This window comes from Marinobacter sp. BW6 (assembly GCF_008107725.1).
Taxonomy (GTDB): Bacteria; Pseudomonadota; Gammaproteobacteria; order Pseudomonadales; family Oleiphilaceae; genus Marinobacter.
On the sequence record NZ_VIRN01000037.1, the window covers coordinates 453728 to 569070 of the forward strand.

96 protein-coding genes and 4 tRNA genes (2 of these 100 running past the window's edge) are annotated in these 115343 nt (G+C 56.7%); 23 read left to right on the forward strand and 77 right to left on the reverse strand.

What is annotated here, in order from left to right; translation table 11 throughout:
- Together FMN52_RS03635 and FMN52_RS03640 are read left to right on the forward strand one after the other, a co-directional pair.
- Positions 1-163: the end of a DNA-J related domain-containing protein gene (locus tag FMN52_RS03635; RefSeq protein WP_148607343.1), read on the forward strand. Its footprint begins 512 nt before the window's first position; only the last 163 of its 675 coding nucleotides appear in the window; its start codon lies beyond the left edge, outside the window; its stop codon occupies positions 161-163.
- A 45-nt stretch (positions 164-208) separates the two neighbouring features.
- Positions 209-1240 carry a polysaccharide deacetylase family protein gene (locus FMN52_RS03640; protein ID WP_148607344.1) on the forward strand — a complete coding sequence of 344 codons (1032 nt, stop codon included), beginning with the start codon at positions 209-211 and terminating at the stop codon, positions 1238-1240.
- Between the two features lie 4 nt (positions 1241-1244).
- On the opposite strand, the gene FMN52_RS03645 is transcribed toward FMN52_RS03640, so the two are convergent.
- The 11 genes from FMN52_RS03645 to FMN52_RS03695 form a co-directional block, all read right to left on the reverse strand.
- Positions 1245-2273 carry a MalM family protein gene (locus tag FMN52_RS03645; RefSeq protein WP_148607345.1) on the reverse strand — a complete coding sequence of 343 codons (1029 nt, stop codon included), beginning with the start codon at positions 2271-2273 and terminating at the stop codon, positions 1245-1247.
- 62 nt (positions 2274-2335) lie between these two features.
- Positions 2336-3967: an outer membrane protein transport protein gene (locus tag FMN52_RS03650; RefSeq protein WP_148607346.1), complete on the reverse strand. Its 1632-nt coding sequence runs from the start codon at positions 3965-3967 to the stop codon at positions 2336-2338.
- 38 nt (positions 3968-4005) lie between these two features.
- On the reverse strand, positions 4006-5016 hold the full coding sequence (locus FMN52_RS03655; protein ID WP_148607347.1) for a transporter: 1011 nt from the start codon (positions 5014-5016) through the stop codon (positions 4006-4008).
- Between the two features lie 54 nt (positions 5017-5070).
- The gene (locus FMN52_RS03660) at positions 5071-5871 is read right to left on the reverse strand and encodes a C39 family peptidase (RefSeq protein ID WP_148607348.1); all 801 of its coding nucleotides are present in this window, start codon (positions 5869-5871) and stop codon (positions 5071-5073) included.
- Between the two features lie 203 nt (positions 5872-6074).
- A complete protein-coding gene (locus FMN52_RS03665) occupies positions 6075-7541 on the reverse strand; it encodes a DASS family sodium-coupled anion symporter (RefSeq protein ID WP_148607462.1) in 1467 nt (488 codons plus the stop codon).
- 50 nt (positions 7542-7591) lie between these two features.
- The gene (locus tag FMN52_RS03670) at positions 7592-8197 is read right to left on the reverse strand and encodes a DUF2238 domain-containing protein (RefSeq protein ID WP_148607349.1); all 606 of its coding nucleotides are present in this window, start codon (positions 8195-8197) and stop codon (positions 7592-7594) included.
- Positions 8198-8217: 20 nt separating this feature from the next.
- Entirely contained in the window at positions 8218-9966 is a 1749-nt protein-coding gene (locus FMN52_RS03675) for an N-acyl-D-glutamate amidohydrolase (protein ID WP_148607350.1), read from the reverse strand.
- 89 nt (positions 9967-10055) lie between these two features.
- Positions 10056-11261 carry an HlyD family efflux transporter periplasmic adaptor subunit gene (locus tag FMN52_RS03680; protein WP_148607351.1) on the reverse strand — a complete coding sequence of 402 codons (1206 nt, stop codon included), beginning with the start codon at positions 11259-11261 and terminating at the stop codon, positions 10056-10058.
- A 32-nt stretch (positions 11262-11293) separates the two neighbouring features.
- A complete protein-coding gene (locus tag FMN52_RS03685; RefSeq protein ID WP_148607352.1) occupies positions 11294-13675 on the reverse strand; it encodes an ABC transporter permease in 2382 nt (793 codons plus the stop codon).
- 21 nt (positions 13676-13696) lie between these two features.
- On the reverse strand, positions 13697-14428 hold the full coding sequence (locus FMN52_RS03690; protein WP_148607353.1) for an ABC transporter ATP-binding protein: 732 nt from the start codon (positions 14426-14428) through the stop codon (positions 13697-13699).
- Between the two features lie 8 nt (positions 14429-14436).
- Complete coding sequence (locus FMN52_RS03695) at positions 14437-14757, reverse strand: TraR/DksA family transcriptional regulator (protein WP_148607354.1); 321 nt, start codon at positions 14755-14757, stop codon at positions 14437-14439.
- 143 nt (positions 14758-14900) lie between these two features.
- Here FMN52_RS03695 and FMN52_RS03700 point away from each other — a divergent pair, with 143 nt between their 5' ends.
- From FMN52_RS03700 to FMN52_RS03715, 4 genes are all read left to right on the forward strand, one after another.
- Positions 14901-15233: a phasin family protein gene (locus FMN52_RS03700; RefSeq protein ID WP_148607355.1), complete on the forward strand. Its 333-nt coding sequence runs from the start codon at positions 14901-14903 to the stop codon at positions 15231-15233.
- A 9-nt stretch (positions 15234-15242) separates the two neighbouring features.
- Positions 15243-17045 carry a class I poly(R)-hydroxyalkanoic acid synthase gene (gene phaC / locus FMN52_RS03705; protein ID WP_148607356.1) on the forward strand — a complete coding sequence of 601 codons (1803 nt, stop codon included), beginning with the start codon at positions 15243-15245 and terminating at the stop codon, positions 17043-17045.
- A gap of 69 nt (positions 17046-17114) precedes the next feature.
- Positions 17115-18839, forward strand: coding sequence for a diguanylate cyclase (locus FMN52_RS03710; protein ID WP_148607357.1), 1725 nt, complete (start codon positions 17115-17117; stop codon positions 18837-18839).
- Between the two features lie 63 nt (positions 18840-18902).
- Positions 18903-20267, forward strand: a complete 1365-nt coding sequence (locus FMN52_RS03715) for a sodium:solute symporter (RefSeq protein ID WP_148607358.1) — start codon at positions 18903-18905, stop codon at positions 20265-20267.
- A gap of 24 nt (positions 20268-20291) precedes the next feature.
- Here FMN52_RS03715 and FMN52_RS03720 read toward each other — a convergent pair whose 3' ends face one another.
- The 15 genes from FMN52_RS03720 to FMN52_RS03790 form a co-directional block, all read right to left on the reverse strand.
- Positions 20292-21296 (reverse strand): AgmX/PglI C-terminal domain-containing protein, encoded by a 1005-nt coding sequence (locus FMN52_RS03720; protein ID WP_148607359.1) that lies wholly within the window; start codon positions 21294-21296, stop codon positions 20292-20294.
- A 5-nt stretch (positions 21297-21301) separates the two neighbouring features.
- On the reverse strand, positions 21302-21802 hold the full coding sequence (locus FMN52_RS03725) for a biopolymer transporter ExbD (RefSeq protein WP_148607360.1): 501 nt from the start codon (positions 21800-21802) through the stop codon (positions 21302-21304).
- Positions 21799-22311, reverse strand: a complete 513-nt coding sequence (locus tag FMN52_RS03730) for a biopolymer transporter ExbD (protein ID WP_148607361.1) — start codon at positions 22309-22311, stop codon at positions 21799-21801. Before FMN52_RS03730 ends, FMN52_RS03725 begins: the two co-directional genes overlap by 4 nt.
- A 25-nt stretch (positions 22312-22336) precedes the next feature.
- Positions 22337-23044, reverse strand: coding sequence for a MotA/TolQ/ExbB proton channel family protein (locus tag FMN52_RS03735; protein ID WP_148607362.1), 708 nt, complete (start codon positions 23042-23044; stop codon positions 22337-22339).
- Positions 23045-23183: 139 nt separating this feature from the next.
- Positions 23184-23489: a hypothetical protein gene (locus tag FMN52_RS03740; RefSeq protein WP_148607363.1), complete on the reverse strand. Its 306-nt coding sequence runs from the start codon at positions 23487-23489 to the stop codon at positions 23184-23186.
- Positions 23490-23504: 15 nt separating this feature from the next.
- Complete coding sequence (locus tag FMN52_RS03745; RefSeq protein WP_148607364.1) at positions 23505-24074, reverse strand: tetratricopeptide repeat protein; 570 nt, start codon at positions 24072-24074, stop codon at positions 23505-23507.
- Complete coding sequence (locus tag FMN52_RS03750) at positions 24061-26946, reverse strand: tetratricopeptide repeat protein (RefSeq protein WP_148607365.1); 2886 nt, start codon at positions 26944-26946, stop codon at positions 24061-24063. The genes FMN52_RS03745 and FMN52_RS03750 overlap by 14 nt, the downstream gene beginning before the upstream one ends.
- Positions 26939-28891 carry a hypothetical protein gene (locus FMN52_RS03755; RefSeq protein ID WP_240339382.1) on the reverse strand — a complete coding sequence of 651 codons (1953 nt, stop codon included), beginning with the start codon at positions 28889-28891 and terminating at the stop codon, positions 26939-26941. Before FMN52_RS03755 ends, FMN52_RS03750 begins: the two co-directional genes overlap by 8 nt.
- A gap of 8 nt (positions 28892-28899) precedes the next feature.
- Positions 28900-29451 carry an AraC family transcriptional regulator gene (locus FMN52_RS03760; protein ID WP_148607366.1) on the reverse strand — a complete coding sequence of 184 codons (552 nt, stop codon included), beginning with the start codon at positions 29449-29451 and terminating at the stop codon, positions 28900-28902.
- Between the two features lie 19 nt (positions 29452-29470).
- Complete coding sequence (locus FMN52_RS03765; protein ID WP_162851850.1) at positions 29471-30631, reverse strand: DUF3570 domain-containing protein; 1161 nt, start codon at positions 30629-30631, stop codon at positions 29471-29473.
- Positions 30618-30854: a DUF4266 domain-containing protein gene (locus FMN52_RS03770; protein WP_148607368.1), complete on the reverse strand. Its 237-nt coding sequence runs from the start codon at positions 30852-30854 to the stop codon at positions 30618-30620. The genes FMN52_RS03765 and FMN52_RS03770 overlap by 14 nt, the downstream gene beginning before the upstream one ends.
- 18 nt (positions 30855-30872) lie before the next feature.
- Positions 30873-31370, reverse strand: a complete 498-nt coding sequence (locus FMN52_RS03775; protein ID WP_148607369.1) for a TlpA disulfide reductase family protein — start codon at positions 31368-31370, stop codon at positions 30873-30875.
- A 17-nt stretch (positions 31371-31387) separates the two neighbouring features.
- Complete coding sequence (locus tag FMN52_RS03780) at positions 31388-32032, reverse strand: outer membrane beta-barrel domain-containing protein (RefSeq protein ID WP_148607370.1); 645 nt, start codon at positions 32030-32032, stop codon at positions 31388-31390.
- Positions 32002-32754, reverse strand: coding sequence for an SH3 domain-containing protein (locus tag FMN52_RS03785; protein WP_148607371.1), 753 nt, complete (start codon positions 32752-32754; stop codon positions 32002-32004). The genes FMN52_RS03780 and FMN52_RS03785 overlap by 31 nt, the downstream gene beginning before the upstream one ends.
- Positions 32755-32776: 22 nt before the next feature.
- Entirely contained in the window at positions 32777-35479 is a 2703-nt protein-coding gene (locus FMN52_RS03790) for a PD40 domain-containing protein (protein WP_148607372.1), read from the reverse strand.
- A gap of 170 nt (positions 35480-35649) precedes the next feature.
- Between FMN52_RS03790 and FMN52_RS03795 the strand changes: the two genes are divergently transcribed.
- Genes FMN52_RS03795 through FMN52_RS03805 form a run of 3 tightly spaced genes read left to right on the forward strand, consistent with a single transcriptional unit; the run spans position 35650 to position 40957 of the window.
- On the forward strand, positions 35650-36885 hold the full coding sequence (locus FMN52_RS03795) for a hypothetical protein (protein WP_148607373.1): 1236 nt from the start codon (positions 35650-35652) through the stop codon (positions 36883-36885).
- Positions 36886-36916: 31 nt separating this feature from the next.
- The gene (locus FMN52_RS03800) at positions 36917-39385 is read left to right on the forward strand and encodes a LamG domain-containing protein (protein WP_240339383.1); all 2469 of its coding nucleotides are present in this window, start codon (positions 36917-36919) and stop codon (positions 39383-39385) included.
- Positions 39386-39397: 12 nt separating this feature from the next.
- On the forward strand, positions 39398-40957 hold the full coding sequence (locus tag FMN52_RS03805) for a general secretion pathway protein GspF (protein WP_148607375.1): 1560 nt from the start codon (positions 39398-39400) through the stop codon (positions 40955-40957).
- Between the two features lie 17 nt (positions 40958-40974).
- On the opposite strand, the gene FMN52_RS03810 is transcribed toward FMN52_RS03805, so the two are convergent.
- Entirely contained in the window at positions 40975-41970 is a 996-nt protein-coding gene (locus FMN52_RS03810) for an FAD:protein FMN transferase (protein ID WP_240339384.1), read from the reverse strand.
- 117 nt (positions 41971-42087) lie between these two features.
- Positions 42088-44235, reverse strand: a complete 2148-nt coding sequence (locus FMN52_RS03815) for a methyl-accepting chemotaxis protein (protein ID WP_148607376.1) — start codon at positions 44233-44235, stop codon at positions 42088-42090.
- Between the two features lie 444 nt (positions 44236-44679).
- On the opposite strand from FMN52_RS03815, the gene FMN52_RS03820 reads away from it, so the two are divergent.
- Positions 44680-45930 (forward strand): substrate-binding protein, encoded by a 1251-nt coding sequence (locus tag FMN52_RS03820; protein WP_148607377.1) that lies wholly within the window; start codon positions 44680-44682, stop codon positions 45928-45930.
- Between the two features lie 109 nt (positions 45931-46039).
- Here the strand turns inward: FMN52_RS03820 and FMN52_RS03825 are convergent, their stop codons facing one another.
- The 6 genes from FMN52_RS03825 to FMN52_RS03850 all read right to left on the reverse strand — a co-directional run bounded on the left by FMN52_RS03825 (position 46040) and on the right by FMN52_RS03850 (position 52167).
- Positions 46040-47782 (reverse strand): ABC transporter substrate-binding protein, encoded by a 1743-nt coding sequence (locus FMN52_RS03825; protein WP_148607378.1) that lies wholly within the window; start codon positions 47780-47782, stop codon positions 46040-46042.
- 220 nt (positions 47783-48002) lie between these two features.
- The gene (locus FMN52_RS03830; protein ID WP_148607379.1) at positions 48003-48278 is read right to left on the reverse strand and encodes a DUF2160 domain-containing protein; all 276 of its coding nucleotides are present in this window, start codon (positions 48276-48278) and stop codon (positions 48003-48005) included.
- Between the two features lie 11 nt (positions 48279-48289).
- A complete protein-coding gene (locus tag FMN52_RS03835; protein ID WP_148607380.1) occupies positions 48290-49096 on the reverse strand; it encodes a carbohydrate ABC transporter permease in 807 nt (268 codons plus the stop codon).
- 10 nt (positions 49097-49106) lie between these two features.
- Positions 49107-49973 carry a sugar ABC transporter permease gene (locus FMN52_RS03840; RefSeq protein WP_148607381.1) on the reverse strand — a complete coding sequence of 289 codons (867 nt, stop codon included), beginning with the start codon at positions 49971-49973 and terminating at the stop codon, positions 49107-49109.
- Positions 49973-51073, reverse strand: coding sequence for an ABC transporter ATP-binding protein (locus FMN52_RS03845; protein ID WP_148607382.1), 1101 nt, complete (start codon positions 51071-51073; stop codon positions 49973-49975). The genes FMN52_RS03840 and FMN52_RS03845 overlap by 1 nt, the downstream gene beginning before the upstream one ends.
- Complete coding sequence (locus tag FMN52_RS03850; RefSeq protein WP_148607383.1) at positions 51073-52167, reverse strand: ABC transporter ATP-binding protein; 1095 nt, start codon at positions 52165-52167, stop codon at positions 51073-51075. The genes FMN52_RS03845 and FMN52_RS03850 overlap by 1 nt, the downstream gene beginning before the upstream one ends.
- 334 nt (positions 52168-52501) lie before the next feature.
- Between FMN52_RS03850 and FMN52_RS03855 the strand changes: the two genes are divergently transcribed.
- A complete protein-coding gene (locus FMN52_RS03855; protein ID WP_148607384.1) occupies positions 52502-54373 on the forward strand; it encodes a sigma-54-dependent Fis family transcriptional regulator in 1872 nt (623 codons plus the stop codon).
- Positions 54374-54400: 27 nt separating this feature from the next.
- On the opposite strand, the gene glpK is transcribed toward FMN52_RS03855, so the two are convergent.
- Positions 54401-55873, reverse strand: a complete 1473-nt coding sequence (glpK, locus tag FMN52_RS03860) for a glycerol kinase GlpK (protein ID WP_148607385.1) — start codon at positions 55871-55873, stop codon at positions 54401-54403.
- Positions 55874-56077: 204 nt separating this feature from the next.
- Between glpK and FMN52_RS03865 the strand changes: the two genes are divergently transcribed.
- Together FMN52_RS03865 and glpD are read left to right on the forward strand one after the other, a co-directional pair.
- Positions 56078-56836, forward strand: a complete 759-nt coding sequence (locus FMN52_RS03865; RefSeq protein WP_148607386.1) for a DeoR/GlpR family transcriptional regulator — start codon at positions 56078-56080, stop codon at positions 56834-56836.
- A gap of 182 nt (positions 56837-57018) precedes the next feature.
- Positions 57019-58548: a glycerol-3-phosphate dehydrogenase gene (glpD, locus tag FMN52_RS03870; RefSeq protein ID WP_148607387.1), complete on the forward strand. Its 1530-nt coding sequence runs from the start codon at positions 57019-57021 to the stop codon at positions 58546-58548.
- Between the two features lie 10 nt (positions 58549-58558).
- On the opposite strand, the gene FMN52_RS03875 is transcribed toward glpD, so the two are convergent.
- Positions 58559-59167 (reverse strand): uracil-DNA glycosylase family protein, encoded by a 609-nt coding sequence (locus FMN52_RS03875; protein ID WP_148607388.1) that lies wholly within the window; start codon positions 59165-59167, stop codon positions 58559-58561.
- A gap of 92 nt (positions 59168-59259) precedes the next feature.
- Between FMN52_RS03875 and FMN52_RS03880 the strand changes: the two genes are divergently transcribed.
- Positions 59260-60000: a nitroreductase family protein gene (locus tag FMN52_RS03880; protein WP_148607389.1), complete on the forward strand. Its 741-nt coding sequence runs from the start codon at positions 59260-59262 to the stop codon at positions 59998-60000.
- 21 nt (positions 60001-60021) lie between these two features.
- Here FMN52_RS03880 and FMN52_RS03885 read toward each other — a convergent pair whose 3' ends face one another.
- Together FMN52_RS03885 and edd are read right to left on the reverse strand one after the other, a co-directional pair.
- Entirely contained in the window at positions 60022-60987 is a 966-nt protein-coding gene (locus tag FMN52_RS03885) for a glucokinase (RefSeq protein ID WP_148607390.1), read from the reverse strand.
- Entirely contained in the window at positions 60984-62804 is a 1821-nt protein-coding gene (gene edd, locus FMN52_RS03890; RefSeq protein WP_148607391.1) for a phosphogluconate dehydratase, read from the reverse strand. The genes FMN52_RS03885 and edd overlap by 4 nt, the downstream gene beginning before the upstream one ends.
- Before the next feature lie 167 nt (positions 62805-62971).
- Here edd and gap point away from each other — a divergent pair, with 167 nt between their 5' ends.
- Together gap and pyk are read left to right on the forward strand one after the other, a co-directional pair.
- A complete protein-coding gene (gene gap, locus FMN52_RS03895) occupies positions 62972-63976 on the forward strand; it encodes a type I glyceraldehyde-3-phosphate dehydrogenase (protein WP_148607392.1) in 1005 nt (334 codons plus the stop codon).
- Positions 63977-64044: 68 nt separating this feature from the next.
- On the forward strand, positions 64045-65493 hold the full coding sequence (gene pyk / locus FMN52_RS03900; RefSeq protein WP_148607393.1) for a pyruvate kinase: 1449 nt from the start codon (positions 64045-64047) through the stop codon (positions 65491-65493).
- A gap of 205 nt (positions 65494-65698) precedes the next feature.
- Here pyk and FMN52_RS03905 read toward each other — a convergent pair whose 3' ends face one another.
- The 3 genes from FMN52_RS03905 to zwf are packed head-to-tail and all read right to left on the reverse strand — an operon-like array spanning position 65699 to position 68557.
- Entirely contained in the window at positions 65699-66346 is a 648-nt protein-coding gene (locus FMN52_RS03905; RefSeq protein ID WP_148607394.1) for a bifunctional 4-hydroxy-2-oxoglutarate aldolase/2-dehydro-3-deoxy-phosphogluconate aldolase, read from the reverse strand.
- Positions 66347-66375: 29 nt separating this feature from the next.
- The gene (pgl, locus tag FMN52_RS03910; RefSeq protein ID WP_148607465.1) at positions 66376-67089 is read right to left on the reverse strand and encodes a 6-phosphogluconolactonase; all 714 of its coding nucleotides are present in this window, start codon (positions 67087-67089) and stop codon (positions 66376-66378) included.
- Positions 67082-68557: a glucose-6-phosphate dehydrogenase gene (gene zwf / locus FMN52_RS03915; RefSeq protein WP_148607395.1), complete on the reverse strand. Its 1476-nt coding sequence runs from the start codon at positions 68555-68557 to the stop codon at positions 67082-67084. The genes pgl and zwf overlap by 8 nt, the downstream gene beginning before the upstream one ends.
- Positions 68558-68768: 211 nt before the next feature.
- On the opposite strand from zwf, the gene FMN52_RS03920 reads away from it, so the two are divergent.
- Positions 68769-69641 carry a MurR/RpiR family transcriptional regulator gene (locus FMN52_RS03920; RefSeq protein WP_088827870.1) on the forward strand — a complete coding sequence of 291 codons (873 nt, stop codon included), beginning with the start codon at positions 68769-68771 and terminating at the stop codon, positions 69639-69641.
- A gap of 111 nt (positions 69642-69752) precedes the next feature.
- Here FMN52_RS03920 and FMN52_RS03925 read toward each other — a convergent pair whose 3' ends face one another.
- From FMN52_RS03925 to FMN52_RS03970, 10 genes are all read right to left on the reverse strand, one after another.
- On the reverse strand, positions 69753-71597 hold the full coding sequence (locus tag FMN52_RS03925) for a SurA N-terminal domain-containing protein (protein ID WP_148607396.1): 1845 nt from the start codon (positions 71595-71597) through the stop codon (positions 69753-69755).
- 156 nt (positions 71598-71753) lie between these two features.
- Positions 71754-72026 (reverse strand): HU family DNA-binding protein, encoded by a 273-nt coding sequence (locus FMN52_RS03930; protein WP_008174603.1) that lies wholly within the window; start codon positions 72024-72026, stop codon positions 71754-71756.
- Positions 72027-72264: 238 nt separating this feature from the next.
- Complete coding sequence (lon, locus tag FMN52_RS03935) at positions 72265-74682, reverse strand: endopeptidase La (protein WP_148607397.1); 2418 nt, start codon at positions 74680-74682, stop codon at positions 72265-72267.
- 161 nt (positions 74683-74843) lie between these two features.
- Positions 74844-76127, reverse strand: coding sequence for an ATP-dependent Clp protease ATP-binding subunit ClpX (gene clpX / locus FMN52_RS03940; protein ID WP_104322847.1), 1284 nt, complete (start codon positions 76125-76127; stop codon positions 74844-74846).
- A 76-nt stretch (positions 76128-76203) separates the two neighbouring features.
- Entirely contained in the window at positions 76204-76839 is a 636-nt protein-coding gene (gene clpP, locus FMN52_RS03945; RefSeq protein WP_039882061.1) for an ATP-dependent Clp endopeptidase proteolytic subunit ClpP, read from the reverse strand.
- A 172-nt stretch (positions 76840-77011) separates the two neighbouring features.
- Positions 77012-78316, reverse strand: coding sequence for a trigger factor (gene tig / locus FMN52_RS03950; protein WP_148607398.1), 1305 nt, complete (start codon positions 78314-78316; stop codon positions 77012-77014).
- Between the two features lie 311 nt (positions 78317-78627).
- Positions 78628-78712: transfer RNA gene (locus tag FMN52_RS03955), tRNA-Leu, on the reverse strand.
- A 138-nt stretch (positions 78713-78850) separates the two neighbouring features.
- Positions 78851-78926, reverse strand: a tRNA-His gene (locus FMN52_RS03960).
- Between the two features lie 86 nt (positions 78927-79012).
- Positions 79013-79089 (reverse strand) — tRNA-Arg (locus FMN52_RS03965).
- 32 nt (positions 79090-79121) lie between these two features.
- Positions 79122-79198, reverse strand: a tRNA-Pro gene (locus tag FMN52_RS03970).
- Positions 79199-79431: 233 nt separating this feature from the next.
- Between FMN52_RS03970 and folD the strand changes: the two genes are divergently transcribed.
- Positions 79432-80289 (forward strand): bifunctional methylenetetrahydrofolate dehydrogenase/methenyltetrahydrofolate cyclohydrolase FolD, encoded by an 858-nt coding sequence (folD, locus tag FMN52_RS03975; protein WP_148607399.1) that lies wholly within the window; start codon positions 79432-79434, stop codon positions 80287-80289.
- Positions 80290-80374: 85 nt separating this feature from the next.
- Here folD and FMN52_RS03980 read toward each other — a convergent pair whose 3' ends face one another.
- The 3 genes from FMN52_RS03980 to FMN52_RS03990 form a co-directional block, all read right to left on the reverse strand.
- Complete coding sequence (locus FMN52_RS03980; protein ID WP_148607400.1) at positions 80375-82555, reverse strand: malate synthase G; 2181 nt, start codon at positions 82553-82555, stop codon at positions 80375-80377.
- A gap of 150 nt (positions 82556-82705) precedes the next feature.
- Positions 82706-84094 (reverse strand): cysteine--tRNA ligase, encoded by a 1389-nt coding sequence (cysS, locus tag FMN52_RS03985; protein ID WP_148607401.1) that lies wholly within the window; start codon positions 84092-84094, stop codon positions 82706-82708.
- Positions 84091-85770, reverse strand: coding sequence for a glutamine--tRNA ligase/YqeY domain fusion protein (locus FMN52_RS03990; RefSeq protein ID WP_148607402.1), 1680 nt, complete (start codon positions 85768-85770; stop codon positions 84091-84093). Before FMN52_RS03990 ends, cysS begins: the two co-directional genes overlap by 4 nt.
- 138 nt (positions 85771-85908) lie before the next feature.
- Here FMN52_RS03990 and FMN52_RS03995 point away from each other — a divergent pair, with 138 nt between their 5' ends.
- Together FMN52_RS03995 and FMN52_RS04000 are read left to right on the forward strand one after the other, a co-directional pair.
- Positions 85909-86409, forward strand: coding sequence for a peptidylprolyl isomerase (locus FMN52_RS03995; RefSeq protein WP_148607403.1), 501 nt, complete (start codon positions 85909-85911; stop codon positions 86407-86409).
- Positions 86406-87131, forward strand: a complete 726-nt coding sequence (locus FMN52_RS04000; RefSeq protein ID WP_148607404.1) for a UDP-2,3-diacylglucosamine diphosphatase — start codon at positions 86406-86408, stop codon at positions 87129-87131. The genes FMN52_RS03995 and FMN52_RS04000 overlap by 4 nt, the downstream gene beginning before the upstream one ends.
- 38 nt (positions 87132-87169) lie before the next feature.
- On the opposite strand, the gene FMN52_RS04005 is transcribed toward FMN52_RS04000, so the two are convergent.
- The 5 genes from FMN52_RS04005 to FMN52_RS04025 form a co-directional block, all read right to left on the reverse strand.
- Complete coding sequence (locus FMN52_RS04005) at positions 87170-87880, reverse strand: amino acid ABC transporter ATP-binding protein (protein ID WP_148607466.1); 711 nt, start codon at positions 87878-87880, stop codon at positions 87170-87172.
- A 98-nt stretch (positions 87881-87978) separates the two neighbouring features.
- Positions 87979-89064: an amino acid ABC transporter permease gene (locus FMN52_RS04010; protein ID WP_148607405.1), complete on the reverse strand. Its 1086-nt coding sequence runs from the start codon at positions 89062-89064 to the stop codon at positions 87979-87981.
- Positions 89064-90251, reverse strand: coding sequence for an amino acid ABC transporter permease (locus FMN52_RS04015; RefSeq protein ID WP_148607406.1), 1188 nt, complete (start codon positions 90249-90251; stop codon positions 89064-89066). The genes FMN52_RS04010 and FMN52_RS04015 overlap by 1 nt, the downstream gene beginning before the upstream one ends.
- Positions 90252-90342: 91 nt before the next feature.
- Positions 90343-91368 carry an amino acid ABC transporter substrate-binding protein gene (locus FMN52_RS04020; RefSeq protein WP_148607407.1) on the reverse strand — a complete coding sequence of 342 codons (1026 nt, stop codon included), beginning with the start codon at positions 91366-91368 and terminating at the stop codon, positions 90343-90345.
- Positions 91369-91629: 261 nt separating this feature from the next.
- Positions 91630-92517, reverse strand: coding sequence for a hypothetical protein (locus FMN52_RS04025; protein WP_148607408.1), 888 nt, complete (start codon positions 92515-92517; stop codon positions 91630-91632).
- Positions 92518-92716: 199 nt separating this feature from the next.
- Between FMN52_RS04025 and FMN52_RS04030 the strand changes: the two genes are divergently transcribed.
- Positions 92717-95698 carry a hypothetical protein gene (locus tag FMN52_RS04030; RefSeq protein WP_162525021.1) on the forward strand — a complete coding sequence of 994 codons (2982 nt, stop codon included), beginning with the start codon at positions 92717-92719 and terminating at the stop codon, positions 95696-95698.
- A 70-nt stretch (positions 95699-95768) separates the two neighbouring features.
- On the opposite strand, the gene FMN52_RS04035 is transcribed toward FMN52_RS04030, so the two are convergent.
- From FMN52_RS04035 to FMN52_RS04050, 4 genes are all read right to left on the reverse strand, one after another.
- Positions 95769-96425, reverse strand: a complete 657-nt coding sequence (locus tag FMN52_RS04035; protein ID WP_148607410.1) for an OmpW family outer membrane protein — start codon at positions 96423-96425, stop codon at positions 95769-95771.
- 155 nt (positions 96426-96580) lie between these two features.
- Positions 96581-96973 carry a thioesterase family protein gene (locus FMN52_RS04040; protein WP_148607411.1) on the reverse strand — a complete coding sequence of 131 codons (393 nt, stop codon included), beginning with the start codon at positions 96971-96973 and terminating at the stop codon, positions 96581-96583.
- Positions 96974-97041: 68 nt separating this feature from the next.
- Positions 97042-98601 carry a PQQ-dependent sugar dehydrogenase gene (locus FMN52_RS04045; protein WP_240339385.1) on the reverse strand — a complete coding sequence of 520 codons (1560 nt, stop codon included), beginning with the start codon at positions 98599-98601 and terminating at the stop codon, positions 97042-97044.
- A gap of 136 nt (positions 98602-98737) precedes the next feature.
- Positions 98738-99508 (reverse strand): ferredoxin--NADP reductase, encoded by a 771-nt coding sequence (locus tag FMN52_RS04050; protein WP_148607413.1) that lies wholly within the window; start codon positions 99506-99508, stop codon positions 98738-98740.
- A 145-nt stretch (positions 99509-99653) separates the two neighbouring features.
- Here FMN52_RS04050 and FMN52_RS04055 point away from each other — a divergent pair, with 145 nt between their 5' ends.
- The gene (locus tag FMN52_RS04055; RefSeq protein WP_148607414.1) at positions 99654-100538 is read left to right on the forward strand and encodes a LysR substrate-binding domain-containing protein; all 885 of its coding nucleotides are present in this window, start codon (positions 99654-99656) and stop codon (positions 100536-100538) included.
- Here the strand turns inward: FMN52_RS04055 and miaE are convergent.
- Positions 100530-101138 carry a tRNA isopentenyl-2-thiomethyl-A-37 hydroxylase MiaE gene (miaE, locus tag FMN52_RS04060; protein WP_148607415.1) on the reverse strand — a complete coding sequence of 203 codons (609 nt, stop codon included), beginning with the start codon at positions 101136-101138 and terminating at the stop codon, positions 100530-100532. The genes FMN52_RS04055 and miaE overlap by 9 nt on opposite strands.
- A 253-nt stretch (positions 101139-101391) precedes the next feature.
- Here miaE and acnB point away from each other — a divergent pair, with 253 nt between their 5' ends.
- On the forward strand, positions 101392-103986 hold the full coding sequence (acnB, locus tag FMN52_RS04065) for a bifunctional aconitate hydratase 2/2-methylisocitrate dehydratase (RefSeq protein ID WP_148607467.1): 2595 nt from the start codon (positions 101392-101394) through the stop codon (positions 103984-103986).
- 107 nt (positions 103987-104093) lie between these two features.
- On the opposite strand, the gene FMN52_RS04070 is transcribed toward acnB, so the two are convergent.
- From FMN52_RS04070 to FMN52_RS04130, 13 genes are all read right to left on the reverse strand, one after another.
- Positions 104094-104840 carry a sulfite exporter TauE/SafE family protein gene (locus FMN52_RS04070; protein ID WP_148607416.1) on the reverse strand — a complete coding sequence of 249 codons (747 nt, stop codon included), beginning with the start codon at positions 104838-104840 and terminating at the stop codon, positions 104094-104096.
- 128 nt (positions 104841-104968) lie between these two features.
- Positions 104969-106459: a sodium/proline symporter PutP gene (gene putP / locus FMN52_RS04075; RefSeq protein WP_148607417.1), complete on the reverse strand. Its 1491-nt coding sequence runs from the start codon at positions 106457-106459 to the stop codon at positions 104969-104971.
- Positions 106460-106763: 304 nt separating this feature from the next.
- On the reverse strand, positions 106764-107543 hold the full coding sequence (locus tag FMN52_RS04080; RefSeq protein WP_148607418.1) for an AraC family transcriptional regulator: 780 nt from the start codon (positions 107541-107543) through the stop codon (positions 106764-106766).
- A gap of 98 nt (positions 107544-107641) precedes the next feature.
- Entirely contained in the window at positions 107642-108283 is a 642-nt protein-coding gene (gene tmk / locus FMN52_RS04085) for a dTMP kinase (RefSeq protein ID WP_148607419.1), read from the reverse strand.
- Positions 108280-109344: an endolytic transglycosylase MltG gene (mltG, locus tag FMN52_RS04090; protein WP_148607420.1), complete on the reverse strand. Its 1065-nt coding sequence runs from the start codon at positions 109342-109344 to the stop codon at positions 108280-108282. The genes tmk and mltG overlap by 4 nt, the downstream gene beginning before the upstream one ends.
- A gap of 5 nt (positions 109345-109349) precedes the next feature.
- On the reverse strand, positions 109350-110168 hold the full coding sequence (gene pabC, locus FMN52_RS04095; RefSeq protein WP_148607421.1) for an aminodeoxychorismate lyase: 819 nt from the start codon (positions 110166-110168) through the stop codon (positions 109350-109352).
- A gap of 8 nt (positions 110169-110176) precedes the next feature.
- On the reverse strand, positions 110177-111424 hold the full coding sequence (gene fabF, locus FMN52_RS04100; protein ID WP_148607422.1) for a beta-ketoacyl-ACP synthase II: 1248 nt from the start codon (positions 111422-111424) through the stop codon (positions 110177-110179).
- 129 nt (positions 111425-111553) lie between these two features.
- Positions 111554-111787, reverse strand: coding sequence for an acyl carrier protein (gene acpP, locus FMN52_RS04105; RefSeq protein WP_008174976.1), 234 nt, complete (start codon positions 111785-111787; stop codon positions 111554-111556).
- 133 nt (positions 111788-111920) lie between these two features.
- On the reverse strand, positions 111921-112664 hold the full coding sequence (fabG, locus tag FMN52_RS04110; protein ID WP_148607423.1) for a 3-oxoacyl-ACP reductase FabG: 744 nt from the start codon (positions 112662-112664) through the stop codon (positions 111921-111923).
- Positions 112665-112682: 18 nt separating this feature from the next.
- Positions 112683-113621, reverse strand: a complete 939-nt coding sequence (gene fabD, locus FMN52_RS04115) for an ACP S-malonyltransferase (protein ID WP_148607424.1) — start codon at positions 113619-113621, stop codon at positions 112683-112685.
- Positions 113622-113733: 112 nt separating this feature from the next.
- A complete protein-coding gene (gene plsX / locus FMN52_RS04120; RefSeq protein WP_148607425.1) occupies positions 113734-114765 on the reverse strand; it encodes a phosphate acyltransferase PlsX in 1032 nt (343 codons plus the stop codon).
- Positions 114766-114778: 13 nt separating this feature from the next.
- The gene (gene rpmF / locus FMN52_RS04125; protein WP_008174968.1) at positions 114779-114958 is read right to left on the reverse strand and encodes a 50S ribosomal protein L32; all 180 of its coding nucleotides are present in this window, start codon (positions 114956-114958) and stop codon (positions 114779-114781) included.
- A gap of 100 nt (positions 114959-115058) precedes the next feature.
- A protein-coding gene (locus FMN52_RS04130; protein ID WP_148607426.1) for a YceD family protein crosses the window boundary here: on the reverse strand, positions 115059-115343 show its 3' portion. It continues 270 nt past the right edge of the window; only the last 285 of its 555 coding nucleotides appear in the window; its start codon lies off the right edge, out of view — the gene reads right to left on this strand; it ends in the stop codon at positions 115059-115061.

A 115343-nucleotide genomic window follows, 5' to 3' on the forward strand; every position in this document is an offset into this window, starting at 1 on the left:
ACTGGGTTTCAAGGCTGTTCCAGACGATTTCCCTACCGTTAAGAAGCGTTTTCGCCGGGCGGTCATGCACGCCCATCCGGACCGCGGCGGCAAGACCGAAACCATTCAGCATCTCAATCAGGCCTTTGCCGTACTGAAAGCCCACTTCCGTCACAGTATCTGACCCGCCTGTTCAAATTGACCGGGACACAGAAACACAGGAGACGATATGCCGCTCAAAGCATTCCTGAAACCTTCCCTTCTCGCCGCTGTTATGGCAACAGCCGTCTCAGCCCGCGCTGACCTCGTTGTCCTGCAGTATCATCATGTCAGTGATTCTACGCCGTCTGCCACCAGTACTTCCGTATCACTGTTTGAAGGCCAGCTGGATATGATCTCCGACCTGCAGCTGGAAGTCGTAGACTTGCTTGAAGGCACTGAAGCCACTCTGGCTGGCGCCGACGGGCAAGGCAACCACATCGCCATTACCTTCGATGACGCCTACGACTCGGTTTATCATACCGCGGCGCCCATGCTGGCTGACAAAGACTACCCCTACACGATTTTTGTCAACACCGAAGCCGTTGGTCGTAACGGCTATATGACCTGGGATCAGATCCGGGAGCTTGCCGACCGACCGGGCGTAACCATTGCCAACCACAGTGCAGACCATGGTCATTTGGCCCGAAAGCCGAACGAAGGCGAAAGTGACTGGCGAGCCCGGGTTACCAACAGCCTTGATTCGGCCCAGGAGACCCTCGCCCGGGAACTGGAGGCACCGGCGCCCATGTTAGCGTACCCATACGGTGAGTTTGACGAGGCACTGGAGCGCAAAGTTGCTGAGCGTGGCTGGTACGGATTCGGCCAGCAGTCGGGCGCCATCGGCCCAAAAACCGAGAAAACCCGATTGCCTCGCTTTCCAATGGCAAACGCCTACGGCCAGCTGGGGGGCCTTGAGAACAAGCTTCGCAGTAGAGCCTTCCCGATTGATACCGGCAAGCTGCCAGACGGCGTGATCTCAGAGAATCCGCCCACCCTGGTTTTCCCAGTGGTTGAGCCCATTGATGCCAACCGGCTTACGTGCTTTGCTTCCGGTCAGGGACGTATCGACTTTGACGTGATTGACGGCAGTGTGAAAGTACAGGCACCTGAGGCCTTCAATAGCCGGAGATTCCGCTACAATTGCACCCACCCTGCCGGCGGTGGCAGTTACTATTGGCTGTCCCAGCAGTGGCTGGATCTAAGCAAACCCGAGGACTGAGGCCTCACTCTTCAACCTGCATCAGGCCAAGTTCACCGCGCCTGATGTGAGGGATTTTCTTGGGGCCATCACCGGTTTCCAGAACGGTCTGGCCCTCCAGATCCTGCTCCCGGGTAAACAGGACAAGCCAACGCTCCCCCTGGCTTGGAAACGCGGGAACCCATGCTTCCAGATAGCCGCGCCGGTGCCAGTTCTCGGGAGTGAAATCCATAACCAGGTCTGTTACCAACCTTAACGGTGCCATTTTCTCGTCCAGAAACACCAGGGAGGGCACGAAAACTCCGTCGTTGGCATAGGAGCGCAGGCGCATGACCAAACTGGAGTGCTTGTCCGCTTCCGGCAGCGTAATCAGTTGATAGGGACTGGTTCCCGTAAGAAACGGATGGGTTACTGAACCGCCCGAAAGGGTAACGCCAAACTCTCGTCCCGATTGCCACTCTTGCCGACTTAGAACATCCATTGACTCGCAACAGGTGGCTGAAAACCGGGTAAAGAAGTCATTGATTGAAGCTTCAATGCCCAGGATGGCGAACGCGTCCGGGTCGTAACCCTCTACCGGAGGCTGGCCCGCGCCAGCCGGCCCTGCGTGGTAGACGCTGGCTTCGGTTATCTGAACAGGTGGCTCCACCAACCCCTTCTCAATATCAGAGCGGGTGTCCGGCCGGTAATAGCTGACCCGGACATTGCCCTCTGCGTCTCGCCAGGTAAAGTAGGGCTGCCGTTCCCCGGGCCGGACGTAGCCGTCTTTTTCAAGCTGGTCGGCATCCGGATAGTTTTCCAGTGTGTACTCGGTTTCTTCCTGCAACTCTGGCGCAGGGCTGGCACCGTTGCCTGAACGCGCCGATTCTTCCGCGGCGTCCGGCTCGCGCTGTTCGCCGGCGTCCGTATTGGCGTCTTTATTTGCGGCCCCGGTAATCGGGGAGTATCGGACCCTGCCCTGCTCGTCTACCCAGGTAAAATAGCCCTCTCGCTCCGACACCGTGGACCCGCCAATCTGGCAACCCCCGAGAACTGTTGCCAGAAAAAGGCACAAGGCTGATTTCCATATAGAGCCGTTAATCACTGCGAATGACTACCCCCGGTTAATGGCACCACTCAGAACTTTGTCCGGAAACTGAGGCCTGCCATGACAACCCGTAGCGAGGTTTTGACATCGAGGCCCGCATAGGGATTGTAGATAATGTTGGTGATGTTATCGCAGTTTACGTTACAGCTGGTGTCCGCGGGAATCGACTCTACCGAGTGCAGGTAGCTGAGATTCATGTCAATTTGAGTGTCCTTGTCCCACTGGTAGCCCATACCGATGCTGTACAGATTTGCCCCACCGAACGGCGCCATTACCTGTCGCTGATCATCCGGGATAACGGAATCCCGGATTTCCACACCGGCACGCAGGTCCAAACGGGAAGACGCATGAAACTCCATGCCAAACGCCCAGTTCCACTGGCTCTTAAAACCTAACGGAAGGCGCAAAATGTTGTTTTCTCGATCCGCATTGTCTGGAGAGAGGATGCTCGCTGCGTTAATAAATTCAAGGCTACGGTCGAACCTAAATTCAAAGGCATCCCACTGTTCGTAATCGGTCCAGCCAATATCGGCGTTGAGGGTCAGTTTCGGGTGCACGTCAACACTGATGCCAGTCTGGAAGTGCTGGGGGTACACCAGATCCATACTGACGTTGCCGGATTCCTTGGGCGCACCGGAAGGCAGACTCAGGATTGCCGAGGTGATAGCACCCAGCACGGATCCGTTGACGCTCTGCCAGAAGCCTGACCAGTCGTCGGTGTACTGGATCTCGAAGGTGCCCTTCATGTTCATTTCGGCTTCTGAGGTGTAGCTTGCGCCCCAGCTGAACCAGTCCGTCGGCTCCCACATGACACCCAGGGCATAGGTGGGGGACAGGGTTTCCTGAACGTTGATACTCAGAGCACCGATATCATCCCAGGGGCCGACGTTACCGCCGCAAAGCGCCAACCAGGGCTGGAGGGGCTCGTCGCCGCTTTCACAGTTGAAGGCGTCCTGAAGCACTTCCGCGACACCCAACAGCAGGTTGGGCGCGCGCATGTATTGGTCTGCCGCGATACCCATATGGGACAGGTGAATACCGAAACCCACGGACCAATCGTCGTTGATCTCGTAACCAACCGTAGGTGAAAGATAAGTCGTACGTTGCAGCGCCGTGGCCTGAGGCTGGTAACGGCCAGGGTCGTCCTTGTCGCGATAAAAGCCGGCCGCCAGCGGCAGGTAGAACGCGTTACCAAAGGTCAGTTTCGAGCCCGGCGGGTTGATACTGATCCCCGCTGAAGGAGCCAGGGCCGGCCCGGGAGGCGCGCGAAGAATACCGTATCCGGGCAAATACAGGGCCACGTTGTTGGTGTGGCTGTGAGAATTGGCAACAGGGTCCCGTTGCTTTCCGGTCAGCGGATCCGTTTCGAGGCCATCGATACCGAAAATTTCATACCCTTCCGGCGCTGTGAAGTCCGCGTCAATGTCCAGATAGACACTCATCAGGTTCACTTCCAGCTGGCGCCCGTCCAGTTTGGTCAGGCCCGCAGGATTGTAGTGAATCGCCATGATCCCCGGCGGATCAGCAGTCACAGCGTTACCCAGCGCCAATGCCTTGGGGTGAATGGTCAAATTCTGCGCCAGTTGGGCCTGTGCGCCACAGGAGATGGTCGTGGCAATCAGGGCCGCGAGAATCTGACGGTTGTGGCTTTTCTGTCCCATGAAGTCCTTCCCTTCCCGTAGATCGTCAACGACACCAATCACTCTTTGAGACCGGAGAAGTTAATGGGCAGGGAGACCCCCAGGGAGAAGTCCGGCGCATCCTCGGTCAGGCCAATACCCAGGCTGGTGTTGACGATGGTGGTATCGCTGACACGGGTACCCAGTGACATACTCAGGAAACCGGTCATCTGGTCCTGAGCAACGGCCTGGTCGCCATTAGAGAAGGTCAGAATGGTTTCATCGCTGTAACTGAGCTGGGCGGAGATGCTCAATGAAATATCGTAGGAAAGGGAGTAGGCAAAGCCTGCCGAGCCGGACAGCCCGAAACCGGGGTCCACTTCGGTCAGCAAACGTGCCCCCCGAACCTGCTGAAGGTCTTCCGCTGGCAGGTTGTAAGTGGCACTCACTGAACCGAAAATCACCACCGGATCCAGAACCTTCGAAAGACTCGCCCCACCCCCGATAGAGTAATAGCCGCTGCCGGTGGACAGCTGCTCATTGATGTCTATCTCGTAGGGGCTGACGCCCGTCTTGGTGGAAAGGGTTCCGAATAGAGTGGTCGACATCTTGCCCGGAACGTAGGCAAATGGCTGCCAGCGTCCGGTGAAGGAGATATCGCCAAAATCATAAACGTTGAGCTCGTCCTGGGTATCGTATTTAACCACCAGCGGAATACGAGTACCCACCGTCAGGTTATCCAGCAGGCCATAATCATAGGAAAAGGAGTTCGTAAAACTGTGGGTGGCTGACGGCACCACGTCCAGGTTTCTCACTGATCCATTGGTGATGGCCAGGTCCAGCCGCTGGTCTGCGGTGTAGGAATAGTCGAAGGAATAATTCAGGGAATGGGAGCCCTTCTTCTGCAACGAATAGTTTTTCTCTGCAGCCTGGAACACTTCTTCAAGCTGTTGTGAAGCGTCCTCGTCTCCCTCCTGTTTGGCCAGCGCTTCCCGCGCCTGGTCCACACTCCCTTCCTGCGCCAGGGCCATGCCCGGAAGCAGACCTGCCGTGGAAACAAGGATAAAACCTCGCACAAACCAACGATTCATCCTGACTCCCTTATTTTATTTGTAGTTTTCCTGACCCGGGGATTGCCCGGTGAATTAGTTACGACGGTAATGCAACTGCTTTCGGGTGTTCTCTACACTGCCATCGGGATTGTTTTTCTGGCGTTCCAGCAGATTCTGGATCCGCCTCTGGGTGGACTCGTGAAACGCCGGTATCCGTTCCAGCGCCAGAAGGGTCATGGTCTGGTCATCCACGAAGCGAAGGTCCTCCTCCTTCAGCTCGAGGTTGTCCAGTGGCTTGTCACTGCCCGGAAAGACAATGAAGAGCACGTTGTCGTCCCATTTCTCCTCGAACTGGGCGAGGGTGAAGGAGATATTGCCGACCGAAGGGTCTGCCAGATAGGCACGGCCATCACGGATCGTCCGTAACACCACGAAATGCTTGAAACCGGCGTGGTGGATGGGCACGATCGCCGGGTGGTCAAGGTCCCTGAGGTCATCAATGGTGGCCCGGAAGCCACCTGACGGGTAACCGAGCGCCGTAACCAGCCGCTTCATATCGAGCATGGAAAATGCTCGGCGCTCAACGATGCGCTCGCTTTCGCCGTAATGGAGCAACCCCTCCATGACCTGTCGTTCTGACAAAGTCCGGCCCAGGTAGAAGTTCAGTACGGTGGTCAGCGCTGCGCTTCCGCAGCTATAGTCATAGGCCTGACGCACGATATTCCGGAATTTCTGCTCCACCAGCGGCTCGACCCTGACGTCGGACCGTAGCTCAATCGGGCTCGAATCCACGTCCTGTTCGATGACGATCTGGCCCTTCTCAAAAGGCTCCACCACGGTCGCTTCCTGCACCATGGTGAATGTAAGAATGGATCCAGCGAGCACCAGCAGCATGTCAGACGAAGTCCCTGTTTTTATTGGCCACGTTTTTAATCGGGTTACATGTTGTTACGGTAAGATACCGAAAAGCCTGCGCCCTTAAAGATAACTGTGCCTCAAATCTGTCGCTGCAGGAGGGGCCTTACGGAGGGGAATTGAGAACTGTTTCATGACATCGGTGGGAATCGGGATGCAGGCCCGGTTGCCGGGCCTGCCACTCAGAGAGTAAAGACCGCCCCGAGTAACAGATAGCTCAGGACAGTCACTACAACTATACCCGCGAGGTTCAAAGCAAAACCGGCTCTGATCATGTCACTGATCTGCATATGGCCACTGGAGAACACGATGGCATTGGGTGGCGTAGCCACCGGCATCATGAAGGCGCAACTGGCGGCAATTGCAGCCGGTACTGTCAGTAGCAACGGCGACACCCCCTGACTCAGGGCCAGAGCCCCCAGCAACGGCAGGAACGCCGCTGCAGTCGCCGTATTGCTGGTGACTTCGGTCAGAAAAATGATCACGGCCACCACCAGCAGGATCATGACGAGAGTCGGCAGAGTGCCGGCTACACCAAGACTTTGGGCGATCCACTCCGCAAGGCCCGAACTGCTGATCACGCCGGCCATGGCCAGCCCCCCGCCAAACAGGAGCAGTACGCCCCAGGGAATACCCTTTGCGGTTTCCCAGTCCAGCAGAAATTCACGGTTGCGGGTATTCACCGGGATAATGAACATGGCGATGGCCGCAGCAATGGCAATGCCGGTGTCGCTTAGCCAGGGCATCAATCTGTCGGATAACAGAGGCCTGAAGATCCAGGCACTTGCAGTGATCAGGAACACCAGCGCGACGAGTTTTTCACCCTTCCTGAGCGAGCCCAACGCATCAAGCTCTTGCCGTATGGCCTTGCCACCGTCGCCAGAGTTGCCAAGACCGAAGTCCCGGCGGGTCAGCCACCACCATGCCAGCACCAGCATTACGATCGTCACCGGAACGCCAAGAAGCATCCATTGGGCAAAGCCCACGGAGACCCCCTGATTTTCGCTCAGGTAGGCGGCCAGCAAGGCATTTGGCGGTGTGCCAATGAGTGTGGCAATGCCACCGATGCTGGCAGAATAGGCGATAGCCAGCAGCAGTGCCGTGGCATAACGCCGAACGCCCTCAGGGTTATCATTGGTATCCATCATGGCTACCACCGAAAGACCAATCGGCAGCATCATAATGGCGGTTGCCGTATTGCTGACCCACATGCTCAGAAAGGCCGTGGCCAGCATGAACCCGGCAATCTGGCGTCGGGGTTTGCTACCCACAGCCTTTAGCGTCATCAGGGCGATTCGCCGGTGCAGGTTCCACCTCTGCATCGCAAGCCCGAGGGTAAATCCCCCCAGGAACAGAAAAATGATTGGATTGGCATAGGGCTCGGTGGCTTCACCAACTGTTCCGAGTCCGAGCGCGGGAACCAGCACGATCGGTAACAGGGCAGTTGCGGGGATCGGAATGGCCTCGGTGGACCACCAGGTCGCCATGAGCAACATCAATCCCAGGGCGGACCATGCTTGCGCAGACATGGTTTCAGGAGGTGGAAGGATAATAGTCGCCACAAGAAACGCGGCGCCGAGGATGAGCCCGATCACCTGGCTGCGGGGTATACCCTCCGGTTGGTTGTCAGCATTGAGTTCTTCCGGCATACAGTTCTGTTCCATTAATCAGACATTCCACTCCAGCTCGCGGCACAGCGTCATAGCTCCTGAAGCTGGCGATCATGAAAACGCCCGAGCAGGATAAGCGCCAGGATGGCCCCGGACAATGCCCAGGCCATATCCGACTGAGTGTCCCAGACGTAACCCTGGGTGCCCAGAAATGCCTCGGCGGCTTCGTCACTGAGCAAGGCTACCCACCATTCAATCAACTCGTAAAAGGCGCTTACCGCCAGACAGAAACAGACGATGAAAAACGCAGCCCAGCGGCGACTGGAGAACACCTCGAAACGAATAACCACTTCCCTGGCGACCATTGCCGGTATAAACCCCTGCGCCAGGTGACCAAGCTTGTCGTAATTATTGCGATCCCAGTCAAACCAGTCCCGAAACCAGTCGAACAGAGGCACTTCCGCATAGGTGTAGTGCCCGCCAACCATCAGGATGATGGCATGGACCAGAATCAGGAAATAAACCAGTGGCGTCAGCGGATAACGGAAGAAACACCAGGCGACCAGGACAAAACCGATGGCCGCAGGCAGAACCTCAAGTACCCACGTGGCCCGATCCTTGGGCGCGACGGCAGACCAGACAAATACTGCAAGAAAGACCAACACCCAGACCGCGGGTGCAAATCGCTGGTTCATAGGTTTCCTTTTGTCCGTGATTATCCAGACGCCCCGGCGCGCAGGAACTGTCCGTATCCAGGCTCCCTGCCCAATGCAGGTTCTACCTCACCATCCGTTACCGCAGGTCGGCCGTTGATCAGCACCTGTTTAATACAACCAGGCACCCGGTTGACCATTCTTTCCAGTCCGAAGTTTTCCATCTCGGCCCATTCAACCTGCTCCAGATCCTGATCGAGGCCACGGGGATCAAGTACCGTTATATCCGCCCGGTCCCCCATTCTGATATGACCTGCATCAACACCTAGCCAGTCTGCCTGTTCACCAGTCAGCCGATGAACGGCGCGTTCCAGCGACATGACCGGCTCGCCCTCGCCATGGCTCTCGTGAACCAGTTTCAGAAACCGGAGAGGCAGATTATAGAACGCCATATTCCGGATGTGGGCGCCGGCATCGGAGAAGGTGATCAGGGCACCGGGGTTGGTGACCATTTTCCGAAGCCGATCCTTTCTGTGGTTCCCTACCGTGGTAAACCAGCGCAGCGACCGGCCATGGGCGACCACCATGTCGAGAAAGAAATCGACCACATGGATGCCACGGTCAGCGGCGAGTTCAGCAAAGTTGCGCCCGACAACGCTTTTATCCGGACAGTCTAGAATCACGGCATCGCCGAAATCCCTCTGCCACACTCGTGGCGAAAGCTTTTCCTTGTAGAATTTCCTGAATTTCCGGCGGTACTGTTCGTCCTTCAGAAGTTCGTTGCGATCAAGTTGATCCCGTATATCGAGGGCCATTTCACCGGCACCGAATTCTTCAAACAGCACAATATCCATACCATCAGCATAGACCGTGAACGGCGTTGGCAGCAGCTGCCAACGAAAGTTGCCGCCAAAGCTGTTGGCCAGCCATCCCACCAGGCTGGCCATCGGTTTCACCGTGGGATTGCCTTTCAGATCGATCATGGCAATCAGGGTTGTTTTCAGAGGCTTTCTCAACCAACCCAGGGTCTCTTTCAGATACTGGGTTACCTGCAGCGGATTGGCCGCATTGGGTGCACCCTGGTGCACCCTTCCGTAACGGCGCAACAGCGCATTCAGACGGCTGATCTCGCGCCATCGGGCGTAGGTGCTCGGCAGGCTCTTTGACCACTCCCGGTCACCGTCCACTTTGTCCCACTTGAGGCACATGGTGGAAAGACCAAGGAATCCTTCCTTCAGCGCCTCCTCAAGCAGGTCTTCCATTTTTCGCTGCTCTTCTGCTGTCGGAGTCACGCCCCGGTCAGTTGCGCGATGCAGCCCCATGACCGCCGTCCTGAGATCACTGTGACCGAGAAAGCTGATGACATTGGGCCCCAGTGAATGCTGGTCCATGAACGCCACCCATTCTTTTGGTGTCTCCCAGGACTTGTGCTGTTTAAGAATAGGCAGCACTTTTTCCCTCGGGACCGTTTCCACCCGGGTAAAAATATCCGAGGCGTCCTCCGGATCGGAACAGACCATACTTAGGGAACAGCTGCCGATCAGCGCAGTGGTAACGCCGTGACGCACTGATTCAGAAAGGGACGGAGCCACCAGCAACTCGGCATCGTAATGGGTATGGGTGTCAAGAAATCCCGGCGTCACCCAGCAACCGCTGGCTTCAATCGTGCGCGTCGCGAGGCCGGTGTCCGGTTGTTCATCAAATATCGCGGCAACCCGCCCATCTTTGACGCCAACATGGGCGATCCGTGAGGGTCCGCCGGTACCATCAAAGTAACGACCACCGATAATGAGAGTATCGAACTGATTCACCGTGCCAGGCTCCTTTTTATTGTTTTATGCCGTCAGTCTAGCCAGCGAAACGTGATATGTCCTCTCATTTCATCCGGCAATGCAGGCCATTAACGAACCCTGATTCGGCTGCCGTCTTCAAGCTGGCGATCCGGATGCCGGACGACGCTGTCTGCTTCGGTCAGCCCATCCTGAATCACCGTATGGAATCCGTTCGTACGTCCGACCGACACGTTCGTCAGCACAGCCCTTTCGTCAATAACGCGGAATACCTGGTGCCTGCCGTCATTGACGAAGATCGCAGACTCGGGAATCTGAACGACATCGTCTGAACGCCAGAGCAGAAACTCGGCGTCCACTCGATAACCATCTCCGAGGCTTTGCCAGGCATCCGGAGGGCTGACGATGTCCGCAACGACTTGCACGCGTCTCTCTTCCACGCCAAGGGCCGACACGTCTTCGAATCCAACGGGCTCAACCCGCCGGACAACGGCATCGAGGGTGCCTCCGCCCCAGCCAGTGAGTCGCGCCACAATACCCGGCCTGAGGTTCACGGCATCAAAGCTCAACACATCAACGACCACCTCAAGCGCCCCGGGATCGCCGAGTTCCAGAATGGATTCACCGGCCTGAATGACGCCCTCGCTTTTTCGGACAATGCCGAGGACTGAGCCATTCACCGGAGATCTTACCGGCACACGTTCAACCGCGCCGTCGCCATTAGCCCGAGCAGCAGACACTTCAAGTCGGGTTCTGGCCGCTGCCAGTTCATGGGCCATCACTTCCTCGTCAAAGCGGGCGGAACGCAGAATGGCCTTTGCCCTGTCCGCAGCAGACCTCGCCTGCTGCAAACGCTCGTCGGAAACAAAATGGTCATCACTCAGCGCCTGCAGACGAGCCAGTTCCCGTACGGCCAGATCTGCCTCGGCCTCAGCGGCTGCGACTTTTTGACGGGTGGAATTGAGCGCTGAACGGGCCGATTGTACCTTGGCCTCTGCTTCTGCCCGGCTGCGGGCATCGAGGGTGCTGGCAGGCATGGGATCCACCTCGGTCAACAGCTCTCCCGGAATCACCGGATCCCCCACCTCCAGCAATACCCTGTGTAGGTAGCCGGCAACCGGGGAAGACACCACGTACCGATCCCGCACCCGGGTTTTTCCCTCTTCCTTGATGGTGATTTCCATGGGTCCACGGGTTACTGGCGCCGGATCCACCCAAACCGGATCGGGACGGATCGTGACCACGACTGCAGCAGTGGCGAGCAAAACAAACACGCCCCAGAATAACCATTTTCCGGCAAACCCTTTTTTCGCCATAACCTCAGCTCACTCCCTGGTTGCTTCCAAATCTATTCCCGTGTTTTCAACACCGCTACCAGATCCAGCGCTTTCAGGCGCCACCAGGCAATCACCCCGGAAGCGATTGCCGATACCACCACGACCAAAGCGGACATGCCAAGCGTCTGGGTGGTTATAGTCAGGGGTACCCGGTACAGCTCGGTTTGCATGGCAGTAATAATCATGAGTGCCAAACCCTGGCCAATCAGCCAACCAAGAGGAATACCCAGCAACAGCAAGAGCGCAACCTCTCCCAACAATATATGCGCAACTTCACTATGGGTGTACCCCAGCACCCTCAGACTCGCCAGCTCCCGCCCTTTCTCCGCCAGGGAAATCCGAATGGTGTTGTAGACCACTCCAAATGCAATGATTCCGCCCATCAGGCTGTTGAAAAAGGTAAAGGTCAGGAAGGTCCTCGCCAGGGTGTCATAGAAACTGTCCAGCATGGCCTGACGGATGCTCAAGCCAAGCACCCCGGGTGTGTCGCGAAGGCTGTTGTAGACTTGCGAAGCTTTGTCAGGGTCCAGGTTCATCATGGCCTGATTGATCAGGGCACCGTCACCCAGTGCCCGATTCAGGGCATCCAGATCCATATAGGCACCTACCCCGAGAAACTCGCTGGTGATACCGGCGACAGGAACCATAACCGTCCGCCGATCACCTTCGAGCAGCTCCAGCTGCAGAACATCCCCTGGCCCGACACCAAGCTCATCGGCCAGGTAGTCGGTTAACAGCAGCCCTTCCTTTGGCAGCGGCACCGGTTGAAGGTCACTGTCGATGACAAATTGCAGCCGGGCATGGGCGGGTATTCCCGTGACCGCACTTCGCCATTCTCGATGGCCGGAAACCAGACGGGCGGGCACCGAGCGGCGACCCTCAACGTACCGGATCCCGGCCTGCCTCTGCAGGCCGAACAGCGCCGCGCTATTCACCGGATCAATAAAGGTCACGGCCAGATCCTGTTGCTGCACCCGTGCAAACTGCGTGTGCACCATCAGGGATACCGAATCGAACTGGAAGTTACCCACCATCACAATGGCGGTAGCCATGGCGACCCCGCTCATGGATAACAATGTCCGGACCGGGCGCCGGGAGAGCTGGCGCACGATCATTCGAGAGGGTTGGGAGAAACGGATTCCCGAAAGCAGCTTTTCTACGGCAGTCACCTGGTATCTGGCGGGGCCTTCGGGCCTCATAGCTTCCGCGGGCGGCAGGGAGGCCGCCTGCCTGATGGCTCTCCAGGCACCGAGCCAGGCGACCGCGATGGTCATTATGCCCAGTAGCAGGAGCCATAACGGGTCGATACGGAACAACAGCCCGGGAAACCGGTAGTAATCCATATAGAGTTCCCCCAGTGACCGCCCTAGCCAAAGTCCCAGAGCAAGCCCGGCCAGCAAACCGATAACCGCAATCACTATGACCAGTTTGCTGTAATGCCAGGCAATCTGGCGATTGCTATAGCCAAAGGCCTTGAGTACGGCAACGATATCCCGCTGGGTGCTGATCAGACGGCCAATCACCACATTCAGCAGAAACATGGCCACGCTCATGAAAATGAGAGGAAAAACCGTCGCCATGGTTTTCAGCTGATTCAGCTCGTCACTCAGGAAACGGTGAGAAAACTGCTCGTCCCGGTCAAAGGCCCCCGTCGCCCCATACCGGGCTAGCAAGCGATCCAGGGCATCGACCACGGATGCAACGGAATAGCCCGGCTTGAGCGTTGCCACCAGGCTATTGAAGGCCCCCCGCATGTCCATGGCGGATTCCAGGGCCTCCCGGTTCATCCAGAGCACGCCATACCGCTGATAATCCGGCAGCATGCCACCAGGCGGAATAACGTAGATGAACTCCGGCGACTCAACAATACCGGTCACAGTGAGGGCCTGTCGGCGTCCGTTGATAATGGCCTGAAACTGATCACCCAATGCCAGCTCATGTGCTTCGGCAAAACTTCCGATGACCGCAACTTCCTGACTGCGGCCTACCCCGGGAAGGCGCCCCTGACGGATAAAAAGGCCATTCACGGCGGGCTGACCCTCCGGAGGAATAGACACCAATCGGGCCGACACCGGATCCGGGAAACCTTGTATTTCCAGTTTCGCAGCCCCTTCGACTCTCCCCTCGTACCTCGCAATGCCAGGCAGTGAAGCTATTTCCTTTAAGGTATGACGTGGTGCCCGTTTAACGGGTGCAAACACATCGGCAAACTGGTGCTGATCGTAATATTGGGCTCTGGTTGCCAACAGCGATGAATAGTTCACCAGGGACATGACGCACACGCCCACACCACCGGCGATCACCAGAGCGATGGCGAGAACCTGACCACGCATTTGCCAGAGTTCCCGCCGTAGCTTCACATTCAGAACCGTGTTCAAACCCTTTCGGGGCATCGCTGTCACTCTTCCCTGCTGTCACCAGGATAATGTGCGGGGATCCTGCCGACGTTCGTTGCGGCGCTCGCCGCTAATATTGCCGTCCGAGAGCGTGATCACGCGATCCGCCATGCCGGCGATAGAGGCATTATGGGTGATGATTACGGTAGTCGTGCCGGTTTCCCGGTTGGCCTTGTCCAGGGCTTCCAAAACCAATATACCGGTAGCGGAATCGAGGGCGCCGGTTGGCTCATCGCAAAGCAACACCTCCGGACGCTTTGCAATAGCACGGGCAATGGCAACGCGCTGTTGTTCACCACCTGAAAGCTGGGCCGGAAAGTGGTCAATGCGCGCTGTCAGTCCAACCAGCTCCAGGGCCTCTTCGGGTGACATCGGATTGGACGCAATCTCGGTGACTGCCGCGACATTTTCACGAGCGGTCAGGCTTGGAATGAGGTTGTAAAACTGGAAAACGAAACCAACATGCTCTCGGCGGTAACGAGTCAGTTCGCGGTCTCCGGCTGCGCTGAGATCAATATCGCGATACCGGACCTCACCGGACGATGGCACATCCAGCCCGCCAAGAATGTTCAGGAGGGTGGATTTGCCCGAGCCGGAAGCCCCCAGCATGACGACCAGCTCGCCGCCATAGAGCTCCAGATCCACCCCACGAAGCGCATGAACCTGAACCTCTCCCTGGTCATAGGTTTTTGTGAGGCCCCGGGTCTGAAATACTGCAGAGCCGGTCCTGGCTTCCTTTCCTGGCACCATGGTGTCAATCAGTCTTCGGCACAGTCCACGCAAACCGTGGTATACGGCAGCACCTGCAAGCGTCGAGGGTCGATGGCCTCGCCACAGGACTCGCATTGGTCGCCCATGCCGTTATCGATCCGCGCCAGAGCGTGTTCAATTTGTGCGAGTTCGGCACGGGTTTCAGTTTCAAGCGAGTCAACCACCTCGTCATTCTGAGTCTGGGCAGCCTGCTCCTCGAAATCCTTGTCCAGAGCACCACCTTCCCGGTGCTGGTGAGCTTCGTATCGGGAAAGCCTGGCCGTCAGATCTGCTCTCAGTGTTTCCAGTTCGGATTTCCGGTCAGTCATGTGGCGCCTCCTGCCTTGCCGGGAAAACATGTTCATACAGTAAAGCATAAGCTGAACCCGGGATTGATGCTTGTCAAAATTGCGTCATGCCGGGTGAGGCAGAATAGAGTTCCATCAAACCTGTATGCAAAGGAGTTGTGACTATGAACACTGAGCTTTTCGAGAAAGCGACACGCCTGAACGAAACCCTGTTTGAGCAATTCGGCAAGGCCGCGGAGATGCAGATGAACGCCTTCCGCCGCTATGCCGATGTCACCATGGAGCAGGCTAAAAAGGTATCTGAAGTCCGTGATCTGGATGGCCTGAAAAGCCTGACAGGAGACCAGGCGGAAACACTGAAATCCCTGAGCGAGCAGTTCACGGCAGACTGGAAAGCCTGGCAGGATTATTTCAACGAAAGCCGGGAGCAGATTCAGAAGGTGTTCGAGAAAACGGCGGAAGAAACCACCAAAGCCAGCCCGAAAGCTGCCAAATAAGGGATAGCCATGTTCGGTCTGGATACGCTCGGAAAAGCTGTCGGTCACCTCGTCAACGGCTTCGAAACCAACGTCCGCCAGGGACAGCAACAACTGGAGAAAGCGTTGGGAGATGCTGGCGTCCTGGATGCTGCAACGCTCTCCACGATAACGGAAATGTCCGATGCCTACCGCACGATGGCGGAGGACCTGCTACTCCACCCGCTCCGATTTGCAGGAGCGGAACTGGATCTTGCCCGCAAACATTCCGCGCTGGGGTATTACACCCTTGCGCGGCTCGTGGGCAAGGACAAGAAGCCCGTTGTCGAACCAGAGCCCGACGACCGACGTTTCCAGGCCGAGGACTGGCACAAGCATCTGCCTTTTGATGTTCTCCACCAGGCCTATCTGATCAACTCACAGGCCTTTCTGAACTGGGCGGCCGGCATGGAAGGGATTCCACCGGCAGGCCGGGACCAGATGCTGTTCTACGCCCGGCACCTGACCAGCGCACTGTCACCCTCGAATTTCCCGGCCACGAATCCGGAAGTGCTCAGGATTACCTGGGAACGCAAAGGGATGAACCTGATTGACGGTGGTAGGCAGCTGATCGAAGACCTGCGCCAGAATCCCTCCCTGTTCAATGTTGGCATGACTGATCGCTCAGCCTTTGAGGTGGGACGTAACCTGGCAACCACCCCGGGCAAGGTGGTGTTCCAGAACGAACTGATGCAGTTGATCCAGTACTCGCCGACAACTGAAACCGTCAGCAAACGACCATTACTGATTGTTCCGCCCTGGATCAACAAGTATTACATCCTGGACCTGACCGCCAGAAACTCCTTTATCCAGTGGTTGGTAAACCAGGGACAAACCGTTTTCATTATTTCCTGGCGCAACCCAGGCCCCTCCCTCCGGGATAAGGGCTGGGAAGACTATATGGAACTCGGGCCACTGGCTGCCATGGATGCGGTTACCGAAGCCACCGGCGAAGAGCAGATGAATGTAATAGGTTATTGCATCGGTGGCACCCTACTGGGCTCAACACTGGCCTGGCTCAAGAAAAAAAGCCGTAATCCGGTAGCCAGTGCTACCTATCTGACTACCCTTCTGGACTTCTCGGACCCTGGCGGAATCGGTGTCTTCATCAACGATCACTCGATCCGGGGTATTGAGAAAATGCTGGAGCGCAAGGGCTACCTGGATGGTCGCGCTATGGCGTTCACGTTTAACCTTTTGAGGGAAAACGAGTTGTTCTGGTCGTTCTGGACCAATAACTACCTCAAAGGCCAGAAGCCCGCGGCTTTTGACCTGCTGTACTGGAACACCGATGGCACCAACCTGCCGGCACGGATGCACAGTTACTACCTGCGCCAGATGTACCTGAATAACCGGTTGGTGCAGCCAGACTCCCTGAATCTGCTCGGTGAATCCATCAATCTGTCCGAGATCGAGGTGCCCTCTTTTTTCCTGTCTGCCCGACAGGATCATATCGCCAAATGGAAAACCACCTATAAAGGCGCCCTGGCCCACGGCGGTGATGTCCGCTTTGTGCTCTCTGGCTCGGGGCATATCGCCGGCGTGATCAATCCGCCCTACAAGGAAAAGTACGGCTACTGGACCAACGGCACACTGGTACCGGATGCCGACGCCTGGTTCGAGCAATCCGAACACCATCCCGGATCCTGGTGGCCCCACTGGCTTGAGTGGATTGCGCGCTTCTCGGACGGCGAAGTATCGGCTCGTATCCCGGGCGAAGGGAAATTGCCTGCGATCGAGAACGCACCGGGCAGCTACGTGAAGGTCAAGGCAGCAGATGCTGCCAAGGATTAAACCAAGCGCTACACGTCCGGCGCCAGAACTCGGCGTCCAACCAAAAACAAGACAAAATCGGGAGAACCCATGGGGCGGCCGCTACCGATATCGCGCATCATGCACAGCGGTCTTTTGCTGCGTTGCCCGCCGCAGACATCAATCGCTGATGCCGCTGCGCGGATGGCTGAAAATTCCGTCAGTTCGATTCTGATCACAGAGAATGACAAGGTGATTGGAATCTGGACCGAGCGGGATGCCCTGACTGTCGACTTTTCCAATCCAGAAAGTTTCGAGCGGCCGGTAAGTTCGGTTATGAGCTCTCCGGTATTGACGCTCTCCTACGGTATGGATGCCGGGGAAGCGGCGCTGCGTTTCCGGGAAACCGGAAAACGCCACTTTCTGATCGTCGATGATTCCGGCACACCGGTCGGCATTCTTTCCCAGACTGATCTTGCGCTGAACCAGGGGCTTGAACCATACCTGCGCCTGCGGGAAGTAAGTACGGCGATCCCCCATCCCCCGCTGGTTACCGATGGCACGCTACCACTCTCTGAGGTGGCAGCGATCATGCACCGTCATCAGACAGATGCTGTCGTCGTGAACTGCCACGGCGAGGGTCTGGGCATCCTCACCGAGCGGGATATTGTGCGCCTGATAGCTCGCAACACCGGCAACGCGTTGGCCTCTGATCTGGCCACCCGACCATTATTTACGGTCAGCGAGTCTGACCCGTTGATTCATGCCAGGGATCTGCTGATCAACCATCGAATCCGCCATCTGGCGGTCACTAACAGCCAGGATGAAGTTACCGGCCTGATCGGCTACAACGATATGCTCGCGGGCGCCGAACAGATGTATCTTGACGATTTACGTGAAGCCCTTGAGCAGAGGGATAAGGCCCTTGCCAAATCCCGCCAGACTCTCCAGTTGGCAGAACGGGTGATTGAGTCCTCGTTCGAAGGCATCATGGTGACGGACAAGAACGTGAACATCGAGTTCGTTAACCCGGCGTTCACACACCTTACCGGCTACAGTCAGGAAGAAGTTGTCGGCAAATCGCCACAGATCCTTTCATCGGGGCGACACGACAGCGAATTCTACCAGCGGATGTGGAACTCCCTGGTCACCCACGGCTATTGGCGGGGCGAAATCTGGAACCGGCGCAAAACCGGAGAACTCTACCTCGAACTGCTGACAATCACCGCTATTACCGACAACGAAGGTAACACCACCCACTACGCCGGTCTGTTCACCGATATCACCCAGAACCGGAAAAACGAGGAACAGATCCGCCAGCTGGCCTACTACGACGCGCTTACCGGCATCCCGAACCGCCGGTTGCTGGAAGACCGCCTGGAGCACGCCATTCGGCATGCCCACCGACGCTCTTCCCTGCTGGCTGTCATGTTCATGGACCTGGATCATTTCAAGAACGTGAACGACCGGCTTGGCCACGCCGCCGGCGATGAATTACTGCTCCAGTTCACAAGCCGTGTCCAGAGCTGTCTGCGTGAGGACGATACCCTGGCCCGATTGGGTGGGGACGAATTCATTGTCCTGTTACCCGACCTTGAACAGCCCGAGGATGCCTACCAGGTGGCGGAACGCTTGATTGCGAGAAATGAACAGCCCTACCGAATCAACGGAGAATCCCTGAAGGTCGGTTCCAGCATCGGCATCAGCCTCTACCCCCAGGATGGCACCACCGCCTCCGAGATGCTGCAAGGTGCCGACATCGCCATGTATCGAGCGAAGCAGGACGGGCGAAACCTGTTCCGCTTGTTCAATCCTGCGATTGCCAAAGGCGCCTGATCTCGCCCCGCATTCGCCAATGTGGCACTATTGCCCGCTCGATGAACGGCGGAGAAGCTCCCAATGTTTTATACCACCCTTGCGGCGATTGCGGTCGCCATGATCCTGTTCGCCTGGCTCGGACTCAGGGCCCGTCTGGCTGACGGCGGCCTGGATGACTATGTGACGGCCCGGAACAGTCAGGGGGCCAAAGCCCTTGGGCTTTCTTTCCTCGCCTCGGGCATGGGCGGCTGGATCCTGTTTGCACCGCCAGAGGTAGGCGCGCTGGTCGGTCCTCTGGCACTGGCCGGCTATGCCCTGGGTGCCGCGTTGCCGTTTATCGTGTTCGCCTTCTGTGGCCCCGCCATCCGCCGTTTCCTGCCCCAGGGACGCAGCATCGGTGAGTTCGCCAACGCCTGTTATGGCAATGGTGTTAGGCGCTATGTCTCGATGATTTCAGTGCTCTACATGCTCTGCTTCCTGACCGCTGAACTCACCGCCATTGGCGCCATTACGTCACTGCTTTCAGGCATCGACGGTGGCGTTGTGGTGATTGGGGTCGCCGTAACCACGCTGATCTATACCGCCGTCGGCGGCCTGCGCGCCAGTATCGTCACGGATCAATGGCAGGCCCTGTTGCTGATTGGCCTGTTGGGCATTGTCAGTTTCGTGGCGCTTGGAAAACTTCCGGACGCGGCACCGACGGCACTTCCGGATATTCCGACCTCCGCTGCCCTGAGCGTAGCGCTGACTCTGGTCATCGCAGTAACCGCTGCAAACCTGTTTCACCAGGGATACTGGCAACGCTTGTGGTCTGCCCGGGACACCCAGGCCCTGAGCCAAGGCGCGCTGTTGGGTGGTGTAGTCACCATTGCCGTTGTCGCAGTGGTAGGCGGGCTTGGCATTCTGGCGGCCATGAGCGGCGCCGACCTTGGCAATCCTCCTATTCCGTTCTTTGCCTTGCTGGCCGATGCCCCGGCCTGGCTGGCTTTGCCGGCGCTTATTCTGGCCATCACGCTGGTCGCTTCGTCCGTGGATACCCTGCAGAATGCGCTGGCATCCCTGGCGGTTACCGAGAAACAGGGGCTCTCCATTGTCAGCGCCCGATGGTTCACGGTGCTACTGATGATTCCAGTGGTTCTGGTAGCGCTTCAGGGGATCTCTGTGCTGCGGCTGTTTCTGATCGCGGACCTGCTGTGCGCTACAGCAGTATTGCCGGTATTGATGGGACTCTGGGGGAAAATGACCACCCGGGCGGCGATTCTGGGCTGTCTGGCAGGGCTTTTCGGGGCGATTCTGCCCGGCTGGATTTCTGGAGGAAGTTTGATGGCCGGCCTGGAAGCTGCGAGTTTCCCCGGCAGCATTCCAACCCTGATGCCTTTCGTTGGTGCCCTTGCAGGCTCTGGATTGGTAAGTCTCGCGATCGCGGTTGCAGCCCCGAAACGCTAGGAAGAGACATTGCTGTCCAGCCCTCTAGCTGGACAGCAGCTCAATCGGGTACCGGATTTTGGTTTGGTCGACCCCCGGCCGCGCCCCGAAATCCACTAGCCTCAAGCGGTTACAGATCTTGCTCTCGAGCGCCGGCTCATTCAACGTGGATTCCACTACTGAGCAACTGGATACCGCACCATTAGGCTCTATGACCAGCTCCGGAGTGATACTCCCCTGAAGCGAAGGCTTACGTCGCAACTCCCGGTTGTAAATGCTGTATATCGCGGACTTGTTGGCGTCCATTGTCCGACGCAATTCTTCCTTGCTCCGGGTTCGGGCAGCGGTTTCCTGCTGCTCCTTGCGGGCCGCCTCTTTGACTGCAGCAACCCGTTCTGCCTCCGCAACTTCTGCGCGCTGGCGCTCAGCAAGCGCGACCTGACGAGTCTCCCGGTTCAGAGCCTCCTCCTTTACGCCACTGCTCCGGGTATTCTCCGACGCACGCGACGCCAGGGTATCACCGGTTTTCCGCGCGATGGGTTCAGCAGTCTTTGCTACCGGCCCATCGAGCTTGACTGAATCTGCCAGGGAACTCAGTTTTGAGAGCTCGTTCCCCATGGCCAGAATACCGGTATTCTTTGCCTTCTCCCGGGCTTTGGCGACCTCTTCAGGCTTCGGCTTCGGCTCTGGCTTTGGCTCTGGTTTTTCCGCTACCTGTGGTTCAGGCTCCGGCTCCGGTTCCGGAACTACCGGCTCAGGTACGGGCGCCGGCTCCGGTTCAGGCTTCGCCTGCTCCACCGGCTTTTCCTCAGGCTTCGGCGGCTCGGGCTCGGGCAGCACCGGTTTCGGCGGCTCCTTTTTCTCGATGATCAGTTTGGCGAGCTGGGGCGGCAAGGCCTCCTGTTCCTGCCTGTCCCGCTCTGGGAGTTCTATCCAGCTGACATAGCCTGCGAATGCGAGGAACAGTGGCACCACCACAACGGCTGCCGCCAGCAGCCGCTTTCGCTCCCCTCGCTCCTGATTCCAGGGCAATCCGTACCGGTAATCCATATTGGTCAGGCTCCCTGTTCCGTACGCTGATTAACCGCCAGGGAAATGCTGGCATAACCGGCGTCCACACAGGTGGACATAATTTTCTTGAGCAACTCGTAAGGCAACTCCCGGTCCGCAAGGATGGTAATGGGGCGACCTGCATCCGATGCAGGTGCCGACGAACGGCTGGCCTGGTAGTCCAGCTCCTGTTTCAGGAAAGGCTCAACCTGACCGTCAAAGGTCTGGAAGGCGTCGCGTTTCACCACCAGTCGACCGTTTACCAGGATATCCCGGTCGGTCACGGTCAATGCCAGCACATCGCCCGGGGCTTTCTGGGCGGTGGAATCCGGCAGTTTAATGGTGCTGTTCTGGTTCAGTACCTGTACGTCGGACGAGGAGTTCACCATCAGGAAGAACACCAGGATGGTGAAGATATCCATCAGCGACACCAGGTTCATCTTTCCCTGGCTCTTGTTGCGGCGGTAATGGCGCTTCAGACGACGGGCTTTGGCGGATTCTTTCATGAACTCACCTCCGCGGATCCCGGTGACTGGGGCGGAGCGTCACCGAGCGAGATCTCCGGGAACAGCTCTGCCTCTACTACACTGCCAGCGACCACGGCCTCATAGGAGCGTACCGTGTCCATGACAGAAACCAGGGACTGATAGGACGTCTGCCGGGAGGGCATGATGATCACATCCTTTTTATCCGGCACCCGACTCTTGATTTCCTTCATGACATCCTTGAGCAAAGCGAAATCAAACTCGCCCTCACGCTGTGGAATATCCTTGATGACGCCGCCCTGGTTATCGGCAACGACCAGACGATCCTCATAGATCACGACCTGAATCTGCAGTTCTTCCGCCTGCTCCGCCGACAAGCTTTCACCCGTCGGGAAGTTGAGTTCCAGAACACTGGTGTGGGCAAACACCATATTCAGCAGCAGTACCGGCACCAGCACAATCATGAGGTTCATGAAAGGCGTGATGTCGAGATCAGCCTCACTTTGTAGGCGACGATGTTTCCGTCTCATGGCCTGACATCCTTCTGGCTGGTTATCAGGCCGGGCTACCGGCCGGAGTCGCTACCTGTGTCGGCCCAGCGGCATGCTGGGCCTGTGGCTGAACGGCGGATTTGTTGCCAGAGCCGTCGCTGAGAAGGTTCAACACCTTGATACCGGCCATCTCGAAGCTATCCACGATTTCATTGGTCTTGGTCTGCAGCAGGGAGTGGATCAGCAGCATCGGAATGGCGGACATCAGGCCAAAAGCGGTGGTGTTCATGGCGACCGAAATACTCTGGGACAAGAGGCTCGCCTTCTGAGCCGGATCCGCCGCGGCTACTGCGGTAAACGCGGCAATCAGACCGATAATGGTACCAAGCAGACCCAGCAGCGTGGCGATGTTGGCCAGCGTTGCAAGGTACTGTGTGCGCTTTTCCAGCCGGGGCATCACATCCAGCAGCCCCTCTTCCATGGCGTATTCGATCTCTTCGCGACCCTGGCGGCGGGCCAGACGCTGGAGGCCGAAGCCGATCATGGTCGACATGGCACTACCGGATTCCTGGGTGTAATTCAGGGCGCCTTTCAGATCGCGCTTGGCAATCATCTGGTGCAGGCGGTTGAAGTCCCGACGGTTGGTCAGTTTCTGGGCGGAGAGGTAGACGTAACGTTCAATGGCGACAATGAGTCCGATAATCAGCACAACGGCGATCGGAAACATAAAAAAGCCACCTTCCTGGAAGAAGCGAACGGCGGTATCGATCATTTTCTGGGCACTCCATGGTCCGGTTTTCAGATCAGTCTATGCGCGGCCTGACCTTGTGCGGGTAAGTTCGCGAAAGTCTGTGTGAGGGTTTGTTTAATCTTGCGCAGGGACACACTCAGGATGCGACAGGCATCACACTCTATTCCCCAGCTGCTGCCTGGGTCTGCCTGATGAACGCTTCGTGGTACCTGATAAACCGCTGGAACTCGTAGCGCTCCAGGGGCCGAAGGCCCTGATCAACCATCAGGCGTTCCTCCGGCGCTCGCAACTCGTCCACTTCCGGTGGCTGCCAGGGCACCAGATACATCACCGTGGGCACTTCCTGATCGCCACGGATTCGTGTGCCTTCGATGGTTACAACACCCGGGGCGTCCTGGGCGTAAAGCATCGGCGCCGTGGGCAATAGCGCAGAAACTGCGAGAGCGATCAGCGCGGGATGTTTCATATCATCTTTTCCACATCAGATTCTGTTTTTCGCATCGAAGATCCAGTCCTCCAGTCTCGGATGCGGCTCGCTGGCAGCCGATTGATAACGCTCATAGAGGTCAACCGCATCCGCAGGATTACCCAGGTAGATATCAAGCAGGAAGGCCAGATTAAGGATTGCAGGCGCGTAATTCGGATCCACGGCCAGAGCCGCCCGATAATAGCGTTCCGCTTCATCGAATTCTCCGGCATTCCGGGCAATCACGCCCAGATGATTCAACGCCTGGACATGTTCGGGATTTACCGCCAGCGCGCTCTCAAACCACTGTGTCGCGGAATCGGCATCTCCTTCCTGGAAAGCAATGATGCCAAGGTTGGCCATGGGGCCGGCCTTCTCCGGATATGCTATGGCCAATTGCTCGAAACGGGACTGGGCTTCCGCAACGTTCCCCTGCTCCATGACCTGGACCGCCTCGTTGAATGAGGCTTCAAGGACAGCCTGCTCCGCCTCCCCCTCAGACTCTGGCGATGTCGGAGCCGTCACGCATCCGGACAACACAATCATGACTATCAGACTGGCTCCAAAGGCCCTAATCCAGTTCATAGACAACCCCCGAGGTCACTTCTTCTTTCCGGTAACGACCCGGCAACAGGACCCTCAGGGCCTCGTAGCTGCGTCTGACCCACTCATCGAAAATGCCCTCCCGGGCTCGCCGGATGTTCTGCTCGTGGATATCGATGGCGTTGTCCTCAAACGGGTAAGCCTGTTCTTCCAGCAGAAGCTCGTACTGGGCCAGTTCAAGTTCGCTTAACCCGGTGGGCCGCTCCGAATCCATCAGGTCAGCGCCGAGCCGTCCATAGATGTGGGCAATCTGGTAACCGGCCTCGGTCGAGAACGAGGAGAGTCCGTAGCTGGCGGTTTTCTGGTAGGCATTCACTGCTGTCTCGAGCGCATCGGTTTTTGCTGTCATGCTCTGGTTCAGCGGCAGCGTCAGGCGAATGCTGTCATACCGGGCAAGGGCGTCGCGGGCAAGGATTGCAGAGGCGGATGCAGCGAGGTAGCGCATGCGGTCGTCCACCGCGTCCGGGTTACTATCCACTGTTTCCATCTGCTTGCGCAGCCAGTAATCCCGTTTTCCGGTATCACCCTCTTCCTGATAAAGCTCGGACAGCCGATAGGCCGCTTCCATGTAGACATCCACCGGTTCCGGATGGCTGTTGGCATAACTGCGCCAGGTGTCGATCGCCTTTTCCCGGTTCCCGGACTGATCGTAGAGTTCCGCTGCAATCAACAGGTTTTCCCTTCGCTCTTCAGGCGTGCTGGCCAGGGCAACCATTCGCTGAAGTTCGTCCGCGGCTCGCTCCCACTGCGCCGTTTCACGGTAGGCCAACGCCAGTTTTGCCGGGACCGTGTCAATCAGCTCGTGGTCCGGGAAAGACCGCCGGAATCCGTTAAGCACACTGATGGCCTGATCCCAAAGATTGGCGGTCATAAGAAGGGAGGCAGCGTCATATTCCGCGTTTGCCCGCAAAACGGATTCGGGAACGGCAGTACCGACTCTCAGGAATTCGCTGACCGCAGCCTCCACATTGCCGGCATCAGCCAACTGCTCTGCCTGCCGATAGACCGCTGCGGCCAGATTTTCACGCACCCCGCTTCTGCGTTCATCGTCTTCAGACATCGTCGCCAGGGCATCGCGGTATGCCTGTTCCGCCTCCGCGTATCGAGCCAGTTCGGACAGACTGTGGCCAGACAATAACAAAGCTTCTGTCGTTAACTCGGATGGAGGCGCCGGCTGCCAGATAACAAGGCGGGCCGCCATGTTGACGGTCTCTTCCCAGTTGTTCTGGTCAAACTCCCGCTGCAGCGCAATGTAAAACACGGCAGGTGCCCGGGGGTCACCGGGGAACGCGTTTGCAAACCGCAGTCGGTTCAACTGCTGTAGCTCCTGATAGGCCACCTGTTCCGATACGGGCTGGTTGCCCCATGTCTTTGCATACTCCCGGAAGGCCAGTACCGAAGCATACCCTGCTTCAGCTGCTCGCTCGGGCACCTGGTCCTCGGGATAGTCATAGGCCACCCGCTCAAAAGCTGCGATGGCCGACGGCCAGTCTTCCAGTTCCAGGTAGGTCTCACCCAGGAGGAAAAGGCGCTCAGGACTGCGGGGGTGATCCGGGAAGGTAGCCGCAAATTCGGCGTAATAACTGGCGGCTTTGCGGTAGTGATCATCCGCCTGCTGATCATCTGTGGCCTCCCCCGCCAGGAGGTACTGACGGTCAGCCAGTTCCGGCAACAGCTGTTCCAGCTGTTGCTCGATAAAGCCAATCACGTCGGGGCCCGCAGACTGCCAGTAATCGCTGTAGAGTCCGTAAAGGCTGACAAAGCCGGCCTTTCGTTCAGGGATGGTACCGGTGAAGCCGGCGAGCTCCAGGGTGTCGATAATCCGGATGTGGTAGCGGGGCGCCCAGGGACTCGCCGGATGGTCTTCTATGTAGGCCTCAAAGACATTGATCGCGTCGCTGTATTGCTCTCTCTCCAGCAAAAGCTCGCTGTAGCGATCGTAGACCAGGATTTCGTAAAGACGCCCACCAGTCTGACGGAATAGCGCCTGGAGCGTTTCCGCTCCGTCAAGGTAAGACAGGGACAACCCGACTACCCGGAACAGATCCTCGATCAGGGTCTGGCTCCGCTGATCTACATCCGACACCGGTTGCCCCTCAGGCATCACCAGATCAAGCACTTCTACATAGCTGAACAGGGCCGCCTGGTATTGCGCCTGTTTGAAGAGACTCCAGCCTTTCATGTAATGCGCATTCACCAGAAACGAGGCATCGGCCATGCGTTCCTGGCTGGCGAGGGTAACCTCGTCGAACGCCTGCTCCGCTTCCTGGTATCGGCCATCGATAAACAGCAGATCCCCCCGACGGAACTGGGCTTCAATCCAGTATTCCGAATCGGGGTAACGGCGGACCAGGGTATTCAGAGCTTCCAGCTGTTGGGGCGTCGCACCCCGAAGCTCCCAGGCCCTGGCAAGCTGATAGTAGATCTGATCATTGCCTTCACGCTCTGGATATTCCGACAGCAGCCTCTGGTAGGCATCGATAGCACCAGAAAGCTCATCGACGGCCGTATCGGCCATTTTCCGCTCCGCCCGCTGGAACTCCAGATCGGCCAGGCGATGCCGGATGGTGACCTGCTTCCGGGGATCGTCCACGAGTGGCAAAAGCGCCTTGTAGCTATCCATCACCGTGTCGATGGAAACATCGCCCGCCCGCTCGCCGCCAGCCTTTATACCTTCACTATCTTGCCGGTTTTCGATCGCCGGAAGCGCTGCCAGGGTACCCTCGCGGACCAGGTGCATTTCTTCGTCGCCGGCGGGCATCATCGACTGCAACATCTGGCAGCCACTGGCCATGACAAGGGCCCCGGCAATAACAAGCCCTTTAACAGTCTTTTCAAGCGTCCAATTACTCATCACCGGCACCTGCACCTGCACGTTGCGATGCACGGAAAAGCTGGTCCGCCAACCTCGCCTGGGCATGGCGGGAAGCCAGCAGATAACCGTTCAGCTCTTCCTGCTGGGCTACAAGCATGCTGTCTACCTGGCTCAGAAGGGCTTGCCGGGCATTGCCCAATGCATCAGCCACCTCTTCCCCAAGAGTCGCTAGCTCCCGCTCACTATCAACAATGCGTCGAGCCAGCTCATCGTGGCGGGCGTCGTCGGCCATCAGCGTTTCAACCCGTTGCCGCTGGGCCTGAAAGTGCTCCATCTCACGATCCAGTTCCCGCAACTGTTTCTGCGCCTCCCAGCGATTCACGCCATAGTCATCCGCAATCCACCAGTCGAAGTAGGCACGCATCCTCTGATAGGTCGCGCGCTGACTAGCCGTGGTCGCGTCGTCAGGCAAGCCCGCCAGAGTTTCTTCAACCTCATCAAGCTTGTCTCTGAGCGCCTTTTGTCTGGAAGTCATAAAGAAACCGGCATCCCCGTCTGACAGGGCAGAGGAAATCTTCTCCCTGAAGCCCTCGTGTAACAGCTGCCACTGATCCGCCTGCTGGTTTTCCAGCGCCCGACGAGTCTGAGCAATACGAATCTGCCGCTGCTGTTCTCGGGTCGCCAGCATGATCCGGAAGGATTCGAACCGGGACTGTCGCTCAGCGACGAAAGACTGCATCCGGTAGAGTTCGTTCAATTCGGCAAGGGCCTGCTGGAACGTCTCCGATGCCAGCACTTCCGCCATACCGAAATCGACAGGCTGCACGCGCAGTCGCCCGTAGGAGTCTGTGAGAATCCCGTCGCTATCACGGCTGAAATCTAGCTGCGCCATCAGAGTCTCTTCACTGAGCCGATCCCGGATGTTATCGAGCGCCTCGATACGGGCCTCGTAATGGTCGGCTGCCTTTTCAAAGGCGGGCAATGCTCGCTGCGGCCTGTTCATCTGTTCAAGAACGTAGGCCCGGGCAAACGGAACCTGCTGCCTCCACGGCAAAAACAGATCCCGGTTCGAGAGGGTATCAAGGGCATCGAGTGCTCGCCGCGGCCGGCCCTGTCCGGCCGCGGCTACGGCGTAGTCGAAAAGGGCCTGATCGGCGAACATTCCGTTCAACGGCATGTCACCAAGGACATCGAGGGCCGCCTCGAACTGATTGGCCCTGAGATACAGCCGGGCAAGTGACAAGCGGGCCCTGCCCAACAGTCCCTCGCGTTCGGTCTCTGGCTCGGCAGAGTCGGTAGACTCGTCAATGACGGCGATAAGTGCCTGCAGTTCCGCCTCGGCCGCGACGGTGTCTCCTGCAGCCAGGGCGGAAACAGCTGAATTGTACTGGAGGTAAAGGGACCAGATATCCGTGTCTTCCAATTGCATTTGGAGCGACGCCAGCTCCGATTCCTCCTCGAGCCTGGAATCCATCATGGCCAGTCGGGCTCGCAGATATATCCACTCGCGGAACAGGTCATGGTTGGCCTCAGCCAGTATGTCGCCATCCACGCGCTCCAGATTCTTGCTGGCCAGTCCATGGTCACCCTGGAGATAAAACACCTTGCCCAGATAGAACCAGGCCTGATTGCGGACATCCGGAGAAAGAGTGCTGCCCGTGCCGTCATCTCCCAGCAATTGCGTAAACAGCCGGCTGGCCTCACGGGTCATCCCCCAGGACAGCATGAGCCCGCCCTCTACCAGAGCCGGGTGGTCACCATGACCATCAATGCCGCCTTGTTCACGCGCAACCGCCAGCTGGGTCAGAGCCTCAAAGGCGTTTCCCTGATGGTATTCATAGAGTACCCAACCGTACCGAAGGTCCTTCGCACGCTCAGGTTGCGACTCCTCTGCCTGGGCCGGAGCAATTATCGTCAGCCATAACCAAGCACCCGTGAAAAGTATCGGGCGACCTCGAAACGGCTTGCTTACTGTCAATCCCACGACGCGGCTTACTCCCACTCCACGATGGATACGGAGGGCTGATAGTTGGTTGAGCGATCCTCAACTCGGATTTCCAGAGCGGCGGTACCAGTACCCTTCTCAAATTCCAGGGACGCGGCCTGTTTGTAGGGCCGCTGGTCTGGCCCAATTCCTTCAATGAACGCTGTCATCTCGTGGACTCCAGTTTTCAGGTTGCCCACGTACAACCGCTGCATACCGCCGCGTTCTAGAGCAGCCACCTGGCGCTCCGTATAAAGATGAGAGGCAACAATCTCGTCGTCGACCTTCAGCTTTACCGCGTCCAGCTTCAGGAACTTTCCGGTATCCACGCTGAGAAATACGGCAACCTGGGTGTTGGCCGGAAACAGCAGGTCCTCCTCAAGGATAAACAGGTCCCGATTCAGGCGGATCACCTTCTTCTTGAGGGCCTCCACCTGCTCGGCAACAGCTGTGTCATCGCTCTCCGCCTCGGAAGTGGTCTGGGCGAATACGGGGGCTGTCAGGGCGAGAGTCAATGCCGCTAAAAGAGCCGTGAATCGATGGGTCAAGCAAGTGGCCATGGTCGTTCTTCCTGCGTGCTCAGTATTCAAGAATCAATGACGCCCTGGTTACGTAGGCATCGAAGGCATAAAGGGGTTCTTCGCCGGGGAGGTAGTCTCCGGCTGCGGTGACATCCCGGAAGTTGTCATAATCAAAATTCAGCCAGTCCACCAGGAGACTGAACTGCAGGCGATCAATACCGGGGAGAGACGTCTGTTTCCATTCATACACCGCGCCTACCGCCAGGGTGGTCCCAGAGAGAGAGCTAAGCTCCTTGTCCCGGGCAAGGTGTGTCTGGGAGTTCTCGAACGGAAAAAGGTCGCTGTAAAAATCTGCCTGGCTCTGGCTGTAGTAACGAACGGAACCTTCAAGGGTCCAATGCTGGTTCAGTCCGTGAACGTATCCGAGTTCGACGGTGTGGGCATCGATGCCCCAGGTATCCGAGAAATAGCGATATTCACCCCGGATCGACGCCCGATAAGGCAGGTAGTAAAGCGCACGCAAGGCCAGGGATGTGCTGGTTCGGGTTTCCGGATAACGTTCCGGTTGGTACAGGAACGCCGTGGAATCGTTGGGATCGACGTAGCGATTCTGACGATAGGGGTTCTGCAGGAAACCCTCATCCGTTACTACCTCAAGGTCCAGGCCTACCAGACTGTTGCGGGTGACAACCTGGCTCAGACCCAGCTGATAGTTCCGACGATCGGCTTCCTCGCTGAAGGAGTCGTTACCAACCCGGCCAACCTCGTCCCAGCCACTGGCATAGCCCATAGTGACCGTGGACATACCCCCGAAGAATTCCTGACTGACAGAAAAATAAACGGTATTGGCTTCGTAATCGTTCTCCGTGCTGTTGGTAAAGCCCAGACTCAGAATGGATTTATCGTGCAGGTAATCCACGCCAAAGCTGTACTCGTTGCGCTCTTCCTCGTAGGGACTGGCCGTGGCAAGGACATCCACCGACGCGGCCGACACGGAATCGACATAATATTGGCCGGACAAAGAAACCTGAGAGCCGATACCTTTGCGCACCAACACTGACGGACCGTCGATGACCATGCCACCGCCATCATAGCGGTGATAGAGAACATCCACGTTATCAACCGGAAGGGTTGCCGCAATTGCCGGATGCCCGGATAGCAGCAGAGCAAGCAACACGAAGGCGGACCGCACTAACCGTCTTCTTTCAGTTGCAGCCACAACCACCTCCCGAACCACCTTCCGCTCCCCTTGCAGATTCCCGGGACTGGTAAACGTGATGCATGTAGGAGTCCGCTTTGCCATGACGGCTGAGACTCATGACCGGATCCGCCAGATTATCCCGCTCGTAGGGTTTCACCCACGGCTTTACCGAACTGCATCCAGAAACCGTGAACGAGGCGACCAGAAGAGCGGAGACAGTGAAGATCGACAAACTACGCATAAACGTTCCGTCCGAAAATTACTCGCGCACCAGTTCGCGAATCTGCTGTTCGTATTCGTCTTCGTACCCCGGCTGGTATCCGTAATGGAGGTACCGGGCATTGCCATCGCGATCAATCATCACGGTCGTAGGCATGGCCTGCACTTCATACAGTTCACTCACCGAGCTCTCCGGATCGTAGAGGATCGGGTAATTCACGGGCACCTTGTCCAGGAAGCGATGCGCCTCCTCCCGATTCTCATCCACATTGACCGCCAGAATCGTGAAACCGAGATCCTTGTATTGGCTGTACAACTCATCCATCAGGGGCATTTCCTGGCGGCAGGGCCCGCACCAGGAGGCCCAGAAGTTCAACATCACCACTTCACCACGATGATCCTCCAGCCTCAGGTTCTCCCCGGAACGGCTTTCCAGGGTGAAATCCGGAGCCGGGACATTGATCGTCTCGGCGCTGGCCAATGGGCTAAGACCGGCAAGGATGCCCGCCACTGCAAATGCCTTTATGGATGCTTTCATAGCGATTGCTCCTGTATTCAGAAAAAGACCGACAGGCCAGTGCTGACCTCTGTGTTCATGGAAGTTTTCTCGGCCCCCAGAACATCAATGCGGTAGTAGTGCTGCCGTACGCCAATGTGAACAGAAACGCTGTCCGTCAACAGCACCTGATAGCCCGCACCGGCATTCAGGGTGAACCGGGTATCACCGGCAAAATCGGTGGCTCCGGCCCCTGCGATCAGGTAGAAATTGGTGTTGAACGCATAGTTTTCGGTGAGGAAGGCCTCGCCCGGCAGCACGTTGTAACCCAGGTTGATGTTGTAGTAGCTGTAATCCCGCTCACTGTCGGTGAGCACCTCCACATTACCGGCCAGCCTCTCAAAACTGGTTTCTCCGCCCTCTGCGAAGCCGACTCCGGCCTCGAAGAAGAAAGACTCGCTCAGGTGATAGGTGAGCTTGCCGCCGAAAAGCATCGACGACTCGAAGTCTTCGATATTGAGCACGCCCACAAAAGCGCCGATTTCAAAGTTCTCGGTGTCAATCAGCGCCTCGGTGACCGGCACTGGGGTAACATCCGGCTCGATCAGCGGCCGATCATCCTGGGCCTGGGCGGCCGCGGCTACGCATAGCCCTGCCCCGAGGCACAGCGGTTTCAGAAAAAGATGCTTAGTCCGATTTTCCATTCTGTCGCTTCTTCGTTGGTGGACCGGGTAGTGAACACTTTGTAGTCCTTCACTTCGGCACGGATGAAATATCGATCGGTGATGTAGGCGCGGATACCAAGTCCGGCATGGCCAATACTGTTATCCCGCTCTTCGGGCTGAGCCAGAGTGGCCTTGGGATCAACCCAGATATGCCCGAACCCGAGGGTAAAAAAGGGTGAAACCCGCCAGTGCGGAAATGGCTGATGCACCAGATTCGCATTGATCATTCGAATTTCCGACGCGCTGCCCAGAATCTGAGAAGCCCAAAGCTCGGCCGAAAGGTTTTGGGTCATCCAGAAGCCGCCATAGCCCGCGGTGACTGCGGCACCATCAAACTCACCCATCATCAAACCCGCTTCGACCCGCCGGTTACCAAAAGACTCGAAATCCGGTACCTGAAGCTCTACCCGGTTACCCGTGGCATCCATGGTCTGGGCGATATCGGCAACGGCGACCCAGCCTTCCCGGCCCCGGGAGTCCGTCACTTTGATCCAGCTGGTCTTGCGTTGGAGAATGGTCAGCCATTCCCCTGCCTCGCTGGTATGGAAAACCGGGTAGCCAGTTGCCGGGCCGGTTCGCCAGGCAACATATGGCTCGGTCACCTGCACCTGAGCAACGTCCTCGTCACCCTGACCCCACAGCCAGCCAGCCCAGCTCTGGGCCGGCAGAAACAGAATAAACAAGAGAATGGCAATGGGCATGACGAGGGTTTCAGTCCTTGGATCAGTCTTCAGGGGCATCAAAAGGATTGTTGAAATACTGGCCACCAATATCCAGCCATTCTGCGATCAGTCTAAGTTCAGCAGGTGTGAGGAAATCCCTGTGTGTTCCGCCTTCGGCGAATACGTCGAAGAAATCACTGACACGGGCGCCGTTGACGGACATTGAGGCCTGCACCGGCACCGTCACCAGGATCGGTTGCTCGTCTCCGTTGGCATCCAGAATGGGGTTGCCTTCTTCGTCCCTCAAAACCTCTCCGGAGTCCACGAGCACATCTATCAGGGCACCGTTCACCAGCTCCTGTTCGCTATCAGGGAAAAGCAGTTCCCGGTAGGCGTTGAAATGTAGCGGCTCATCGGGTGATGGCCCATCGCCCAGATCCAGTTGGCCAGCCGGCACCTGCTGAGCGTCCGCCGCATCAATGTCGGTATGACAACTGGTACACGTGTAGTCATCCACTACCGCCATGGTGTCCGGGTCTAGTACCTCCCGATTGAGGCTCCATAGGGGATGAATGTGCTGCTCGTAGTTAATCACAATCCGGCAATTCGGCGCCCAGTCGGTTGCACAAACGCCAGATATGGGGGGCGGTGTCTGCAGATCGGCATAAGCGTAGGCAAAGCGCTCGGGTTTGGGGTCCACTACAGCACCGGACCACTCATCGGCATAAACCACGTCCGGCGTCGGCCGGCGTATATCGTTAATGCGGGCAAACACCTCGGCCATGGTTTCCCCCATATCGGTAAAAAGGCCAGAGTCGGTATTCGGGAACGGAATGCCCGTGGTTGTTGCCCCACCCCAGACGGGGCCCGGACCGGCATCCGCTCTGCCATGGGGTGTCGGACTGTTCGGGTTATGGCAACCTGAGCACTCGAGGGTCTCCCCGGGGCGCACCGTCAGCCAGTTCTGGTGACGGTTACCCATTACCCCATCCATACGCCGCCCCTGCTCATCGAGAATACTGATGGCAAACGCAACATTGGCTGGCACTGCCACCTTCACCGAGCCATCCGGCTCTATGGGCACATAACCCAGTATTTCCCGCATCAACTGAGCGCGGCTCCGCCCGAAAGCGCTGTTATCGAAATCCCTGACGTTGTCATCAGGGATCGCCACGGCCTTCTCCAGACGCAGGAACCGGGCGGGACGCTGATCGGGCGGTGTCTGCATCGGATCGGCCATCACGTCAATGCCCGCCGCTGTGGTATCAACACCGTCAATATCGTACACACTGCGAATGTGCAGGACGCCATAGCCGGCATCTCCCAGCGCACCTTCAGGACCCGTAAACTGGGATTCTGGAATAAAACCCTCCAGCGACCGCTCCTTCATCAGAACCGCTTCATCAAACTGGACACCTTCCACTGGTGGGACGACCGGCCGCTGGGTTTCACTGCTGATATCCAGAAGCCAGAGACCGTACACGGGCTCTGCGGGCTGATAGTCTTCGGATTGAAGACGATCTTCCGTGCAGTTGACGATCCGGGCGGTTGCTGTTTCCCGCAACCGGCAGGGCGTCCAGCTGACAAGGTACCGGTTGGTACCGTCCAGCAATGGCGAGACCGACGCGTAGCTCCCTTTCAGCGAGAGCTGTCCATCCAGGCCAACCCCGGGCACAAGCGAACGTTGCCCTGCCCCCTCGGTTCCGTCAGTGCGCAGATTGGCCTCTACAAACTGCTCAACGTTCACCTCCGCGAGTACCGAGGCGTAATCATCAGTCTCAAAAGGCCTCAACTGGACCAGCAAATCGCCGCTGTCTGACTTGCGAGGCTGCAGGTACTGAATGTCGTTTACTTCGGGCACAGAGTCATGGGAATGACGGCCATAAAGATAGCTTACGCCGGTTCCGTCGGGGTTTACGCGATAGAGGTTTACACCGTTATTGCGGGTCTGGCCGGCATTGTCCCAGCGGCTGAACACAATGGTGCCGTCGTCCGCCACCATGGGGTCGAGGTCGTGGCTCTGGTTGAACGTGATCTGCTCAATGTTCTGGCCATCCTCATCCATCACATGCAAAACAAACGCAGGGCTGTCACCGTCCTCATCCAGTCCGGAGTACTGGGGCTTACCTTCATCAAGCAAGATTGCTTTGGAAATCCGCTGACGGGTGGAGGAGAAAACGATCCTGCCATCAGGCAGATAGGCGGGCGCAACGTCCTGCCCCGCCCCCGCGGTCACGTCCGACTCAATGATCCGTCGCAGCCCGTCGGTGCTAACGTCGTATTCCCAGATATTCCAGGTTGGCTGATCCTCGTCGTCTGCGTCCTCGATCTCCGGCGCGCGCATGGCAAACAGCAATTTCGAGCCATCGTGGGACACGTGGAGGTCTTTCACGTCGTAGCGCAACTGGCCATTGTCATCGAGGAATTGCGGCCCGGCGAAGGCCCTGGAGGCTATATCCTGTGTTTCGGCATCGGCAGTGGCGCTGGCCTTCAGAAGCAGTCGGGCTCCGGGACGGAAGGCCGTAGGGTCCGCCAGGTTGTCCTCCACGAGGGCACCGGTGTTTTCGTCAAACAGCAAGGCCCGCTCCACATAAGCGACCGGGTTCTCCACAACGACCGGATCCGCCTGCTGGCTGTCGCTGCTCGAAAAGCAGCCGGACAGCACCGCCAGCGAGCCAAGCGCAAGAGCCAGACGAGCACTCTGAGAGATCGGTAGACCGGAAGACTTAATTTCCAACGTGACAAACCCTGTTTTGGATGACATTCCATGACATAAATTAAGTCGGTTCGGAGGGCAGGCTCCAAGGCTTTTACGTAACCTAATGTAATAACGTGGCCTACAACTCAAAACGGAGGATATAGCAAGCCGTAAACTTTTAACAAATGTCAAAAACCATTAATGTGCGAATGCTAACGATCACCGAGGGAAAGGACATGACCGGCCGGAACAGGATCAGAAGCCTGATCAGCAAGGCTTGCAGTACCGCAGTTCTCGTTGCACTGGTAGCTGGGCAAGCAAGCACCACTCAGGCCGGCCCCAGGGAACAGGCCAAACGAATCCACGACCGCATTGCTGGTGTGCCCCCTTCCGCCAACGTCCTTGACGCCATGGAAAGCGATATCGTCTCAGGCAGAGCGGTCGACGCCGCATTCACTGCCATGAATGACAGTGCCTTCTACGACGTCACCCTGAAGAACTTTGCAGCCCCCTGGACCAATGAGGCCATGTCTAAGTTCGTGCCCTTAAACGATTACATCGCTACGGTGATCGGCCTGGTGAGGGACGGGCAAGACTTCCGCAAAGTTCTGTATGACGATGTACTCTACATTGGTGATCCCGCCCTGAACCTGCCGAATTACTCCACCAGCAACAACAGTCACTACGAATCCCTCGAAAACAGCGGAGCCAGCCTCAAGAACAATCTCGTCCGTAGGACCCAGTCAAACCTGACCGGCCTGCCCACCTCTGCCACCGCAGGCGTTATTACCTCAAGAGCTTCAGCCCGAGCGTTCTTCAGTGCCGGCACCAACCGGGCCATGTTCCGCTTCACGCTGATCAATCATATGTGCAACGACCTGGAACAGGTTGCGGACGTTACCCTCCCGCCAGACCGCATTCGCCAGGATGTGTCCCGCAGCCCGGGTGGTGACAGCCGGGTCTTCCTGAACAACTGCGTGGGCTGCCACAGCGGCATGGACCCAATGACCCAGGCGTTCGCCTACTACGACTTCGAATACGACGCCAACGCCGACCCTGACGGGGAGCTGGGCAGGCTGGTCTATAACACCATTGGCGAGACCGACCCTGAGACCGGATCCAGAGTTCAGGCCAAGTATCACATTAACGCTGCAACCTTCGAGCAGGGCTATGTAACGCCCGACGACGCTTGGGATAACTACTGGCGCGAGGGTGCCAACCGCCGTCTGGGTTGGGATCAGTCACTGCCGGGCTCTGGTAGCGGTGCCAAGAGCCTCGGCATGGAGTTTGCCCATTCCGACGCTTTTGCAGAGTGCCAGGTAAAGAAAGTGTTCGAGAATGTTTGCCTGCGACCTCCTTCGAACAGCGCAGACCGCTCTCAGGTAAGCAGTATGGTTACAAGCTTCGCAAGCCAGGGTTACAACCTGAAGCAGGTATTCGCAGAATCCGCTGTGTATTGCATGGGGGAGTGAGGACGCTATGAAAACATTTAAAGGAATTCCAGTGAGCTCCCTCAAATCGCTCTTCGCAATGATTGCCTTGGCCTTCTTGCTGGCGGCCTGCGGTGGGGAATCTACTGAACAGCTGCCAAACACCAACCAGAGCTCCGGCACGGTTACCTACAACGGGCCGGCTCCTTCAACCGATGATGTAGCCAACTTCAAACGCAGTGTCTGGGACAATCTGGTGACCCAGGACAAATGCGGCGCTTGCCATGGCTCCAACGGTCAGGCACCAACATTCGTCAACGAGCAGGACGTCAACCTCGCTTATGCGCAGGCAAACTCCATTGTTAACCTGTCTGATCCGTCTCAGTCTGCGATGGTGACCAAGGTAGCCGGTGGCCACAATTGCTGGCTCACCAGTAATTCCGCCTGCGTCGATATCCTTACCACTTATATTTCCAACTGGGCTGGTGGCTCCGAAGGTTCAGCCAAAACCGTTGAACTTCGTGCCCCTACAATAAAGGATCCTGGCGCAACGCTGGCATTCCCAACGGATAGCTCCGATTTCTCAACCACCGTCTATCCGATCCTGACGACTTATTGCAGTGATTGTCATGCAGGCTCGGGGCCGGCCCCCTACCCCTTCGCAAGCCCGGATGCATCCACGGCATACAGCGAATCAAAAAGCCGGATCAATCTTGGAACGCCTTCGGCTTCAAGATTTGTTGAAAAGCTTCGCACGGAGTTGCATGGATGCTGGGACGACGACTGCGCCATGTCAGCCGACATGATGCAAATGGCAATCTCTGATTTTGCAGGGCTACAAGAGAGCGAGCCCGTTGATCCGGCAATGATTGCAAGCAAGGCACTCAACCTCCAGGCAGACGGCCTGCTGGCAAATTCAGGCGGCCGCTTTGAAGACAATGTGATTGCGCTTTATGAATTCAAATCCGGTGAAGGCCAGACTGCCTTTGATACCAGCGGCGTGTCGCCTGCGCTGGATCTGACCCTGAGCGGAAATGTCGACTGGGTTGGCGGCTGGGGCATCGACCTTGGCCCGGCAGGAGAAAACGAGCAAGGTTTCATGATCCCGGCCGGCAAGGCCCAGGGCAGCACTACCGCCAGCCGAAAGCTCCACACTCTGCTCACCGCCTCCGGCGAATACAGCATCGAGGCCTGGGTCGCCCCGGGCAACATCACCCAGGAAGATGCCCGCATTGTGACCTACTCGGGCTCATCCACCGCCCGCAACGTCACTCTCAGCCAGTCACTCCAGCGTTACGAAGTGCTGCATCGCAGCACCACCAGCGACGAGAACATGCCCTTCGCGACCCAGGACGCCGACATGCTCTTGCAGGCAACTCTGCAACACGTTGTGGTGAACTACACCCCGGCGACGGGACGCCAGATATTTGTTAACGGTGTTCCGACCGGCGACATCGACCCGGACGACGGTGGGCTGTTAACAGAATGGGACGATAGCTTCGCCCTGGTACTGGGCAACGAGACCGATGGCAACTCGCCGTGGCAGGGTGCGATCCGCATGGTCGCCATCCACAATCGTTCGCTGACACCTGAACAGGTCCAGGCCAACTTCGAAGTGGGCGTTGGCCAGAAATTCTATCTCCTGTTCGGAGTCTCTCACCTGATCGACGTGCCCCAGAGTTTCATCGTGTTCGAAGTCAGCCAGTTCGACAGCTACGCCTACAGATTCACGAGTCCGTTCTTCATCAGCCTGGATGAGTCCGCCGAACCGTCAAATATACGACTTCAGGGCATGCGACTGGGCATCAATGGCAAGGAAGCGACTGTCGGACAAGCCTGGGCCAACCTGGACGTTGTTCTGGACAGTGACAGCTACGAACCCGGTGTTGGTCAAGCCCTCTCCTCTCTGGGCACCATCATCGCCCTGGAAAACGGGCCGGAAAACGATGAGTTCTTCCTGACGTTCGACCAGCTGGGCGGCAACAGCTTTGCTCGCTCCGAGCCGTCCCTGCCTCCACAGCCGGAACCGGCCGATTTGGAGCCGTCATCGGAGATTGGTCTGAAGACCTTTGACGAGATCAACGAGTCCATGTCGCGGATGACCGGCGTTGCCACAACCAACCCTGCTGTATTCGACACCTACACCACCGTGAAGCAGCAGTTGCCAACGGTGGAGACTATCCAGGGTTTCCTGTCCTCCCACCAGATGGCGGTTACCCAGATGGCCATCCAATATTGCGATGCGCTCGTTTCCAGCGGGCAACTGAGGGCTGAGATGTTCCCGGGATTCGATTTCTCCGCGCCGGCCAGCAGCGCATTTGATCACGGTGGCAAGAGCCTGGTTACCGGGCCATTACTATCCCGGTTCGTGGGCAGCAATCTGGCATCACAGCCCGGCGATAGCGCAATCACAACGGAACTCAGCGAGCTAATGGACAGACTGACCAGCTGCAGTGCAGATTGCGAGCCCGACCGCACAGAAACGGTCGTTAAGGCAAGCTGCGCGGCTGTACTTGGCAGCGCCACCACCCTGGTTCAGTAAAGGAAGCCGATCATGTTTATACGAAAATCCCGTAAAAAGCCTCTGGCCAACGGCAGCCCACTGCTCCACGACGATCACGGCAAACCAAGGACCCGACGCGAGTTTATCTCCCAGGGTCTGATGGCAGGCTCCGCTACCGTTTTCGGTGCCTCCCTGTTCAGTCTGTTCGGCAACCCGCGCATGGCCTCCGCCGCGCTTTCGTCAGATCTGGAAACGCTGAAGGAAAGCTGCGGTATAGCCGTCCAGGGGGCAGGCAAGATTCCGTTCATCTGCTTTGACCTGGCGGGCGGCGCCAACATTGCCGGCTCCAATGTGCTGATGGGTAAATCCGGCGGGCAAATGGACTTCCTGAGCACCGCGGGCTACAACAAACTTGGCCTACCGGGTGACATGCTGCCCAACGACCCGGCGTTTGTGAACACCGAGCTGGGCCTGGCGTTTCATTCCGACAGTGCCTTCCTGCGCGGGATCCTGCAGAGCACCAGCGCTGGCACCCGGGCGGCAACCGATGGCGCCATTATTGCGGCTCGTTCGGAAAACGACACCGGCAATAACCCCCATAACCCGATGTATGGCATTCATCGCGCAGGTGCCGACGGATCCCTGCTCTCTCTTGTCGGCTCCCAGAGTTCGGAATCCGGCGGTAACTCGCTGGCACCTATGAACCTGATTAATCCGGAGGTTCGCCCCACCAAGATTGACCGGCCATCGGACGTGACTGGTCTGGTGGACGTGGGCGATCTTATTGGTATTCTGGATCAATCCGACGCAGTAGCCGTCATGGAATCTATCCAGCGGATCAGTGACGCCAAGATGAACCAGGTGAACACCGGCATTTCCACCGACGATGTGGTCAAGGATCTGGTCCGCTGCGGCTATATCAAGAGCGCAGACCTGGCCGACCGGTTCGGCAATCCGGCGGAGCTGGATCCAGAACTGGATCTCGAAATCGTCGGGCCTACCGGCATCTTCAGCCGCGATGAGTTCAACAACAACCGCGAGTTCCGCAAGACTGCCTCCGTAATGAAGCTCGTGCTGAACGGCTACGCCGGCGCGGGCACTGTCACCATGGGTGGTTACGACTACCACACGGGTGAGCGCGGAACCGGCGAACGTCGTGATGAACAGGCGGGCCGCTGTATGGGTGCCTGTCTGGAATACGCGGCCCGGGTGGGCATGCCATTGATGCTCTATGTGTTCAGCGACGGCTCCGTGTCGAGCAACGGCCGGATTGACGATTCCATGGACGGGCGCGGAAAGGGCGAGTGGACTGGCGACAACCAGCAAACCGCCGCCTCTTTCTTCATGGTTTACAACCCGGCTGGTCGCCCTGCCCCGATTCGCAGGCAGATCGGCTTCATGCGCTCTGACGCGTCGGTGGAAACCGCATCCAGCCCGGCGGCCAACAACGTAAATCAGCTGGTCCAGACGGTATTGCTTAACTATATGGCATTACACGGTGAACAAAACCAGTTCGGCACCCGCTTCAACGGCCATGGACTCGGCAACGGTACCTCCCAGGACAGCCTGATTGCGTTTTCCAATGTGGTAAACGGTACGATCACCGGGTGATCAATCTCGTTCCGCCCCTAGTCTGATTTGGGCGGAACGAGCCCCTCTGACACGTGCATCATGCGCTGATCGTCGATAACCACAACATCAATACCCGGCAAACGCTCGATCATCTCCAGCCCTTTCTCAGGTCCGAGAACAAACACGGCTGTAGAGAGGCCGTCGGTTGTCAACGCGTCCTCGCCAATAATTGTCACGCTCTGGACGCCCTGCACCGATTTGCCGGTTTCGGGAGACAGGATGTGGTGGACCCGGTCGCCCGCTTCATCCACGAAAAACCGCTCGTAATCCCCGGAGGTAGACACCGCCACGTCCTCGAGCGGCAGAACCACCGCGTTGCGCCCTTCCGAACGGGGATCCCGGATACCCACATACCAAGGGCGTCCCCGCTTGTCGCCCAGGAGCCGCATGTCGCCTCCTGCACTGAGCCGGGCATGGCGTATGCCAAGGCTGACAAGGCGCTCGATTCCCAGGTCAACGGCATAGCCCTTGGCAATACCGCCCAGATCCACCCGGATCCCTGCCTGGCGGTACTCGACGGTTTGCGCGTCCTGATCAAGGATCACGTCGCGGAAATTCACCCGAGGCAAACCTGACCGAAGCTCTTCATCCGTGGGCTTTTTCCCCGCTCTGAAGTCATAAAGGTAACCCACAGAGCCAAAGGTGACGTCAAAGGCGCCATTGCTGAGCATCGACACCTCCTGCGCCTTATCAAGCACCTCGAACAGGCTCGCGCTGACGGCGACGGGGCCACTGGCGGCGTTGCGGTTCAGCCGGGAGACTTCCGAGTCTTCCCGGTAGCGGCTCATCTGCTCATCGACCTGATGAAAAACCGCCAGCACCTCTTTCCCGACCTGATCCGCCAGATCCCTGTTCTCTGCCCAGAACTCCAGTTCGATAGGCGTGGTCATGGCGGTATCGGAAAAGCTGTACCATTCTGCGCTGGCCGTCAGAGGCCAGAACATGGATCCGGCGAAGGCGAGCACGCAATTGACTCCAAGTTTCAGAAACATGAAATTACCCGCTTCCTCACCACCAACTGCATCAGCACACCTCCCTCAACTGGCGGCCAAACCGGCCACCTCGGGAGAAGTGTATCCAGACGCCATCAGGAAACCAAATGGCTGGGATCAGACAACCTCTTCTGTTACCTGGAACTGCCCGGTCAATCTCTGCAACTTATTTGCAGAAGCCTGGGTACGCTCGGAACTCAGCACCAACTGATCAATAACTGAACTCATCACTGAAGCGCTCTCGGCCACACCTGAGGTCTGCAAACTCTGACGTTGATTGGTTTCTTCGATACCGTCGATGGCTTTGAAAAGCTTTTCGACCATATGGTGCAAGGCTGAGTTGTCATCAACCGCAGCCTCCGCCTTTCGAAGACGTTCTTCCATCTCCGACATACCTTCTTCCATGGTGACAACGGCTCTGCGGGTTTCCTCCTGAACGCGGTCAAGCCGTTCCCCGATTTCGTTCGTGGCCTGGGCAGTTCTGCTGGCAAGTTTCCTTACTTCGTCTGCCACAACCGCAAATCCTTTGCCGGATTCACCTGCCCGTGCCGCTTCAATCGCCGCATTCAGAGCTAGGAGGTTGGTCTGCGCGGCAATATCATTTATCACCGAAGCCGTTTTCGCTATCTCGTCTGTCCGATCATTCGCCGCACGAATACCCTCCGCCGAGCGACTAATAACGGCTCGAATACTCTGGGTTTCCTGACTCACGCGTTGAAACTGAGCCCTGGCACGCTCAACGACTTCATCCATTCCTGAACGCATTTCATGGGCGGTGGTCGATGCATTCCGGATTTCATTCTCCTGTCGATTTGCGCCTTGCAACATTTCATCAATGTGGGAGACCACATCACGGATTCTGTGGTCAGCAGCTCGATTCTGCTCCATCAGGTGGTCGCTCGCCTGGCGGGAATCCGAAGCCAAAGTGATCACCTGTCCGACCATGCCATCGAGACTGTCAATGAAACTGTTGATCCATCGAGCAAGGTCACCGGTTTCGTCCCTGCGCATCCGGGAGAGGTCCATGCGTTGCCTCAGGTTTCCGCCGCCCTCAGCAATGTTGCGAATAACTTCCGCCATGGCACTGAGCCTATCAGAGACCGGACGCACCGCAGACACTCGGAACATCCACACCAGACCAAGGGCGACTCCGGCGTTGGCAAGCCCCTCAAGCCACAGCGGAACACCGGTCCAGGCCATCGCAAAGTTGACCGCCCAAAGCACAGCGACAAAAAGAGCAAACCGCATCGACAGCCGGTAGGACAAAGACCTTCGGCGATACACTTCTTCAAGATCACCCTCACACATCATGCCCCAGAGATCGGGCGAACCAGGCAAGCGAAAGGTGAGCCCTTTTCCGATTACCGGGATATGGCGATAGTCTGAGTAGCCCGGATATTTGATATACAGGTTCTCGCCTTTCGCAATGGTCTCCCGAACTCCCGGATGTAGCTCGCCCGTGGCTGGGTCCGTAAAACGGATCTCAAACTCGGTATGTTCGCGCACACCCACGGTTCCAAAGCCGGTCCGGATACCGTCTTTCAGATTATCGCCATGGCTGAAGGTGGCGTCCTCAAATCGTGACCGCGATAACGCCGTTCCGGGCAAAATGGCTCGATCAAAATGACTTTCGATCATGAAAATGTAGTTATCACCCGATTCCTCAAAAACGTGCCCCGCCTCACGCTGGATCAGATCACTCATTACATCGTTTGGTATTCTCGCGCACAGAGCTCCGGGCGCTCCATTGCCGAGACTGAGAGGCTGATAGAACATCAGGGTTACCGCGTCATGGAAGCGGGATGTAGTTGCGCCGAGACGAAGTGTCACCGGATCTTTATAAGGCCCGTGCAAAAGTCGGTTCCTGACCCCTTCAATCACCGCTGCCTGCGGAAGATCGTTCGCACCCTGGCGACTACCAGCGCTTGATTCGATCACTGTCCCGTTTTCATCAATCAGGAAAAGCTCAGAAATTTCCCGCAAACGTGCCGCTGATGCCGAAATAATATCTCGAGTAGTCGCCTCATCTTGGGCCGATATCCGGCTCGCCATTGACTCCAGGAACGCCCACTTGTGCTCCGCCCAGGAAATCAATGCATCCCGACGGGTTCTGGCGATGCTTTCGAAAATCTGCTCGTTGGCTGCGTACATGTCGCGGTTGAGAAAACAGGACCAGCCCATTGCCAGCTTACCGGTTGGACCGAATACGGGTAGCCAGCCGCGTTCCACCGAAGTGAGATTCATTGATGTACTTTTGAGTGTCATAGAGCGCTCCTCTAAACGGTACTACCCGAACACACGCAAGAGTTAGCATGCGAACGGACCGAGAAAGAAGCGAAAGCAAACTTCAGGCCCGCTTTAACGCAAAGGGACCTCTTGTTCTTCCAGCGCCATCAGCAGGGCGACACGTCGGCCCCAGAAAACGACGCCCCAATGATGGGCGTTCCGATCTATTTTTGAGCGGGCCGGTTTCCAATTTGGTGCATTTGATTACGAACAGTTCATACGAGTCGCACCGGAAGCAACCTGATTCACAGCAGTTGGCGGTCTTGACATGCGTCACCAATCTACAATTCGTTACCCAAAATTCCACTTTAGTCCCATTGTTGGCGCCATACTCTGCGCTGACACTAGCTCTGCGTAATCAATAATCAAAAAAAGATTCGCAGCCCCTCCCCCGCGGCGCTGCAATTCCGGAGGCCAACCTGAATGAACGTCAGAAAAGTACTCTTTTCTGCTTGCCTGCTGTTGCTGGCGAGCACCACTGTCTATGCCGAAACCCTGAAAATTGGACTTAACTATCCGCAAACCGGTCGTTACAAGGACCAGGGCCTGCAACAGCGTCTGGGCGCCTTCCTGGCCGTTGATGAAATCAATAAAGCCGGCGGTGTCATGGGCCGGCAGCTGGAACTGGTGATCAGGAATACCCGTGGGGAACCGGCCCAGGGCGCAGAAAACACCGCAGAGCTTATCGACCGTGAAGGCGTCCAGATGGTGTTCGGCGGTGTCTCTAGCGCCGTTGCCATTGCCTCTGGCAAAGCTGCTCGGGATCGCAACCGAATCTACTTCGGCACGCTCACCTACTCGAACGCCACCACCGGCGCCGAAGGGCATTCGCACATGTTCCGGGAGCCCTACAACGCCTGGATGACCGCAAAGGCGCTCAGCCAGTATCTGACCACCAATCATGCGGAGGACGACTACTTCTACATTACAGCCGACTACACCTGGGGCTGGTCTGTGGAGGAGTCTGTTCGCAAGTTCTCGGGAACCGAAGACACCGACCGCCATCAAGGCGTCAAAACGCCTTTCCCCCGGGCGCTGATTACCGATTTCAGGGAAGCGCTGGAGCAGGCAGACGCCAGTAATGCCAAGGTTCTGATGATGGTTCTGTTCGGCGACGACATGGTGCGAGCGCTGAACGTTGCCTACGAGATGGGCCTTACCAAGAAAATGCAGATTGTTGTGCCCAATCTCACCCTCGGTATGGCTCGCCAGGTGGGCCCCACCATTATGGAAGGCGTTATCGGTGGCTCGCCCTGGGTATGGAACGTGCCCTATGAACTGAGCTACCCGAGAGGAAAAGAATTTGTCGAGGCCTTTTCAAAGCGTTATGAAATGCGGCCATCAACCGCTGCAGCCTCTGCCTACAGCATTGTTTACCAATACAAGGATGCCGTCGAGCGAACTGGCACCACCAATACCGCCAGCCTGATCGAAGCCCTGGAGGGACACAGGTACACCTTCCTGAAGGACGAGCAATACTGGCGGGAATTCGATCACCAGAATGTCCAGACGGTGTATGTGGTCAAGGTGAAACCACGCAATACAATCATTGCGGACGAATACAGCTCCGATTATTTCAGCATCATCGATTCTATGCCCGGCGATCAGGCCGCCCAGACTCGGGAAGAATGGGAACAGCGCCGCAGGGAGGCTGGCAAGCCAACCCGGCTTTAGGCTTTAGGCTTTAGGTTACGCCAATGCCTCGGGCGGTTATCGAAGCCTACCTGCCGCAACTGGAGGGTCCTTTTGCGGCAGGCAATGCGCTTCAGGAAATCAGCCCGCCTTAGCGCGCCTGTTCCCAAGTTTTCAGTAGCTCGTCGTAGGCAACGGTCTTGCCCTGCGGTTTCTCGTTTGCCAGCTTCGGCTTGGGCGCGCCCGGCTGGTCCAGCCAGTACTGCGGATCACGGGGCTCGTTCAGCTTCGGACCACAGGTCGGCTGAACATTTGCGCGTTCAAGGCGTTCCATGACCCGATCCTGAGCCTGGGCCAGACCGTCCAGAGCTTCCTGGGGAGTGGCTTCACCACTGGCAGCCTGGGCAATATATTGCCACCAGAGCTGGGCCAGCTTTGGATAATCCGGGACGTTGGTGCCGGTCGGGGACCATTGCACACGGGCCGGGCTGCGATAGAACTCAACCAGGCCGCCGAGCTTCGGCGCCATTTCGGTCATCGCATCCGATTCGATATCGGACTCGCGGATCGGAGTCAGTCCAGCTATGGTTTTCTCCAGGGACACCGTCTTGGCCACGGTGAACTGGGCATAGAGCCATGCGGCAAGGCGACGCTTCTCGGGCGTTGAATTGAGGAACGTCCAGGAGCCCACGTCCTGATAGCCAAGCTTCATACCTTCTTCCCAGTACGGACCACGGGGAGACGGCGCCATACGCCACTTGGGCGTTCCGTCTTCGTTAACCACTGGCAGCCCATCCTTGATCATGCTCGCGGTGAACGCGGTGTACCAGAAGATCTGCTGAGCAACGTTACCCTGCGCAGGAACAGGCCCGGCTTCGGAAAAGGTCATCCCCTGAGCTTCTGGGGGCGCGTACTCACGCAGCCAATCCACGTATTTTGTGGTGGCATAGACAGCGGCGGGTCCATTGGTTGCACCGCCACGGCTGACGCTGGCACCAACCGGATGACATTCCTCAACGCGGATACCCCACTCGTCAACCGGCAGACCGTTCGGCAAGCCCTTGTCACCGGCACCGGCCATAGAGAACCAGGCATCGGTAAAACGCCAGCCCAGAGATGGGTCTTTCTTGCCGTAGTCCATGTGACCGTAAACCCGCTCACCGTCAATTTCCTTCACGTGTACCGAAAAGAACTCGGCAATGTCTTCGTAGGCCGACCAGTTAACAGGCACGCCCAGATCGTAGCCGTAGATCTCCTTGAACTGCTTTTGTAGATCTTCCCGCTCAAACCAGTCCGCGCGGAACCAGTACAGGTTGGCAAACTGCTGTGAAGGCAGCTGGTAGAGCTTGCCATCTGGTCCGGTCGTAAAGTCGAGTCCGATGAAATCTTCGAGATCCAGGGTAGGCAGAGTGAGATCTTTACCGGCACCGTTCATGATGTCCTCAACGGCCACTACCTTTCCATAGCGGAAATGAGTGCCAATCAGATCTGAATCGTTCACGTAGCCATCGTAGATGTTACGCCCGGACTGCATCTGGGTCTGGAGTTTTTCGATGACATCGCCTTCTTGAATAAGCGTATGCGTCAGGTTTATCCCGGTAATTTCAGAAAACGCCTTGGCCAGAACATTGGACTCGTATTCATGGGTCGCTATGGTTTCGGAAACCACGTTGATGTCCATGCCCCGGAACTGCTCAGCGGCTTTGATGAACCACTCCATTTCTTTGAGCTGCTCTTCCTTGCTCAGAGTAGAGTTCTTGAACGCTTCATTAACCCACTTCTCAGCCGCTTCACTGTACTGATCGGCGCTGACATGCAGGCTCAAACCCATGCAGGCGACACCAACGGCGGCGCTAAGCAACAGAGTCCTCGGATATTTATTGTTGTTGAACATATCCAACCTCGTTCGTCTTTTATGAATGGAACGAAACAGCCCGGTTTCGTTTCCGCAGTTATAGCGCTCTGGTCGCTATTCGTTTCGCCGGAATCGATCGTGATCGATTCCGATCATTGACACAAAAATAATTCGCTTTCGAAATCCTTACAAGTAAGAAAAGAGAATTTATAGCCCCGAATGTTCGAATAAGCAACATAACGAACATCCGGATTCAGGTTCATCCCCAGCGCAACAACACCAGCGACCAGCCCACTGAAACGGCCAGCGCAACCCATAGGCTGATGTCGCTAACAGCCAGGAAAGTCAGATGTATATATGCAGCCGATAACAATCCAATAAACAACCTGTCACCCCGGGTGGTGGCAATCGGCAGAAAGCCCTTTCTCTCGGTGCACGGGGAGACAATCTCGAAAACTGTCATTACCGCCAGAATTCCCGCAATCACTGCAAAGAAGATGGCCACGGTCGGCGTCCAGTTCATCCAGGCAATCATAAAATGTCTCCTTAAACGCGTCCGAGGGCGAAACCTTTGGCAACGTGGTTACGAACGAACCAGATCACCAGCAGGCCGGGAATAATGGTGAGCGAACCGGCAGCCGCCAGAACCCCCCAGTCGATACCGCTCGCCCCTATCGTTCGGGTCATGATTGCCCCGATCGGCTGAGCATCCACGGAGGTCAGCGTCCGGGCCAACAGCAGCTCAACCCAGGAGAACATGAAGGCAAAGAACGCCGTTACCCCGATTCCGGAGCGAATCATCGGCAGGAACACCTTCACGAAGAATTTGGGAAAACTGTATCCGTCAATATAGGCCATTTCGTCATACTCGCGGGGTACGCCCGACATGAAACCTTCCAGAATCCAGACAGCCAGGGGCACATTAAACAGGCAGTGAGCCAGCGCCACTGCAATGTGGGTGTCAAATAGTCCAATTGACGAATAAAGCTGGAAGAAAGGCAGCAGAAACACCGCCGGCGGCGCCATCCGGTTACTTAGCAGCCAGAAGAAGAGGTGTTTGTCGCCCAGGAACTTGTAGCGGCTGAATGCATAGGCCGCAGGCAACGCCACAAGCAACGTGATAATCACGTTCATGGACACGTAAATCATCGAGTTGATGTAGCCGTTGTACCAACTTGGATCGGTAAAGATCACGGCATAGTTATCCAGGGTAAAATTCTGGGGCCACAGGGTAAGTCCCCCGAGAATTTCCTGATTGGTCTTGAACGACATGTTCAGCAACCAGTAGATCGGTGTCAGGAGCAACAGAATGAACAGCGTAATCCCGACATTTTTTGAACGTGTCTGCCTCATCACACTCTCCTTATTTTTCTTTGTCGGCGTGCGTAATGGCGGTAAAGAAGACCCATGAAATCAGCAATACAATAAGGAAGTAGATCAACGAGAACGCGGCCGCGCGCCCCAGATCAAACTGCCCGATTGCCATGGTCGTCAGGGTCTGGCTCAGAAAGGTGGTGGAGCTGCCAGGGCCGCCACCGGTGAGCACGAAAGGCTCAATGTAGATCATGAAGCTGTCCATGAAACGCAGCAGCACCGCGATGATCAGAACACTTTTGAGCCTCGGGAGCTGGATATACCGGAACACCGCCCATTTCGAGGCGCGATCAATTTCCGCCGCCTGGTAGAAAGCTTCCGGAATTGCCCGCAACCCTGAATAGCAGAGCAAGGCAACCAGCGGCGTCCAGTGCCAGACATCCATCAACAGAACCGTCAGCCACGCATCAACTGTGTCGCCAGTGTAGTTGTAATCAATCCCCAACTGATTGATGCCCCAGCCGAACAGACCGATGTCGCCACGGGCGAAGATCTGCCAGATAGTGCCAACCACGTTCCAGGGAATCAGCAGCGGGATGGCCAGCAGAATCAGGCAGAGCGAGCCTTTGATGCCGGATTTTGGCATCATCAGGGCAACACCGATTCCCAGAGGTATCTGGATCAGAAGTACCGCACCAGAAAACAGGAACTGGCGAATCAGGGAATCCTGCAGGCGCTCGTCGGTCAGCACCTCCCTGAACCATTCTGTGCCTACGTAGAACGCCTGGCCCGGACCGAAAATATCCTGGACCGAGTAATTCACCACGGTCATCAGCGGAATCAGCGCCGAGAAGGCAACGAGCAAAAATACTGGCAGCACCAGCCACCAAGCTTTGTTGTTCTGTACCTTTTGCATCACTGTTGCTCCTGTACCAGGAATTCATCCACATAGAGCTTCAGCCATTGCTTCGGGAACGAGAGATGAACACCCCTACCAACGGCTGCGGAAAACTCCTCGCTCTGTCGGACTTTCATTTTTTCGTGATCAAGCAGAACGGTAACGATCTTATAGGTACCCAAATCCTCAACATCCAGCACCTCGGCCTCGAAGGTGTCGTCCGAGGCAACAGATGACACTTCCACGAACTCCGGACGGATTCCGATCTTGATATTGGTGGATTTGGTCCTCTGCAGGACATCAACCTGCCAGGGTTCGAGTGCCACAACCGTGCCTCCAAAACACACACCCCTGGGGCACCGCTGCACCTCGATGAGGTTCATGCCTGGGCTGCCGATGAAAAATCCCACAAAGGTGTGGTTGGGCTGCTCGAACAACTCGGTTGGAGTGCCAAACTGGACAATCTGACCGCCGTACATCACCGCAATCTTGTCGGCAAAGGTAGAGGCCTCAAGTTGGTCGTGGGTGACATACACCATGGTAATGTCGAACTGCTCATGGATCTGCTTGAGCTTGCGGCGCAGCTTCCATTTGAGTTGCGGGTCGATCACCGTAAGAGGCTCATCGAAAAGAATCGCCGAAACGTCTTCCCGAACCAGGCCACGTCCCATGGAGACCTTCTGCTTTTCATCCGCTGTCAGGTTCTTTGCCTTCTTGTAGAGCTTGTCTTCAATTTCCAGGACTTCAGCAATCTCATGCACACGGGCTTTGATCTTGGAGGCTGGCACTTTGTTGTTCTTTAGGGGAAACGCAAGGTTATCGAACACCGTCATGGAGTCGTAAATAACCGGAAACTGGAAAACCTGAGCAATGTTCCGATCTCGCGGCGACAGTTCGTTGACACGCTTACCGTCGAACAGGACATCTCCCTCGGAGGGCTGAACCAGGCCGGAAATAATATTTAGCATGGTGCTCTTGCCACACCCGGACGGACCCAGCAATGCGTACGCCCCGCCTTTATGCCAGACATGGTCAAGCTGACGGATGGCGTAGTCTTCGGGCCCCTCAGGCATCTCGCTGTAACTGTGGGCGAGTGATTTCAATTGAATTTCAGCCATCAGACAGACCCTCCTGAAACCTGGGGCGGGGTAAACACCAGTTGCTCGTTGTTATCGAAAACGAACAGTTTATTGATCGGCAGGTACACTTTGATCGGTGCACCTGTGTGGTACTGATGCACGCCCATCAACTGCAACACCATTTCAAAGTGACTGTTCTCGACGTGCATGAAGGTTTCTGAGCCACTGATCTCGCTCAGCTCCACTTCCATGGACATTTCCAGATCATCTTCGCTGGTCGGGACGAGACCGATATGGCTGGGGCGTATCCCGAACCAGTAATCGCCCGGCTGAAGCTTCGCCAGCTCTTGCGTCAGCGCGTGATGGGAGTATTCGTCGAAGGTCACCTCAGTTTCGGAAACCCGGCCACGAATCATGTTCATCGGGGGTTCACTGAACAACTGTGCAGCAAGAGTGTTCACAGGGGCGCGATAGACATCCATGACCGGGCCGGTTTGAACTACCCGCCCCTCATGCAGCAAAGTGGTTGTGCCGCCGAGTGCGAGGGCTTCATTGGCCTCCGTGGTAGCGTAAACCGCAATGCACTGACGCTCACGGAACAGATCCCGGAGTTCCGCCCGGAGCTCTTCACGGAGCTTGTAGTCGAGGTTGACCAGGGGTTCATCAAAAAGCACCAGGGTGGCATCTTTCACCAGCGCCCGAGCCATGGCGGTTCGCTGCTGCTGACCTCCTGAAAGTTCCAGCGGGTAGCGTTTGAGCAGCGGATCAATCCGGAGCATCGACGCAGTTTCCTTTACCCGCCGGTCAATCTCGGACTCGGCCATCTTCGCCAGCCGCAGCGGCGAGGCAATGTTTTCATAGACGGTCAGATTGGGGTAATTGATGAACTGCTGATAGATCATTGAAATATTGCGGCTCTGCACGCTCTGCCCTGTAACGTCCTTACCGTTGAAGATCAGACGGCCGGTATCGGGCCTGTCCAGCCCGGCCATCACTCTCATCAGCGAGGTTTTTCCGGCCAGTGTCCGGCCGAGCAGAACGTTAAAGGAGCCTGCCTCAAAGGTGAGGTTGGCATCCCGGATGTAGTCGACACCGTCGACCTCACGGGAGAGATTCTCCAGCGTTAAGGACATAGGCTTTCCTTTTTGTTCTTGTGGAAACGGACTCCAGGCCGGTTTGCTCCAACCTCGGAAATTCGATTTCGAATATCTGCAGGCAAACCCTATACCAGTTTACGCATATTTACAGGTGCAATTATCTAACCATTTGTTATATTGAGCTTTTATATACTCCCCGTATTTCCTATCCGAAAACCGAAATGTTCGTTTAGCAATACTATGTTCAGATTGCACATTGACGTGAACAGCATTTGCACAGATGATTGAGCAACTCATTTCAGACCTTTGGCTGAGTTAACTACTCGAATCGTCAACCATAGACAACAAACGAAACACTAAGTGAGGCCTGATGAGAAAAAACGAATATTCGGATCACCGAAGTGTTATTGCCGATTCCTGGAACCGTTGCATTGCATGGGGCCTTGACCATGATGATCAGCCGGCACCGTTGATGCCGGAATCTGCCCGGCTGGAAGAAATAGAACGCCAGTACAGCGAGTTGCTTTCGGTAACCGAAGCGGAAGTTCTGCCTTATTACCGAAACGTGCTCGCCAACAGCCGTTGCCTCATTCTGCTCGCCGATCAACACGCAACGGTACTGAACAGCTGGGGCGATGAGCGCATCACCGAAACCCGCCTTAAACCCTGGTTCCAGACCGGAACAAACTGGCAGGAGCAGAATTGCGGAACCAACGCCATCGGCACTTCAATTGCCGTTGGTGCACCCGTTCAGATTCAACGAAACGAACATTTCCTGAAAACGAATCGAAGTATCATTAGCTCTGCGGCGCCGATCTTCGATGCCCACAGGCAAATTGTCGGGGTTCTGAGCGTGTTCAGTGACGCCTACCTGCCTCAGGCGCACACCCTCGGCATGGTTCGGCTGCTTTCTCAATCCGTGGAAAACCGGCTTATCAATCGTCAGTTCGGCCCAGATCATTTCCAGATCACTCTTAATACAACGGCGGACAACTTTGATAGTCCCTGGTCCGGCATCCTGGTATGTGATGATTCCGGTCGGGTGATTGCGAGCAACCAGCGGGCAGACCAATTGCTGGGAACAAATACCGTCGAGGGCCGCCTGGATCAGCTGTTTACCGGCCATCGGAATCACATTCTGGGCCATCCCGAAACGGAAACCCTGCAACTGACAACCCGCAGCAAGGTTCGTCTCAGTGCCCGGATCAAACGCCCCACCAGAGTCATCAGCAAGTCGGAGCAGGCGCCGTTGCTCGGGGATGTCAGCCAATCCGGTCAGTTGCTGGATATCGACAAACTCGAGTACGGTGATTCGGCAGTGAAGCGCTGCGCCACTCAGAGCTTCAAGGTACTGCAGCGCGGTGTGCCGGTACTGATAACTGGCGAGACAGGGGTCGGCAAGGAAGTTCTTGTCAAGGCACTTCATCGTGCCTCCCACCGCAGGGATCAGCCACTGGTCGCGGTGAACTGCGCGGCCATTCCCCCGGAACTGGTCGAATCGGAACTGTTCGGTTACGAAGCGGGCGCCTTTACCGGCGCCAGGGCACAGGGCTCGCTGGGTTTTATCCGAAAAGCCCACAAGGGCATCCTGTTTCTTGATGAAATTGGCGAAATGCCTCTTTCGGCACAATCCCGCCTACTGCGGGTGCTTCAGGAACGGGCTGTTACCCCGGTTGGTTCCACCGACAGCGTACCTGTCGATATTCTGCTGGTTACCGCGACCAACCGCCCACTGGCCTCTCACATTGAGAACGGCCATTTCCGAGCAGATCTTTACTACCGGATCAACGGACTATGCACCGAACTCCCGGCACTTCGAAACCGGGCCGATAGGTTGGCTCTGATAAAGAACCTCTATTCCCAGCACCGGGATCCCGGGCAGTCAGAGCAACTGTCTCCCAAAGTCCTTTCGGCTCTGGACCAACACCCATGGCCAGGCAACATCCGTCAGCTGGTGAACGTGTTGCGGGTGGCTATCGCGATAGCCGATGGGGAGGACGTGGAGATCTGGCATCTGCCGGAAGACTTTCTTGCGGAATTCGAAGCCGCCTCCGGCGATGAAAGCGATCCGAATACTCCTGAGCCGGGTGTCGGGGGCGTTAAGGTGGAGCCGGGAGATACACTCACCAGAACACTGCAGGTTTACCGCAAGTGCACGGGCAACGTGTCACAGGCCGCGAGAGAACTGGCCATCAGCCGTAATACGCTGTACAAGCGTCTGCGGGAACTGGGCGTTCGCTGAAACCCCGTTGCCGTAGGAATCCTCCTATCAGAGCTTCTGTACCGCCTGAATCCAGCCATCGTAGAGCTTGTCCCGGTGCTCTTTCGGCATAATGGGCTCAAAGTTCCGGTCGCACCGCCATAGTTCCGAAAGTTCATCAAGAGAGCTATAGACGCCGGCTTCCAGGCCGGCCAAGTAGGCGGCGCCCAGAGCGGTGGTTTCAACCAGCGACGGCCGATCCACCCGGGCACCAAGAATGTCAGCGAGGAACTGGAGAACCCAGTTGTTTGCCACCATACCACCGTCAACCCTGAGGTTGACCGGGCGAATCCCATCCTTTTCCATGGCCTTTTGTAAGTCCTTGGTCTGGTAGCAAACGGATTGTAGGCCCGCAGTGACGATCTCCTTTATGCCAGTATCCCGGGTGAGACCGAATATGGCCCCTCTTGCATTGGGGTCCCAATAGGGTGCGCCGAGCCCGGTAAATGCCGGCACCAGATAAACTCCGTGGTCAACCGGTGTGCCCTCGGCCAATGGCTCTGTTTCGCAGGCATTCCGGATAAGCTGAAGGCCATCCCGTAGCCATTGAATGGTGGCACCGGCGATGAAGATACTGCCTTCGAGGGCGTAGGTAGGCTTGCCCTTTATCCGATAAGCCACCGTCGTGAGCAGTCGGTGCTTCGACTGTAAAGCCTTATCGCCAGTATTCAGCATCAGGAAGCAGCCGGTGCCGTAGGTACTTTTTGCCATACCGATGCCAAAGCAGGTCTGGCCAAAAAGAGCTGCCTGCTGATCGCCAGCAACACCAAGCACCGAGATACCGTTCAATGCTCCACCCTCGGTGATCTGTCCGAACTGATCGGCAGAATCCATCACCTCCGGTAACAGCGATTCGGGAATACCGAAAAGCTCCAGAAGCTCCGAATCCCATTTCTGGTTGTGGATGTTGAACAGCAATGTGCGACTGGCATTGGTTGCGTCAGTTCGATGCTCACGGCCACCGGTCAGGCGCCACAACAAAAAGCTGTCAATGGTTCCGAACGCCAACTCACCGCGCTCTGCCCTCTCCCGCACGCCCGCTATATTTTCAAGGATCCAGCGAATCTTGGTGGCAGAGAAATAGGGGTCAATCAAAAGCCCTGTCTTGTTATTAACCCATGGTTCAAGCCCTTCACTTTTCAGGGACTCGCAGTAGGAGGCGGTTCGTCTGTCCTGCCAGACGATGGCGTTATATACCGGCTTTCCGGTTTTACGATCCCAGATCACCGTGGTTTCGCGCTGGTTGGTAATGCCGACTGCAACCACTTCATCGCCGTCAACACATTCCTCGACCATGACTGCGTCGCAGGTCTGCTGAACCGATGACCAGATGTCCTCCGGGTTGTGCTCAACCCAACCACTGGACGGGAAATGCTGGGGAAACTCTTGCTGTCGAGTAGCGTGGATGTTGCCCTGCAGGTCAAAGAGTATGGCTCGGGAACTGGTGGTTCCCTGATCAATGGAAAGTACGTACTGACTCATATTACTTTCGACCTCGCTTTCTTATTTTTTCGTATTTTTACTTTTTTGAACATAAATGCCAAGCGGCTTTAACGGAAAGCGCACATGTTACCGCCCATTTATTCCAAAAAGCTGCATAACCCGCTGAAAACCACTAAACTTTGACCGAATTTTCGGGCGCACAGTATTTCGCATTAGAAAAATGACAAAGCGGAGGAAGTTTTAATGGCACAGCGTCGCCGACAGGACCTGATTATGGAGCTGATCCAGCAGAACGGTTTCGTCACAACCGAACAGCTGGTAGACCAATTCAAGGTAACGCCCCAGACCATCCGCCGAGACCTGAACGAACTCGCGAATCAGAAAAAGCTCCGCAGACACCATGGCGGAGCTGGCATCGATTCCAGCACGGTCAACACAGCCTACCAAGCCCGAAAAATCATGGACCTTGAGGCCAAGGAACGAATCGCCGAAGAACTGGTGGAGTTGATTCCGGACAACTCCTCCATGTTTATTAATATCGGCACCACCACCGAGACGATTGCCAAGGCCCTGCTGGTGAAAAACAACCTGCAGATCGTCACCAACAACCTCCATGTGGCATCCATTCTCTCGGCGAAAGAGGATTTCCACGTGATCATTGCGGGTGGGGAAGTACGCAACCGTGATGGCGGGATAGTTGGTGAGGCCACGCGGGACTTCATCAATCAGTTCAAGATGGACTTTGGCATCATTGGCATTAGCGGTATTCACAACGATGGCTCCCTGCTGGACTTTGATTACCGTGAAGTCCGCGTCGCCCAGGCAATCATTGCCAACTCCAACCAGGTCCTTCTTGCGGCCGACCACTCCAAGTTCGGACGCAATGCCATGGTCCGTCTGGGCAGCATCTCCCAGGCTGACCATGTATTTACGGACCAGCAACCTCCCGCGGAAATCCGTCAACTACTGACCGAACACAACGTACAACTCCATATCGTCTGATCGCTCTTCGTTTGCCTTTCTAACCGAAAGTGCGAACGCCCCAAAGTTTTCGTTTTTTTTCTGTTTTTTCCTTTACGAATATCTTTGCCTTTCGCATAATAGAGTCATATCCCATATCGAACATCGAAAAGTGCGCATGGCAACAAAGCGTCTTTTCCATTGGCGTCAGGAGATGACCGACAATGACTACGGAGTACGATCAGTTTGACGTTGTTGTCATTGGCGGCGGAGTCAACGGCACAGGCATTGCCATGGACGCCGCGGGGCGAGGCCTCAAGGTCCTGCTCTGCGAAATGAATGACTTGGCGTCAGCCACCTCATCGAGCAGCAGCAAGCTGATACATGGCGGGCTCAGGTACCTGGAACACTATGAATTCCGGCTGGTCCGGGAGGCCCTGGCCGAACGTGAATCCCTGCTTCGTAATTCACCCCATATTATGTGGCCAATGCGTTTTCGACTGCCGCACCGCCCTCACCTGCGGCCAGCCTGGATGATTCGCACCGGCCTCTTTCTCTATGACCATCTGGCAAAACGGGAAATCCTTCCGGGCTCCCGCTCGATCAAATTTGATGAGAAGGATCCTCTGAAGCCCGATATCACTAAAGGCTTTGAATACTCGGACGGCTGGGTAGACGATGCCCGTCTCGTGGTTCTGACCGCAAAGAAAGCACAGCAGTTTGGCGCACAGATACTGACCCGCACCAAATGCGTCAAGGCAGAACAGGGCTCAAAGGAATGGAAGGTCACACTTCGTGACATGACCAACGAAACCGACAAAACGGTATCGGCGAAGGCTATTGTGAATGCCTCTGGCCCCTGGGTAAGCAAACTGTTCGGTGAGACTCTTTCAATGCCGGCGCCCAAGATGATTCGCATGGTGAAAGGCAGTCATATTGTGGTACCACGCATGAACAAGGGCACCGAGGCCTATATCCTTCAGAACGAGGACGAGCGGATCGTTTTCGTCATTCCCTACGAGGACGAATTCTCACTGGTGGGCACCACCGACGTGGATTACGAAGGCGACCCGAAAAAAGCAAAGATTTCGCCCGAGGAAACCGACTACCTGCTGAACATCGTGAACTCTCACTTCAAGCGGCAACTGGAGCCTTCGGATGTTGTCTGGTCCTACTCCGGTGTCCGTCCCCTGATGGACGATGAGCAGGAGAATGCCCAGAAAGCGTCACGGGACTACTCCTTCGAGGTCAATAGTGAAAAAGGCAAGGCGCCGCTGATTTCGGTATTCGGAGGCAAGATCACCACCTATCGCAAACTGGCCGAAGCCGCCACAGACAAGCTTTGCCAGTTCTTTCCGGAGGCCGGCGGGCGCTGGACCAAGACTGGCGTTTTACCGGGCGGAGACTTTGCCAATCATGAGGCACTGGAAGAAACCCTCAGACGTGATTTTCCCTGGCTCTCCGAGAAGGTGATCAGTCGCTACGTTCGTACCTACGGCACAACCAGCTACGACATTCTCCGGGATTGCCACTCAATGGACGATCTGGGCATACATTTCGCCGGGACTCTGTATCAGCGGGAAGTTGAGCACCTGATAAAGAACGAATGGGCGATGACCTCGGAGGATATTCTCTGGCGTCGCACTAAACAGGGACTTTATTCGAGCGGCGCAGATGTGGAAGCATTGGACCGCTACCTGATGAAAAGCGCTTGTTCGGACACTCGCAAGACTGCGCTCCATCACGGCGCCTGAACCCCTCCGGTTACTGTTGCTCCGGCCCAAGAAGCCGGGCAACTCTTTGTTGCAACTGGGGCACCACCTCGTCCTCGAACCATGGGTTCCGACGCAGCCAGAGGTTATTTCTTGGGCTGGGGTGAGGCATTGGCACCATCTCTGGCCAATACTTCTGCCAATGCTCAACATTGGCCGTTACAGATTTACGACAGTCCGGCAGATGCCAGCTATGCGCATACTGCCCGATAACAAGAGTCAGACCTATGTCTGGCAGACGATCCAAGAGGAGATTGCGCCAAGCTGGCGCGCACTCCGGCCGCGGCGGAAGATCTCCGGACTTACCGGTACCCGGATAGCAAAACCCCATGGGCAGGATGGCGAGCTTCTGCTCGTCATAGAAGGTATCCCGGGTAAGCCCCATCCATTGTCGAAGTCGATCGCCACTCGGATCGTTGAAAGGCAATCCGGTTTCATGTACGCGCTTGCCCGGTGCCTGCCCGACCACCAGGATTCTGGCGCTTTCAGATATCTGTATGACCGGCCTCGGCCCGCGTGGAAGAACGTCGGCGCAAATCGTACACGCACGCACGCGTCTAACCAGGTCGTCGAGGGGAAGCCGGGAAAGATCCTCGGTCATGAGCGTTCCGTCATCAGGGTGATTGCATGTACCCGCATTTCCCGTAACGATAGAGGCACAATCACGACACAACAAGTCTCGAAGGACACATCATGAATGCGAAAGCAGGCTCTCTCCCGCTGCCGGAAATCGATATCGAAGAGTTCCGGAAAGTCGTTCGTACGCGCCGCTCGATCAGGCGCTTCACCGATGAGCCGATTCCCGACGCGGTGCTTGAGGATTGTTTGGAGCTGGCAACCCTCGCTCCGAATTCCAGCAACCTTCAGCCCTGGGAATTTTTTGTTGTCCGCACTCCTGAGCTGAGGGCGAAGCTTGCCAACGCCTGCCTTGGCCAGAATGCAGCAAAAACTGCCGCCGCGCTGATCGTGGTGGTTGCCAGACCGGATAGTTGGCGCGCTCATGCTCGGCAAGCCCTTGAGGACTGGCCGGAAGAAAAACTGCCGCCAATTGTTGAAAAGTACTATCGCAAAGTCGCCCTGATTCATTACAACCAGGGCCCCTTCGGTATTCTGGGTTTAGCGAAGAAAGCGGCAGGCCTTGCGGTGGGAATCACCCGGCCTGTGCCCCGCGGCCCCTACTCCAACTGCGAGATGAAAATCTGGGCCACCAAATCCACAGCCCTGGCAGCCCAGAATCTGATGCTCGCGCTCCGGGCCCATGGCTATGACTCTTGCCCCATGGAGGGTTTTGACGAGCACCGGGTGAAGAAACTGCTCAACCTGCCCGGGAAGGGGCTGGTGACCATGGTATTGGCAGCCGGCCGACGGGCAGAAAACGGCGTGTATAACCGCCAGTACCGCTTTGATCAGAGCCAACTGGTGCATTATCTCTAATCAGGCTTCGGTAAGCCGCTGTTATACCTCTGGATTACCCAATGCCTCAGCAGCCCCCAGCAGACCGGTGTATGGCTCAGTGACCACGTAAACCGGAGTAAATTCCAGCAGCGGCCGCATTCTTCCTTTATCTTCAAAGCCGTTACGGAACGGGCTTTCCAGAAAAAACTCGAGGAAGCGCGGCAGGATTCCGCCGCAAAGGTAAACCCCGCCGGTGCTCCCGAGGGTTAGAACCCCGTTGCCGGCTACCCGGCCCAGGATTTCACAGAAGTGGCGGAGCGTGTGATGAGCCAGGCTATCGGTGTCTCCTACCGCCGCTGCGGTGATTTTCTCGGGCGCGTCCAGCGGCGCAGCCAAGCCCTGAATCTCTGCGTGGGCCTGATACAAGTTCAGCAAGCCCTGGCCACACAAAATCCTTTCTACCGACACCCGTCCAAAACGGGCCTTTAAAATCCGCAGCACGTCCATTTCGGCATCGTCCGTGGGAGCGAAATCCACGTGGCCACCCTCGGTCATTAACGGCACCCAGCCATGCTCAATGGGCACCAGGCCTGAAACACCGAGCCCGGTGCCAGGCCCCATAACCAGTCGGGGGCGACGGCTGTCACCGGGGCCGCCGCAAACATGCACCAGATGGTCGTCCGCAACGTGAGGAACGCCGAGGGCCATGGCGGTAAAATCATTGATCACCTTGAACCTGGACCAGCCAAACTGTACCCGGACTTCTTCGGTATCAAAACGCCAGTGGTTGTTGGTCATCCGAACCTGGGTACCGCGAACCGGCGAGGCAACTGCCAGGCAGGCCCCATCCACCTCCGCAACCCCAACCCGAGCCAGGTAATCCCGCACGGCACCATCAAGATTCGTGTATTCCCCGCAGGGGAGAATCTCGATGGCCCGGGGCTGCACACTGCCCTGCTCTACCAGGGCGAAACGCGCGTTGGTGCCGCCAATATCGCCGACCAGTGAATACTGTGCTGCTGTCATGCCTCATGATTCCAGAAAAAGCTGGCCCCTTCCTCGGGATTGCTGGAAGCGCGACGCATCCAGCCAAACAACTCCCGACCGTAGCCGTGATGATACCCGGTCAGGTCGGCTTTTTCAGATTCCCGGCCGGCGAACTCCTGTTCATCCACGCGGATGGCAAGAACACCGTTTTCGGCATCCAGACAGACCGGATCACCATTCTTGACCTTCGCCAGGGGACCGCCATCCAGTGCCTCCGGGTACACATGGATCGCCGCGGGTACCTTGCCCGACGCGCCGGACATACGACCATCGGTCACCAGGCCCACCTTGAACCCGCGATCCTGCAACACGCCAAGGTAGGGGGTGAGCTTATGCAGTTCCGGCATGCCATTACTCTTGGGCCCCTGGAAACGCACGATCACAATGCAATCCCTGTCCAGGTCGCCAGCCTCAAAGGCTGCCTTGAGTTCGTTCTGGTCGTTAAACACCACGGCCGGTGCTTCAACTTTTCGATGTTCCGGGGCAACGGCAGAAACCTTGATGACGCCACGACCAAGATTGCCATCAAGCACCCTCAGCCCCCCATCCGGTGCAAACGGTTCCGCGACCGGGCTGAGTACATCCGGGCGAAGGCTTTTTTCCGGCGCCGGCTTCCACACCAGCTTCTCATCCACCAACTCCGGCATCTCGGTGTAGCGCTCCAGACCATAGCCAACCACCGTGTTCACGTCATTGTGCAGGTACCCACCGCTCAGCAGCTCTCTGATCAGAAACGGGGTCCCGCCGGCCTCGTGGAAGGCATTCACGTCCTCCTGGCCGTTGGGGTAGATCCGGGTCATGGACGGAACCACAGAGGAAAGCTCGGCATAGTCGTTCCAGTCGATAATGATCCCCGCGGCACGGGCAATCGCGATCCAGTGGATGGTGTGATTGGTGGAGCCACCGGTAACCAGCAGCGCCACCAGAGCATTGACGATGCTCTTTTCATCCACCATGTCGCCAAGACCAAGCTCGCCACCGTGAGGCTTGGACAGCTTGATCACCTGCTCGGTCGCGGCCCGGGTGAGCTCTTCGCGCAGCGGTGTATTGGGGTTTACAAAAGCCGACCCCGGCATATGCAGCCCCATGACTTCCACCAACAGCTGGTTGCTGTTGGCAGTGCCATAAAACGTGCAGGTGCCCGGGCTGTGATAGGACTTGCTCTCGGCCTCTAGCAGTTCCTCTTTGCCAACCTTGCCCTCGGCGTAAAGCTGGCGAATCCGCTGTTTTTCCTTGTTCGGCAGTCCTGAAGGCATCGGGCCTGCCGGAACCAGAATGGTAGGGAGATAGCCGAAGCTCAGCGAGCCGATAAGAAGCCCCGGCACAATCTTGTCGCAAATCCCCAGAAGCAGCGTGGCATCGAACATGTTGTGACTCAGGGCCACGGCAGTACTCATTGCGATGGTGTCCCGGGAAAACAGGCTCAGCTCCATACCCGGCTGGCCCTGGGTTACGCCGTCGCACATGGCGGGCGTGCCACCGGCCACCTGAGCCACGGACCCCATCCCCCGGGCAGCTTCCCGGATAAGATCCGGGAACTTTTCGTAGGGTTGGTGGGCCGAAAGCATATCGTTATAGGCCGTTACCATTGCCACGTTGGCCTTGTTCATGAACTTCAGTGTGTCCTTGTCGCCCTGATTACAGGCCGCGAAACCGTGGGCCAGATTGCCACAGGACAGAGAACTCCGATGCGGGGATTGGGCTTTGAGCGCATTCATGCGATCCAGGTAGTCCTGCCGCGTTGAGCGACTGCGCTCGATAATTCTCTGGGTAACCTTGTCGACGGTTGGGTGCATCGTGGGCTCCATTGCATAAATTATTGGAGTGATCGTTTTTAGACGTAATTTTACTTTCTTTTTTTGGTATTTCCACCGTTAAATCGTTCATTTATTCTTTTTTTGTTGTTATATTTACTACATTAAGAGGTTGAACGAACAAAAACGACCACTCAAGGAGTCAGACGATGACGATTCGTATCGCAATCAACGGTTTTGGCCGCATTGGTCGCAATGTCCTCAGAGCATTGTATGAAAATAACTACCGGAGCCAGCTCCAGGTTGTTGCCATCAACGACCTTGGCGACGCCGAAACCAACGCTCATTTGCTCAAGTATGACAGCGTTCACGGCCGATTTGCTGCCGACGTTAGCCACGACGCCGAATCCCTGACCGTGAACGGCGACCGCATTGCCATCACTGCACTGCACAACCCCGAAGAACTGCCCTGGAAAGACCACCGTGTTGATGTTGTTTTCGAGTGTACCGGACTCTTTACCAAACGCGACAAGGCGGCGGCACACCTGAAAGCCGGCGCTCGCAAGGTTATCATCTCGGCACCCAGCCCCGACGCGGATGCCATGATTGTCTACGGTGTGAACCACGAAACCCTGACTGCCGAAAACGACATCATTTCCAACGCGTCCTGCACAACGAACTGTCTGGCACCGGTTGTTGAAGCCCTGCACAGAGCCATTGGTATCGAGAGTGGCCTGATGACTACCATCCACTCCTACACCAACGATCAGAAACTGAGCGACGTTTACCATTCCGATCTCTATCGGGCACGCTCTGCCACCCAGTCGATGATTCCAACCAAGACCGGCGCTGCCGCCGCCATTGGGAAGGTCATTCCGGAGCTTGACGGCAAACTCGACGGCCTTGCGGTTCGGGTACCCACTATCAACGTTTCACTGGTAGATTTCGGCTTTATTGCAAGCCGGGAAACAACAGCCGACGAGGTAAACGAAGCGGTTAAAGCGGCCGCCGAGAAAAACCCGGTTCTCGGCTATAATGTCGAGAAACTGGTCAGCGTGGACTTCAATCACAATGCGCTCTCCAGTATCTATGACGCCAACCACACACGGGTTCTGGGCCGTCACGTAAAAGTCATGGCCTGGTACGACAATGAATGGGGCTTCTCGAACCGCATGCTGGATAATGCCCTCGCCCTGATCAAGGCCGACCAGTAAATCTGGCCGTTCCGGATTATTCCGCTACTCTGTTCGAGACCATTTTGAAGAACCAAAGGACACCAACCATGCTCAGGCGTACCAAGATTGTCGCCACCCTCGGCCCCGCTACCGACTCTCCGGAATCCCTTGCGGCCATCATTGCCGCCGGTGTAGATGTCACCCGACTTAACTTTTCCCACGGCAGTGCCGAAGAGCACATAGGGCGAGCCCGCCGCGTTCGCGAAGCGGCAGCATCCCAGGGCCGGTTCGTCGCACTGCTGGCCGATTTGCAGGGCCCCAAGCTCCGCATCGCACGGTTTTCGGAAAACAAGGTCACCCTCAAGGCAGGCCAGACATTTATCCTGGACGCCGCCATGGACAAGGAAGCGGGTACTGAAGAAAGTGTCGGCATCGATTACGAGCAACTGATAGAGGATGTGGAACCGGGCGACATTCTGGTTCTCGATGATGGCCGCATAGAGATGGAAGTTCAGTCGGTCAGTGACCACAGCATCACCTCCACCGTTCTGATCGGCGGCCCGCTCTCAAATAACAAGGGCCTGAACAAGCGCGGCGGCGGCCTGTCCGCTGAAGCACTGACGGAAAAGGACAAGCAGGACATCGTGACGGCCGCCAAACTGGGCGCGGATTACGTGGCGGTCTCTTTTGTCCGCACCGCCGAGGATATGCACATTGCCCGGCGCCTGCTGAAAGAGGCAGGCTCTGACGCAGGCCTGGTCGCGAAAATCGAACGGGCGGAACTTGCCGACGATGTGGAAGCCCTGGACGCCGTAATCGAAGCATCCGATGCCGTGATGGTTGCCCGTGGCGATCTGGCCGTGGAAATCGGCGACGCCCAGTTGGTTGGCGTACAGAAGCACATCATCTCCCGTGCCCGCGTTCTTAACCGTGCGGTGATCACGGCCACGCAGATGATGGAGTCGATGATCACCAGCCCGATGCCGACGCGAGCCGAAGTCTCAGACGTTGCCAACGCGGTCATGGACTACACCGATGCGGTGATGCTCTCTGCCGAAACCGCTGTGGGTGATTACCCGAAGGAGGCCGTGGAAGCCATGGTGCGGATCTGCCTTGGTGCAGAGAAGCATCCGTCCATGCATCAGTCCAAGCACCGGATTCACGAGAGCATGGAAGCGGTGGACGAGGCCATTGCCCTGTCGGCCATGTACGCGGCCAATCACCTTGAGGGTGTCTCGGCCATTATCTGCATGACCGAAACCGGCGCCACGCCGAGGCTGATGTCCCGTATCAAGTCGAGCCTGCCGATCTTTGCGTTCTCACGCCATCACTCCACCCAGCACAGGGTTGTGCTGTTCCGGGGCGTTCAGACCGTTCCGTTCGATTCTGCCAAGATTCCGAACGAGCGGACCAATGCGTTGGCGGTGTCGGAGCTGGTGAATCGCGAGGCGGTCAAGGATGGTGATCTGGTGGTGATTACCAAGGGTGACTATGTGAATGCCCAGGGTGGAACCAATACCATGAAGATTGTTCGCGTTGGATCGGATATTCGCTGATTATTTCTTCCCGATTAGCCCGCCGTCGGCGGTGGAAGACCTTGTAGCCTGAGGGTCTTGTGCCGGGCGGCAGTGGGGTTCCCGTTTCCAAAAACCGCTACGAGCACATCCATGTGCGCTTGGCTGTGCTCGTAGCGTTTCCCGGAAGCCCCGCCTCGAAGCGCGCAAACTCCAAAAGCTTCAGGCTACGGGAACAGAACCGAAGTCAAAGATCAGCCAAACTCCCCTGCGCAATCTCGGTAATCTGCGCCCAGTCTTTAGCCGCGACCACATCTGCAGGGGTCAACCAGGTGCCACCAACGGCCTGGACGTTGCCGAGGGCCAGGTAGTCGGCTGCGGTGTTTCGGCGGATGCCGCCTGTGGGGCAGAAGGTGACGTCCGGGAACGGCCCGCTGAAGGCTTTGAGGGCGGGGATGCCGCCGGCGACTTCGGCGGGGAAGAATTTGAATTCGCGGTAGCCGAGATTGTAGCCGACCATCAGTTCAGAGATAGTGGCAATGCCCGGCAACAGTGGAGCTTCGGAGGTTACGCCGAACTCCAGGATGGCCTCAGTCACGCCCGGGGTGATAACAAACTGGGCGCCAGCGGCTTCCACCTGGCGGTACTGGTCAATGCTCGTGACAGTACCCGCACCGACCCAGGCGTCCGGGATGGCTTTTCGGACTTTTTCGATAGCTTTGAGGCCGTGCTCGGTGCGCAAGGTGATTTCCAGGACGTTGATGCCGCCATCAACCAATGCCTGACAAAGCGGCACGGCGTCGTCGAGTTCATTGATTGCGATAACAGGCACCAGGGGAGAGGATTGCAGTACTGCCCTGACGCGCTCGCGATGGTAATCGGAAAGTTGGTTCATGGTTTTCTCCATAACAAAGGTCAGGCGTTTCAGGGGCTCCAGAACACCTGGAGGCCAGGCTTCAGGAAAGCTCTGATAGGCATTTCGAGCACCTTGTCCGGTTCGGACATGGCCCGCTCGAGCGTCTGCAGCTTGTCCTCGCCCTTGAGATGCAAGGCGGTGAAGCGGGCATCTCTCAGGGGTGGCCAGGTCAGGGTAATGCGCTTCTGGGGTTGCGATGCAGGTGTGGCAGCCGCAACGATTTCCTGACATTCGGGATCCATGGCGCTCTCCAGTTCAGGTGCGTCCGGGAACAGCGACGCCGTATGGCCGTCATTGCCCATGCCCAGAATCAGCACGTCGATGGGCAGAGCCAGATCCGCCAATTCGGCCTTCACTCGCTCAAGACCCTCTGAGGGTGTCGCACCAGGCTGTTTGAGCGACAGGAATCGGGCCGACGCGGCGTTGTCCTGCAACAGGTTTTCCCGAACCAGACGGGTATTGCTGGCGTCGTCGTTCTCTTCCACCCAACGCTCATCCGCCAGCAGAACGTCTACCCTGCCCCATTCCAGATCCTTGCCCGAGAGCGCCTTGAAAAATGGCAGCGGCGTAGAGCCTCCGGATACCACGAGGCTCGCCCTGGGCGCCTCTCTCAGGCGGACAGCCAGGAACTCGGCGACCGCATCCGCAAGATTCAAGGCCACGCTCTCGGGCGTTTCTCCTGAACGGTCGCTGACCCCCTCTGGCAAGCGAAGATCAGACATCTTCATACCAGCTCCTCCCGTCCCGGGTAATCATGGCAATGGAGGCAACTGGCCCCCAGGTTCCGGAGGCGTAGCGCTTGGGTGGTTCGCCGCTGTCTTTCCAGTTCTGGATAACCTGGTCTACCCAGCGCCAGGCATATTCCACCTCATCCCGGCGGACAAACAGGTACTGGTTGCCCTTCATCACCTCCCACAGCAGACGCTCATAGGCGTCGGGAATACGGTCAGTAGCGAAAGTCTCCGAAAAAGTCAGCTCCAGCGGGCCCTGGCGCAGGCGCATGCCCTTGTCGAGGCCCTGGTCCTTGGTGAGAATCTTCAGGGCCATGCCCTCATCTGGCTGAAGACGGATGATCAGCTTGTTGTTGGCCAGGTGCTTCTGGTCCGGATCAAAGATGTAGTGGGGTGCCGGCTTGAAGTGAATGATAATCTGCGACAGCTTTTCGGGCAGGCGTTTGCCGGTTCGGATGTAAAACGGAACACCGGACCAGCGCCAGTTGTCGATCTCGGCCTTGAGTGCAACAAAGGTTTCAGTGGCACTGCCTTTGTTCGCCCCCTCTTCTTCGAGGTAACCGGGAACCGGTTTGCCGTTGCTGGTGCCGGCGGTGTACTGGCCACGCACAACGTAGCTGTCCATCATGTCCGGAGTAATCTGCTTCAACGCCTTGAGCACTTTTACCTTTTCATCACGAATGCTATCCGCGGACAGATCCGAAGGGGGGTCCATGGCGATCAGGCACAGTAGCTGCAACAGATGGTTCTGGATCATGTCGCGAATCTGGCCGGCCTTGTCGAAATAACCCCACCGGCCCTCAATGCCAACACTTTCAGCAACGGTAATTTCCACGTGTGAGATGTGGTTCTGGTCCCACTGGGAGGCAAACAGGTTATTCGCAAAACGCAGAGCGATCAGGTTCTGGACCGTTTCTTTGCCAAGGTAATGATCAATCCGGAATAGCTGGTTCTCGTTGTAGACCTCGCCCAGCTCGTCGTTGATCACCTTCGACGACTCCAGATCGTGACCGATCGGTTTCTCTACCACCACCCGAGTCTTTTCGGTACAGCAACTCGCGGAACGCAGGTTCCGGGCTATGACGCCATACATGGACGGCGGGGTTGCCATATAAACAATAAGCTGATTATTGGCGTCATCACGCCACTCGTTGAGCACACCGAAAGCGTCGGGTTCGTTAAAATTCAGAATCTGGTAATCAACCCGCTTCAGAAAGGACTTGGCCAGCTCGGCATCAAACTCTTCCGGCTTTACATGCTGCTTCAGCCTGTCAAACAACTGCTGGCGCACGGTCTCGGTATCGGCCTCTGTGCGGGCAATGGCAAGCACCCGGCTGCCATCGGCCAGGAGGTTGGCGCGCTCCAGCTGGTACAGCGCCGGAAACAGTTTTCGCTGGGCAAGGTCACCCAGCGCTCCGAATAGCATCAGGTCACAACGGGTATTGATCTTGTTGACCATTGGTTACTTCTCTCTGGTGGGCAGTCCGTCGCAAAAACCCGACGACAGGACTCAATGTAGTAATTTTAAACAAATAATGACATCCAAAAATCCATTTTCCAAGAAAAAACTGCGCTTCTTGACACTTTTACTACCCCAAAACCGGTAAAAAAGCGGTATAATCACCGCGTTTTCAAGACAACGACCGCCCATGATTCAGGGAGTACCATTGATGGCCGCGAACCAGGCGCACCGTGACGACAATCTGCTTGAGGACATCCAGTCCAGACTGGAGACCCTTAACAAATCCGAGCGGAAAGTGGCCGAGGCCATCCTCCGCGATCCAAGTGCAGCCACCCGTTACAGCATAGCTGCCCTGGCCCGAGCCGCCGACGTCAGCGAACCCACAGTCAACCGTTTCTGCCGTGGCTTTTCAGCCACAGGCTTTCCGGATTTCAAGATACGCCTGGCACAGAGCATTGCCACCGGCACCCCGTATATCGGACAGAACGTAGAGCCGGACGACACCGTTGCCGAATTCGCCGACAAGATCATGCTCAGTACCATTGCCAGCCTGGATAAGGCACGGCAGGCGCTCGACCCGAAAGCCCTGGCCACCGCGATCGATTACCTGATCCAGGCCAAGCAGATCAACTTCTTTGGTATGGGCGGCTCTGCTGCTGTCGCGATGGACGCCCAGCACAAGTTTTTCCGCTTCAATATCCCGGTCATGTCTTACGACGACGCCCTGATGCAACGCATGGTTGCGGCCGGCGCCAACGTGGGAGATGTCATCGTGCTCATCTCCTATACAGGCCGCACCCGGGAAACCGTGGATATCGCGCAACTGGCGCGTGCCAATGGTGCTACTGTGATTGGCATTACCAATCCCGACTCCCCCCTGGCAGAGAGCTGCACGGTGGTGCTAGGCGTCACCGCTCCGGAGGACACCGAGGTCTATATGCCAATGTCGTCACGCATCATTCACTTGAGCGTTATCGACATCCTGGCAACCGGCGTAACCCTGAAACGCGGCGCGGACTTCCTCGGGCACCTCAAGAAGATCAAGGAAAGCCTCAAACCCACCCGTTTTCCACCGAGCTGATACTGACAGTCACAGCAGACTGATAAGTCAGATACAAAAAAGCCCGGGCGAACGCACCGGGCTTTCTGTCTTTACTAGGCAACGATTGCCGCCCCCTATCCTGTTTACCAGTTACGGTCTCTCGACTTCCGCCCGGTTCCTCAGGAACTGCTGGTAAGCGGCGTACTCACGCTGCCCCTCAAGCGATGCCAGGAACTCACGGAGCTGGTTCAGCTCAGTGCCTTCTTCCCCGACCTGGCCGTCCATGACCTCGTCCAGCGCAATCACAGCGGCTGAATTGGCCGTAACAGCCTTGCCGAAGCGGGCGTCATCCGACGGACGTGGCAGGGAAAAGACCTGTTGTAGAATGGCAGGCCCTACCTCTGAGGAATTCCTGGCCAGGCCCTCATAGCTCGACCATTCACCAACATCCTCAGGACTCTCGTCCGCCTCAAGGTCGGCAACAATCGTCTCAGCCCTTTCCGCAAGTGCTTCCCTTGTCTTGCGCTGCTCAAGCGTCGCACGAATCTGATCACGAACCTCGTCCAATGGCAGCTTCTCGGCCTCATGGTACTCACGAACCCGCGCGACAACCGACACGTTATCACCGACATCAATCAACTCGGTATTGTAGCCGGCCTCCAGGACATCTTCGGAGAACAGTTGCCGAACCAGACCAGCATGATCAAACGGGGCCTGGCCGCCGTCGCGGGTAATGCCAATGGCCTCGCGCACCTCAAGCCCGAGCTCTTCCGCGGGGCCGGCCAGATCATCGGCCGAATAAGCTGAGTCGGCAAGCTCGGCACGAACTTCTGCAAAACGCTCACGGGCCTGTTCACGGGCAAGCTCACGTCGTAGCTGCGCTTCCATTTCGGCCAGGGAGGGTACGTCTGATTCCCTCACATCTTCCAGGCGGATCAAATGGACACCGAACGACGTGCGAACGGGCTCGGATATCTCGCCTTTCTCGAGGGCAAATAAAGCCTCCTCAAAGGCTTCCGCGTAGATACCACGGCCGGCGTAACCCAGATCGCCGCCCTCCTCGGCAGAGACCGTATCAATGGAATATTCCCGGGCCAGGTCGGCAAAGGATTCACCGGCCGACAGGCGCTCCTGGATAGCGGCCATGGTTTCGTCCGCGTCACTGCCCTCTTCTATCAGGATATGGGAGGCGCGACGCTCCTCGCTTGCCAAATCAGCCGAACGCTGGTCGTAATAGGCCTGAAGCTCCGCATCGTCAATTTCAATGCTCTCGGCGAGCGCGCCAAGCGACAGGGTGATGTAGGCAGCATCAACCCGTTCCGGCTGCTGGAACGCCCCGGAATTCTCCTCATAAAAAGCTTCAACGTCCGCGTCAGTAACTGAGACGGTATCCGCCACTGCGCTGGCCGGAATATTCAGCACCCGGAAGCTCCGGGTCTGGTTCTGGATCTGGAGCAGCTGCCGGGCGTTTTCATCCGCCACCAGGCCACTCTGAACGATGCCTGCACGGATCTGGTTGACGACATACTGCTTACGCATGGCTTCGCGGAATTCGCCTACACCCATGCCCATATTGCGGACCGTGGAAACGAAACGGTCACGGTTGAACTGGCCATCCACCTGGAACTGTGGCATCTGGGTAATCAACGCGTCGATATCAGCATCATTGAGCTCGAGACCCTGGGCATTGGCATCCTGGATCAGGACCTGTTCCTGGATCAGGGAATCCAGAACATCTGTCCGAATCTGATCTTCATTAAGCATGGAAGGATCGGGTGTTTCCATTCTGGATAGCCGGCGCTGACTTTCCATCTGGACCACGCGGAGAAACTCCCGCTCGGTAATATCCTCGCCATTAACCGTTGCCACCTCAGGCTCGCCGGAGAATCCGCCAACAATGGCGTCCATTCCCCAGATGGATAGCGACACAATCAGCAGACCAATGATGATCTTTGCAATCGTGCCCTGGGCATTTTCCCGAATATCTTGAAGCATGTTTCTCCCGGATCCCTGTTCAAGGTCGTGCAGTGTTATTCGTTTCAGCGTGCTGTTACGGGCGGACTTAACGTAAAAAGGCGCACCCGGTTTGGAATGCGCCTTGAATTCTTCTTGGGTGGCTCCCTTTGACAGAAGCCACCGGAGAAAGAACCGTTACTTAACGGCGTCTTTCAGGGCCTTGCCTGCTTTGAACCCAGGCACTTTGGAGGCCGGGATCTTGATCTCGGCACCAGTCTGCGGGTTACGACCGGTACGAGCAGCACGCTCTTTAACGGAGAAGGTACCAAAACCGATCAGAGTTACCTGATCGCCTTTTTTCAGGGCACCGGTGATAGAGTTGGTCATTGCGTCCAGAGCACGGCCAGCGGCGGCTTTGGAGATATCTGCGGACTCTGCAATTGCATCGATAAGTTCGGACTTGTTCACACTAAACCCCTTCGATTTCAGGTTGAAGATGTTATAGGTTGGTTTGTTTTTTCTCGGACGTTCTCGACTATCGCATAAGCGGTCAGAGAATTCCATTCTTCAGTTTTCTTATTCCTTTCGGCTTTATACCGGCATTCGGAATAGGCACTAACTGCGCGGGAGCCCTTGGTATTGGCTGCTTCACGGCGAAACAGTTATACCAATGGGCTCTCTGGCATGTCAACAACTCATCAAGGCTTTAATGTGTATTTATGCGTTCTGACGCGTCACCTTCTTCATCACGCGGCTTGCCTGACCCGGTTTCCGGGGCTGAATCGTCGGCCCTGGGCTCGGGCGGATAAGCCAGTGCAATATCCAGGACTTCGTCAATCCACTTGACCGGGCAAATCTCCAGCGATTCCTTGATATTTTCGGGTATCTCCTTGAGATCCCTGACATTCTCATCCGGAATAATCACCGTCTTGATGCCACCACGATGCGCTGCCAGGAGCTTTTCCTTCAACCCGCCAATGGCCAGCACACGCCCACGCAGGGTAATCTCGCCGGTCATTGCGACGTCGGCGCGAACCGGAATCTTGGTCAGTGAAGAAACCAGCGCTGTACACATGCCGATACCAGCACTCGGCCCATCTTTCGGTGTTGCACCCTCCGGTACGTGGACGTGCAGATCGTGCTTTTCGTGGAAATCATCCGCAATACCCAGACCGGGTGCGCGGCTGCGTACCACCGTCAACGCTGTCTGGATGGACTCCTGCATGACGTCACCCAGCGAACCAGTCTTGACCACCCGGCCCTTGCCCGGTGTGAGCGCGCATTCAATGTGCAAAAGTTCGCCGCCGACCTGCGTCCAAGCCAGGCCCGTCACCTGGCCAATCTCATTCTTTTCCTCGGCCAGGCCGTACTTGAACTTCTTGACCCCCGAGTAGTCCTCAAGCATGTCCTGCGCGAGGGTCACAGAGGCCTTCTCGCCGCTCTCCACATGGTCGCGTACCACCTTGCGGCAGATCTTGGCGATCTCGCGTTCCAGGCCACGAACACCGGCTTCACGAGTGTAGTAGCGGATAAGATCCCGGAGGGTATCTTCCGGCAGCTTCAACTCGTCCTTGCGCAGCCCGTTTGCCTTGATCTGCTTGGGCAACAAATACCGCAGGGCAATGTTGACCTTCTCGTCCTCGGTGTACCCGGGAATCCGGATGATTTCCATCCGGTCCAGCAGCGCCGGCGGAATGTCCATGGAGTTGGAGGTGCACACGAACATCACATCGGAGAGATCGTAATCCACCTCCAGGTAATGATCGTTGAACGTGTGATTCTGCTCCGGATCCAGAACCTCAAGCAGGGCTGAGGCCGGATCGCCACGGTGATCCATTCCCATCTTGTCGATTTCGTCAAAGAGGAACAGCGGGTTTTTCACGCCTACCTTGGACAGCTTCTGCAGAAGCTTGCCTGGCAGCGCACCGATGTAGGTTTTGCGGTGACCGCGGATTTCAGCTTCATCACGCACGCCACCCAAAGCCATGCGGGTGTATTTCCGGTTGGTAGCACGGGCGATGGACTGTCCGAGCGATGTTTTACCAACACCGGGAGGGCCAACCAGGCAGAGCACAGGACCTTTGACCTTCTTCACACGGCTCTGAACCGCGAGGTACTCCAGAATGCGTTTCTTGACCTCATCCAGGCCGTAATGATCCCTGTCGAGGATTTCACGGGCTTTCTCAATGTCGTGACGGACGCGGCTGCGTTTCTTCCAGGGAATGGCAAGCATCCAGTCAATGTAGCCACGCACTACGGTCGCCTCCGCTGACATCGGAGACATCATCTTGAGCTTGTTCAGTTCCGTTTCTGTCTTCTTCCGGGCTTCTTCCGGCAGACCCGCTTCTTCCAGCTTCTGCTCAAGCTCCTCGAAGTCGTTATTGCCTTCACCCAGGTTACCCATTTCCTTCTGGATAGCCTTCATCTGTTCGTTAAGATAGTACTCGCGCTGACTGCGCTCCATCTGCTTCTTCACGCGGCCACGAATGCGTTTCTCAACCTCGATCAGGTCGATTTCACCATCCAGCTTGCCCAGCAGCAGGTCCACGCGCTTGCGGATATCCAGTGCTTCAAGGAGTTCCTGCTTTTCAGGAATGCGCATTTCCAGATGCGCGGCCATGGTATCGGCCAGGCGTTCAAGTTCCTCAATGCCGGTAAGCGCATTGGAAACCTCTGAGGGGACCTTCTTGGAGAGCTTCACGTACTTCTCAAACTCATCCATCAAGGTTTTTACCAGAACCTCCTGCTCGCGCTCAGGCAGACCTTCTTCATCCATGAGGACAGCACCACCGGACAGGTACTCACCCTCGGCAATGTCGCTTATGGTTGCTCGGGCGTTACCTTCAACCAGCACTTTTACGGTGCCATCGGGCAAGCGAAGCATTTGCAGGACCGTGGCCAGAGTGCCCATCTCGAATACGTCCTGGGGGCCCGGCTCATCAGTGGAAGCGTCTTTCTGGGCAACCAGGAGGATTTCCTTGCTTCCTTCCATTGCGGCTTCCAGAGCCTGAATGGATTTTTCACGGCCCACGAACAGCGGGACCACCATGTGCGGAAACACCACTACGTCACGCAGCGGGAGCAGCGGGTATTCTTGCACGGCATTTTCGGGTATACGGGTCATTGGGAATCCTCTGACGGTATTTACTTCAGCATATCACCCTTCATTGGGGCGCCCGCAAAAATTGCAATATTTTTACCAAACGAAACAGGGCAGGAATATCGGGATACAAAACGCGAAAAGGGGCGTCGCCGCCCCTTTTCATTTCAGCCGTTGAACCGGGTTCAATCCTCGGGCACAGCCTTGGCGTGATCGCTGCTCGCGTAGATCTTGAAGGGCTCGGAATCCCCACTGATCACGCTCTCGTCGATCACAACTTTGGTCACGTCATGCTCAGAAGGAATCTGATACATAGTGTCCAGCAGCGTCGCCTCCATAATGGAGCGCAAACCACGGGCGCCAGTCTTGCGCTCCATGGCCTTACGGGCAACTGCCCGCAGTGCGTCTTCCCGGAAATCGAGCTCGACCCCTTCCATATCAAACAGTTTCTGATACTGCTTGGTGAGAGAGTTCTTGGGCTCGGTCAGGATCTGCACCAACGCTTCCTCATCCAGCTCGTTGAGGGTTGCCACTACCGGCAAACGACCCACGAACTCCGGGATCAGACCGTATTTGACCAGGTCTTCGGTCTCTACGTCCTTGATGACATCACCCGTGTTCTTGGCGTCGTCCTGGCTGGCCACAGAAGCAGAGAAACCAATACTGTTCTTTTCCGTACGCTCGCGAATCACCTTATCCAGACCGGCAAACGCACCACCGCAGATAAACAGCATATTGCCGGTATCAACCTGCAGGAACTCCTGCTGCGGATGCTTTCGGCCACCTTGTGGCGGGACCGAGGCAACGGTACCTTCAATCAGTTTCAGCAATGCCTGCTGAACACCCTCGCCGGAAACGTCCCGGGTAATGGAGGGGTTGTCAGACTTGCGCGAAATCTTGTCAATTTCATCTATGTAGACGATGCCCCGCTGGGCCTTGTCGACATCGTAATCGCACTTCTGAAGCAGCTTCTGGATGATGTTCTCTACATCCTCGCCCACGTAACCGGCTTCGGTCAGCGTGGTGGCGTCCGCAATGGTAAAGGGCACGTTCAGCATGCGCGCGAGGGTCTCTGCGAGCAGCGTTTTACCGCTGCCGGTGGGGCCGATCAGCAGGATGTTACTCTTGCCGAGCTCAACATCACCCTTGCCTTCACCGTACCGAAGACGCTTGTAGTGGTTGTAGACCGCAACCGACAGCACCACCTTGGCGCGATCCTGGCCAATGACGTATTCATCGAGAGTGATGCGGATCTCGGCCGGTGTAGGAAGGCGATCACTCGGCTCTTCCTGCGCATTCTCCTGGATTTCTTCCCGGATAATGTCGTTGCACAGGTCGACGCACTCGTCGCAGATGAACACCGAGGGCCCTGCAATGAGCTTTCGGACTTCATGCTGGCTCTTTCCACAAAACGAGCAGTAGAGCAACTTGCCATTATCGTCGCCTCTGCCGTTTCTTTCATCTGCCATTGAAATACCTCTGATCTCGTTTTGCCGGCGTCACTGCCTGATACGCCGGCCAAGTATGATGCGATTACTTCCAGTATTATTTATTCGGTACGCGCTTATCAAGTATTGAATCAATCAGCCCATACTCTTTCGCCTGAGCCGGATCCATGAAGTTGTCACGGTCCGTATCCTTGGCGATCGTCTCCAGATCCTGACCAGTGTGGTGGGCCAGGATGGAATTCAGGGTGTGCCGGATCTTCAGAATTTCACGGGTGTGAATCTCGATATCCGTTGCCTGCCCCTGGTAACCACCCAGCGGCTGATGAATCATCACGCGGGAGTTCGGCAGACACGCCCGCTTACCGGCAGCACCACCAGCAAGCAGGAAGGCTCCCATGCTGGCCGCCTGGCCTACACACAAGGTCGCAACGTCCGGCTTGATGAACTGCATGGTGTCGTAGATGGACATGCCTGCCGTTACCGAGCCACCCGGGCTGTTGATGTACAAGTGAATATCCTTGTCCGGATTTTCAGACTCCAGGAACAGGAGCTGGGCCACGATGAGGTTCGCCATGTGGTCCTCGACCGGGCCCACCATGAAGATCACCCGCTCTTTGAGCAGACGGGAATAAATGTCGAACGACCGTTCGCCGCGAGCTGTCTGCTCGATAACAATCGGTACCAGTCCGGAATTGGTAACCATTGCGGGACCATCGATTGGTTTCTGCGTCATGATGCGCCTGAACTCCTTATGGACAATGGGTCGTGGACTCGCGCCACGGCAGTTTCAATAATGTTGCACCCCATACTTTGCCAGCAGCGGCCCCAGATGAAAACAGCCGGGCATGCCGGCTGTTCTCTGGGTCGGCCTTCGGGACCGGCCTTTAACCCGATCCCGGGCAAAATCAGCGCTGGGGCTGACCGGCCTGAACGGCCTCTTCGTACTTGACCTTTTTCTCTTTGACCTTGGCCTGTTCCAGCACATGGTCAACAACGGCGTCTTCCAAAACTGAAGACTCAATCTGGGACTTCTGCTCCGGGTTGCTGTTGAAGTGCGCAACAACTTCTTCAGGCTGTTCATACGTAGACGCGATTTCCTGGATCTTTTCGTCCACCTTCTCCGGGTCTGCCTTCAGGTCGTTCTTCTTGACCACTTCCTGGAACAGCAGGCCGGTCTTCACGCGACGCTCAGCCTGCTCCTGGAAAATTTCTTTCGGCAGCTGCTGGAAATCAACCTGGCCACCGAAACGCTGAACGGCATCCTGGCGCAGGCGATCGATTTCCTGGTCAACCAGAGCAGCAGGAATATCCAGCTCGGTGGTTTCCAGCAGTCCGTCAACAACGTCGTTCTTGACCTTGTTGGAAACCGCCTGCTTCAGCTCACGCTCCATGTTCTTTTTAACTTCTTCACGGAAGGTCGCTTCGTCTTCGGCATCGATACCGAATTTCTTGAAGAATTCGGTGTCGAGCTCGGGCAGCTGGGGCTCTTCAACCTTGTGAATCTTGATCTCGAACTTGGCCGGCTTCCCTGCCAGGTCCTCGTTGTGGTAATCCTCCGGGAAGGTAACCTCAATCTCCATGTCCTCGCCGGCCTTACCACCAACGATTGCCTTCTCGAAGCCAGGAATCATCTGACCGGAACCCAGGGTCAAACGGTGCTCTTCAGCGGCTCCGCCCTCAAACTCCTCGCCGTCGATAAAGCCCTTGAAATCAATGGTCAACACGTCCTTGTTCTTGGACTTGCGCTTGACTTCTTTCATGGTGGCCTGCTGACGACGCAGGTTGTCGATCATGTTGTCGACGTCTTTATCGGTAATGTCGGAGGTCAGCTTTTCAACAGAGATCTTGCTCAGATCGCCCAGCTCGATTTCTGGCAGTACCTCGAAGATGGCGACGAATTCGAGATCCTTGCCCTCTTCCATGGTCTTAGGCTCAAACTTCGGCCAACCTGCCGGATTGATATCCTGTTCCTGCAGTGCCTTGATGTAGTTGTCGCGCATAACCTCGCCGACAATTTCCTGACGGACGCTGTCACCGAAACGACGCTTGACCACGCTCATGGGCACCTTACCCGGACGGAAACCGTTAAGGCGCACGGTACGCGCGGTTTCCTGCAGGCGTTTCTGGACCGCCTGGTCGATTTCTTGGGCGGGCACACCAATCGTCATGCGACGCTCGATGTTGGAGGTCGTTTCAACAGACACTTGCATGGAAGATCCTCAAATTACAGGTTCAGTATGTGAATGAATTTAAAATAAAAGTCCGTTTCCGGGCGAACTCCCGCAAAAGGACCGAAAATTAAAAGGCGGTAGTTTATCACGGTTTGACCCGCCGAGAGAATCACCAGCTACAGACGGCATCGTTGGATTCTTATCACACCGCTTTATCATCCGAAAAAAGAGATGGGGACTAAAATCAAAAAAGAAAGGGGCGGAAACCCTCAATGCCCCAAGGCATGCTCTCGGACCCTTCCATTAGCCACAAAAAAACCCTCTCAGGGATACTGAGAGGGTTTTCGTATTGGTACCTCGGGAGGGACTTGAACCCCCACGCCTTGCGGCAACAGGACCTAAACCTATCGTGTCTACCAATTCCACCACCGAGGCTTTTAACCGGGATTCTAAACGTCTCGCTGAACAGACTCAACATCCAGCTTTACCGATTCCCATGCTTGTTCACGAAATATCGCAGGCTGACGCCGCCCTGAAATTCAACAGAGTCGCGAATCAAAACAAAGGGGAAAGTGGGGTGGACGAAGGGGATCGAACCCTCGACCGCAGGAGTCACAATCCTGAGCTCTACCAACTGAGCTACGTCCACCACATCAGGACATACCTTTCGGTATTTTCATAACATCAACTTTGCTGGTTACGGTCGCTCCGGCGCGGACCAAGCCAACGACTTGATGGCGCGCCCGGCAGGACTCGAACCTGCGACCACCCGCTTAGAAGGCGGGTGCTCTATCCAGCTGAGCTACGGGCGCTTGACCGTTCGCCCACCTGAACATTCAGAAAATGGTCGGGGTAGAGAGATTCGAACTCCCGACATCCTGCTCCCAAAGCAGGCGCGCTACCAGACTGCGCTATACCCCGTCTGAACTGAACAACAAGTGCTTCAGCAAAGTTGGCGCGCATATTACCGGCGCCGGAGGGTTCCGTCAACACGGATTTCCAAATTCCCTGAAACAACAGCTTCTTCAGTGACAAAGTACCTTGCCGAAAGTTCCTCCAAGCCCCGCCAGCTAACCGTCCAATTGGAGTTCCGATGGAAGCATGAGACAATGCCCGTCCTTCAATTTACCGATGCCCAACCGACAAGACGAGACATGACCGCCAAACTGATCAACGGAAAAGAAATTGCCGCAGAAGTAAGACAGCAGGTCGCCGCCGGGGTAGAAGCACGCACACAGCAGGGACTGCGCGTTCCCGGACTGGCCGTGGTGCTGGTCGGCAACGATCCCGCATCCCATGTGTACGTAGGCAACAAACGCAAGGCCTGCGACCAGGCAGGAATCCTCTCACTCTCATACGATCTGCCGGAAGACACTTCCCAGGAAGCCCTGGAAGCGCTGATCGATGAGCTGAATGAAAACCCCACTGTGGACGGAATACTGGTACAACTACCGCTGCCCGCTCATCTGGATGCAGACCCGATTCTGGTCAAGATTCGCCCGGACAAGGACGTTGATGGGTTCCACCCCTACAACATCGGTCGTCTGATGCAGCGCAAACCCACCCTGCGCCCCTGCACACCGGCCGGTATCATCACCCTGCTGGACAGCATCAAAACCCCTTACAAGGGCCAGCACGCCGTGATCGTGGGCGCGTCTAACATTGTCGGCCGCCCGATGAGCATGGAACTGCTCTTGAAAGGTGCCACGACAACCGTGTGTCATCGCTTCACACCGGATCTGGAGAAGTTTGTTCGGGAAGCCGATATCCTGGTAGCGGCTGTCGGCAAGCCTGGCCTGATCAAGGGAGACTGGGTAAAAACCGGAGCAACCGTGATCGACGTCGGCATCAACCGGATGGAAGACGGGAAACTGCACGGCGATGTGGATTTCACTGCCGCTTCTGAACGCGCCGCCTACATCACGCCGGTTCCCGGCGGTGTGGGACCAATGACCATCGCTACCCTGCTGCAGAATACCCTGTACGCCGCTGACGTGCTGCACAAGGACTGAATTCGACTTCTGTTGGATTACGGCTTCGCCTAATCCAACAAGCCACAAAAAACCCCGCCGAAGCGGGGTTTTTTATGCGCAGCGCTTACTGCCCGTACTTGGCTTTCGCCTTCAGACGGTAGGCGTGCAGCAGCGGCTCGGTGTAGCCGTTCGGCTGCTCGCGACCCTTGAGAACCAGATCCAGCGCTGCCTGGAAGGCGACGCTGTCATCGAAATTCCCGGCCATCGGGCGGTAGGCCGAATCACCAGCGTTCTGCTTGTCGACCACCGCAGCCATGCGCTTCATGGTTTCCATGATCTGCTCTTCCGAGCAGATACCATGATGCAGCCAGTTCGCTAGTAGCTGGGAGGCGATGCGCAGAGTCGCGCGGTCTTCCATCAGACCCACATCGTTGATGTCGGGCACCTTGGAACAGCCAACACCCTGGTCGATCCAGCGAACAACGTAACCGAGGATACCCTGGGCGTTGTTGTCCAGCTCCTGCTGGATGTCTTCAGCGCTCAAGGAAGCCGGATCGTCCATGACCGGTACCGTCAGGATGTCCTCCAGGGCTGCGCGGGTGCGGCTTTCCAGCTGCTTCTGGACATCAGCCACACTTACCTGGTGGTAATGCGTGGCGTGCAGTGTGGCCGCTGTGGGAGACGGAACCCACGCGGTGTTGGCGCCGGCCTTCGGATGGCCGATTTTCGCTTCCAGCATGCCGGCCATCAGATCAGGCATGGCCCACATGCCCTTACCGATCTGGGCAACGCCACGGAAACCGGTTTCCAGGCCAATGTCCACGTTCCACTGCTCGTAGGCATTGATCCAGGTCGCCTGCTTCATCGCACCCTTGCGGATGAACGGACCCAGCTCCATCGAGGTGTGGATCTCATCACCGGTGCGATCCAGGAAGCCGGTGTTGATAAACACAGCGCGCTCTTTGGCGGCGTGAATGCAGGACTTCAGGTTAACCGTGGTGCGGCGCTCCTCGTCCATGATGCCGACTTTCAGAGTGAAGCGCGGCATGCCAAGGGCATCTTCAACACGGCCGAAGAATTCGTTGGTGAAAGCAACCTCTTCCGGGCCGTGCATCTTCGGCTTCACGATGTACATGGAGCCTTTGGTGCTGTTCTGGAAGTTGCCACTGCCCTTCATGTCGTGAATGGCAATCAGCGAAGTGATCAGACCATCCATCAGACCTTCCGGAACTTCATTGCCGTCTTTCAGCAGGATAGCCGGATTGGTCATCAGGTGCCCGACGTTACGGATGAACATCAGGCTGCGCCCCTTCAGGCTGAGCTCGCTGCCGTCTGCCGCGGTGTAGGTGCGGTCAGCGTTCATCTTGCGGGTCAGCTGCTCGCCACCCTTTTCGAAGGTTTCCTGCAGGTCGCCCTTCATCAGGCCCAGCCAGTTACGGTAAGCCAGCGCCTTGTCGTCGGCGTCTACGGCGGCTACCGAATCTTCGCAGTCCATGATGGTGGTCAGCGCAGACTCCATCAGTACGTCTTTGACGTTGGCGCCGTCGTCTTTGCCAATCGGGTGACTGGCGTCAATCTGGATCTCGAAGTGCATGCCGTTCTTGACCAGCAGCACGCCGGTAGGCGCATCCGCGGCACCGGTGTAGCCAACAAAGCCGGCCTCGTCTTTCAGGCCAGTGGACTCGCCGTTCTGCAATTTGACGACCAGCTTGCCACCTTCAACCACATATTTGGCGGCGTCTTTGTGACTGCCAGACGCCAGCGGCGCTGAGCTGTCGAGGAGATTGCGGGCCCACTCGATGACCTTGGCACCGCGCACCGGGTTATAACCACGCCCTTTATCAGCGCCGTTTTCCTCTGAAATGGCATCGGTACCGTACAGGGCATCGTACAGGCTACCCCAGCGCGCGTTCGCCGCATTGAGGGCAAAGCGGGCATTCATGATCGGAACCACAAGCTGCGGGCCGGCCATGGTTGCCACTTCCGGATCGACATTCGAGGTGGAGATCTTGAACTCGGAAGGCTCGTCAACGAGGTAACCGATGTCTTTCAGGAAAGACTTGTACTCGGCCATATCGAGCTTCTGGCCCTTATGGTCCCGATTCCAGCTATCCATTTTTTCCTGGATAACATCACGCTTGGCCAGCAGCTCACGGTTGCGTGGCGCCAGCTCGTTCACGATCTTGTCAAATTCTGCCCAGAATTTATCGGCATCGATTCCGGTGCCCGGGATCGCTTCGTTGTTCACGAAATCATACAGATTCTTTGCGACCTGAATGCCGCCGACTTGTACGCGTTCTGTCATCGTTGTCTGCCTCAGTGGGTTACGTTTCCCGACTCCCCCTTCATCTTGAGGGGGCATTCTAATTTGAGCGCCGCATTGTAAGGGAAAATCCTTACAAGATCATTCCTGCACGCGCAAAACTGGTCTGACCAACCAGCAGCTCCCGGAAATTCAGGCTTTACGCCAGGTTGTCCCCTCTCGGGAATCGTCCAGAATGATACCTTTTTCGAGGAGCTCGTCGCGGACTCGGTCGGCCTCGGCAAAATTCTTCGCCTTGCGGGCATCAGCCCGGGCCTGGATCAGCGCTTCAATGTCTTCGGCGCTGAGCTCACCACCCGTGTCCGCCTGGAAGAACGCCTCGGGGTCCTGCTGCAGCAGACCCAGAACAGCACCGAGCCTCACCAGAATCGCCGCAGCTTGCTTGGCGTCGTCTTCACGACCATCGCGGCGATGCTGATTGATCTCATTGGCAACAGCGTGCAGGACTGCAATGGCCCCAGCGGTGTTGAAGTCATCATCCATTGCCTCGGCAAATCGCTCGTCATGCCCGGATTCCGGCACATCGCCGGCCTTGGCAGGCACTATTCCCCTCAGGGCATGATACAGCCGGGTCAGTGTGCGGCCAGCCTCGGCCAGATTTTCTTCGGAGTAGTCCACCTGACTCCGGTAGTGGCTGGAAACCAGGAAGTAACGGACCACTTCCGCCGGGTACTTTTCCATGATTTCACGGATCGTGAAGAAATTGCCCAGGGATTTGGACATTTTCTCCTTGTTTACCCGGATGGCACCCGCATGCATCCAGGTGTTCACGAAGGTGTGGCCGGTTGCACATTCGGACTGAGCGATCTCGTTCTCATGATGCGGGAACAACAGATCCGGACCACCACCGTGGATATCAAAGGTGTCGCCCAGACAGCAGGTGGACATGGCCGAACACTCGATATGCCAGCCGGGACGCCCATCGCCCCAGGGCGAGGGCCAGCTAACCTCCCCTGCCTTTGCCGCTTTCCACAATGCGAAATCCGCCGGGCTCCGTTTGGCTTCCTGAACATCCACCCTCGCGCCCGCCAGCAGATCCTCCAGCTTTTTCTTGCTGAGTTTGCCGTAGTCGTCGAAGGAATCAACGGCAAAATAGACATCGCCGTTATCTGCCGCATAGGCGTGGCCGCTGGCAATCAGCTTGTGGATCATCGCGATGATTTCGTCGATATACGCCGTCGCCCGGGGCTCTTCATCCGGCGACAACACACCAAGACGGGCTTCGTCCTCGTGCATCGCCTTGATCATCCGGTCGGTGAGCTCGTTATAAGGCTCACCGTTTTCATCCGCACGACGCAGGATCTTGTCGTCTATGTCCGTGATATTGCGAACGTAGTTCACTTCGTAACCACGATGGCGCAGGTAACGGGTGATCACATCAAAGGCGACCAATACCCGGGCATGCCCAAGGTGGCAAAAGTCGTAAACTGTCATACCGCAGACATACATCCGGACCTTGCCCGGCTCAATCGGCCGAAACTCTTCCTTCTGCTGGGTAAGCGTGTTGTAAATGCGGATCACTTGCCCCCCTTACCCCAGGAATCCCTGAGCGTTACTGTGCGGTTGAATACCGGGCGGCCAGCGGCCTCGGTATGAGCCGGATCACAGAAGAAGTAGCCTTCCCTCTCGAACTGATAGGGAAGATCCGTACGGGGGGACGCCAAGCTCTTTTCGACCCGCGCACCTTTCAGAACCACCAGCGATTCCGGGTTCAGGTGATCCATCAGATCACCGTCCTTGTCACTGTCCGGCGACTCGTGGTTGAACAGGCGGTCGTAAAGATTAATGTCCGCCTCCACGCTATCGGTGGCCGAAACCCAGTGAATCACGCCATTGGGCTTGTAGCCTTCGGGATTGACGCCCAAAGTCTTGGGATCATACTCGCACTTGAGCTCGACGATCTCACCGCTATCATCCCGGACCACTTCCCGGCAGGTCATGACATAGCCACCACGCAGGCGTACCGCCTGATCCGGCGCCAGCCGCTTCCATTTGCGCGGCGGCTCCACTTCAAAATCGTCCCGATCGATGTACAGAGTCTGGGTCCAGGGTACTTCCCGCTCACCCATATCCGGATTTTGCGGATGCACTGGCAAGCTGAGCGTTTCGCTTTGGTCCGCCGGGTAATTGGTCAGCGTGACTTTCAGCGGGCGCATCACACACATGGCCCGCGGCGCGCGGGTGTTGAGATCTTCCCGAATGGCGTGCTCCAGCATGCCCACATCCACAGTCCCGCCGGCCTTGTTCACGCCAATCATGTCGCAGAAGGTGCGGATCGATTCCGGCGTGTAGCCGCGCCGGCGCATGCCGGAAATGGTCGGCATCCGCGGATCGTTCCAGCCATCAACCACACCCTCGTCCACCAGTCGCTTGAGCTTACGCTTCGAGGTGATGGTGTAGTTCAGGTTCAGCCGGGCAAACTCGATCTGGCGCGGATGGCACGGACCGGAGATGTTATCCAGCACCCAGTCATACAGCGGCCGGTGATCCTCGAACTCCAGCGTGCACAAGGAATGGGTTATTCCCTCCATGGCGTCTGAAATCGGATGAGTGAAGTCGTACATCGGGTAGATGCACCACTTGTTGCCGGTCTGGTGGTGTTCTGCATAACGGATGCGATAGAGAATCGGATCCCGCATATTGATGTTCGGCGAGGCCATATCGATCTTGGCCCGCAGCACCAGCTCACCATTCTGATACTTGCCGTCCCTCATATCACGGAACAGCTGCAGGCTCTCCTCGACCGGCCGGTCCCGATAGGGGCTGTTTCTGCCGGGCTCTTTCAGGCTGCCGCGGTATTCGGCCATTTCATCGGCCGTCAGGGCGCAGACGTAGGCCTTGTCCCGGGTAATCAGCTCCTCGGCAAATTCGTACAGGGCATCAAAATAATCTGATGCGTAGCGCACGTCCCCGGCCCACTCGTAACCGAGCCATTCCACATCCTGCTTGATGGCATCGATGTATTCCTGGTTTTCCTTTTCCGGGTTGGTGTCGTCAAACCGAAGGTTACAGTCGCCGGAAAAGGTTTCGGCGATGCCAAAGTTCAGGCAGATCGATTTGGCATGACCAATATGCAGGTAGCCGTTGGGCTCCGGCGGGAATCGGGTTACCACCTTGCCGGTATGCTCTCCGTTGGCGATGGCGTCTTCGATCAGGCTCTGGATAAAGTTGTGGGCTTTCTTCGACTCGGCGCTCATACAATCTCTGTTAAAAGGGGAGTGAATCTTAAACCGCGTATTATACTCACAAATCCTTGCCGGACTCATGCATAGCGGGAAAGTCTTGAGTACAATGGGGCCTGTAACGTACCTAACATTTCTGAACAGGAAAACCTGATGATTCTGCTGACAACCAACTACGGTGACATCAAGCTGGAACTGGACTACGACAAGGCACCGGAAACCGCGAAAAACTTTGAACAGTACGTTCGCGACGGTTTTTACGATGGCCTCATTTTTCACCGTGTGATCAGCAATTTCATGGTTCAGGGCGGCGGGTTCGAGCCAGGCATGACACCGCGCAAAACCCGGGATTCCATCCAGAACGAAGCCGATAACGGTCTGAGCAACATGCAGGGGACAATTGCCATGGCGCGCACCATGGACCCGCATTCTGCTACCGCGCAGTTCTTTATCAACGTTGAAAACAACGGCTTCCTGGACCACACCGCCAAGAACGCGGAAGGCTGGGGTTACTGCGTGTTCGGCAAAGTGGTAGAGGGCATGGACACAGTCAACGCGATCCGAGCAGTGCGCACCACCATGCGCGGAGGCCATCAGGATGTGCCTGCCGATGACGTGGTCATCGAGAAGGCCGAGGTTCTGGAGGACGCGTGACCACGCTGTTTATTTCGGACCTTCACCTCGAGGAATCCCGGCCGGATATCACAGAGGCATTTCTGAGATTTCTCGACGAGAAAGCCCGCGGCGTTGATCAACTCTATATCCTCGGCGATTTCTTCGAGGCCTGGATCGGCGATGACGAACGCACGCCGCTTCAGGAGCAGGTTGCTGCCGCCCTTCGCAAACTGCGGGACAGCGGCACCGAGATTTTTCTGATGCACGGCAACCGGGACTTTCTGATCGGCCAGGACTTCTGCGACCGGGCCGGCGCGACGCTGCTGGACGACCCGACGGTGATTGATCTGCACGGTACCCCTACACTGCTGATGCATGGCGACAGCCTCTGCACCGCCGATGTGGAATACCAGAAGTTCCGGGCCAATATGCGCAACCCGCAATGGCAGCAGATGATACTCCAGCGCCCCCTGAAAGACCGCCAGCAGATGGCCCGCCAGCTTCGGGAGATCAGCATGGCGAAAAATCAGGGCAAGGAGGAGTTCATTATGGACGTAACGCCCGAGGAAGTGGTCAGGGACATGGAAACACACGGTGTCCAGCGAATGATTCATGGCCACACCCATCGCCCCGCGGTGCATGACCTGACTGCCAATGGGTCACCGGCAAAGCGCATTGTTCTGGGGGACTGGGACAAGAATGTCTGGTGGCTGGAGGCGAAGCCGGGCGAAGAGCCCGAGCTGAACAAGCAGCCGTTGTAAAAAAGCCGGGCAAATGCCCGGCTTTTTTAGCCTTGGTTTCAGTGCGCCAGTATTTGCTGGAGGAACTTCTGAGTCCTGGCTTCCTGTGGGTTTGTGAAGAACTCATGGGGTGGCGCCTGCTCCACGATTTCGCCACCATCCATAAAGATCACCCGATCCGCCACCGTCTTGGCGAAGCCCATTTCATGGGTAACACACATCATGGTCATGCCACTGCCCGCCAGCTCAATCATGACATCCAGCACCTCTTTTATCATCTCTGGATCCAGTGCCGAGGTTGGCTCATCGAACAGCATAATCTTGGGCTTCATGCACAAAGCCCTGGCAATAGCCACGCGCTGTTGCTGACCACCAGATAACTGCCCCGGAAACTTGTTGGCCTGGTCCGGAATCTTGACCCGCTCCAGATACTCCATCGCCGATGCTTCCGCTTCCTTTCGGGGCGTTTTGCGCACCCAGATGGGCGACAGGCAGCAGTTCTCGAGAACCGTCAGGTGCGGGAACAGGTTGAAGTGCTGAAACACCATGCCAACTTCCCGCCGAACCGTATCGATCTGCCGGACATCGTCAGTCAGTTCCACATCATCGACGATGATCTTGCCCTGCTGATGCTCCTCCAGCCGGTTGATGCAACGGATGAAGGTGGATTTTCCGGAGCCGGACGGCCCACAGATAACAATTCTCTCACCCTGATCAACGGTCAGATTGAGATCCTTGAGGACATGAAAATCCCCGTACCACTTGTGCATTCCCTCAACCCGGATAATCCCGGGCTTTTTATCCGACTGGTCCTTCGGTGGGGTCTGCGTTTCAGAAGTTAGAGTTTGGTCTGTCATAGAGTTACCCATCAGGTCTTATGACCGGTATCGAGTTTTCGTTCAAGGTTCTGACTGTATCTGGAGATGCCAAAGCAGAAGACCCAGAAACAGAACGCCACAAATACATAGCCCTCGATGGCAACATTTTGCCAGGCTGGATCGGTAACCGTGGACTGGACCGTGCCGAGGATATCGAACAGGCCAATGATCAGTACCAGCGTGGTGTCCTTGAACAGGGAAATGAAGGTGTTAACAATGCCCGGAATAACCATTTTCAGAGCCTGAGGCAGGATCACGAGCCCCATTTTGCGCCAATAACCCAATCCCAGCGCATCGGCGGCTTCATACTGCCCCCGGGGAATCGCCTGCAAACCACCGCGGATCACTTCCGCCATGTAAGCAGACTGCCACAACGTAATACCGATCAGCGCCCTGGCCAGCTTTTCAAAATTCACACCCTCCGGAAGGAACAGCGGCAGCATCACCGAGGCCATGAACAGGACCGTAATCAACGGTACCGCACGCCATACCTCGATAAAGACCACACAGATTCCCCGAATGATGGGCATGTCTGAGCGCCGGCCCAGTGCCAACAGAATGCCAATTGGCAAGGAGGCTATGATCCCGATATAAGCCAGGATCAGGGTCAGCATTAAACCGCCCCATTTTGAACTCTGCACTTCTTCGAGCCCGAAGGTGCCCCCCGGAATCAGGAAATAACCCACAACAGGCAGGCCAAAAATTCCGAAAAGCCCGAGCCATTTACGGCCAGGGAATCGCTCTACGAACTGGGGAACAAAGGCAACGGCCAACAGCAGGAACATTGTATCCACGCGCCACTGCAGCTCATCCGGGTAAAACCCGTAGATAAAGAAGTTCAGCCGCTGACTGATAAACAGCCAGCAGGCACCGGCGCCAGTGCAGTCACTCGCGTCACTGCCAACAAAGTTGGCGTCGAGGAAAAACCAGTTGAGTAAAGGCCCCACACTGGTCACAAGCAGATAAGCCACGGCCAGCGTCAACGCTGTGTTGAACCAGCCGGAGAACAGGTTCTCCCGCATCCACTTGACCGGCCTGAGCGCCTTCTTGGGTGCTTTCATGGTTGACTCGGTCATCATCGCTCCTTAATGGCCACAGCCCGGTTGTAGATATTCATGAACAGCGAGATCAGCAGACTGATGGTGAGATACACCGCCATGGTTATCGCGACAACCTCAACGGCCTGCCCCGTCTGGTTCAGCGTGGTGCCCATGAAGACGGCAACCAGATCCGGGTAACCGATTGCGGTTGCAAGCGACGAGTTTTTTACCAGGTTGAGGTACTGACTGGTCAGCGGTGGGATGATGACCCGCATGGCCTGAGGTATCACCACCAGCCTCAGGGTCAGACCATTGGGGAGTCCAAGTGCCTTGGAAGCCTCGGTCTGGCCTTTGCTGACGGAGAGAATACCGGAGCGAACAATTTCAGCGATAAAGCTGGCCGTGTATAGCGACAACGCAATCCACAGGGCTGCCAGCTCGGGGATAATAGTGATCCCCCCACCAAAGTTGAACCCTTTGAGGGCCGGGATATCCCATTCTATGGGGCTTCCGGCAACCAGATAGGAAACCAGCGGTACAACAACCAGGATGGCGACTCCAACCTTGAATGTCGGAAAAATCTGGCCCGTCGCCAACTGCCGCTTTTTGGCCCAGATCCGGATACCAACAACTGCGGCAATAGCGAGCAGGATACCGCCCCAAACAATGCCAAAGCCCTCTTGGGTCAGGGGCTCGGGCAGATACAGACCGCGATTGTTGAGAAACAGGGCGCCACCAACATCAACACTCTGTCGCGGCGACGGCAGATTGCTGAGAACGGCGAAGTACCAGAAGAAAATCTGCAAAAGCAGCGGAATGTTGCGAATGACCTCGATGTAAACCAGTGCCATTTTGGCGACCAGCCAGTTACTCGAGAGCCGCGCAACACCGATGATGAATCCGAGAATGGTGGCGGCGACGACGCCCATCGCGGAAACAAGCAGTGTATTTGTCAGACCGACCCAGAACGTTCGGCCATAGGACATGGTGGCATCGTAAGGCACCAGATTCATGATGATGCCGAACCCGGCGGTCTCATTCAGGAAACCGAAACCGGTGCTGATACCACGGCTTTCCATATTGGAGAGCGTGTTGTCGACGAGTACCCAGCCTCCCCAGAAAACGAAGGCAATGGCAATCGCCTGAAAGAAAAGTGAGCGGACCCGGGGGTCGTTCCAGGGCTTTGGCCCTGCAGGTCGGGTATCAATTGTTTGTTTTTTCATGGATTGTCCTGAAGAGCTTCCCTGTGGTTTACAGCATCAGAGATAACGGAGAGGCCTCCCTTCAGGAGACCTCTCCGCAGGCTTTCAGGTCTTAGCGAACCGGCGGAGCATACAGAACACCGCCATCGGTCCACAGCGCATTGATGCCGCGATCCAGTCCGAGCGGGGTATCCGGACCAACGTTACGGTCATACATCTCGCCGTAGTTACCGACCAGCTTGATCGCCTGGTAACCGAAGTCATCCGGCAGTCCAAGCTTGGCACCCATGTCGCCGTCTGTACCCAACAGACGCTGAATATTGGGGTTGTCGGACTTCAGCATGGCGTCGGCGTTGGCGCTGGTCACACCCAGCTCCTCAGCGTTGATCTGCACAGAGAGTACCCACTTGACGATATTGAACCACTGATCGTCACCCTGACGAACAACCGGGCCCAGCGGCTCCTTGGAGATGGTGTTCGGCAGAATCTTCGCGGAACTCGGATCAGCAAGCTTGGAACGCAGTGCCGCCAGCTGCGAACGGTCGGAAGTCAGCACGTCGCAACGCCCCGCAGCAAAACCCTGAACGGTTTGCTCTGAGGTGTCGAATACGATCGGCTTGAAGTCCATGCCCTTGGCGCGGAAGTAGTCAGACGCGTTAAGCTCGGTGGTGGTACCGGCTTGGATACAGATGGTCGCTCCATCCAATTGGGTGGCGTCGTCCACACCAATACCCTTGTTGATCAGGAAGCCCTGACCATCGTAATAGTTTACGCCGGCAAAGTTCAGGCCCAGAGAGGCATCCCGAGTCAGCGTCCAGGTGGTGTTGCGGGAGAGCATGTCGATTTCGCCAGACTGCAGGGCGGTGAAACGCTCCTTCGCGGTCAGCGGAGTAAACTCAACCGCCTTTGCGTCACCGAAGATCGCCGCGGCTACCGCACGACAGGTGTCCACATCGATACCGGTCCAGTTACCTTTTTCATCAGGCTGAGAGAAACCAGGCAAACCACTGGTCACGCCACACTGGAGGTGGCCCTTCTCCTTGACGTTCTCCAGAGTTGTGGCTGCCATGGCACCGGAAGCCGAGAACGTACCTACGGCCAGAGCAATCCCCAGGGCAATCGATTTCGTCTTTCTCATTGTCTTTTCTCCGAACATCAGTTGGTTTTATCGCGACGAGTCTGCTCAGCAATTTGCAAGCCACTCACCGTAAACCGATGATTTATATTGTTTTTATCAATCACCGGCACGTTTCAGGCGAATCTGGAACGAGGTGGCGCCGTTTCGTGCACCGATTTAGCGCCCCTGCTCCAGCCCAATGCGCCAAAAAAAGGCAGACCAAAGGCCACGCCTTTTAAAAGTAGAACAAAGTTCGGGAAATGAACTAGTTTTTATGCAAAATTATTCGGAAATCTTAAAGACAGGGGGCTCTTCATAGGTCTTGAGGCGCTTCAACCATCCTGGCAGCCAACGCTCTCGTTCGATCGGGTCGTTTGCGCTTTCAGCCCGGCGAGTAAGGACCGTGGCGGCCGCCTCCCGAAATTGCTGAAGGGCAGTCTGGTCAGGTGAGCCTGACATCTCCAAAAGCACCTGCAGCAGGCCCCAGCCTTGATCGTTGTAACGTTCCGTGGGCGAGAGCCCCTCACCCTTGAAATTCACATAGTCAATGATGGCGTAGACGCCGCCGGGGGTCTGGCTCAGAGCTTTCAGCCTGGCGGCAACGTCTGACTGTCTATCATCCGGAGCTGCCTCAACAATCCTTGTGAGCGATTGCCTCGCGCGGCGGAATATAAATTCAGCCTGAATCCCCTGGGTACCTGCCAGAAACTCCCGCAATTCCGCCAACCGGGGCGAATCATTTACAGCCAGAAAGTCCGCTTTTTTGTTCCAGGGCGCATCAAAAGGCTCCAGGGCTCGCAACCATTCGGGAATGCTGACTTGCCGTTGCTCCATGTATTCCATCAGGGCCGGAAAGCTTTCAGTAAACCTGCCCTCCACGCCCTTTGGATACCAGATGAAGTGACCAATTCCGAGCGACGGAAACGCCTCTCCCTCATTCCAATGAACCAGGCACTTTAAGCGGCCAGCACACTCGTTCCGGAAAACCTGTTGGCCCACCCAGTCGAGCTCAGCGGAGGTAAGCACCAGTGAAACATCTGCGACCGTCGAGCCTGATGCATCGGTGACAGCGCCCTCTGCGTCGGTCGAATGCTCATGGTTCTCAGAATCACAACCAGCCAGAACAAGAATTCCGGCCACTACAATCATTAAGATGGATTTAACCGTCATTGGCCTGCCTCTCGCAAAGCCTCGAACATAGGTCACAGATTTGAGGTACGTCAATACACGTAATCGCCATCTGGATCTACATTGCCACCATGGGCTGTGCATTTTTTGGTCAAACGCCAAGCCGACTATTTTGCCTGCCCACGAGCTAAAAGAGAGCCACTTGCAGTCAATGGCCGAAAACGCAATGGAGAGTCAAGCTATGGGTATGAAACTAACGCGCTCACCTATCACGGGTGCCCTGATTATCGGAGCGCTATCGACATTGGTCGGCTGCAACAGCAGCGACAATGATGCGTCACTGGGCGCGCCTGAGGGTGAGGCCATCATTGAGGCGTTTCTGAGCGAAAAAGCGATCCAGATCGGCGGCGCTACAACAGCGGTCGCCCGGGCCGAAATGGGCGATTCTGACTGGGCCGTTTACAACATGGCCAACCGTCTGGCGATGACACCGGTTCAGACCACCGCCGGTGCGGTGAATGAAATCGAACTGGACAACTTCATACAAGATATTCTCGTGGTGGCCTATGAGGGCCGCACCTATGCATTGGCGGCGGTTCGCGAGTCCGGTATTGCGGTAGTGGATATTACCGATCCGGCGGCCATGCAGGTGTTGCACACTACGCCGGTGAATTATTACCAAGACGGCATCATCTTCGCCGAGGGTGGTGGTGATCTGGTGCCAGACGTTGTCATCGAGGGCCACGGATTCATCAAGTCGCTGGAAACCGACGGCACCGACCTGTGGATCGCCGACGAGAGTTACGGCATCCATCGGACGGCACTTGCCAATGTTATCACCGCCACGCCTGCTACCGAGGATGATGGCACCCTGCTGATCGATGCCGAAGTCTTCACCCTGCAGTACTCCGGAGAGCACCCCTGGGGCGCTCCCGCAGACCTCCAGCTCCACGACGATGGCAAACTGTACGCCGCAATCGGCTTCCTCGGCCTGGGAGTATACGATCCAGCAACCCTCGATCGGGTCGGATACTACAATCTGTACACGGATACAGGCGTCACGGAAGACTGGTTCCTCGACATGGACGTAGCCACCGAGGTTCTTGATCCGGTTACCCACATAGACCCAGACACCGGCATGCCGAACTACAACCAGGCATCCTTCGAAATCCAGGAGGTGTGGCACGGTGGTGTAGACGCGCCAACTCCCTGGGCGGATTTCGATCGCTACGGCAAGTACTACTACAAGGCCAACAAGCTGGACGTTGAAACCTACGACGGGGGTGGCAGTGACCAGACCATTGTCTACCTGGCCTACGGCCTTGCAGGAATGGTAGCCGTAGATGCCACTGATCCCGCGAATATCACTTATGAAGGGTATGCGCCGGCCGTACCCGCCCATGGTCCGGACGAGCCGACCGGCGAACAGTCCCGGAGCCTCTTCCCCTACTTTGGCGTGGGCATGTTGAAGGAAGCCGGTGTCATTGATATTGAAGTGGACACCGCAAATGATCGCGTCTTTTACGCAGACCATTTCGCGGGCCTCGTCGCCATTGACGGTGCTCAGACACCCGGCAACTGGCAACAGCAGGGCGCGCCTTTCGATAATGACGACAACCCGCTTCTGCATTGGCCCGACTACGAGTTCGTGACCTCCTACGACATGGGTGCCTGGGATCCGGATGACAACGAGTCCCTGCCTATCTGGATGTACGAGGCTCCAAGCCTCCTGGTGACCGGCGAAGTCAGTGGCCATGGCAATGCTCTGTTCCTGATGCCCACAGTCAGCGACACAACAGGCGCCGTTGATGTGGTCCAGGCGACCGGCGCCGGTGGTCTCAACTTCATGGATCTGGGCGACCTGACCACCGGTGAGGCGGACATGAGCACCAAGTTTACCGTCCCGGCCTATTTCGCCAGCACGAATGAAACCTATGCTGATGCCGATGGAGCACCAACCTCTCCCTTGGCGGTTGGCCATACCCAGGGTGTCGCTGCGACACAACAATACCTTTATATGGCCGATGGTCCTCATGGCATGAGCGTGTGGCAGATTGCCGACGCCGATGGCAATGCCCTCGACGAGCCGCACGTGGTGGCCAACACGGTTGTCGATGAATATGAAGTGGACAACCCCGATGGTTCGACCGTCTATCCGACACCCCACGCCTATAACGTGATCCTGGGTGGCGAAGAAAGCATGGCCTATGTCATGTCCCAGAGCCTCGGTTTGCGGCGCGTGGATGTCAGTGGCGCCGAGTCAGGTCAGGGTTTGCCAGGAACACCGTTGCTGCTGACACCGCAACCTTCTGATTTTTACGAGCATAACCTGGCAAGCGGTTCCTACGGCGACATCAGTCGGCAAGACCACGCCTATGACGTGGACTTCCATAACAACTACGCTGTGGTTGCTGATGGCAGCAATGGACTGACCGTCTACGACATGACCATGAACCCGGACGATGGTACTGGCGATCATGTCATCGCCAACCTGGGCTCAGCGACCGGCAAACCGTTGTTGGGTCGAACCTCGGGTGTAGAACTCTGGACCAATCCCGAAGACGACAAGATCTATGCTTTCGTGGCCGCCGGCCATTCAGGCATCGCGGTTGTCGATATGACGGATCTACTGGTAAACGGCATTGCCCCGGGCATGGAATTGGTCAAGATCTTCCAGCCCATCAAGATTGAGGAGGAGCTGGACGGCACAGTGCACATCGGCAAGGCGGACAGCCGCAGCGTAGACGTGGACGTGATCGGCGACCACGCCTACTTCAGCTATGGCGGCTTCGGACTGCTGGCTTACAGCATTGGCGATCTGCTTGCACCCCTGCCCGACGGTGTCGAGCCAGACAGAGTATTCGCACCGGGAGGCGGTGGTGCGGACTACCGTCCTGAGGCTGTAGCCCAGTATCGGCTGCAGGCCGAGCCAGGTTTGGAGGACTCCGATCCAGAGGCACTGTATATGACGCCGCAGTACTTCTCTGCTGATAAGCTTCTGATCGACGGCGACGGTCATTGGTACACACTGGACGAGCCAAGATTGCTGTTCTACGTGGCTTACGGAGAAGCAGGTGTTGCCAAACTTGACTGGAGTGACCCCGCCAATCCGGTTTTGATGGAACATCAGCAGACAGTCGGCGAAGCAACGGGAACTGCGATCGCCAATGGTCGGGTCTATGTTGCGGACGGCGGCGGAGGTCTTGTGATTTTCCGTCAATAAATCTTCAGCAACAGAATGAAGAAAGCCGGGAATTCCCGGCTTTCTTCGCTTCAGCTTCTGTATATCGGATTCAGAACCGATAGCCCACGCCCAATGTGAACACTACCGGATTGATCTCCATTTCGACCGTTTCGTCAATGGCTCCGGAGAACTGGGCGTCCGTTTCCAGCAGGGTATAGCGAACATCGAAATTGACCATTACCGGCACCCCAAAATCCAGCTCAACACCCGCCAGAAATGTCGGAGTAAAGGTGCTCTCCAGATTAACGTCCAGGCCAGCGGGCGTGGCGCTCTCATCATAAAACTTGTTGAAAGCAACACCGGCACCAAGGTAAGGCGTGACAGCAGATGTATCGTCAATAAACAGGTTCACTGTGAGATAGGTCGGGGCATACTTGACGTCACCTATATTTCCGAGGCCCAGGTCCTTCAACCGTTGATTGCCTTCGATGTCCGGCGAATACGGCAACGAGGAACTGATTTCCAGGGCTACAGAGTCGGTGACAAACCAACCAAGCGCACCCCCGAGGGTGACATCGCTCTCCAGCCTCACACCGCTTCGGGGTATCGCTGAAAAGCTCTCACTTCCGGTATCCGGATCCATTGCACTTACGCCAGCCCGGACATAAAAATCACCGGCTTCAGCGAGAACTGGCGCAGCCAGAGACATTCCCAACAATGACAAAATCGCTGTGCTCGCCACACTTGGAAAAGAAAATCCCTTCATGATGCTTCCCTCCCCGGAACGTATTCTGATGGGATGATTCAATGCTCTTGTTTATATTCTGAGCTTTTTAAGCGTAGCTACGATTTTCTCCAGCGGTATTGACCGATATCATTAACGTTGAACTTCTCGGGCGTATGCAGGTTGCCTACCAATCCTCATTCAGTGAGGTGCTCAGAAAGCTTCGCCCTGATCTCATCAGGAATCGGCAGTGCCTTCTCGGTTTCGTAATCGAAATGAATCAACACTGCGACACCCCGGGCAATCTGCTTGTCGCCCTGCCAGGCTTCCTGAACCACATGAAATGAGGAATTGCCGATCTTACCGATGCCCGTTTTGATCTTGACCGGAATATGCCAGTAGCTCTGTGCCATCAGATCAATCTCCAGTCGTGCAATGATCAGCGGCCAGGTCTCGGCTTCAAGGGTCGGGTGAAAAATACGGAAAACCGGCGTCCTGGCCTGCTCGAACCAGACCGGCAAAGTGGTGTTACTGATGTGCCCGAGGGCATCGGTATCGCTGAAACGTGGTTCCAGTTCCAGATGAAACATAGCGGCTTCCCTCTTTCTGAAAACCGCCTACTATACACCGGCCGGGCCTAAAGACCCCAGAGCTGAGACTAAGGCAGGATACGCAGAATCCGTCCATCCGCACTGTCAGTTAGCAGATACACCGCGCCATCAGGCCCGGTAGCCACGTCCCGGATCCGTTCGCCAATTGCTTCGAACAAACTCTCCACGTCGCTTGCTTGGCCAGCTTCCAGCGTGACGCGGTGAACGCTTTTATCAGCAAGGGCGCCGACCAGGAGGTGTCCCTGCCAGTCCGGAAACAGGTCACCCCGATAGCGGGTTATGCCTGAAGGGGCAATTGAGGGCGTCCAGTGCAACAACGGTTGCTCCATACCTTCCCGCTCAACAAACGGCGTGATCATCGCGCCGGTGTAATCGATGCCGTGCGTGATCACCGGCCAGCCATAGTTGTGCCCCGGCTCAATATTGTTGATCTCATCCCCGCCACGCGGGCCGTGTTCATGGGCAATCAGCAGGCCCTCAACGGAATCGTAGACCAGCCCCTGAACATTGCGGTGCCCGTAACTGTAGATTTCCGGGAGAGCGTCTTCCCTGCCAACGAAGGGGTTGTCTGCGGGTGCAGTGCCATCCGGATTCAGCCGGACAATCTTGCCAAGGTGACTGGACAAGTCCTGCGCCTGCTCACGGTAGTCGAACCCGTCCCCCAGGGTCACAATCAGCGTACCATCAGGAAGCCAGGCCATTCGGCCACCGAAGTGGGCACTACCCTGCTTCGCGGGTTTAGCCCGGAATATCTCGACAACGTCCCTCAAGGCCATTCCCTGTAACTGACCACGGGCAACGCAAAGATGATTGGCAGAGGCGGTGCCGCAGGCGTATGCCAGAAAGATCTCTTGATTGGCCCCAAACTCTGGCGACAGCAGGACATCAAAAAGGCCTGCCTGGGCATCATTGAAAACCGGCGGCACACCGGTAATCGGCTCCTGGCTCAACTCCCAGTCCACCAAGATGCGCCGAAGTCGCCCTGCCCGCTCGGTTACCAGGGCGCCACCGTCTGGGAGAAACGCCAAAGACCAGGGATGCTCCAGCCCGGAGACCATGGTCTCGACAGTGTAATCGCTGGAAGGTTGAGCCTGAATCGGCCCTGGCAGCCACCCAAGGCCGGCAGTCAAGCAACAGGTCAACAAGGCCGCCGAGGCACGGACACTACCACCCTTCTGAGGTTTCGCCGTCAACCGTCCAAACAGCCCACCAGCAAACGCCGCCGTCAGCACCATGGCAATCAACCCACCATCGGAGCGGGTTGCCGCAATCAAAGTAGGCATGGGAGCCAGCGCATTGGCAACCAGGAGCGCAAACCACAACCCGATTCCGCCCGCCAGGGCGAACAGGGGTACCCGCAGACCAAGTCCCACCAAACGAGATACAGCGCTAGCAACGGTCTGGGACACCAGGAAACTGACACCGAAGAGAATCCCGTACAGGGGTGCAAAGGAGACCAAATCATGAACCGTGGCGGACACGCGGGCATCAATTCCAACCGCCACACCCATAGCCTGAAGGGCCAACAGGTTGAACTGGGTCTGAACCAAGGTGCCAAGAACCACCCCGGCCACCAACGCAACCACGAAACTTATGACGCTTTTCATCTTTCCCTGCCTGCCAGCCATTGAGTCCGCCTCCAAAACCGTTTGCCGTTTATACGAGCCATTCTGTCCGATACAAACACAAAAAAGCCGGAGCATCACGCTCCGGCTTTTCTTGAGACGGGATCAGCCTGCAAATTCACTGTTCCACAAAGGCCCGCTCAATCACATAATGGCCCATGTCGCCACCGCGGGCTTCCTTGAATCCCATATTGTTCAGGATGGCGCAGGTGTCCTTGAGCATGCTTGGGCTCCCGCAGATCATGAATCGGTCATTCTCGGGGTCAAAATCCGGCAGGTCCAGATCACGGGTGATCTTTCCGGTTTCCATGGCATCGGTCAGCCGGCCCTGGTTGCGGAACTCTTCCCGAGTAACGGTGGGATAGTAGACCAGCTTGCCCTGCACCATTTCGCCGAAATATTCGTTCTCTGGCAGCTCCTCGATTTCCTTCTGGTAGGCCAGTTCTGAGATGTAACGAACACCATGGGTCAGGATGACTTTGTCGAACGCCTCGTAGACCTCAGGGTCCTTGATAATGCTCATGAACGGTGCGAGCCCGGTGCCGGTGCTAATCAGCCACAAGTTCTTGCCCGGCAGAAGATTGTCCAGAATCAGGGTACCCGTCGGTTTGCGGCTCACCAGAATTTCGTCACCCACCTGGATCTTCTGCAGGCGGGATGTCAGTGGGCCGTCCTGCACCTTGATCGAGAAGAACTCAAGCTCTTCCTCGTAGTTGGCACTGGCAATACTGTAGGCGCGCATCAGAGGCTTGCCTTCGGTTTCCAGACCGATCATGACAAAATGACCGTTCTTGAAACGAAAGCCCGGATCCCGGCTTGTGGTAAAGCTGAACAGGGTATCGTTCCAGTGATGGACGCTGGTAACTTTCTCTTTGATCAGGTTGCTCATGTAAACCTCTTGCCTGTTCGATACGCTGTTTTACGGCGAATGATTTAACTTTGGATTGCGCTAAGTCTAACCCGGCACTAACCTATCGGGAAAATGGGATATTCTCATAACCTTATTCGAGTGAGCCGATTAAGAGCGAAAAGTTATGAAATACAGTTTCCGACAGCTGGAAGTTTTCCTTGCAGCGGCGCACTTCCAGAACATTACCCGCGCTGCCGAATCGTTGGCCATGTCCCAGTCCGCAGCCAGCAGTGCGCTGAAAGAACTGGAAAACCAGTTCGATATCCAGCTGTTCGACCGCGTTGGGAAACGGCTCCAGTTAAACGAACTCGGGCGACTGTACCGTCCCAAGGTCGAAGCCGTCCTGGCACAGGCCAATGAGCTGGAACAGGCGTTGAGCAAGCACACGGAAGTGGGCGCCCTGAAAGTCGGGGCCACGCTTACTATCGGAAACTATCTGGCCGTGGGCGTCATGGCCCAATACATGAATACCCCTACCCATCCCAGAGTTTCCCTGGAAGTGGCCAACACCAGCACCATTGCCAGACGCGTCAAGGACTTCGAGCTGGACATTGGTCTGATCGAGGGCGAACTTCAGTCGTCCGAGCTGGATGTGCTGCCCTGGCGAGGTGATGAACTGGTGGTGTTTTGCTCTCCCAGCCACCCACTGGCGAGCCGGGATTCGCTATCGGATGAGGACCTGCGCAACGCCACCTGGATCATGCGCGAGCAAGGCTCAGGCACCCGCCAGAGCTTTGAGCGGGGTATGCATGGCCTGCTGCCTGATCTGAACGTACTGCTGGAACTGGAACACACGGAAGCCATCAAGCGGGCGGTAGAGGCAGACCTCGGCATTGGCTGCCTGTCGGAGGTAGTCCTGGCCGACGCGTTCAAGCGAGGCAGCCTGGTTCCTCTCACGGTCCCTGCTCACCGACGATTTGATCGACAGTTCTACTTCATCCTGCACAAGCAGAAATACCGCAGCGCCGGCATTGATGCCTGGATAGAGCTCTGTCGGCAGCTACGCTGAAACCGGCCCACTGTGGAAACGGAACTCAGTATCCGGATCCTCGATCAAGCCCCTCTCAAGCGACAGAAAACCGTCCACGCGCGCCTCGATCGGCCCTCCCGCGGCTTGCTCAGCCAGTGACAGATAATCCTGGTAATGCCGGGCTTCGGATTTCAGCAAACTGGTGTAGAAATCCGCCAGCTTCTCATCCAGGAACGGAGCCAGGGCGGCAAAACGCTCACAGGAACGCGCTTCGATAATGGCGCCCACAATCAACACATCCACCAGACGCCCGGGATCTTCTGCGCGGACTTCCTGTCTCAATCCTGCGGCGTAACGAGCCGGTGTCAGGTGACAATAGTCCACGCCGCGCTTGTTCATGATCGCGAGCACCTGCTCGAAATGCCGGAGCTCCTCCCGTGCCAGGCGGGACATCTTGTTCAGCAGGTCGGTATTGTCGACATATCGATACATCAGGCTGAGCGCGGTGGAGGCGGCCTTTTTCTCGCAATGGGCGTGATCGATCAGCATCAGGTCCTGGTTCGCCAGGGCATTGTCGATCCATTGTTGCGGGGTCCGGCACGGCAGGAAGTTGTGAATCTCTTGCAGGGCGTCGTTCATGGTCGAATACAGTTGTTGGTTTGCGGCCGGCGAGTATAGCGCACTTAACAGATCTCTCCGACCTCTGTCCAACTTAACTTTATAAGGGGTTTCCTATAGAATGCAGCGCCAGAATAAGGAGTCTCTGAATAAACCCTGAAACCCCATCGGTGATTTGAGGCATTATTCAGAGGCTCCTGCGGCCTTTCCGCCAAAAACCTCCCGCCAGGCATGAAGCCGGCGCGGGACATTCCAACTGATGAGGGTCCATATCGTGTTAGAAGCCTATCGTGAACACGTTGCTGAACGTGAAGCCCTGGGTATTCCTCCCAAGCCCCTGAACGCCGAGCAGACCGCTGCTCTGGTCGATCTGCTGAAGAATCCGCCGGCCGGTGAGGAAGATACCCTGGTGTATCTCCTGGAAAACCGCATTCCGCCGGGCGTCGACGAAGCCGCCTACGTGAAAGCAGCTTTCCTGACCGCCATTGTTAAAGGCGAAGCTTCCTCTCCCCTTCTGAACAAGCAGAAAGCGGTTCAGCTGCTGGGCATGATGCAGGGTGGCTACAACATCGCGACCCTGGTTGACCTTCTTGACGATTCCGAACTGGCAGAGCTTGCCGGCGAGCAGCTCAAGCGCACCCTGCTGATGTTCGACGCCTTCAACGATGTGAAGGAAAAGATGGACGCAGGCAACGCGGTGGCCAAGGCCGTTGTTGAATCCTGGGCCAATGCCGAGTGGTTCACCAACAAGAAGAAGGTTCCCGAGAGCACCAAGATGGTGGTGTTCAAGGTAACCGGCGAAACCAATACCGATGACCTGTCTCCCGCTCCGGATGCCTGGTCCCGTCCGGATATCCCGCTGCACGCCCGCGCTGCCTACAAAATGGAACGCGACGGCCTGAAGCCGGAAGAGCCGGGTGTTACCGGCCCGATGAGCCAGATCGACGAAATCAAGGCCAAGGGCCTGCCGGTTGCCTTCGTTGGTGATGTGGTCGGTACCGGCTCCTCACGTAAATCTGCCACTAACTCCGTTCTGTGGTTCTTCGGTGAAGACGTTCCGGGCGTACCGAACAAGCGCGCCGGCGGTGTCTGCATCGGTAACAAGGTTGCTCCGATCTTCTTCAACACCATGGAAGACGCTGGCGCCCTGGTATTTGAAGCACCGGTTGACGATCTGAACATGGGCGACGTCATCGACATCCGCCCGTACGAAGGCAAGATCCTGAACGAAGCTGGCGAAACCATCTCCGAGTTCGGCTTCAAGTCCGACGTGATCCTGGATGAAGTTCAGGCCGGTGGCCGTATTCCGCTGATCATCGGCCGTGGCCTGACCGCCAAGGCCCGCGCAGCACTCGGCCTGGGCGCCACTGACATCTTCCGCCTGCCGAAGGATCCGGAAGCCGGCACCAAAGGCTTCACCCTGGGCCAGAAGATGGTCGGCAAGGCCTGCGGCCTGGAAGAAGGCAAAGGCGTTCGTCCGAACACCTACTGCGAACCGCACATGACCACCGTCGGTTCCCAGGACACCACTGGCCCGATGACCCGTGACGAGCTGAAAGATCTGGCGTGTCTGGGCTTCCAGGCTGACCTGGTGATGCAGTCCTTCTGTCACACCGCCGCGTATCCGAAGCCGGTTGACGTGGAAATGCAGCACACTATGCCGGACTTTATCCAGACCCGTGGCGGCGTTGCGCTGCGTCCGGGTGACGGCATCATCCACTCCTGGTTGAACCGCATGCTGCTGCCGGACACCGTTGGTACCGGTGGTGACTCCCACACCCGTTTCCCGATGGGCATCTCCTTCCCGGCCGGTTCCGGTCTGGTGGCGTTTGCCGCTGCAACCGGCGTTATGCCGCTGGATATGCCGGAATCTGTTCTGGTTCGCTTCAAGGGCGAAATGCAGCCGGGTATCACCCTTCGTGACCTCGTACATGCCATTCCGCTGTACGGCATCAAGCAAGGCATTCTGACCGTTGAGAAGAAAGGCAAGATCAACGAATTCTCCGGTCGCATCCTTGAGATCGAAGGTCTTGAGCACCTGACCGTTGAGCAGGCATTCGAGTTGTCCGACGCTTCTGCCGAGCGCTCAGCAGCCGGTTGTACCATCAACCTGTCTGAGGAGTCTGTGGCCGAGTACCTGCGTTCCAACATCACTATGCTGCGCTGGATGATCGCCGAAGGTTACGGCGACCCGCGCACCCTGGAGCGTCGCGCCCAGCAGATGGAAGAGTGGCTGGCCGATCCGAAACTCATGCGTGCCGACAAGGACGCAGAGTATGCCCACGTGGTGGAAATCGACCTGGCCGAAATCAAAGAGCCGATCGTTTGCTGCCCGAACGACCCGGACGACGCCCGGACTCTGTCCGAAGTGGCCGGCGACAAAGTAGACGAAGTATTCATCGGCTCCTGCATGACCAACATCGGTCACTTCCGCGCGGCTGGTAAACTGCTGGCGCAGAACAAGGAGCCCCTGAAAACCCGTCTGTGGATGTCACCTCCCACCAAGATGGACCAGGCCCAGCTGATGGAAGAAGGTTACTTCAACATCTACGGCACTGCCGGTGTTCGCACCGAGATGCCGGGCTGCTCCCTCTGCATGGGCAACCAGGCCCGTGTGGCAGCCAAAAGCACCGTGCTGTCCACCTCCACCCGTAACTTCCCGAACCGTCTGGGCGATGGTGCCAACGTGTACCTGACCTCTGCGGAACTGGCAGCGGTTGGCGCGGTACTGGGCAAACTCCCCTCCGCCGAGGAATACATGGAGTACGCCAAGGACCTGAACAGCATGTCGAAAGAGATCTACAAGTATCTCAACTTCGACCAGATGGAGAACTACACCAAGAAGGCCTCTGAGGCGAATGTTGCCTGAGCAGTGACCTTTTCGGTTTAGCGCCATAAAAACGCCAGCCTGCGGGCTGGCGTTTTTTTATGCGTCTTGGCCTAACAAAGACTGTTCCGCACTCGACCTGTCGGCGATCAGTAAAGTATCAGCCTCACCAATATCGCCGCCACCATCACCAGGGTAATTACTTTGATCCAGCGGGCTCCTCGCTTGCTCATGTTCACTCTGGTCGCAATGAAAGCACCGGAGATATTACCCACTGCCAGCGTCAGACCCACACCCCACCGAACCTGATCGTTGAGCGCGAACACCACGAGGGCGGCAAACGTAAAAGGCAACACGATCGATACCTTAAGGACGTTCACCTGACGCAGGTCGATCTTGAGCATGTGGTAAAGCACCACAATGAACAGCACACCCACACCTACCTGAATGAATCCGCCATACATGCCAACGACGAACATCACCATATAGATGGCCGGACTCAGGCGCTCGGGGGTCAACGGACGGGTATTCAAAATGGGTTGTGGCAACAACATAAACACCGAAGCGCCGATCATGGCGGACACCAACACCCATTCGAACACAGCGTCAGGCACCCAGGTTGCAATCCAGGCGCCCAGCAGCGAGCCAAGAACCGCCGGTAAGGCCAAATGCAAACTGACAATCAGGTTGCCATGCCCCATCCGGTAGAAACTGCCGACTGCCGTAATGCTCTGCAGGGTTATAGCCACCCTATTGGTGCCGTTGGCCACTTGTGGCGGCAAACCCAGAAACATCAACAACGGCAGAGTCAGCATGGAGCCGCCAGCTGAGAGGACGTTAATAAACCCGGCAAGGCCGCCGATCGACAATAAAGCCAGGACTTCCAGAACAGTCACTCATTGCGCTCCGTTGCGGATTGAGACGTCGTCATGAAAGAGACAACCGATTCAGCGTCATTATGACCAAAAAAAGGACTCCCGAAGGAGCCCTTTTACTTCATGAAACACAGTTTGCGTGGTTTTCGTTAGCGCTCGATATGCTGATACTCGCCAGCATCGGCAGTAACACTGCTAACTACCAGTATCGCGATCATGGAAGCGATGAAGCCTGGAATGATCTCATAGACACCCGGGCCACCCATGAACTCGCCGTTCCAGCCCAGTGAAATCCAGATCATAACCGTGGCCGCACCAACCACCATGCCCGCGATGGCCCCGGCACCATTGGTACGCGACCACATGAGCGAGAGGATAATCAGCGGACCAAATGCGGCACCAAAGCCTGCCCAGGCATTTGCGACCAGCGCCAGAACCTGAGAATTCGGATCGGAGGCAATCACAGCTGCCACCAGACCGACAAGGACAACACACACCCGGCCAATATTGACGCATTCCTTGTCGCTTGCTTCCTTACGCAGGAACAGACGATAGAAGTCCTCTGTCAGCGAAGACGAAGACACCAGAAGCTGACTGGAAATGGTACTCATCACCGCAGCCAGAAGTGCCGCGTATAGGAAACCGGTGATCAGCGGATGGAACAGAAGATCTGACAGGATGATAAAGATGGTTTCCGGATCCTGGACATCCATCCCATTGCGGATGGCGTAAGCGCGGCCAAATACGCCCAGAGAGATAGCCCCGATCAGGGAAATCAGCATCCAGCTCATGCCGATATTTCTGGCAATGGGCACGTCCTTCAGAGTGCGAATTGCCATGAAGCGCACAATGATGTGTGGCTGACCAAAATAGCCCAGCCCCCAGGTAACCGCCGACAACCAGCCAATGAACGTCAACCCTTCCGTCCAGGACAGCAGCGTGGGATCCACTTCATTCAGGGTTTGGGAAGCCTGGGCGAAACCGCCACCGCCTTCACCAAAGAGCACAACCGCCGGCATGATCACCAGCGCCAGCATCATGATGCAGCCCTGCACAAAGTCCGTCATGCTCACAGCCAGGAACCCGCCCACTACGGTGTAAGCCAGAACCACACCCAGGGTAATCACGATACCTGCTGCGTAATCACTCATACCACCGAAATTGAAGATGCCGGCGAACGCGCTTTCAAACAGCTTGCCGCCTGCAACCAGGCCTGAAGCTGTATAAACCGCGAAGAAGATCACAATAACGATGGCCGAGACCGTACGCAGGGACAGTGCCTGAGTCGGGAAGCGGTTCGCCAGGAAGGAAGGGATAGTGATGGCATTGCCGTAGTGAACCGTCTGTTCACGAAGACGTGGCGCCACCAGGGTCCAGTTAAAGAATGCCCCCACGAGCAGGCCAATACCGATCCAGGCCGACCCCAGACCGGAAGCAAACAATGCCCCGGGCAGCCCCAGAAGCAACCAGCCACTCATGTCAGAAGCACCAGCTGAAAGCGCTGCAACCTTTGGGCTGAGAGCTCGCCCACCCAACATGTAATCCTCGGATGAAGACGTCGCTCTGCGCATAGCATAAACGCCGATGGCGATCATGAGCGCAAAGTAAGCAAATAGACTGATCCAAACACCAATAGCCATAGGGGCTCCTCCGGTTTAATGAGTCGGAATAGATCCGCTCGCAAAGCACATGGCTGACATCACGCCAACTCGCTGTACTGTTCTTCTTTTGTTCCCGAATTCCATCTCAGTTGAAGCAGGGATTTTTCCTTGTGATCACTCCCTGAACCTGAGTGCGCAAAGACCCTTTGCGACTCTCGCCCCGCACGCACGCGTGAGACCGGGCTCCAGTCGCTATAACTTAGTATTAGTACGGATCTCAGGCTTACGAAATCCTACGATTCTTTTGCACAATCCTACGGGACTACGGAACTGGCAGGCCAAATCAGGCCACGCTCTCGCCAACCTGTAATCTTGATGGCGTAGTCCCCTTGTATTTACGCAAGGCATTTGTCAGCGCGCTTTGAGATGAGAAACCGGTTCGGTAGCTGATTTCGGACACCGTAAGGGCCGTTGTTGCGAGGAGGTTGGAGGCCTGGTCGAGGCGTGTCTGCAACAGGAACTGGTGAGGCGTTATACCTGCCACCGCCCTGAAAACCTCATGGAAACGGCTGACACTCAGGCAGGCCTCTCCTGCCATGTCTTCGACGGTGATCTTCTTGTGGAGATTTCTGAGAATGTAGCGTCGGACTGCATCAGGGCTGATGGAATTCCGGTTTGAAGTGAAAGACCGGCCATCTGTGATCCGGTCAGCCATGCAGTATAGAATGCTTGAGGCCAGGTGCTGCTGGAGAGTTACATGATCGGGTGCGCGGTCAAACTCACCAGCGGCGAACTGGACGAGCCCATGTAAACGACTGTCCATCTGCAAGGTGCGTGGCTTTTCGAAAACCCGCATCATGCGCTCATAATCGGCATGGGCCGGAGAATTGACAGCGGGCATATGCGGATCGAGATTGATGACCAGAACATGATTGTTATCATTACCACGATAATCGTGACGGGCTTCCGTGGGCACCAGGCATGCCCTCCAGGTGTCCAGATGAGCTCCTGCCCCATCGACGCTCAACTCTGCTTCGCCCCGCACCCCTATGACAATCTGGTGGTGTTCATGCCGGTGCTGATGCGCGGCCATGGGAAGCTTTAGAAGTTTCGCGTTAACCATTAAGACTGCCAGCGTTTAACTGAGAATGTTCCTCAATTAAAGCAGAACATTACAGAAAGTGCACGAATGGACCATAACCACCGGGGAACTCAGAGCCTTCAGTAAAGCCCTGAACGGCCCACCCAGTGGTTCAACAGCCCCGATACCTGTTCGGAAACCTGAGCCAGTGGGCGTGCGGCATCGATTACGTGATACCTGGAGGGCTGGGCCATAGCCCGCGCAAGATAGGCATCTCTGATCCGCTGAAAGAAATCCAGATCTTCCTGCTCAAAACGATCAAGTTCACCCCGCCTGCGGGCTCTGGCCATCCCCGTATCCACGGGGGCATCCAGAACAATAATGTGGTCCGGACGAATGTCACCCTGGACAAGGGTTTCCAGCAGGGCGATTCGTTCCTCCGGGACACCACGACCGCCACCCTGATAGGCAAACGTCGCATCGGTAAAGCGGTCGCACAAAACCCACTGGCCTCGCTCAAGCGCCGGCAAAATTCGCGTATGCAGGTGCTGGGCCCTGGCAGCGAACATCAGCAACAGTTCCGTGATTTCATTCACCGGCTCATCGCGGGGTGCCAACAGGAGTTCGCGGATGGCTTCAGCGATTGGTGTGCCTCCAGGCTCCCGCGTGACAATATAATCGACACCCATTTGATCAAGCGTGCTGGCAGCGTTAGTCAACTGTGTCGATTTGCCAACACCCTCGGTGCCCTCGAACGTAATGAACTGCCCCCGCGCCGTCATCCTGAATCCTCATCGGAATCGCTGCCTTGCGGCGCCGGCGAAGAACGGTAGTCTTCACGTCTGTTCAACTGGAACTCACGTACTGCTTTCTGGTGCTCCGACAGGGTTCGAGAAAACTTGTGGGTACCATCACCCCGGGCAACGAAATAGAGCGCCTCGCCGTCACCCGGGTGCAGGGCCGCATGAATGGATTCACGGCCTGGCAGGGCAATGGGCGTAGGAGGCAGGCCATTGATTCTGTAAGTGTTGTAGGGTGTGAAGGTACGCAGGTCCTTGCGGCCAATGCGCCCCTGATAACTGTCGCCCATACCGTATATTACGGTTGGATCGGTTTGAAGCCGCATCCCCTTCTGCAGGCGACGGACAAAGACTCCCGCAACCTGGTCCCGCTCATGGGGCGCGCCGGTTTCGCGCTCCACAATCGATGCCATAATCAGTGCTTCATAGGGGTTATCGTAGGGAAGTCCTTCTTCCCTCGCTGCCCACTCCTCTGCCAGCACGGTTTCCATCCGACTGAAGGCTCGTTTCAACAGATCAAGGTCGGATTCGCTACTGGTGAAGGCATAGGTGTCCGGGAAAAATCGCCCCTCGGGATGCTCCCCTTCGGCCCCAACAGCCGCCATGATCTGCTCAGTGGTCCACTGGCCGGTCACCTTCTGTAGCCGTTCAGCCTTGGCCAGGGCCGCTCTCATGTCCTTGAAGGTCCAGCCCTCGATGAACTGCACATACCAGTGCTTGGTGTCCCCCGATACCATGATACCGATCATGTCCCTGGGGCTCATGCCATCGAGAAACTCGTATTGGCCAGCCTTGATCCGGGTCTGCTCAGGCTCGAGTCGACCGTATAGCCTGAGCCACAGCCGATCTGAAACCAGACCTTCAGCCTCAAGTCGGCCAACCACTTCGATGAAAGAGCTGCCCTGGGGAACGTTAAAAAGCAGCGGCTCTTCCAGCATCACCGACTTTTTCAGGCCCTGCAGACCCTGCCACACCCAGAGGCCTGTTCCTGCCGAGGCGAGAACGGCGATACAAACGCACGCAAGCAATAACTTCTTGAACAAACGATTTATTCCAGAGTTTCGAGAGGATTGAAGATTGTCGCAAGTCCGTTATCCACAGGCAAATCATGACCGGCAATAGTGCGAACCGGAACAATGCCCAGGACACTATTGAGCAGAAACATGCCCTGGCAATTCGGGCCCAGCACATCATTTACGGTGACCGGACGCTCTGTCACCGGCTCGCCATTCTGCCTCAGTCGCTCCAGCAGCCACTGCCTGAGAACACCGGCAACCGCCAGACAGGACGCCGGCGGCGTCACCCAACAACCAGCCTGCCGAAGCAGAAGATTGGTACGGGTGCCTTCAACCAGATTACCGTCGCGATCAGCCATGATCACCTCAAACAACGACGGCCCGAGCTCAGCGGCCGCCAGGACCTGCTCGAGCCGGTTCAGAGACTTGATTCCGGCGAGTAACGGATTAACGGCCAGGGGCACTTTGGAGAAATCAATCGCCACACCAGCAGGATCCGGCGCCGGCGGCAACGGTGCGGCGGAAACCAGCAGGTTAGGCTCCATTCCGGGATCGGGGCGATACCCTCGCCCACCGGTTCCGCGGGTCAGTGTCAGCTTCAGAATCCAGCCGTCTGACTTGAAACGATCAGCGAAACATTGCGCCGCCTCGACGCAAACGTTGGCAAGCTCCCTCCGGGAGACTTCGATACCGAGTCGCCCGGCGTCACGCACCATGCGCTCCAGGTGGCGCGATAACAGAACCCCTTTATGCCCGGACATCCGGATGGTTTCGAACAACCCGTCACCATAGGCCAGCCCCCGGTCATTGGCAGGCAGGCCACCCTCATCGGCCCAAAAGAGACGAAACACGTGGAGGATCAGCCTTCGTAGCGACGGAAAATCAGGGTCCCGTTGGTACCACCGAATCCGAACGAGTTGGAAAGCGCCACCCGGACATCGGCCTGCCGACTCTTGTGCGCAACGAGATCCAGATCGCATCCTTCATCGGGGTTGTCCAGATTGATCGTTGGCGGCAGCACGCCATCGCGGATGGCCAGGACCGAGAAGATCGCTTCCACGGCACCGGCGGCGCCAAGCAGGTGCCCGGTCATTGATTTGGTGCTGCTCATGGCCAGCTTTTCGGCATGCCCGCCGAAGACCCGCCGCACCGCGGCCACTTCCGCGACATCACCGACCTGGGTGGAAGTCCCGTGGGCATTGATATAGTCAATTTCTTCCGGATCAAGGCCAGCGTCACGTACTGCGTTAACCATGGAACGAGCCGCGCCCTCACCGTCCGCCGGTGGCGCAGTAATGTGATGGGCATCGTCACTCATACCGAAACCAACCACTTCGCCGTATATCCTGGCGCCCCGCTGTTTCGCGTGTTCGAGTTCCTCAAGAACCACCACACCCGCACCATCGCTGAGTACAAAGCCGTCCCGATCTTTATCCCACGGTCGACTGGCCTTTTCCGGTTCGTCATTGCGGGTAGACAGTGCCCGGGCGGCGGAAAAGGCAGCCATGCCGGTCCGCGTGGTCGCCATTTCCGATCCCCCCGCCAGCATTACCTCGGCATCGCCGTAAGCAATCGTACGGGCCGCGTAGCCAATGTTGTGGGTACCTGTGGTGCAGGCGGTCACTATCGCAATGTTCGGGCCGCGATAGCCAAAACGGATAGCGGCATTACCCGAGATCATGTTGATGACAGAGGCGGGCACAAAAAACGGCGAAACCTTTCGTGGCCCGGACTTGTCCATGGTGAGCACGCTTTTCTCAATGTACTCAAGGCCGCCGATGCCGGAGCCAATCGCAATACCTACGCGCTCTCGATCAAGTCTGTCAAAGGACTCAAGGTCACTGTCGTCCACCGCCTGCTGTGCTGCAATCAGACCATAATGAATAAACGCATCGAGCTTTCGGGCGTCCTTGGGGGAGAGGTAGGGCTCCATATCCAAATCCCGAATTGCCCCTCCAATCCTTGTGTTATAGGCAGACGCGTCAAAGCGGTCGATCATACCAATCCCGCTCCGTCCGGCCTGAATCGCTTCCCAGGACGACTCCACGCTATTGCCGACTGGAGACAGCATGCCCATACCTGTAATGACAACTCGCCGCTTAGCCATAACCTGTTGCACCTGATCTTGTCCGAATGAATCTGAACGCAGATTGAACCTGATTTTCAGCCAATAAAAAAGCCGTCCCTCGCTGTTTCACAAGGACGGCTTTTGCCTGGCTTTCTTAAATGCAGAGTATCAGGTATGCGCGACGATGTAGTCGATCGCGTCCTGAACACTTGTCAGCTTCTCGGCTTCCTCATCGGGAATCTCGGTTTCGAATTCCTCTTCCAGTGCCATTACCAGCTCAACGGTGTCCAGTGAGTCAGCGCCAAGATCCTCTACAAAAGAAGATGAGTTCTGAACTTCGGACTCTTTAACGCCCAACTGTTCACAAACGATCTTCTTCACGCGCTCTTCAACTGTACTCATAATGTCCTCACTTTGTGTGTCAACCAAGCAACTCTAGTGCTGCCAGTTTAGTTTAAACCCTACCTGCAAACAAGCAGGGATTCTGATAAACATGTTGTGCGACAAGGAGTTGCGCACAAACCCCGACCGGGGCTTATCCCATGTACATTCCGCCGTTCACGTTGATGGTTTCACCCGTTACGTAACCGGCTGCATCTGATGCCAGGAAGGCAACCACAGCTGCCACTTCTTCCGGCGCGCCCAGACGACCTGCGGGTATGATTTCCAGCATAGCCTCACGCTGCTTGTCGTCCAGTTTTTTTGTCATATCTGTGTCAATAAATCCGGGAGCCACGCAATTTGAAGTGATACCCCGGTTCGACATTTCTTTGGCAAGGCTTCGGGTAAACCCCTCAACCCCGGCCTTGGCAGCGCAATAGTTGCCCTGCCCCGGATTGCCCATACCGGCAACCACGGAACTGATATTGATAATCCGGCCCCACTTCGCCTTCGCCATACCGCGAAGCACCGCCTTGCTGGTGCGGTAAACACTGGACAGATTGGTTTCCAGAACTGACGCCCAGTCCTCGTCCTTCAAACGCATCAGCAGGTTATCACGGGTAATGCCGGCATTGTTGACCAGAATCAGAGGTGCACCGGATTTTTCCGTCAGCTCCTTCAGGCCTGCTTCAATGCTGGCGGGATCTGCGACGTTCATGACCATGCCATAGCCTTTGTAACCGGCCGACTGGAGGTCTTTGGTGATGGTCTCGGCACCAGCCTCACTGGTCGCCGTACCGACGACTTCAGCACCCTGCGCAGCCAGTGCACGGGCAATCGCCTGACCAATACCGCGGGTAGCACCGGTTACCAGTGCGGTTTTACCTTCCAGAGACATGAATAACTCCCTTTCGTTTCAGGACTGACCGAAGGCGTCCAGCGCCTTCGCCAGCGAATCCGGGTCTTCGATACTGTGAACTGCCAAAGCCCGGTCGATACGTTTGGCAAGCCCTGCCAGGACTTTGCCGGTGCCACACTCAACAGCGACTTCGACATCGTTGGCAACGAGAGTACGCACGGAATCCGTCCAGAGGACCGGTGAATAAAGCTGCCTGAGCAAGTTGGCCTTCAGTGTAGCGGATTCGGTCTCGGCCGCGGCGTTAACATTTTGTATAACCGGGATGACAGCATCATTAAAACGCACATCTTCCAAAGCCTTTGCCAATTCCTCGGCAGCACCCTTCATCAAGGCACAATGGGAAGGCACGCTGACCGGCAATGGCATGGCCTTGCGGGCGCCTTTTTCCTTGCAGGCGTCAATGGCGCGCTCAACCGCAGCTGCCGAGCCAGCAATGACAACCTGGCCGGGAGCATTAAAGTTAACCGCAGAAACCACATCACCCTGTGCCGCTGCTTCACAGGCTGCAACAACATCGTCGTCCTCAAGGCCCAGGATGGCCGCCATTTTGCCTTCCCCGGCCGGCACGGCTTCCTGCATGAGCTCACCGCGCAGGCGAACCAGCTTTACCGCTTCCACGAAGTCGAGGCTCTCGGCGGCGACCAGGGCGCTATATTCGCCCAGACTGTGACCTGCAAGGAAATCCGGCGCACGACCACCCGCCACAAACCACTGCCGCCACAGAGCAACACTGGCAGTCAGCAGCGCAGGCTGGGTAACCATGGTTTTATTGAGCTCCTCGGCCGGGCCATTCTGGCAGAGCGCCCAGAGGTCGTAGCCAAGCACGTTGGAGGCTTCGGCGAAGGTTCTGTTGATAATGGGCCAAGCTTCAGCGGCTGCCGAAAGCATGCCCACTGATTGCGACCCTTGTCCTGGAAAAATAAAGGCTGATTTCATAAGCGGGATCTTATCGTCATTGGGTGGTTACGTGAGATTAGCCAATAGTACAAGTTAGGCCAATTATCCGCGAACGCGTGGCCAAACCGGGGCAGACTTTAGTCTCAGGCACTCAAAGCATGAGATCGTCGAGACGCTCATTGATACGGCGGGGAACTTCCAGCTCAACTTCCCTGACAGCCTGGCGAATGGCCGACAGCATAGCGCGTTCGTTGGCGTTGCCATGACTTTTGATCACCACACCCTGAAGGCCGAGCAGACTGGCACCGTTGTGGCGGGAAGGGTCCATCAATTGCAGAAGCCGACCGATAATCGGCCGGGCAAGCAGGCCAACCAGACGGCCGTAGAGATTTCGGGTAAACGCCTGTTCCATCAGCTCTATCAACAGGCCGGCAACCCCCTCGCCGGTTTTCAGGGCAATGTTGCCAACAAAGCCGTCACAGACAACGACATCGGCCACATCTCGGAACAGATCACTGCCTTCCACATAACCGATATAATTGATGGTGTCGCACTGGGCCAGCATGTGAGAGGCCAGGCGGACCTGTTCATTTCCCTTGATCTCCTCCTCACCAACGTTCAACAAGGCAACCCGCGGCTCCGCCTGGCTACAGATAGCTGACGCCATGAGTGAGCCCATCAGCGCGTACTGGTATAGGTTCTCGGCGGTGGAGTCGACATTGGCACCCAGATCAAGAACGTGACAGCGACCCCGCAGCGAAGGAATCAGCTTGGCAATGGCCGGACGCTCGATGCCAGGATACATCCGGATAATGCTGCGGCCGAACGCCATCAAAGCGCCCGTGTTACCGGCACTGACACAGCCCTGGGCTTCGCCATCCCGGACAAGACCCAACGCGATGGCCATGGAGGAGTTCTTTTTGTGGCGTAGGGCGTGGGAGGGACGCTCGTTCATCCTGACCACATCTGCCGCTTCAACGATGCGGATTCGGGCATGCCCTTCACGCAACAAAGCCTCAAGCTCGCTCCGGATTCCCACCAGAACGATGCTCAAGGCTTCGTTTTCACGCACTGCCTGCAATGAAGCGGCAACCACAACGGCTGCGCCGCGGTCGCCACTCATGGCGTCAATCGCGATGGTGACCGGTTTCACCGTTCTGCCATCCGATTCCTGGCGATGCATAGCGGCAACGAGATTACTCGTCGCGAGCTTCGATTACCTGCTTGCCACGGTAAAAGCCGTCCGGAGACACGTGGTGACGACGATGAACTTCACCGGTGGTCGCATCAGTGCTCAGAGCAGCGGCGCTCAGGGCGTCGTGTGAACGGCGCATGCCACGCTTGGAACGGGTCTTACGGTTTTGCTGTACAGCCATGATTATGCTCCTGACCTGTTAACGTAAACTTTGTCTTGCTGAATAAGTAACGTCTGTTCGTTAAATGTGCGCCGGCTTCCCGAGGGACACCCGCGCCCGGTTAATGCTTTGTCTTCTTGAGATCCGCCAGGACACTGAACGGATTCTCGCCCGACTTTCTTACCGGCTCTGCCCCGGAGCCGTCAGGCTCGTAAGCTTCCAGATCTTCCCGGGCCGGACACTCGTCCCGTTCGTGAAGCGGGAACGGTGGCAACACCAACAAAAGCTCGTCTTCCACCATTGACCAGAGATCCGCTGTGAAATCATTGGTCAGAAACGGCTCGAGCTCTTTCGGTAGCTGTTGCGCCTGCTCGTCACTGGTGACCAGCCCCAGCTTGAATTCGGA

Excerpts from the sequence above, each read along its gene's own strand:
- FMN52_RS03640 (WP_148607344.1), top strand. The coding sequence starts at position 209 with ATGCCGCTCAAAGCATTCCTGAAACCTTCCCTTCTCGCCGCTGTTATG.
- FMN52_RS03650 (WP_148607346.1), bottom strand. The coding sequence starts at position 3,967 with ATGGGACAGAAAAGCCACAACCGTCAGATTCTCGCGGCCCTGATTGCC.
- FMN52_RS03655 (WP_148607347.1), bottom strand. The coding sequence starts at position 5,016 with ATGAATCGTTGGTTTGTGCGAGGTTTTATCCTTGTTTCCACGGCAGGT.
- FMN52_RS03660 (WP_148607348.1), bottom strand. The coding sequence starts at position 5,871 with ATGCTGCTGGTGCTCGCTGGATCCATTCTTACATTCACCATGGTGCAG.
- FMN52_RS03665 (WP_148607462.1), bottom strand. The coding sequence starts at position 7,541 with ATGCCGGAAGAACTCAATGCTGACAACCAACCGGAGGGTATACCCCGC.
- FMN52_RS03670 (WP_148607349.1), bottom strand. The coding sequence starts at position 8,197 with ATGAACCAGCGATTTGCACCCGCGGTCTGGGTGTTGGTCTTTCTTGCA.
- FMN52_RS03680 (WP_148607351.1), bottom strand. The coding sequence starts at position 11,261 with ATGGCGAAAAAAGGGTTTGCCGGAAAATGGTTATTCTGGGGCGTGTTT.
- FMN52_RS03685 (WP_148607352.1), bottom strand. The coding sequence starts at position 13,675 with ATGCCCCGAAAGGGTTTGAACACGGTTCTGAATGTGAAGCTACGGCGG.
- FMN52_RS03690 (WP_148607353.1), bottom strand. The coding sequence starts at position 14,428 with ATGGTGCCAGGAAAGGAAGCCAGGACCGGCTCTGCAGTATTTCAGACC.
- FMN52_RS03695 (WP_148607354.1), bottom strand. The coding sequence starts at position 14,757 with ATGACTGACCGGAAATCCGAACTGGAAACACTGAGAGCAGATCTGACG.
- FMN52_RS03700 (WP_148607355.1), top strand. The coding sequence starts at position 14,901 with ATGAACACTGAGCTTTTCGAGAAAGCGACACGCCTGAACGAAACCCTG.
- phaC (WP_148607356.1), top strand. The coding sequence starts at position 15,243 with ATGTTCGGTCTGGATACGCTCGGAAAAGCTGTCGGTCACCTCGTCAAC.
- FMN52_RS03710 (WP_148607357.1), top strand. The coding sequence starts at position 17,115 with ATGGGGCGGCCGCTACCGATATCGCGCATCATGCACAGCGGTCTTTTG.
- FMN52_RS03715 (WP_148607358.1), top strand. The coding sequence starts at position 18,903 with ATGTTTTATACCACCCTTGCGGCGATTGCGGTCGCCATGATCCTGTTC.
- FMN52_RS03720 (WP_148607359.1), bottom strand. The coding sequence starts at position 21,296 with ATGGATTACCGGTACGGATTGCCCTGGAATCAGGAGCGAGGGGAGCGA.
- FMN52_RS03725 (WP_148607360.1), bottom strand. The coding sequence starts at position 21,802 with ATGAAAGAATCCGCCAAAGCCCGTCGTCTGAAGCGCCATTACCGCCGC.
- FMN52_RS03730 (WP_148607361.1), bottom strand. The coding sequence starts at position 22,311 with ATGAGACGGAAACATCGTCGCCTACAAAGTGAGGCTGATCTCGACATC.
- FMN52_RS03735 (WP_148607362.1), bottom strand. The coding sequence starts at position 23,044 with ATGATCGATACCGCCGTTCGCTTCTTCCAGGAAGGTGGCTTTTTTATG.
- FMN52_RS03740 (WP_148607363.1), bottom strand. The coding sequence starts at position 23,489 with ATGAAACATCCCGCGCTGATCGCTCTCGCAGTTTCTGCGCTATTGCCC.
- FMN52_RS03745 (WP_148607364.1), bottom strand. The coding sequence starts at position 24,074 with ATGAACTGGATTAGGGCCTTTGGAGCCAGTCTGATAGTCATGATTGTG.
- FMN52_RS03750 (WP_148607365.1), bottom strand. The coding sequence starts at position 26,946 with ATGAGTAATTGGACGCTTGAAAAGACTGTTAAAGGGCTTGTTATTGCC.
- FMN52_RS03760 (WP_148607366.1), bottom strand. The coding sequence starts at position 29,451 with ATGGCCACTTGCTTGACCCATCGATTCACGGCTCTTTTAGCGGCATTG.
- FMN52_RS03770 (WP_148607368.1), bottom strand. The coding sequence starts at position 30,854 with ATGCGTAGTTTGTCGATCTTCACTGTCTCCGCTCTTCTGGTCGCCTCG.
- FMN52_RS03775 (WP_148607369.1), bottom strand. The coding sequence starts at position 31,370 with ATGAAAGCATCCATAAAGGCATTTGCAGTGGCGGGCATCCTTGCCGGT.
- FMN52_RS03780 (WP_148607370.1), bottom strand. The coding sequence starts at position 32,032 with ATGGAAAATCGGACTAAGCATCTTTTTCTGAAACCGCTGTGCCTCGGG.
- FMN52_RS03785 (WP_148607371.1), bottom strand. The coding sequence starts at position 32,754 with ATGCCCATTGCCATTCTCTTGTTTATTCTGTTTCTGCCGGCCCAGAGC.
- FMN52_RS03790 (WP_148607372.1), bottom strand. The coding sequence starts at position 35,479 with ATGTCATCCAAAACAGGGTTTGTCACGTTGGAAATTAAGTCTTCCGGT.
- FMN52_RS03795 (WP_148607373.1), top strand. The coding sequence starts at position 35,650 with ATGACCGGCCGGAACAGGATCAGAAGCCTGATCAGCAAGGCTTGCAGT.
- FMN52_RS03805 (WP_148607375.1), top strand. The coding sequence starts at position 39,398 with ATGTTTATACGAAAATCCCGTAAAAAGCCTCTGGCCAACGGCAGCCCA.
- FMN52_RS03810 (WP_240339384.1), bottom strand. The coding sequence starts at position 41,970 with ATGTTTCTGAAACTTGGAGTCAATTGCGTGCTCGCCTTCGCCGGATCC.
- FMN52_RS03815 (WP_148607376.1), bottom strand. The coding sequence starts at position 44,235 with ATGACACTCAAAAGTACATCAATGAATCTCACTTCGGTGGAACGCGGC.
- FMN52_RS03820 (WP_148607377.1), top strand. The coding sequence starts at position 44,680 with ATGAACGTCAGAAAAGTACTCTTTTCTGCTTGCCTGCTGTTGCTGGCG.
- FMN52_RS03825 (WP_148607378.1), bottom strand. The coding sequence starts at position 47,782 with ATGTTCAACAACAATAAATATCCGAGGACTCTGTTGCTTAGCGCCGCC.
- FMN52_RS03830 (WP_148607379.1), bottom strand. The coding sequence starts at position 48,278 with ATGATTGCCTGGATGAACTGGACGCCGACCGTGGCCATCTTCTTTGCA.
- FMN52_RS03835 (WP_148607380.1), bottom strand. The coding sequence starts at position 49,096 with ATGAGGCAGACACGTTCAAAAAATGTCGGGATTACGCTGTTCATTCTG.
- FMN52_RS03840 (WP_148607381.1), bottom strand. The coding sequence starts at position 49,973 with ATGCAAAAGGTACAGAACAACAAAGCTTGGTGGCTGGTGCTGCCAGTA.
- FMN52_RS03845 (WP_148607382.1), bottom strand. The coding sequence starts at position 51,073 with ATGGCTGAAATTCAATTGAAATCACTCGCCCACAGTTACAGCGAGATG.
- FMN52_RS03850 (WP_148607383.1), bottom strand. The coding sequence starts at position 52,167 with ATGTCCTTAACGCTGGAGAATCTCTCCCGTGAGGTCGACGGTGTCGAC.
- FMN52_RS03855 (WP_148607384.1), top strand. The coding sequence starts at position 52,502 with ATGAGAAAAAACGAATATTCGGATCACCGAAGTGTTATTGCCGATTCC.
- glpK (WP_148607385.1), bottom strand. The coding sequence starts at position 55,873 with ATGAGTCAGTACGTACTTTCCATTGATCAGGGAACCACCAGTTCCCGA.
- FMN52_RS03865 (WP_148607386.1), top strand. The coding sequence starts at position 56,078 with ATGGCACAGCGTCGCCGACAGGACCTGATTATGGAGCTGATCCAGCAG.
- glpD (WP_148607387.1), top strand. The coding sequence starts at position 57,019 with ATGACTACGGAGTACGATCAGTTTGACGTTGTTGTCATTGGCGGCGGA.
- FMN52_RS03875 (WP_148607388.1), bottom strand. The coding sequence starts at position 59,167 with ATGACCGAGGATCTTTCCCGGCTTCCCCTCGACGACCTGGTTAGACGC.
- FMN52_RS03880 (WP_148607389.1), top strand. The coding sequence starts at position 59,260 with ATGAATGCGAAAGCAGGCTCTCTCCCGCTGCCGGAAATCGATATCGAA.
- FMN52_RS03885 (WP_148607390.1), bottom strand. The coding sequence starts at position 60,987 with ATGACAGCAGCACAGTATTCACTGGTCGGCGATATTGGCGGCACCAAC.
- edd (WP_148607391.1), bottom strand. The coding sequence starts at position 62,804 with ATGCACCCAACCGTCGACAAGGTTACCCAGAGAATTATCGAGCGCAGT.
- gap (WP_148607392.1), top strand. The coding sequence starts at position 62,972 with ATGACGATTCGTATCGCAATCAACGGTTTTGGCCGCATTGGTCGCAAT.
- pyk (WP_148607393.1), top strand. The coding sequence starts at position 64,045 with ATGCTCAGGCGTACCAAGATTGTCGCCACCCTCGGCCCCGCTACCGAC.
- FMN52_RS03905 (WP_148607394.1), bottom strand. The coding sequence starts at position 66,346 with ATGAACCAACTTTCCGATTACCATCGCGAGCGCGTCAGGGCAGTACTG.
- pgl (WP_148607465.1), bottom strand. The coding sequence starts at position 67,089 with ATGTCTGATCTTCGCTTGCCAGAGGGGGTCAGCGACCGTTCAGGAGAA.
- zwf (WP_148607395.1), bottom strand. The coding sequence starts at position 68,557 with ATGGTCAACAAGATCAATACCCGTTGTGACCTGATGCTATTCGGAGCG.
- FMN52_RS03920 (WP_088827870.1), top strand. The coding sequence starts at position 68,769 with ATGGCCGCGAACCAGGCGCACCGTGACGACAATCTGCTTGAGGACATC.
- FMN52_RS03925 (WP_148607396.1), bottom strand. The coding sequence starts at position 71,597 with ATGCTTCAAGATATTCGGGAAAATGCCCAGGGCACGATTGCAAAGATC.
- lon (WP_148607397.1), bottom strand. The coding sequence starts at position 74,682 with ATGACCCGTATACCCGAAAATGCCGTGCAAGAATACCCGCTGCTCCCG.
- clpX (WP_104322847.1), bottom strand. The coding sequence starts at position 76,127 with ATGGCAGATGAAAGAAACGGCAGAGGCGACGATAATGGCAAGTTGCTC.
- clpP (WP_039882061.1), bottom strand. The coding sequence starts at position 76,839 with ATGACGCAGAAACCAATCGATGGTCCCGCAATGGTTACCAATTCCGGA.
- tig (WP_148607398.1), bottom strand. The coding sequence starts at position 78,316 with ATGCAAGTGTCTGTTGAAACGACCTCCAACATCGAGCGTCGCATGACG.
- folD (WP_148607399.1), top strand. The coding sequence starts at position 79,432 with ATGACCGCCAAACTGATCAACGGAAAAGAAATTGCCGCAGAAGTAAGA.
- FMN52_RS03980 (WP_148607400.1), bottom strand. The coding sequence starts at position 82,555 with ATGACAGAACGCGTACAAGTCGGCGGCATTCAGGTCGCAAAGAATCTG.
- FMN52_RS03990 (WP_148607402.1), bottom strand. The coding sequence starts at position 85,770 with ATGAGCGCCGAGTCGAAGAAAGCCCACAACTTTATCCAGAGCCTGATC.
- FMN52_RS03995 (WP_148607403.1), top strand. The coding sequence starts at position 85,909 with ATGATTCTGCTGACAACCAACTACGGTGACATCAAGCTGGAACTGGAC.
- FMN52_RS04005 (WP_148607466.1), bottom strand. The coding sequence starts at position 87,880 with ATGCACAAGTGGTACGGGGATTTTCATGTCCTCAAGGATCTCAATCTG.
- FMN52_RS04010 (WP_148607405.1), bottom strand. The coding sequence starts at position 89,064 with ATGACCGAGTCAACCATGAAAGCACCCAAGAAGGCGCTCAGGCCGGTC.
- FMN52_RS04015 (WP_148607406.1), bottom strand. The coding sequence starts at position 90,251 with ATGAAAAAACAAACAATTGATACCCGACCTGCAGGGCCAAAGCCCTGG.
- FMN52_RS04020 (WP_148607407.1), bottom strand. The coding sequence starts at position 91,368 with ATGAGAAAGACGAAATCGATTGCCCTGGGGATTGCTCTGGCCGTAGGT.
- FMN52_RS04025 (WP_148607408.1), bottom strand. The coding sequence starts at position 92,517 with ATGACGGTTAAATCCATCTTAATGATTGTAGTGGCCGGAATTCTTGTT.
- FMN52_RS04030 (WP_162525021.1), top strand. The coding sequence starts at position 92,717 with ATGGGTATGAAACTAACGCGCTCACCTATCACGGGTGCCCTGATTATC.
- FMN52_RS04035 (WP_148607410.1), bottom strand. The coding sequence starts at position 96,425 with ATGAAGGGATTTTCTTTTCCAAGTGTGGCGAGCACAGCGATTTTGTCA.
- FMN52_RS04040 (WP_148607411.1), bottom strand. The coding sequence starts at position 96,973 with ATGTTTCATCTGGAACTGGAACCACGTTTCAGCGATACCGATGCCCTC.
- FMN52_RS04045 (WP_240339385.1), bottom strand. The coding sequence starts at position 98,601 with ATGAAAAGCGTCATAAGTTTCGTGGTTGCGTTGGTGGCCGGGGTGGTT.
- FMN52_RS04050 (WP_148607413.1), bottom strand. The coding sequence starts at position 99,508 with ATGAGCAACCTGATCAAAGAGAAAGTTACCAGCGTCCATCACTGGAAC.
- FMN52_RS04055 (WP_148607414.1), top strand. The coding sequence starts at position 99,654 with ATGAAATACAGTTTCCGACAGCTGGAAGTTTTCCTTGCAGCGGCGCAC.
- miaE (WP_148607415.1), bottom strand. The coding sequence starts at position 101,138 with ATGAACGACGCCCTGCAAGAGATTCACAACTTCCTGCCGTGCCGGACC.
- putP (WP_148607417.1), bottom strand. The coding sequence starts at position 106,459 with ATGGCTATTGGTGTTTGGATCAGTCTATTTGCTTACTTTGCGCTCATG.
- FMN52_RS04080 (WP_148607418.1), bottom strand. The coding sequence starts at position 107,543 with ATGGTTAACGCGAAACTTCTAAAGCTTCCCATGGCCGCGCATCAGCAC.
- tmk (WP_148607419.1), bottom strand. The coding sequence starts at position 108,283 with ATGACGGCGCGGGGGCAGTTCATTACGTTCGAGGGCACCGAGGGTGTT.
- fabF (WP_148607422.1), bottom strand. The coding sequence starts at position 111,424 with ATGGCTAAGCGGCGAGTTGTCATTACAGGTATGGGCATGCTGTCTCCA.
- acpP (WP_008174976.1), bottom strand. The coding sequence starts at position 111,787 with ATGAGTACAGTTGAAGAGCGCGTGAAGAAGATCGTTTGTGAACAGTTG.
- fabG (WP_148607423.1), bottom strand. The coding sequence starts at position 112,664 with ATGTCTCTGGAAGGTAAAACCGCACTGGTAACCGGTGCTACCCGCGGT.
- fabD (WP_148607424.1), bottom strand. The coding sequence starts at position 113,621 with ATGAAATCAGCCTTTATTTTTCCAGGACAAGGGTCGCAATCAGTGGGC.
- plsX (WP_148607425.1), bottom strand. The coding sequence starts at position 114,765 with ATGCATCGCCAGGAATCGGATGGCAGAACGGTGAAACCGGTCACCATC.
- rpmF (WP_008174968.1), bottom strand. The coding sequence starts at position 114,958 with ATGGCTGTACAGCAAAACCGTAAGACCCGTTCCAAGCGTGGCATGCGC.